We start from the raw sequence: 97,281 nt of genomic DNA, 5'->3' as shown, positions 1-97,281 counted from the left end.
TTCCGTGTCTTCTGGGGTTTGTGGGTGTTTCTCCCTTATCCGCGCTTCTTGGGCGGGGGGGCGGTCCTGGCGCGCCCCCCCGCCGCCCCCCCCCGTCCGCCGGATACGTACGGCCGGTTACGGCAGACCGTGCACGTGCGCCCCCACCTGGCCCGCGAACGCGCCGCCGTTCGCGGCGTCCCAGTTCGTGGACCAGGCCATCGCGCCCCGCAGCCCCGGGTAGATCTTCGACGGCTTGAACGAGCCGCAGTTCTTGCCCTGCGTCAGACAGTCCAGCGCCGCGTTGACCACGGACGGCGGCGCGTACCCGCCGCCCGCCGCACGGGACGACGCCGGGACGCCGATGCCGACCTGCGACGGAGCGAGCCCGCCTTCCAGTTGGACGCAGGCGAGCGAGGTGAGGAAGTCCACCGTGCCCTGCGAGTACACCTTGCCGTCACAGCCGTTCATCGAGCCGCTGTTGTAGTACTGCGTGGTGACGACCGTGAGGAAGTCCTTGATGTTCAGGGCCGTCCTGAAGTACTCGTTCTGCGGCGACTGCATGTCGATCGTCTGCGGCGCCATGGTGACCACGATGTCGCTGTGCTGGGCGTGCACGGCCTTGAGCGCCTTGGTCATGTAGGTCGAGTCGAGGCCGTTCTCCAGGTCGATGTCGACGCCGTCGAAGCCGTACACGTCAATGAGCCTGCCGAGGGAGTCGGCGAAGTTCTTCGCGGAGGCGTCGTCGCTGACGGACACCGCGCCCTTCTCGCCGCCGACCGAGATGATCACCGACTTGCCGGCGGCCTGCTTGGCCCTGATGTCCGCCTTGAAGGCGTCGGCGGATGCGTAGCCGACCGCCGGATCGAGGTGGAAGTCCAGGCCGCCGGGCACGCTCGTCGCCTCGGCGAAGGAGACCGCGATGATGTCGTAGGCGTCCGGGACGTCCTTGAGCTTCTGGACCGTGGCGCCGTTGTCGAAGTTCTGCCAGTAACCGGTGACGGCGTGCTCCGGTACGGCGGCGGTGCGGGGCGGGGCGCCCGCCGCGACGAGGCCGGTCGAGGTCAGTGCCGCGGCGGCCAGTCCCGCCAGGGCTCTGACGGCGCGCCGTGCGGGACGTCCGGCACGTGCTGCTCTTCCTGATCGTGCGCGTACCACTGGTGCCTCTGTGGGGGGGGGGGAGTTGGGCTGGGTGGTGCTGCTGCGCGTTCAGGGGCCCCTGAGCTGCTGTGGTGCTGATGTTGTGTGTGGTGCTTCGTACTGGCGTACAACGTGGTCCAGACCAATGTGCATGTCAAGAGGTCGCGCGGAACCGGGAATTCCCCGGAGAACGGGGAGCGGGGAGCGGCGCGGGCGGGCGAGGAGACGCCAAGTCGGACGCCCAGTACCCCAGAACGTGTTCTCCCGGGCGGAACTCGTGGATAAGGTGCTGAGCCAACAGCAGTGCCGACAGCGCCAACAGTGCCGACAGCGCCAGCAGCGCAGTGGGGGACGCGACGTGCCGACCGCGATTGCAGTCACCAGCGCCGATCTGGCGCTGCCCGCCACCGACCGGCAGACCCCGGCCGCCGTCGTCGTCCGGTCCCCGCACACCCAGCCGCTGGACGAGGCGCTCAACGAGCTGGGCGCGGTGCTGGAGCACCACGGCCACCTCGTGGCCCTCCACTCCACCGCCTGCCCGCCGGAACACGTCCGCCGGCTGCACACCCTGCGCGCGGTCCTGGAGAGCGACCGGTTCGCGATCCTGCCGATGGACCTGCCGCCGCTCGGATTGGCCGTGCTGGCCCAGCAGCTCCGGCAGTTGTCGCTGTGCGACTTCAGCCCCGGGCTGCTCGCCTGTGCCGCCCGCCTGCTGGCGCACTACGTGCACGCGGGCGCCCTGCTGGGCAGCGTGGCCCGCCTCGACAGGGTGGCGACGGACCTCCGCTCCCACCTGCGCTCCTGGGTGCCCGGCGCGTACTTCGCGGTACTCGCCAACCCGGAGCCGCACCTGATCCGCCTCGACCGGCACGCCGAACGGGCCGCCGAAGCCGGCCTGCGCGCACCCGGCTTCGCCACCCGCCTCGTCTGGGCGCGCGGCCAGGTGTCCGGCGAGTGGGTCGGCGGTGTCCTGGCGCGCTCCTGGCAGGTGCAGGGGACGCACGAGGTGCCGCTGCCCGCCGAGTCGGCGGTGTGGTGGGGCACGCCCAAGGCCGCCGAGTTCGCGGCGGCCATTCCGGATCTCTCGGTGCTCTACCAGCTCGTGGCGTCCGTACGGAGAGAGGAGTGCCGCTGGTGCGGTCTCGAATTCATCGGCGACCGGTGCGCGTTCTGCTGTGCGCCGACCGCCGTACCGGGTGCGGCGGCGGACACCGGGCGCCGTACGGGCGGGGCCGCGCGGCCCCGCACCGGAAACGGACCGGGCGCCGCACCGGAGGACCCCGCCACGCCCGCCTCCTCCCTCCTGCGGCGCCGGGGCCTGGCACCGGTGTCGCCGGGCGGTGTCCCGGGCCCGGAGCCGGGACGGCGGACGGCCGTACGGTCACGCTGATCCGTCCCGTACCGGCCCCGGTACCGGTTCGCCCGTGCGGACCGCCCGGCGCGAGACGGCCCCACCGTCCGTGACCGCCCCGCCCGGACCGGGCCGCCGCCCCCTCTTCCGCCCCCGCCCGCACCGATCCCGACGAGGTCCCGCACCCATGAACTCACGCCAGCGCCGCGGAGTGATCCTGCTGCTCCTGTCGGTCCTCTGCGCGCTCGGCGCGTTCGTCGGCGTGCTGTCGGTGATACGCGAGGTGGAGTCCAAGGTCGGCCCCGAGCGCACCGCGTACCGGCTGAAGGCGGACGTGCCCGCCTACCAGGCGCTCGACCCAGGTCAGTTCGAGAAGGTGGAGATACCGGAGCGCTGGCTGCCGTCCACCGCCGTCACCGACCTGGCCCGGGTCCGCGGGAAGATCACCGTGACACCGCTGCACAAGGGCTCGCTGCTCCAGGACGACATGGTCGTCGACCGCCCGGCGCTCAAGCCGGGGCAGCAGGAGATCGCCATCATGATCGACGCGGCCACCGGCGTGGCCGGGAAGATCAACCCAGGGGCCCGGGTGAACATCTACGCCACCTTCGAGGGCAAACGCTCCCAGGACCGGCCCGTCTCCAAGGTGATCGTGGCGAACGCCCAGGTCATCGACCGGGGCAAGCTCACCCCGCTGGAGCACAGGGACCCCGGCGACACCCGCTCCTCCAGCACCCGCCGCGCCACCGACGCCGTACCGATCACCTTCGCGCTGAACACCCAGGACGCCCAGCGCGTCGCCTACGCGGAGTCCTTCGCCACCCACGTACGGCTCGCCCTCGTCGCCCCCGGCACCGAGGCCGACATCCCGCCCGCGGAGCGCACCTACACGCTCGACGGCGACAAATGACCCGGAGGCCCTGGTGACCATCCGCATCCTCCCGGCGGTCGGCGAACCCGACGCAGCCCGAGCCGTGTCGTCGCTGCTCAGCCAGTTGCCGGGCGCCGAGCCCGGCGCGCCGGTCGCCGACTCCACCGCCCTGGTCAACGCGCTGGACCAGGCCGTCTCCCGGGCCGCCGCCGACTCCCCCGACCGGCCGGGGCCGCCGTCCGCGGTGGACGAGCTGCCCGAGGTCGTCCTCGTCCACGAGCGCATCGGCCCGGTGCCCGCGCTGGAGCTGATCCGCGACATCGCGCTGCGCTTCCCCGCCGTCGGCGTCGTGCTGATCACCACCGACGCGGGCCCGGCCCTGTTCGCCGCCGCCATGGACGCGGGCGCGCGCGGCATCGTCGGCCTGCCGCTCGGCTACGACGAACTGGCGGCCCGGGTGCAGGCCGCGGCCCAGTGGGCAGCCGGCGTACGGGTCCACCTGGGCGGCGGGCAGGAAGCGGCGCTCGGACCGGCGGGCACGCTCGTCACCGTCACCGGCGCCAAGGGCGGTGTCGGTACGACGGTCACCGCCGTGCAGCTCGCGCTCGCCGCGCGCGCCGCAGGGCGCAGCGTCGCGCTGGTCGACATGGACCTCCAGTCCGGTGACGTGGCCTCCTACCTGGACGTCCAGTTCCGCCGGTCGATCGTCGACCTCGCGGACATCCAGGACATCTCCGTACGCGTCCTCCAGGACGCCGTGCACGCCCACCACACCGGACTGGGCCTGCTGCTGGCCCCGGAGGAGGGCGAGCGCGGTGAGGAGGTGGACGACCGGGCCGCCCGTACGGTCCTGGCGGCGCTGCGCTCGCGCTACGAGCTGGTGGTGGTGGACTGCGGCTCCCAGATGCAGTCCGCCAGCGCCGCCGCCGTCGAACTCTCCGACACGGCGCTGCTCGTGACGACACCGGACGTGGTCTGTGTACGGGCCGCCAAGCGCCTCGTACGGCTGTGGGACCGGCTCCAGATCCGCAAGGCGGAGGACACCACGACCGTCGTCAACCGCCTCACCCGTCACACCGAGATCCAGCCACCGCTGGTCGGCAAGGCCACCGGCACCCGGGTCGCCCGGACCCCCGTACCGGCCGCCTTCAAGGAGCTCCAGCCGTACGTCGACGCCGGCCGGATGCAGGACCTGGACGCCCGGTCCACGGTCCGGCAGGCGCTGTGGGCCCTCGCCGGGGAGCTGGGCCTGGTCGACGCGCCGGCCGCGGCCCGGCAGGGGCGGGGCAGCCACCGCGCCCGTACGTCGCTGACCGGCCGGCGGCGCAAGGCGCTGACGGCCGGGCCCGCAGCCGGGGAGCCGGGAGTGCCGGGGGCCGCGGGGGCCTTCGGCCCGGCCGGACCGTACGAGGAGGGCTGAGGGATGCGCCGACCACGGCCGGGCGACGACCGCGGCCAGGTCTCCGTCGAATTCCTCGGGCTGGCTCCGCTGATCCTGGCCGTCCTCGTCCTGCTCTGGCAGTTCGTGCTCGTCGGCTACACGTTCACGCTCGCCGCCAACTCGGCGGACAAGGGCGCCCGGGCGGGCACCGCGACCGAGACGGGCGGCCCGGCGGCGTGCGTGGCGGCGGCCGAGAAGGACCTGCCCGGCGCGTGGGCGGGCGACGCCCGGATCTCGTGCACGCCCGAGGGCGGCCTGTGGAAGGCGCGGGTGGCGCTCCAGGTGCCGGTGCTCTTCCCCGGCGCGGTGAACTTCCCGTGGCGCGTCGTGGGCACGGCGGGCGCGGCGGACGAGGAGGGGGCGTGACGGAGACGGTGCGTGTCCCGGGACGGCGAAGGCCGCGCCGTCGGCGCGACGACCGCGGCCAGGTCTCCGTCGAATTCCTCGGCTTCCTGCCGATCCTGCTGGTCATCGCCCTCGCCGTGATCCAGCTCGGCCTGGCCGCGTACGCCGTCCAGCAGGCCGGTACGGGAGCGCGCGCCGCCGCCCGTACGGCCACCCTCGACGAGGCCGACCGGAAGACGACCCCGGAGGCGGCGGGCAAGGCGGCCATGAGCGACTGGGTCGGCGCGGACGCCGGCGTCCAGGCGACCGAGGGCGGCGGCGAGGTGCAGGCGACCGCGACGGTCAAGATCCCCTCCGTCATCCCCGGTGTCACGTTCGGGACCGCCACCCGCAGCGCCACCATGGCCCTGCCCGCCGAACCCGGAGGAACCACCGCCCCATGAGCCTCAGAGCCCGTATCGCCGCGCCGGAGGTACCCCCGGCGGGCCGCGAGGACGGTCACCTCGTCGCCGTCTACCGCGCCAAGCTGCTGGAGGAGATCGACCTCGCCGAGATGTCGGCGCTGGCCGCCGCCGAACGCCGCACCCGCCTGGAGCGCGTCCTCGGCCACATCATCAGCCGCGAGGGCCCGGTCCTGTCCACCGCCGAACGCGCCCAGCTCATCCGCCGCGTGGTGGACGAGGCGCTCGGCCTGGGCGTCCTGGAACCGCTCCTCGAAGACGCCTCGGTCACCGAGATCATGGTCAACGGGCCCGACCAGGTGTACGTCGAGCGGCACGGCCGGGTGGAGCTGGTCCCCGTCCGCTTCGCCTCCCACGAACAGCTCATGCAGACGATCGAACGCATCGTCTCCACCGTCAACCGCCGGGTGGACGAGTCCAATCCGATGGTCGACGCGCGGCTCCCCTCCGGCGAGCGCGTCAACGTCATCATCCCGCCGCTCGCCCTGAACGGCGCCACCCTCACCATCCGCCGCTTCCCCCGCGCGTACACGCTGCCCGAACTCATCGGCATGGGCACGCTCGACGACCAGATGGTGATGCTGCTGGGCGGGCTGGTCCGAGCCAAGTTCAACGTCGTCGTCTCCGGCCCCACCGGCGCCGGCAAGACCACCCTGCTCAACGCCCTCTCCGGCCTCATCCCCGAGGGCGAGCGCATCATCACCGTCGAGGACGCCGCCGAACTCCAGCTCCAGCAGAACCACGTGATCCGCCTGGAGTCCCGGCCGCCCAACGTGGAGGGCAAGGGCCGGATCACCATCCGCGACCTGGTACGCAACTCCCTGCGCATGCGCCCCGACCGCATCATCGTCGGCGAGGTCCGCGGCGGCGAGACCCTCGACATGCTCCAGGCGATGTCCACCGGCCACGACGGCTCGCTCGCCACCGTGCACGCCAACAGCGCCGAGGACGCCCTGATGCGCCTCCAGACACTCGCGTCCATGTCCGACGTGAAAGTGCCCTTCGAGGCGCTGCGCGACCAGATCAACAGCGCCGTCGACTGCCTCGTCCAGATCACCCGGCACGCCGACGGATCCCGCCGCATCGGCGAGATCGCCATCCTCGACTCGCACGGCCACGCCGACTACCGCCTCGCCACCGTCTGCCGCTTCGAGGCCGAGCCGAGCGGCGCCGACCGCACCGTACGCGGCCGCTTCCGCTACCACCCGCTGCCGCGCCGCGTCGCCGAACGCCTCCACCTCGCCGACGAACCCGTACCCCCGGCCTTCGGCGTCGCGGCCACCGCCGACCAGCTCGCCACCCGGGAAGCCTCGTAGCGGCCCACCACTGGAGGACGGAACCGCGCCCATGCCCTTGGACGACATCGCCCTGCTCACCCTCGGCGTCACCCTGCTCTGCGCGGTGCTGGCCGTCGTGGGCCTGCGGCTGTACGCGACCGGACGCGAACGGCACCTGGCCCTCGTCGACCGGCTCTCCGACGACCACGGCCTGCCCCGGCCCGGCCACGGCCGCCGCTTCGCCGCCGTCGACCGCCGGCTGCGCGCCACCCGGCTCGGGCGCGGCCTGGAACTGCGGCTGGCCGCCACCGGCCTGGACGTGACCCCCGGCGAGTTCTTCGTCGCTCTGCTCGCCGTGGTCGCCGGGGTCTGGATCGTCGCGCAGGCGGTTCTGGCGCCCTTCTTCGGTCCGATCGCGGCCCTGGCGGCCGTCTGGTCGGCGTACGCCTTCCTCAACTGGCAGCGGCAGAAACGTATCGAGAAGTTCATCAACCAACTGCCCGAGCTGTCCCGCATCCTCGCCAACGCCACCCAGGCCGGGCTGGCACTGCGTACGGCCCTGGGCATGGCGGCCGAGGAACTGGAGGCGCCCGCCGGGGAGGAACTGGCCAAGGTCTCCGACAAGCTGGCCGTCGGCCACTCCCTCGACGAGGCCCTGGACGAACTCGCCGCCCGCCTTCCCTCCCGCGAACTCGTCGTCCTCGTCACCACCCTGGTGCTGTCCAACCGCGCGGGCGGCACGGTCGTCGGCTCGCTGCGCAACCTCACCAAGACCCTGGAGGAGCGCAAGGAGACCCGGCGCGAGGTGCGCACCCAGCTCTCCCAGGTCGTCGTCACGGCGTACGTCGTGCCGTTCCTCGGCCTGGGCACGCTGCTGCTGATGAACCGCATCGCGCCCGGGGCCATCGACCGGATGACGGCCACGTTCCCGGGCCAGGCCGCGGTGGTCGTGGCCTTCGTGCTGTACGCCGTCGGCTTCTTCGTGATCCGCCGTATCTCCAAGATCGACGTCTGACGGCCGGCCCCGGCCGCCCCCGCCCGCACCCCCGACCCACCTCGAAGGCGCCCACCCATGGGAATCGGAACGACCGGACTGCTCCTCGCCCTCGCGCTCGCCCTCTCCGTGGCGGGCATCTGCTACGGCGTCGCCCTCTACCGCCGCGAGGCCAGACTGCCCCCGGACATCGCCGTCGCCCTGGAGGTCGGCTCGACCCGCACCACCGTCGTCGGGTCGGCGGTGGACCGGGCGGGGATGCGGTACGCGCCCCTCGTCCTACGTCTGATGGGCGAGAAGCGGGTGGCCAAGGTGCGCAGGCGCATCGATCAGGCGGGCAACCCCGGCGGCCTGACCGTGGACCGCTACGCCGCCCGCCGCGCGGTGTACGGCTTCCTCGGCTTCGGCGGCGCGCTCGTCATGCTGCTGCGCTCCCAGTACCTGCTCGCCCTCCTCCTCGTCGCCTTCGGCCTGTTCTGGAACGAGGTCGGCATCTGGGCCGCGATTCGCCAACGCAAGGACACCATCGAACGCACGTTGCCCGACTTCCTCGACGTCCTGGCCGTCGTGGTCAGCGCCGGGCTGGGCTTCCGGCAGGCCCTGGACCGGGTGGCCGACAAGTACGAAGGTCCGTGGGCCGACGAGCTGCGGATCACCCTGCGGCAACTGGACATGGGCGTCAGCCGCCGCGAGGCGTTCGAGGAACTGCGCAGACGCAACGACTCCGAGCAGGTGGCCCAGTTCGTCACCGCGCTCCAGCAGGGCGAGGAACTCGGCTCCCCGATCGTCGACACCCTCATCCAGATCGCCGACGACATGCGCCGCACGGACGCGCAGAACGCCCGGCGCCGCGCCGCCCGCGCGGTGCCCAAGGCGACCATGGTGGTCACCACGTTCATGGTCCCCGCCACGATGATCCTGCTCGTCGCGGGCTTCTTCCTCGGCTCCGGCACCGACTTCGGCTCGCTGATGGGCGACTGACGTGCGCCGGCCGGGGCGGGGTGGGCCGGGCGGCCGGTACGGCCCGGCCGGCCCGTGCGACCTGCCTGCACGGCCCGGACAGCTCGTATGGCGGGACGGTCAACTCCCCTTCCCCGCTTCCCTCTTACGCGTCTCGAATCGGCTCCTGTTGGGCAAACACCCTTCGCGTACGCAACGGTATGTGGGACAGTCGGCATCCATGTGTTCCCCGGCCCCGGCCGCACCGCCGGGCCCGCCGGGACGGGTGGCAACGGCACTGCCGACGAGGACGGGCGGGGGTGGAAAGGATGCCGTCGGACGGGACGGGCGTACCGGAAGATCCGGCTGTACCGGAAGATCCGTACGCGCCGGATGGTCCAGATGCGCCGGATGATCCAGCCGCTCCGAGAAAACCCCTCTTACCGGACGAGCTGGGCGAAACCGCCGCCAGGCACCACCGGTCGATGCTTCAACCCGCCCCCGCAGGAAAGGAATGCGGGCGGACGCCCTGTTCCGGGACCGGTGTTCCGGCGTACTTTTCTCGTGTCGCGAGCATGCGTGTGCGTAGCGTGCTCACGTCCGGTGTGCGCGTGTTCGGTGTGTGCCCGTACGGCTCTCGCCCGTACGGCGCTCCTCCGTACGACGTGTACGCGCGGGCCGGCATCACGGGGGCAGACCATCCGGACCGGAGCGGCCCGGCCGCCCATGGAGGGGAAGACGATGGCGAAGCGGTTGTGGGGAAAGGGAGACGACCGGGGGCAGACCTCGATCGAGTACCTGGGCATCATCGCCGTGGTCGTGGCGATCGTGCTCGTCCTGTCGACCACGGACTTCGGCAGTCAGATCGCGACGGCCATCTCCAACAAGATCTCCGAGGTCGTGGGGATCTGACCCGGGCGGCGTCCCGCCGCCGGACCGGAGACGCCGGCCAGGCGTTTCCCCTGTACATCGTGGCCGTGGCCGGCCTGCTCCTGCTCGCCTTCGCGTTCTTCGCGGTCGGGCAGGCCGCCGCGACGCGCAACTCCGCGCAGACCGCGGCCGACGCGGCCGCGCTGGCCGCCGGACAGAAGTACCGGGACCGGCTGAGCACGGAACTCCTCGACGCGATCCGCACGGGCGCGCCCTGGCAGGACCTCCTCGGCGGCCGCGGCGTCCCCGGCGCCGAAGCGTGCGCGAACGCCCAGTGGTTCGCCGGCCGCAACGACGCCGACGCGACGTGCACGGCTGGCTCGTACCCCACGTCGTTCGCCGTCGAGGCCGACACCCGGAGAACCGTGGGCCGTTCGGTGATCCCCGGGACCGAGAACACCCACGCTTCGGCACGGGCCAGGGCAGTGGTCGAACCGCGCTGCACGCCGGGGCCGGAGCCGGACCCGACACCGGCGCCGGGGGAGGGCGACGGGCCCGGCCGGGGCGACGGCGGCGATCCGCCCGCCGACGACCCGCCAGGCGGTGACCCCCCGGCCGGCGATCCACCCGCCGGTCCCCCCGTCGTGCACCTCACCTGCGAGGACGGCAAGGAGTGGACCGTCGACCCGGCCGACCTCCGCGACCTGCCGGAAGCCACCGACCTGTTCTCCGTACGCCTTGCCGAATGACCAGCCGACGACGAGCAGAGGGAATCGCATCCATGGACACTGGGCGCCCTTCGAAGGCCACCAGGAGAGTCGCCGCCGCGGCGATCGCCGCGGGCCTCGCTCTCGTCGTCGGCGGCTGCGGCGGGGAGGACGGCGGCAGCGGCGCGGCCGGCGGCAAGCCGTCCACGCGGGCCACCGCCCCGAAGGACACCGGGCGCGGCACCCCGGCCGCCGACTCCCGGCAGGTCATCGGTGAGGTGAAGGGCCCGGACGGCGTGGCCGTCACCCTGCACTCCGCGGTCCGGGACACCGGCGGCTTCGTCACGGTCAGCGGCACCGTCACCAACAACGGCACCAAGATCTTCAACGCGATCAACTGGCGCTCCAACGAGACCGGCATGCGCTCCCGCTCCTCCGTCTCCGGCGCCGCCCTGGTCGACAAGGCCGGCAAGAAGCGCTACCTGGTGCTGCGGGACACCGAGGGCGAGTGTCTGTGCACCACCGGGCTGAGCGGCCTGAAACCGGGCGAGAGCCGGCCCGTCTTCGCGCAGTTCCCGGCCCCGCCCGCGAAGGTGACCGAGGTCGACTTCCAACTGCCGACCATGCCGCCCGCCACCGTCTCGATCTCGGACTGACCCATGACCACCCCGACCACGGCCGGAACCCGCACCGCCCGGGCCGCCGTCACCGCGGCCACCGCCCTCCTGCTCACCTTCACCCCGGCCCCGCCGGCCGCCCACGCCGACGACCCGCCCGGCGTCTCCGAGGACACCACCGCACCCGTGAGGATCGACCCGAAGGACCCCGACCTCCGCATGGTCCAGGGCGCGACCCTCGCCCCCGCCAAGGTGCTCAACATCAAGTCCATCGTCGAGACCGACGACGGCGCCGAGCGGCGGCAGGACACCAACTCCAACGTGACCTTCGCCCTCCAGGCCGAGGTCCTCTTCGCCAAGGACAGCGCCGAACTCTCCCCCGACGCGCTGTCCCGCATCGGCACCATCGCCGCCGAGATCAAGAAACAGCACGCCACGAACCTGCGCGTCTTCGGTTTCACCGACAACCTGGGCTCGGACGCGCACGGCCTGGTCCTGTCCAAGGAACGCGCCAACGCGGTCCAGCGCGAACTGGCCGAGGGCCTCGGCGCCGCGGCCACGTTCCAGATCCGCGGCTACGGCGAGCAGTACCCGATCGCCGACAACGCCACGGAGGACGGCCGCAAGAAGAACCGGCGCGTCGAGGTGAGCTTTCCGCGTACGGGGGAGTAGAGGCCGGCGCTGCGGCACCGGCCACCCGGCCGACCACCTGCGACGTCCGGCGGCAGGCCGAACAAGGTATTGGACCGACCGATCCAATACCGGTAATGTCCTCCCCATGCCCCGCCCCAGGAAGTTCGACGAGGAGCGGGCGGTCGGTGCCGCGATGGACGCGTTCCGAGCCGCCGGCTACGAGGCCACGTCCACGCAGGATCTGTGCGAGGCGACCGGCCTCGGGCGCAGCAGCATCTACAACACGTTCAAGAGCAAGCACGACCTTTTCGGGCGTGCGCTGGACCGCTTCATGGCGGAACGGAACGGTGAGCTGTTCGCGCTGCTGGACAGTGACCTGCCGGTGCGGGAGAAGATCCGTACGCACCTCCGGCGCGTCGTGGACGAGGAGTGCGACAGCGACAGCACCCGGCGCGGGTGCCTGGTCGTGAACACCGCCATCGAGATCGCGGCCCGCGACGAGGAGGTCGCGGGCGAGCTGGCGCGGGACTACCGGCTGCGGCTGGAGGCGATCCGCGCCGCGATCGCGGCCGGACAGCGGGACGGCGACATCGACGCGGGCAAGGACGCGCGCGCCCTCGCCCACCTGGTCATCGCGGCCGTCGGCGGCCTGCGCGTCTCGGCGCGCTGCGGGGTCGGCCGCGTGGCGCTCGAAGGGGTCGTGGAGGGCTTCATGGCCGCGCTGTGACGTGGCGCCCCGCACGCGCGGCCCGACCGGGCCGCCTTCTTTTGGCTTCGTTTTGGACTGACCAATACATAACCTTCAACGGGAGTAAGACACGTCATGCCCATATCCGTCTATCTCCTCGGGCTGGGAATCTTCGCCCAGGGAACCTCCGAGTTCATGCTCGCCGGACTGCTGCCCAACGTGGCCGCCGACCTCGGCGTCTCCATCCCCGACGCCGGGCTGCTGGTGTCCGCGTTCGCCATCGGCATGGTGGTGGGCGCACCCGTCCTCGCCATCGGCACCCTGCGCCTGCCGCGCCGCACCGCGCTGATCGCCTTCCAGCTCGTCTTCGTGGCCGGGCACGTGGTCGGCGCGCTGGCCCCGGGGTACGGGGTGCTGTTCGCGACGCGGGTCGTCAGCGCCTTCGCGTACGCGGGCTTCTGGGCGGTGGCCGCCGCGGCGGCGGTGAGTCTGGTGCCCGCCGACGCCAAGGGCAAGGCGCTGTCGGTCGTCGGCACCGGGCTCACCCTCGCCACGATCGTCGGCGTACCGGCCGGCACGGTGCTGAGTCAGCACGCCGGTTGGCGCGCGGCCTTCTGGGGCGTGGTCGCCCTGACCGCCGCCAGCCTGGTCTCCCTGCTGGCCGCACTGCCCGCCGGCCGCCCTGACCAGGGCCAACTTCCGTCCGTACGCCGCGAACTCAAGGCCATGACCCGGCCCGCCCTGTGGGTCTCCTACCTCGTCACCACCCTGAGCTTCGGCGCCGCCATCGTCACCTTCAGCTATCTCGCGCCCCTGCTGACCGAGGCGAGCGGTCTGCCGGCGAGCCTGGTCCCGGCCGTCCTCGCGCTGTACGGGGTCGGCGGGCTCCTCGGTATGACCCTCGGCGGACGCACCGCCGACCGCCACCCGCTCCGTACCCTCTTCCTCGGCATCGGCGGACTGGCCGCAGCCTCCGCGCTGCTCGCCCTGACGGCCGCGAACCTGGCCGTGACCATCGCCCTCGTCTTCGCCCTCGGCCTGACCGGCTATGTCACCAACCCGGTGGTCCAGTCCCGCGTCTTCACCCTCGCCCCGAACGCCCCGACCCTGGCCCCCGCGGTCAACACCTCCGCCTTCAACGTCGGCATCACCCTCACCCCGATGCTGGGCGGCCTGACGATCGACGCGGGTTTCGGTTTCGTGTCGGTGGCCTGGGTGGGGGCGGCGGTGGGCGCGGCGGCCCTGGGGGCTGCGCTCTGGGCGGCGGTTCTTCAGCGCCGTACGGAGGCTCGTGCGGTGACGGGGCGGACGCCGGGCGCGGTGGATGCCCGGCGGGAGGCGCTGGCGGCGGCCGACTGAACGGTACGGTCAGCGGTACAGCTCGCACCACACGATCTTGCCGTCCACGCCGAGACGGTTCGGGTCGAGCGCATACCAGCCCCAGTCGTCGGAGCATGCCCCCACGAGCCGCAGGCCGTGCCCGGCGCCGGCCCTGGCCGGTGCCGGGCGTTCGGCGATGCCGGGCAGGGTGCGGCCGGTGTCCCGCATGCTCATCCGCACCACGCCGTCCTCCCAGGAGAGCCGAAGCCGCGCCGGTCCGGGTGCGTGCAGATAACAGTTCGTGGCCAGTTCCGAGGCCAGGAGCTGTGCCCGGTCACCGAGTTCGTCGAGCGAGTACCGGTCCAGCACGAGTCGCACGGTTCCGCGAGCGACGCCGGGACTGAGCGGGCTGTGGGGGAGCCGAAGGCTGTACTCCCAGTTGTCGTGACGGTAGGCGGGGTGCCGGAGGGGGGTGTCTGCGTGCAGGGGCATGCGCATCTCCACTACTGCGAGAAGTAGTTGATCCGATACGGAAGGTAGCGCACGCCGGGTTCTGTAGTACACGTAACTCGTGTACTTCAGTACCCCGTTGTAGATTTGGCGCTCTCATGAACCGGGAAGGTTGGGTCCGTATGCCTGCCAGGGAAGCGCCGACCGTTCGACAGCGGCGGCTAGGAGGCGAGCTGCGAAAGCTGCGTGAGCGAGCCGGGTTGAGTGCCACGGAGGCCGGCGCCTTGACCGGGCTGGGGCAGTCGCGAGTCAGCAACATCGAAGTGGCGCGCATCGGTGTGAGTGCCGAGCGCGTGCGCGCCCTGGCGCGAGCTTACGGTTGTGCCGACGCCGCACTCGTGGAGGCGCTTGCCGTCATGGCGGCCGGCGGGAAGCGTGGCTGGTGGGAGGACTACCGGGAGACGTTGCTTCCGGGTCTGCTCGACCTCGCGGAGATGGAGCAGAACGCGGCTGCCATACGAACCGCGCAAGTTTCGCACCTGCCGGGCCTGTTGCAGACGGCTGACTATGCTCGCCTGACCTTCTTGCAGAACGTCCCCGAGTCCTCTCCGCCGCATGTGGAGCATCTCGTGTCCCATCGGATCAAGCGGCAGGAGGTCCTGTACCGGGACTCTCCGGTGCCGTACACGGCAATCATTCACGAGGCCGCGTTGCGGATGGAGTTCGGCGGGCACTCCCTTACGCGAAAGCAGCTCGAACACATCGTCGCCATGAGCGAGCGGGAGGGGATCACGGTGCTGGTGATTCCGTTCTCGGCGGGAATCTTCCCGGGGGCGGGGCAGACGGTGACCTACGCGGAGGGGCAGGTCCCGCAGTTGGACACGGTGCAGCTCGACACCGAGCACGGGGCGGTGTTCGAGTACGCGGATGTCCAGCTGGACAGGTACCGCACGTTCATGCGGCGCTTCGAAGCCATGGCGCTCGACGAGTCTGCTTCACGGGACGTCATTCACACCATCGTCAACGACCTCTGAGAGGACGCGAACGTGTCCATACCCAACTGGCAGAAGTCTTCGTACAGCGGCAACGCGAGCAACTGCGTCGAAGTCGCGGCGCCGTCCGGTGAGGCGGTGCTCATCCGCGAGAGTGAGGAGCCTCTGGTGCAGGTGACAACCAATCCGGCGGCGCTGATGCGCTTTATCCGTTTCGTGCGGGCCGGTGCGGTGGGGAAGTGAGGTGCGTACCCATGTCCTCCCTCGTCTGGCAGAAGTCGACCTTCAGCAGTGAAGGCAACAACTGTCTTGAGCTGGCCGTGGGCCCGGAAGATGCGGTGCTTCTTCGGGAGAGCGACGAGCCTTTCGTGGTCGTCACCGTCAGTCCCGTTGTACTTGGTGGGCTGGTGCGGTCCGTTCGGAGTGACGTGATCGGCCGGTGAGGCCGCGGTGACCGGCACGGGCGATGCGCGAATTGTCGTACGGGCGTACCGGAGGGTGTGTCGTGCGGGTCGGAGTGGCGCGGTCATGTTCGTGTTGACGGGCTGAGGGCGCTGTTTCCGGGGTCGGGGGGCGGGGATGCCGACTGGAAGGGGTAATTGCGGGGTGGAGGGGGGCAAGTTAGGGCTGGAAGATAGTACATATGCGGGTATGTGCCCTATGGTCGTTTTCGCACCGCTCACACGCGATCAGCTGGAAGCGCATCGCGCGGGCCTGCCTGCCTGCTCCTGCCCTGGGAGAGGCCGGTCCGCGGCAGGGAGACGAGCCACCAGCTGATGCGGCGTCCGGGCGGTGCCGAACTGTCGGGCGGGCGAAGGGCGGGCCGGAAGGTCGGCTGGAAGGGCGGGCTGGAGGGTCAGGGGGTGTCGATCGTGAGGCGGGTGCCGGGGTGCAGGCCCCAGCGGGCCATCGCGCCGGCTTCCGCCTCCAGTACGTGGCGGGCGCGGAGGCGGGGGAGGCCGAGGCGTCCGGGCCGCATGGTGCGTACGGCGAGGACGGTGAAGTCGCGGGTGAGGTACGCGATGTCGAGGGGGAAGCGCATGCGGAAGGTGTGCACGCCGCTCGCCGGGGTGAGCAGCAGGGCGCCTTCGAAGGCGTCGCGGCCCAGCAGGCCGCGGGTGCGGGCGCGGTAGGAGGCGGCGATTTCCAGGGGGACGGTCAGGGTGGTCATGGGGGTGGACGGCTCGGCCGCTTCGGGGGGTGCTTCTTGCGCGCGCGTCGTTTCTCCGGCGTCGGACTGTACGAAGCGGAGCGTTCCTGATCCGTTCTGCCAGCGGGGCATGGGGAGCGTTTTATCAGCTTAGGGTCGGCCGTGTGGCTGTGATGCTGATGGTTCTCGCCGCCGGGTACGGGGGCGCGGTCGGGCTGCTCGTGCCGCGGCCCGCTTATCGGCTGGCTGTCGAGCCGGGGGAGGACTGGCGTGACCGGTGTCCGTGCGGGCGGTCGATCGATGGGCCGCTGCGCGGGTGGGTGGGGCCGGGGCGCTGCCGTGCGTGCGGGGCGTACGGGGCTGGGGCGGGGGTGACCGTCCTGGTCACGGCGGTGGTGTGTGCGCTGCTCGCCGCGGCCGTCGGTGCGCGGCCCGAGCTGGTGGTCTGGCTCGCGGTGGTTCCCGTGGCGGTGCTGCTCGCGGCCGTGGACTGGCGGGTGCGGCGGCTGCCCGATGTGCTGACGCTGCCGTTGGCGGCCGGCCTCGTGGCGATGCTGGGGCTTGTCGCGCTGGGCGGGGGAGGAGCGGGGGTGTGGGGTGGGGCGCTGCTCGGCGGGTTTGGGCTCGGGGGGTTTTATTTCGTCCTATATTTGGTCAATCCTGCGGGAATGGGGCTGGGTGACGTCAAGCTGGCGATCGGGTTGGGGGTCACTCTTGGGTGGTACGGCTGGGCAATTCTGATCACTGGCGCATTCCTGGGGTTGCTGCTCGGCGCGCTCTACGGGTGCGGGTTGTTGCTGCGGCGCGCCAGGGGCGCGGAAGCCCGGAACGATGGGCCCGAACCGGCCATGCCGTACGGCCCTTTCATGATCGTCGGGGCCCTTCTCGGGGTGCTTCTGGGGGCCGCGGCGGCGCCTTGATCCAGAAACCGGGCGCGCCGTTCCGCATGAAGTTGCACTGAGCACCCCCTCTTCGGGGTTATGGTGGAAACCCCCCCTCGGGCCGGTCCGTATCCCCCCCACGGACCGGCCCGCTTTTTGTGTCCGGGTCCGGATCCCGCCATGATCATGACCGGCCCGGTTTCGTACACGGATCGTGCGAACGTCTCTGCGGAGCGCGGGGAACGCCCCGCGAAGCGTCAGGGACCGAACAGAATCAGCCGCGCTTGGCCCAGATGTTCACACCGTCGGTCGACTTCGCGAACTCCTCGATCTCGGACAATTCCGCGTCCGTGATCTTCGGCGCGCCGACCGCCGCCACATTGGCCTCCAACTGCGCCACGCTGCTCGCCCCGATCAGCGCCGAGGTCATCCGCTCGTCCCGCAGCACCCAGGAGAGCGCCAGCTGGGCCAGGGACTGGCCGCGGCGCGCCGCGATCTCGTTCAGGCCGCGCAGCCGCCGCCGTACGTCGTCCGAGAGCAGGCCGGGATCGAGCGACTTGCCCTGCGACGCGCGCGAGCCCTCCGGGATGCCCTCCAGGTACTTGTCGGTCAGCAGGCCCTGGGCGAGGGGGGCGAAGGAGATGCAGCCCATGCCTTCCGCCTCCAGGGTGTCCAGGAGGGCGTCGTCCTCGGTCCACCGGTTGATCATCGAGTACGAGGGCTGGTGGATCAGCGGGCGGACGCCCATCTCCCGCAGGAGGCGGGCGGCTTCGCGGGTCTGCTCGGCGGAGTAGGACGAGACGCCCACGTACAGCGCCTTGCCCTGCTGGACGGCGGACGCCAGGGCGCCCATCGTCTCCTCCAGCGGGGTGTCCGGGTCGAAACGGTGCGAATAGAAGATGTCGACGTAATCGACACCCATCCGCTTCAGTGAGGCATCCAGCGACGAGAGGAGATATTTGCGCGAACCCCATTCGCCGTACGGCCCGGGGTGCATGAGATATCCGGCCTTGGTGGAGAGGACGATCTCGTCGCGGTAGGGCCGGAAGTCCTGAGCGAAGATCTTTCCGAAGTTCAGCTCGGCCGAGCCGGGCGGCGGCCCGTAGTTGTTCGCCAGGTCGAAGTGGGTCACGCCCAGGTCGAAGGCGCGGCGCAGGATCGCCCGCTGGGACGCCAGGGCCCGGTCGTCGCCGAAGTTGTGCCACAGGCCCAGGGAGACGGCGGGGAGTTTGAGACCACTGCGGCCGGTGCGGCGGTACTCCATGGAGTCGTAGCGCGTATTCGCGGCAATGTGGACAGAGGCATCAGTCATGGTCATCTCCTTATCACGGAGTTGTGACACACCTGATTGGGCCGCCGGGACGTCCCCGACGTAAAGTTGCCGACTTGAGGCGACGGGGGCGACCGCCATTTGCACGGAGGGGCTTGACCACACATGCTGCGATCTTCCGGGGTGCGCATCCCGTACCCGCCCGCGTTGCGCAACCTCGTCTACAGGCTCTACGCCCGCCGGGTCGAAGGCCGCCTCGACCATGACCAGGTCCCCAAGCACATCGGCGTCATCCTCGACGGCAACCGCCGCTGGGCGCGGGCCGACGGCCGTACCACCGTGCAGGGCCACCAGGCCGGCGCCGAAAAGATCAGCGAGCTGCTGGGCTGGTGCGCCGAGACCGACGTGGAGGTCGTCACCCTGTGGCTGCTGTCCACGGACAACCTCGACCGGCCCGAGAAGGAACTGACCCCGCTGCTGGGGATCATCGAGAACACCGTGCGCGGCCTGGCCGCCGACGGCCGCTGGCGGGTCCACCACGTCGGCAACCGCGACCTGCTGCCGGACGGCACGCAGAAGGTGCTCAAGGAGGCCGAGCAGGCCACCGCCGACCACACCGGCATCCTGGTCAACGTCGCCGTCGGCTACGGCGGCCGGCAGGAGATCGCGGACGCGGTGCGCTCGCTGCTCCTGGAGCACGCCGAGCGCGGCACCTCCTTCGAGAAACTGGCCGACATCGTCGACATCGACCTGATCTCCGAGCACCTCTACACCCGCGGCCAGCCGGACCCGGACCTGGTGATCCGCACCAGCGGCGAGCAGCGGCTGTCCGGCTTCATGCTCTGGCAGAGCGCCCACTCGGAGTACTACTTCTGCGAGGTCTTCTGGCCGGCCTTCCGCAAGGTGGACTTCCTGCGCGCCCTGCGCGACTACGCCGCCCGTCACCGGCGTTACGGGTTTTAGGCCAACTGAGCTGCCCCTTCCGGCGCGGGAGTGCTCCCGCGCCAAACCCGTAACCAAGCGTTCACCGACCGTGCGTCATATGCCATTGCATGGGTGCGCACGTTCGCGGGAATATCCCTTCCAGGTCGGTATCCGGCAGTACCAGTCATCGGATGCCGTATCTCAGCGGACGGCACGGGGCCGTCCGCCCGGGAGGCCCTTTGCACATCACGGACGACCGTGCGGACCGCACGGACGACGCGGAGGGCCGGCGTTCGGCCCGTGCAGCGTGGCCCGAGCCCGGTCCCGTCGCCCGCCGCCTGACGGCGTGGCGGCTCCACTTCCGCGACGCCGTCGCACCCCGACCTCATCCGAGGGGGTACGTCCACCCGTGGTGAACAGCAAGCAGCGCCGTGAGAACGGCCGGCGCACCTATGTCCTCGACACCAGCGTGCTGCTGGCGGATCCAGGCTCCATGTCCCGCTTCGACGAGCACGAAGTCGTGCTGCCGGTCGTCGTGGTCACCGAACTGGAGGCGAAGAGGCATCATCCGGAACTCGGCTACTTCGCCCGGCAGGCGCTGCGCCTGCTGGACGAGTACCGGGTACGGCACGGACGGCTGGACGCCCCCATCCCCATCGGGGACCTGGGCGGCTCCCTCCGGGTCGAGCTGAACCACGCCGACCCCGGGGTGCTGCCGGCCGGCTTCCGCCTGGGCGACAACGACTCGCGCATCCTCGCGGTGGCCCGCAACCTCCAGGCCGAGGGCTACGACGTCACGGTCGTCTCCAAGGACCTGCCGCTGCGCATCAAGGCGTCCGCGGTGGGTCTGCTGGCGGAGGAGTACCGCGCCGAACTGGCCATCACGGACTCCGGCTGGACGGGCATGGCGGAGCTGACCGCGACGGCGGAGCAGATCGACGGCCTCTTCGCCGAGGAGACCACTCATCTGCCCGAGGCCGCCGAGCTGCCCGTGCACACCGGGCTCGTGCTCCAGTCCGAACGGGGCAAGGCGCTCGGCCGGGTCACGGCGGACGGCAGCGTACGGCTGGTGCGCGGCGACCGGGAGGCGTTCGGCATCCACGGCCGCAGCGCCGAACAGCGGGTCGCGCTCGACCTGCTGCTGGACCCGGAGGTCGGCATCGTCTCGATGGGCGGGCGGGCCGGTACGGGCAAGTCGGCGCTGGCGCTGTGCGCGGGCCTGGAGGCGGTGCTGGAGCGGCAGCAGCACCGCAAGGTGATGGTCTTCCGTCCGCTGTACGCGGTCGGCGGGCAGGAACTGGGCTATCTGCCGGGCACCGAGGCGGAGAAGATGAGCCCGTGGGCCCAGGCCGTCTTCGACACGCTGTCGGCGGTGACCACCTCGGACGTCATCGAAGAGGTGGTGGGCCGCGGCATGTTGGAGGTGCTGCCGCTGACCCACATCCGCGGCCGGTCGCTGCACGACGCGTTCGTCATCGTCGACGAGGCCCAGTCGCTGGAACGCAACGTCCTGCTGACGGTGCTGTCCCGGATCGGCGCCAACTCGCGCGTGGTGCTCACCCATGACGTCGCGCAGCGCGACAACCTGCGGGTCGGCCGGTACGACGGGGTGGTGGCGGTCGTCGAGAAGCTGAAGGGCCATCCGCTGTTCGCGCACGTCACCCTCACCCGCTCGGAGCGGTCGCCGATCGCGGCCCTGGTGACCGAAATGCTGGAGGACGGCAGGATCTGACCCTTTGTGGAGTACGGCGCCGCCCGGCAGGAGCGCAGGAGCTTAGCCGGGCGGCGCCGTGTCGCGCGGGGTTTTCCGCAGATCGTGCGGGGCAAACGGGGTGTGAGCTTTCACACGCAACGATGAATTGATTCCGCGCGTCCGGTTCGGGCAGAGTCTGGGTCCTGTCAGGCCCCGCATATGGCACACCAGCACCCCCAGCGGTGCGGAACCCCAGAACTGCATAGCGTCGCCGTATGCCGCCCGAGCACCACGCGGCCCCCGAGGGGGACGTACCGGGCCCGTGCCTCCCGTGACCAGCCGTTCCCGCCGCTCAATCGGGGGCGGAACAAGGGGAGGCCAGCGTCAGGGGCACGATTGCGTCCGCGAGGTCACCTATGCGGACGATGCTGGAAGGAAAGCGTGTGAGCCGGATTTCGGTCCGGGGATTCGCCGTGGCCTCCGCCACCGCGGTCACCACCGTCGGCGCCGTTGTCGGTGTCGCGTCAGGCCAGGAGCAGGGCCCGGTCGCCCACACCGAGGCCGCCGCGGCCGACGCGACGATCGCCGACGTACCCGCGGGCCTCCAGGCCCAGGTGCAGACGGCCTCCCTTACGCAGCAGGCGGACGAGGCGTCCACCCAGGCGGACGCCGCCGCGCTGAAGTCCGCGCAGGAGTCGGCCCGCAAGGCCGCCGCCCAGGACGCGCAGGACAAGAAGGACGCGGCCGACAAGAAGGCGAAGGCCGAGAAGGACGCCAAGGAACGCGAGAAGGAGAAGGAAGCCTCCCGCTCCGCCGCGCGCGACGCGTCCACCTTCACCGCCAAGGCGTCGTACTCGATCGCCGAGACGCAGGCCATCGCCCGGCAGATGCTGCCGGCCGACCAGTTCCAGTGCTTCAGCAACATCGTGGACCACGAGTCCGGCTGGAACTACCGCGCCACCAACGCCTCCTCCGGCGCCTACGGCCTGGTCCAGGCGCTGCCCGGCACGAAGATGGCCTCCGCGGGCTCCGACTGGCGGACCAACCCGGCCACCCAGATCAAGTGGGGGCTGAACTACATGAACAGCCGCTACAACAGCCCCTGTGGTGCCTGGGGCTTCTGGCAGAACAACCACTGGTACTAGAACGTGGCGGCGGATCACCGCGTAAGGTGGTCCGCCTCTCCGCTTCGTACGCGAAACCCCCGGCCGCGACGGCGTCGGGGGTTTCGTGCGTCCCGCACCGGTAACGTCGTCCTGACAGCACCGGGGGGCGGGAGGGGAAGAGGAAGCGACATGTCCAGATTGCCTCAGTGGGTCGGCGGCCTCGGCGCCGGTCTGACGCGGATCGCGCAGCGGCTGGAGGACCAGCGCCGCCGCGCGGAGGCCGCGGCAGAGGAGAACGACCCGGAAGAGCTGAGGAGCGCCGGGCACGCGACCGGTCCCCGGGCGGCGCACGGCGACACGTACGCCGGTGCGTACACCGGCGCGCAGCGGGACGGCGGGCCGCCCGGCGCGCACGGCGCGGCGGACACGCCGTCGGACACGCCGGAGGAGGCGCACCGCCCGCCCGACTCGGTGCCGGCCCCGCCGACCTACGCACCCGCCGTCGCACCCCGGCCCGACCCGGTGGCCGCGGTGCCGTGGGGCGTGCGGGTCGCGGCCGAGGCGAGCTGGCGGCTGCTGATCCTGGCCGCGGCCATCTGGGTACTGGCCAAGGTCATCACCTCCATCCAGCTCGTCGTGCTGGCGTTCGTCGCCGCGCTGCTGATCACCGCGCTGCTCCAGCCGACCGTCGCCTGGCTCAAGCGCCGGGGCGTGCCGCGGGGGCTCGCCACGGCGCTCACGTTCATCGCCGGGTTCGTCATCATGGGCCTGGTCGGGTGGTTCGTCGTATGGCAGGTTCAGGACAACATCGACTCGGTGTCCAGCCGTATCCAGGAGGGCATCACCGAGCTCAAGGGCTGGCTCCTCAACAGCCCGTTCCATGTCACCGAGGACCAGATCAACAACATCGCCAAGAACCTCCAGGACGCCGTCGGCGCCAACACGGAGGCGATCACCTCGGCCGGCCTGGAGGGCGTCACGGTCGTCCTAGAGGTGCTCACCGGCATCCTGCTGGCGATGTTCACCACGCTCTTCCTGCTGTACGACGGCCGGCGCATCTGGAACTGGGTGCTCAAGCTCGTACCGAGCGCGGCGCGCGAAGGCGTGGCGGGCGCCGGGCCGCGCGCCTGGCGCACCTTGACCGCCTATGTCCGCGGGACGGTGATAGTGGCGCTGATCGACGCCATCTTCATCGGCATCGGCATCTACTTCCTCGACGTGCCGCTGGCCGTGCCGCTCGCCGTCTTCATCTTCCTGTTCGCCTTCATCCCGCTGGTGGGCGCGGTCGTCTCGGGCGCGCTGGCGTGCGTGGTCGCGCTGGTGACGCAGGGCGTCTTCGCCGCGCTGATGGTGCTCGCGGTCGTCCTGGCGGTGCAGCAGATCGAGGGCCACATCCTCCAGCCGTTCATCCTGGGCCGCGCGGTACGGGTCCACCCGCTCGCCGTCATCCTGTCGGTGGCCGCGGGCGGTCTGGTCGCCGGCATCGGCGGCGCGGTGGTCGCGGTCCCGCTGGTCGCGGTCACCAACACGGTCGTCGGCTATCTGCGCTCGTACTCACGGGAGCAGGCACTGAGGATGGCGCCACCGCCGCACGGTGCCACGGCGCTGGGCGTCGCGCCGACCCCGCCGAAGGGGAGCGCACCGCAGGACTGACGGACGCCGGGCCCCGGGTGCCCGGGGCGGCCGCCCGCTCAGTACGGGGCGTCCTTCGCACCCTCGTACGCCCGTAGCCGGGCCGTGTCCCGGTCGGTCCAGCCCGGTGGCGGGACGACCGCCGCCCAGCCGTCCACCGCGCCGGTGCCGTAGCGGTGGCCGTGCGGCGGCGGCGCGCCGAAGGAGACCGCCAGGTCGACGGTGGTCTGCCAGAAGGTGACGACCGGCCAGAAGCGCATCTCGCCGGTGACGTCCGGACCGAGCGGGCGGTCCAGCCAGGCGGGACGGTGGAAGAGCAGGTCGGGGGACCACCACACCACCGGGTCCGAGGCGTTCTGGAGATAGACCACCCGGGGGTGCTCCCACGGGCCGCCGGGGCGCCGGAGATCGCGTTCCGGGTACTGCGCGAAGCGGACGTGCCGCCCGTGGTCGTAGACCGGACGCCATACCGGACTGCCGGGGTCGCGCCCGGCGGTCACCTCGCGCCAGACAGGGCTGACGTTGGGCGGCCCGGCCAGCAGCGCGCCGTCCACCTTGCCGAGCAGGTCGTCCAGGCCGTCGAACCCCGCCTCGGTCGCGTACGTACCGAGGCTCTCGCCGCCGACCACCAGCTTGGGGCGGTCGTCGGCGGGCAGCGCGGACCACTTCGCGTACACCGCGTCGAACACCGCGCGGGCGTCCCGCGCCGCCTTCTCCTTGTCGACGAGGAAGGAGATCCAGGACGGCAGGTACGAGTACTGGGTGGCGACGATCGCGGAGTCACCGCCGTACATGTACTCCAGCGGCTCCGGCATCCGCGGGTCCACCCAGCCGCTGCCCGTGGTGCCCAGCAGGGCCAGCACCTTGCGGTCGAAGCCGCCGGTGCGCTCCAGTTCCTGTACGGCGAGGTCGGCGGTGCGCCGGAAGTGCGCGTCGCCGCCCTCCTGCTCGCCGACGTACACGCGTACCGGGTCCTTGGCGGGCCGGCCGGTGAACGCCGCGATGTCCTGCTTGCGGGGGACCGAGCCGATGAAGTTGCGGCCCTCGGCGCCCAGTTCCTCCCAGTCGACGACGGAGGTGGGACCGCCGGAGACGTACGCGGAGGCGGGCTGGGTGATGCCGTCGGCGGTGCTCAGGTTCGCGGCCTTGGAGATCCGGTCGACGATGTCGATGAAGCCGCGCTCGTACAGGACGTCCTTGGAGCCGACGGTGACCAGCAGGGCGGTCAGCGCCGCACCGATCACGTACGCGACCGGGCGCGGCACCCAGCGGCCGAAGAACCGGGCGAGCCGGCGGGCCACCAGCCGTACGCAGCGGGCGAGGAGGACGAACAGCGCGCAGACCGCCGCCGCGATCAGGATGATCATCGGCGTGTGCCAGACCAGGGAGGGCTCGACCTCCTGGAGACGGCGGAGGCGGCGCTGGGCGTGGGCGCTCCAGGAAACGGCCGCCGTGGACAGCGCAATGACCAGGACGTGGAAGGCCAGCCAGCAGCGGGCGCGGGTGCGTTCGGCCGGGCGGTACCGGCACAGGGCGCGGAAGAGGGCGCTCGCCGCGGCTCCCGCGGTGTAGCCGACGGCGGCGGTGATGCCGCCGATCAGGCCCTGGAGGTACCAGGGGCGGGGGAGCAGCGACGGGGTGAGGGAGAGCCAGAAGAAGAGCGCCGCGGCGCAGCAGGCGGTGAGGTCGGGCCAGCGGCGGACGATCCATGCGGGGTCCGGGGCGTCCCGGTACGGGCGTCTGAGCCAACGGACGACAAGGTGCAGAACGGACATGTGCTCTCATTATGCGCAGAGCCCCGCGGACACGTGGTCCGCGGGGCTCTGTCGTGCCGGCCGGGCGCCCGGGGCGCCTCCGGTTCACTTATTCGGCGAGGGTGGCCTCGGAGTCGAGGGTGGCACCGACGGCCTGGAGGACGGAAGCGATCTTGATGGCCTCAAGGATCGTCTCGCGGTCCACGCCCGCCTTGCGCAGCACCTGCTCGTGCGAGTCCAGGCACATGCCGCAGCCGTTGATGGCCGAGACGGCCAGCGACCACAGCTCGAAGTCGACCTTCTCCACGCCCGGGTTGCCGATGACGTTCATCCGCAGGCCGGCGCGCATCGTGCCGTACTCCGGGTCCGACAGCAGGTGCCGGGTCCGGTAGAACACGTTGTTCATCGCCATGATGGCGGCGGCGGACTTGGCCGCGGCGTACGCCTCGGCGGAGAGGTTGGCCTTGGCCTCCGGCTCCAGCTCGCGCAGCACCTTCGGCGAGCGCGAGGCGATCGCGCAGGCCAGGACGGTGCCCCAGAGCTGCTGCTTGGGCAGCTCGCTGTTGCCGATCACCGAACCGAGGTTCAGCTTCAGGTCCTTGGCGAAGTCCGGAACGGCGGACTTCAGTTCATCGAGAGCCATGACGGATCTCCTTCCGGTTCGCTGCTAGCCGCGCTTCACTCGCCCGAGAGCAGCGCGACCGGGTCGAGGGTCTCGTCGCCCTTGCTCCAGTTGCAGGGGCACAGCTCGTCGGTCTGCAGCGCGTCGAGGACCCGCAGGACCTCCTTGGGGTTACGGCCGACGGAACCGGCGGTCACCATGGTGAACTGGATCTCGTTGTTCTGGTCCACGATGAAGACGGCACGCTGCGCGAAGCCGTCCTCGCCCTCGATGCCGAGCGCGCGCATCAGCTCGTGCTTGGAGTCGGCCAGCATCGGGAAGGGCAGGTCGGTCAGGTCCGGGTGGTCCTTGCGCCAGGCGTGGTGCACGAACTCGGAGTCACCGGAGAAGCCGAGGATCTGGGCGTCGCGGTCGGCGAACTCGTCGTTCAGCTTGCCGAAGGCAGCGATCTCCGTGGGGCACACGAAGGTGAAGTCCTTGGGCCAGGCGAAGACGATCTTCCACTTGCCTTCGTAGGTCTTGTGGTTGATCTGGTCGAACTCCTTGCCGCTCTCCAGCGACACGCAGGCGGTCAGATCGAACTCGGGGAACTTGTCACCGACAGTGAGCACAGGCTCTCCTTCGTGTGCCGTAAGTCCTGAAACAGGGCTTACGCGAGGGGTTGGACGGTTCCCTACACTGCCACAGGGGTCATTGATCGGGGAAATAGCCAGATCATGAAGTGTTGATCGGGGCTGGCTATCAGTGGGCGCTCCATGTCCGGGCGGCGGAGGTCCGGGCGGGAGTGACCTGTCCCTCTGGCGGACCGGGTCGCCCGTGAGGTATGCGTGGCCGTGCACAACAATGCCGGATCGGTCGAAAAGGGGCGGGATTCCGGGGAATCCACCGGCTATCTCCGAAACGATGTTCCCCGGTTCACGCACCTCACCAAAGAATGGTCCCCGTGCGAGCCGCGAGACGTACAATCACCCGCATGGCACAGAAGATCGTCACTATTTACACGGATGACCTCACCGGGGAAGAATCCACGGAGGTCGCCACGCACTCGCTCGCGGTCGACGGTATTGCTTACGAGGTCGACCTCGCCCCGGACAGCTACGACAAGCTGCTGGAGGCGATCGGTCCCTTCCTGAAGGCCGGCCGCCGTACCGGGCGGGTGAAGGCGGGTGCCGGGGCGCGCAAGGCGAGCGGCTCCGCGTCGGCTTCGGGTTCGGGGGAGACCGCGAAGATCCGCGCCTGGGCCAAGGAGAACGGCTACGAGGTGAACGAGCGCGGCCGGGTGTCCGCCGATATCCGTGAGGCGTACCAGAACGCCGCCAAGTAGGCGTCGCCCACACCGGCCGAAGACGTCGTGACGGCGGACGGATTTCGGCCGGTCCAGGCCCCTGGCCTGGTGAACGGTGCTGGTGGCAGCCGGTGTGCCGGATTTTCGGCGTCGGCTGTCGCCGTCCGGACGGCGGCTGATCGTGACTGATCGCGGCTGTCGGAAATCCGGCGGCCCGGCCGTCGGGAACGGGGTGAATCCTTCCGGCGCCGTATCCGTCCGGAGCGGTATCCCTCCGGAGTCGTATCCGCGGTCCGGCCGACGTCGGGTGCCCGTGTGAGGCGTGCGCCGCCCCGCGAGGAAAACGCTGCCTGGGCCGGAGAATCCGACCGGGCGGCCGGTCCGCAATCCCGCGGACGATCGCCGAAATACGATGACGGGATTCCCGGCCCCGATATGCGCTCCGCGCGCCTGCCGGAAGGTGCCCGCGGACACCCGCGCCGAAACCCGCAGGTAACCCGGCGGGGCATTACTCCGGCCACGCACCCCCGGACCCGTCCGCCGCTTCCGCCGAAAAGTCCTTCCCCGGGGAGGCGCCTGTCCCGCGATTAGACTGGATCACTCTGATCGGAGGTGGCTATCGGTGGCATCCCCCACGAATCCCGGGACCCGGCCGCGGCAGCCCAGCCTGGCGCAACTGCGGGCCTTCGCCGCCGTGGCCGAGCACCTGCACTTCCGGGAGGCCGCGGCGGAGATCGGCATGAGCCAGCCCGCCCTGTCCGGTGCCGTGTCGGCCCTGGAGGAGGCCCTCGGGGTGCAGTTGCTGGAGCGTACGACCCGCAGGGTACTGCTCTCGCCCGCCGGGGAGCGGGTCGCCGCCCGCGCCCGTACCGTCCTGGAAGCGGTCGGTGACCTGATGGAGGAGGCGGAGGCGGCCCGCGCGCCGTTCACCGGTGTGCTGCGGCTCGGGGTGATCCCGACCGTCGCCCCGTACCTGCTGCCGACCGTCCTGCGCCTGGTGCACGACACGTACCCCGACCTGGAGCTCCAGGTCCACGAGGAGCAGACCGGGTCCCTGCTGGACGGCCTCCAGCAGGGACGGCTGGACCTGCTGCTGCTCGCCGTGCCGCTGGGCGCCCCGACCGTCACCGAACTCCCGCTGTTCGACGAGGACTTCGTGCTGGTCGCGCCGACGGACCACTGGCTGGGCGGGCGCGGCGACATCCCGCGCGAGGCGCTCAAGGACATGGACCTGCTGCTGCTGGACGAGGGGCACTGCCTGCGCGACCAGGCGCTGGACATCTGCCGGGAGGCGGGCCGCGACGAGGGCGCGCCGGTGACCACCAGCGCGGCCGGGCTGTCGACGCTGGTCCAACTGGTAGCGGGCGGGCTGGGCGTCACACTGCTGCCGCGCACCGCGCTGCGCGTCGAGACGGCCCGCAACGACCAGTTGACGACCGGGTACTTCGCCGACCCGGCGCCGTCCCGGCGGATCGCGCTGGCCATGCGGTCGGGCGCGGCGCGCCAGGGCGAGTTCGAGGAGTTCGCGGCGGCGCTGCGCGAGGCGATGAAGGGGCTCCCGGTACGGATCGTGGAGTGAGCCGGCCGGCGGGCCGGCCGTACGGCGGCCGGCCCGCCGATCCGCCCCGGCCCGGCGTTCTGCCTACTCCGTACGCAGCCCGTCCGGCCGCATCAGCCGCCACAGCAGCGGCAGGCTGAGCGCGGTCACCGCGAGGATCACCGCCCCGGCCGTACCGGTGAGGACGGCGATGCCCGGCCAGTCCGGCAGCATCGGCTTGCCCACCAGGTGCACCAGCAGGAGGCCGGCGGCCAGTCCGCAGCCGACCGCGAGGGCCAGGCCGAGGACGACGGGTATGGCGGCCTGCCACAGCACCGACCGGCCGAGCGTGCGGCGCGGCGTGCCGAAGGCGTCCAGGGCCGACAACAGCAGTCTGCGCTCGCGCAGTTGCTCCAGTACGGAGATGAGCAGGCCCGCCCCGATGAGGCACAGCACCGCCATCGCACCGGCCTGGAGCGCCGCGCGGACGATGTCGTACAGCTCGGGTTCCCGCTCGCTGCTCCTGGTGGAGGAGTCCCACAGCGGCATGGCGTTCAGGCGAGGGTCGATCCGCGCCGCCGTGTTGCGTACGTACTCGACGGCCTCCGGCCGGTCAGGGTCGAGGTGGACCTCGGCCTCGACGGAGGGGGACCGCAGCAGCGCGGGGTCCAGGGCGCCGGGCGTCGCGAGGAGGTTGGCCGCGTGCAGGGAGAAGAAGCTGGGGAGCGCGTCGACGGTGCGTACGGTGTCCGGAACCGTCCAGGCGGCCGGGCGGCTTCCGGCGTCCGGGGAGATGGCCAGCCGGGTGCCGGGGCGCGGAACCGGCGGTGTGTCGGAGACGGGCAGACCGGTTCCCGTGCCGTCCTCCCGGACGGCTTCGGGAGGGGCGTAGAACGCGTCGCCGTCGGCGCACCGGTCGGTACGGACCATCCGGCGCAGCGCGTCGCAGTCGGCCACGACCAGCCGGTAGGGCGCCGGATCGGGCACCACGTCCGGGCCGTCCTCCGCGGGCGCACGGTGCCCCTCGGACGGCAAGGGGCCCGCTTCGCTGAGCAGCGCGCCGTACACGCTCCGCACGCCCGTGGTCTCCCGCAACCGGTCGTACATCCCGGGCGCATCGGCCACCGGCAGCTCCCCGTCCCGGGCCGCGACCACCATCTGGTGCTCGCGGGGTGGCGGGAACGGGTCCGGCAGGCCGTTGTCGGCCTGGACGTCGGCCAGCAGGAGCTGCACCGCGACGGCTCCGGCGACCGCCACGGTGATGCCGCTGACCGAGCGGGCCGCCGCGGTCGTGCTCAACTGGAGCCGCCGCACGGCCAGCTGCCACGACGGCCCGCCGCCCGCGCCGATCCGGGAGACCACCGCGTCCAGCAGCCACGGCAGCAGCGCCGCGACGCCCAGCAGGAGCAGCGAGGTGCCCGCGACCACCTGGGCCGCGACCCATACGCCCACCATCGCCGTGTGGCCGACCGTCATGGGCCACAGCAGCGCGACCCCCGCGACGGGCAGCAGCAGCCGCCACCACAGGCGCCGCCGCACCGGCGGTGCCGAGCGGGTCACCCCGAGCGGTTCGACCGCGATCCGGCGCATCGTCAGCAGGGCGACACCCGCCGAGCAGGCGGGTACGGCCAGCGCGACGAGGGCGGCCAGCCGCCAGTCCGGTACGACGTCGGAAGGGAAGACCCCGAAGTCCAGCACCCGTATGCCCGACAGCGGGTACCGGGCGGCCAGGAAGACGACGGCGCCGGTGAGCAGGCCCAGCAGCGCCCCGGCCAGCGCCTCGCCGGCCGCGATCCGCCGGGTGGTGGCGCGGTCGGTGCCCACCAGCCGCAGGGCCGCCAGCCGCCGGTCCCGGCGCTCCCCGCCGAAGCGCACGGCGGCGGCGACGAACACGGCCACGGGTACCAGCAGGGCCACGCTGCCGACGAGGATCGCCAGGAGGAGCTGGGGATTGGTGTCGGGGAAGGCGGTGTCGGGGCCGCCGCCGAAGGAGGCGATCCGCGTGGTGCCCGCGCGGACGCCGGTGAGCCGGTCCGACCCCTGGTAGTACGCCAGCTCGTCCGGACCGGTCAGGCCCTCGGCGCCGATCCGCCCCACCGTACGGACGCCTCGGAAACGGTCGCGCAGGTCCACGCCGTCCGAGGAGGCCAGCAGGTCCGCGAGCGCGGGCGAGACGACCATCTCGCCGGGCCCCGGAAGGCGCGGCACACCGGGCGGGGTGGCGGGCCGGTCCCCGTCCGGACGCACCAGGCGCCCGCGGACGGACCGGCCCTGGTAGGCGGTGTCGGTCCGGGCGACCAGCAGCGTGCGGTCGGTGACGGCGGTGGAGGAGGAGCCGAACGTGTCGGAGCGGGCCTTGTCGCGGGCGACGGCGGTGGACACGGCGTGCGGGACGGCGGCGGCGATCAGCAGGACCGCCACCCCCAGCCCCACGCCGACCGCGGTCAGCGCCGTACGGATCCAGCCCTCCCGGCCGCCGGCGATCGCGAACCGTACGCCCATGCCCAGATCACGGCACCAGCGCCCGACCAGGTGCCGTCGGGACTTGTCCACCTGTGTTCACTCCGTCCGTAGGCCGTCCGGCCGCATCATGCGCCACAGCGGCGGCAGGCTGGCCGCCGTCACCAGCAGAATCACCCCGGCCCCGGCGCCCGCCATCGCCGCCACCACCGGCCAGTCCACGAACACCGCGCTGTCGATCATCCAGAGCAGCAGCGTGCCCAGCGCCAGCCCGCCCCCGACGGCGAGCACCAGGCCCAGCGCGACGGGGATCGCGGTCTGCCACAGGACGGACCAGCCCAGCGTGCGGCGCCGGGTGCCGAACGCGTCCAGCACCGACAGCAGCCGCCGGTGCTCGTGCAACTGCTCCACGGTGGAGATCACCAGGCCCGCGCCGATCAGCAGCAGGGTGACCACCGCGCCGAGGAACAGGCCGGTGCGCAGGCTGTCGTACTGCCCGTCGTGCCGGTTCTCGGCCAGCGAGACCACGGCCATCGACGGGTTGATGCGCGCCGCCGCGGTACGGATGTGCTCCACCGCGTCCGGTGCGGCGGGGTCGTAGCGGACCGTCAGGTGCAGCAGGGGACGGTACATCCGGTGCACGTCCACCGCGGCCGGGGTGATCAGGATGCCGCGGGCGGGCAGGCCGTCGTCGGCGGGCTTCGCGCGCACGGTACGGGTCGTGGCGGGCAGCGTCCACAACTGCGGCGGGCGGGTGGGGCGGAAGCCCTCGGGCGGGTCGAGGTTGAGCCGGGCGCCCGGCGTGGCGAAGGTGTCGTCCGGCAGGTTGTCGGTGCGGAAGACGTCACCGTCCCGGCAGGAGCCGAGCTCGGCGAGCCGGGCCAGTCCGGCGCAGTCGGCGACGGTGGCGAACACGCCGTCCACCATGCGGAAGTCGCTGCCCTCCATCAGCCGGCCCCGGTCGCCCGCGGCCGACACCGAGGATTCGAGCGCGCCGTCCACCCGGCTGACCCCTTCGGTGCCGCGCAGCACCGTGAGCGCCTGCCGGGTCTGCTCCCAGCCTTCCGTGCCGCCGGTCATCTCGACCACCGGGCGGCCGTTGCGGGCGTAGGTCTCGGCGAATCCGGCCTGCATGCCGGTGAAGGTCATGTGGACGGCGATGGCCCCGGCGACCGCGACGGTGATACCGGCGACCGCGCGGGTGGCCGCCCCGCTGTGGAGCTGGAGCCGCCGGGTGGCGAGTTGCCAGGGCACCGGGCCGCCGTGCAGCCGCCGTACCACCGCGTCGACCAGCCACGGCAGCAGCGCCGTGACGCCGAGCAGCAGCAGGGTCGCGCCGGTGGCGAGCCGGATGGTGTTCAGCGGGCTGTCCACCCCCTCGACGTCCCGGGAGACGGAGACCAGCAGCCCGGCCCCGGCCAGCGGCACCAGCGGACGCCACCACAGCCGGCGCCGGACGGGCGGCCGGCTGCGCACGACACCCAGCGGTTCGACCGTCACCCCGCGCTGCGCGAACAGCGTCACCAGGACGGCTGCGGACGGCACCAGCACCGCGATCAGCGCGGCCAGCACCGGGTCCGGGGTGATGTCCGACGGGAAGACGTTGATGTCCCACAGGGTCACCAGCGAGGCGAACTGCCGCCCCCCGAGGAAGAACCCGGCGCCCAGCACCAGGCCCGCCAGCGAGCCGAGCAGCGCCTCCCCGGCGGCGATCCGCCGGGTCGTGCGGATGTCGGCGCCGACCAGGCGCAGCGCGGCGAGCCGCAGTTCGCGGCGTTCGTTGCCGAACCGTACGGAGGTGCCGATGAAGACCATGACCGGCGTCAGCAGCGCCACACACGTCATGATGACCAGCACCACCGCGGGGGCCCGCATCGGGCGCTGGACGAATTCCAGCCCGAAGTGGTCGATGCGCTCCGCGCCGAGCCGTTCGTCCAGCGCGGAGCTGCCCGCGAGGAAGGTCAGTTCGGCCGGCCCCTGGAGTCCGGCGTCGCCGATGGTGCCCACGACGCGGTACGGGAGCCGTTCGCGCAGCGCCGCGCCGTCGGGCGAGTCCAGCAGCTCCTTGAGGCCGGGGGAGACGAGCATGGTCCCCGGGGCGGGGAGCGCGGCGACGCCCGGCGGTTTCGGCGGGTGCGTCCCGTCGGGTTCGACGAGCCGGCCGCGGATGTTCCGGTGGTGGTACCGGGTGTCGGCGTGGGCGTAGAGCAGCGTGTCGTCGGCGGGGCGCGGCGGGTTGGCCTGGCCCAGGTTCTCGCGGGCCTTCTCCCGGCCGTGCCAGGAGTCGATCAGGGACGGCACGGACGAGCCGAGCAGCAGGACGGCGACGCCGAGGCCGACGCCGACCGCGGTCAGCGCCGTACGGATCCAGCCCTCCCGGCCGCCGCTCGCGGCGAAGCGCAGCCCGGTGACCAGGTCGCGGGCCCAGACGGCGGGCCCGGCGGGAGGTGAACCGGGTACGGCCCGCTCCCCGGGGGCGGCGGACGGACCGCCGCGCCCGCCGGACCCTGCGGCGCCGTTCTTGGTACGCGGGCCGAGCAGCGTCATCCGGCGGTGCCGATCGGGGCCGCGGTCCTGCCCGGACCGGGCGGGGCGGGGGCGTCGGGCGAACTCACCGCAGGCCCGCCAGCATGTCCTTCACCTTGCCGTCGCGGACGACGATCTCGCGGTCGGAGTAGGCGGCGACCCGGGATTCGTGGGTGACCAGGACGACGGCGGCGTTGGTGTCCCGGGCGGCGTCGGTCAGCAGGGTCATCACGCGTTCGCCGTTGAGGGAGTCGAGGGCGCCGGTGGGTTCGTCGGCGAAGATCACCCGGGGGCGGGCGGCGAGTGCGCGGGCCACCGCGACGCGCTGGCCCTGGCCGCCGGAGACCTCGCCGGGCCGCTTGCCCTCGGTGTCCTCGACCTCCAGGCGCTCCAGCCACTCGCGGGCGTGCCGCTCGGCCTCCTTGCGCTTGGTGCCGTTCAGGCGCAGCGGCAGGGCGACGTTCTCCAGGCAGGTCAGTTCGGGGACGAGCTGTCCGAACTGGAAGACGAAGCCGAAGTCGGCGCGGCGCAGGGCGCTGCGCTGGGCGTCGTTCATCTCCGTCACCTCGTGGTCGCCGTAGCGGACACTGCCGGAGTCCGGCAGGACGATGCCCGCCAGGCAGTGCAGCAGGGTCGACTTGCCGGAGCCGGAGGGGCCCATGACGGCGACGACCTCGCCGGGGTGGATGGAGAAGTCCACCCCGTCCAGCGCCTGGGTCTGTCCGAACGACTTGTGCAGGGCCTCGGCGGCCAGCAGCGAACCCGCGGGCGTCACCGGCCGATCACCGCGGCGAGCTTGTCCAGGCGGGCGGCCGTCAGCTCCAGCCAGCGCAGGTCGGCCTCCAGGTGGAACAGGGCGTGGTCGCAGATGAGCTGGTCGGCGAGGTCGCCCTTGCGCTTGCGCTCGGTCAGGCCGCGCATCAGGCGCAGGTGCTCGGTGCGCTGGGTGTCGAGCAGCTCGGCGGCGTCCCGCTCGGTGAGCAGGGCCAGCACCACCTTCGTGTAGAGCGTGGACTGGAGGTACGGTTCGGGCTTCTCGGGGCGGGCCAGCCACTGGGCGACGTCGGTGACGCCGGCGTCCGTGATGGCGTAGCGCTTGCGCTCCGGGCCCGCGCCCGCCTCGACGCCGTCGACCTCGACGAGGCCGTTCTTCAGCAGGCGGGACATGGTCGAGTAGACCTGTCCGTAGTGCAGCGGGCGGTCGTGGCCGAAGTGCTCGTCGAACGCCCGCTTCAGGTCGTAGCCATGGCGGGGCCCGGACTCCAGGAGGCCCAGAAGCGTATGACCGATTGACATGCCGACCACCTTACTTCGTCGCTACAGCCGTGGTGTATACGCGTCGTGTACAGGCCGCCGGTGCCCCGGGGCCCGTCGCGCGGACCCCGGGACGCCGGTGGCGCCGTATCACTCCGTACGCAGCCCGTCCGCGCGCATCATGCGCCACAGCGGCGGCATGCTGAGCAGCGTCACGAGCAGGATCAGACCGGCACCGAACAGGGGCAGCGGCCATACCGTCGACCACGCGACGCCGGTCTTGTCCGCCAGGCCCTGCAGCACCAGACCGAGCCCGAGGCCGCCGGCCACCGCGAGTGCCAGACCGAGGACCATCGGGACGGCGGTCTGCCACAGCACGGACCAGGCGAGGGTGCCGCGCCGGGTGCCGAAGGCCACCAGGACCGAGAGCAGGCGGCGGCGTTCGCGCAACTGCTCCAGAGAGGTGACCAGCATGCTGGCGGCGATCAGCGTCATGGTGGCGACGGAGGCGATCAGCAGGCCGTTGCGCACGCTGACGAAGCGCCGGTCGTCGGTGGTCTCCATGAGCTGGAAGACGTTGGCCGTCACGTCGAAACGGGCCGCGGTGTTCCGGACGTACTCGGCGGCGTCCGGGACGGACGGGTCCAGCCGCACCATGGCCCTGGCCGTGGGCTCGTCCAGCTTCTTGATGTCGACCGCGCCCATGGTGGCGAACAGACCGGTGGCGTGCTCGCCCGTCGGGTCGGGCCGGCCCTGGACGGGGCGGATCGTCCGGGGCAGGGCCCACCGGCGGGGCTTCCCCTTGATCTTGCCGTCGTCGTCGAAGCCGTTGAGCAGCACCTGGGCACCGGGACGGACGACCTTGGGCAGGTCCTCGTCCTCGAACGCGCCGGGGCCGGTGCCCTTGATCACGAAGACGTCACCGTCCTTGCACGGGCCCGGCCGGCTGACCTCCTGCAACGTCTCGCAGGTGCCGACCGTGAGCGAGGTGTTCAGCGGATAGCCGCCCTCCCCGCGCTCCGGGCCGGGGCTGGCGACCCGCGATCCGACGGTGGCGATGACACCGCTGACGCCCTCGGTCCGCTCGAACGCGGCGATCATCTTCTGCGTCGTGGCACCGTCCCGGGCGGGCAGCATGACCTGCATCTGCGCACGGGAGGTGTCCTGTCCGGTTTCCTTGGTGTAGTCGTCCCCGACCGCGGTGAAGAGCAACTGCAGGGCGATGGCACCGGCCACGGCGACCGTGATGCCGCTGACCGCGCGGGCCGCGCTGCTGCTGCTCAGCTGGAGCCGGCGGGCGGCAAGCTGCCAGGGGACCGGGCCGCCCTTGAAACGCGCCACGACCGCCTCCACCAGCCAGGGCAGCAGCATGGTCAGGCCCAGCAGCGTCAGCGCCGCGCCGCCGCCGATCGCGTACGAGTTGATGGACTCCGTCTTCTTGTCGACCGTCCCGAACACCGCCAGCAGGGCCAGCCCGACGAGCGGGATCGGCAGCCGCCACCACAGGCGCCGACGGCGCGGCACCGCGCTGCGGACGACGCCCAGTGGCTCGATGGCGATGCCGCGCAGCGCCAGGAGCGTGACGACGACCGCCGACGCCGGTACGGCCAGCAGGATCAGGACGGCCAGGGCGGGGACCGGCGACAGGTCGGTGGGGAAGGCGTTGAGGCTGCTGATGTCGACCGCGCCGATGAACTGCCGGCCGAACAGGAAGAGCCCGGCGCCGACGGCCAGCCCGAACAGCGAGCCGAGCAGGGCCTCCCCGGCGGCGATCCGGCGCGCCATGTGGTTGTCCGCGCCCACCAGGCGCAGCGCGGCCAGCCGCCGGTCGCGGCGCTCGCCGCCGAAGCGGACGGCGGTGGCGATGAAGATGGCCACCGGCATCAGCAGGACGACGCAGCCGATCAGGATCAGGACCAGCAGGATAGGGCCCATGCCGGGGGACTGGATCTGCCATCCGTAGGCGGAGGCGCGGTTGGTACCGCTGTCCTTCGGGGAGAGCCGGTCGCTGCCCGCGTAGTAGAAGTGCTCGCTGGGGCCGATCAGGCCCGCTTCGCCGATGGTGCCGACCACGCGGTACGGGAGCCGGTCGTCCAGCAGCTTGCCGTCCGGGGAGTCCAGCAGCTCCTTCAGCGAGGGGGAGACGACCATCTCGCCCGGCCCGGGCACCTTGTCCACGCCGGGCGGCAGTGCGGGGTGGCTGCCCTCCGGACGCAGCAGGACGCCGTCCACACTCTTGTCGCGGAACTTGGAGCCCACGCGGTGGAACAGGAAGGAGCTGTCGGAGCGCTGCGCCTGCTGCTCCCTGAATTCGATGTTGCGCGCGTTGCTCCGCTCGGAGCGGTTGCCCAGCAGGCTCGGTACGGAGGAGGCGCCCAGCAGCAGGGCCACACCCAGGCCGACGCCGACGGCGGTCAGCAGCGTACGGGTCCAGCCCTCGCGGCCGCTGCCGACGGCGAAGCGCATCCCCATGACGAGGTCGCGGAACCAGACGGCGAGCCCGGCCGGGGCCTTGGCCCGGGACTCCTCCTGGCCCGTGGGGCCGGGGCGGTGGTCGACGGCGGTCATACGGTGCCCGCCATTTCCCGGGCCTGGCCGTCGCGGACGACGATCTCGCGGTCGGAGTAGGCGGCGACCCGGGCCTCGTGGGTGACCAGGACGACGGCGGCGTTGGTGTCCCGGGCGGCGTCGGTCAGCAGGGTCATCACGCGTTCGCCGTTGAGGGAGTCGAGGGCGCCGGTGGGCTCGTCGGCGAAGATCACCCGCGGCCGGGCGGCGAGTGCGCGGGCCACCGCGACGCGCTGGCCCTGGCCGCCGGAGACCTCGCCGGGCCGCTTGGCCGCCACCGCGCCGACCTCCAGCCGCTCCAGCCACTCCTGGGACCGCTGCTCGGCCTCCTTGCGCTTGGTGCCGTTCAGGCGCAGCGGCAGGGCCACGTTCTCCAGGCAGGTCAGTTCGGGGACGAGCTGTCCGAACTGGAAGACGAAGCCGAAGTCGGCGCGCCGCAGGGCACTGCGCTGGGCGTCGCTCATCTGCGTCAGGTCGCGCGAGCCGTAGAGGACGCTGCCGGAGTCCGGGCGGACGATCCCGGCCAGGCAGTGCAGCAGGGTCGACTTGCCGGAGCCGGAGGGGCCCATGACGGCGACGACCTCGCCGGGGTGGATGGAGAACTCGGCGCCGTCGAGCGCGTTGGTCGAGCCGTACGCCTTGTACAGCGCGCTGGCCTTGAGCAGGGAACCGGCCGGGGTCATACGAGGGCCTCCGGAAGTGCGGACAGGGGGTGGTGCGGGCGGCGGGGCCGGGGCACCGCCGACGGGGAGCGGGCGGGTGCCGGACACGGCTCCCAGGGCGCTCCCGCAGGACGTCAGCGCCACTCTACATGGCGTGTATACCTGTGGTGTATACCGACGCGATGAGCAGCCGGAGGCCCGGCCCGCGTGCGGACCGGACCTCCGGCACTCCCCGTTCTCACCCGCCCGGACCGCCCGCCTCCGGCGGCTCCGGCGCGCTGCCGCCCGCCGCGTCCCGCGGCCCGGCGGCCTTCGGCGGCCGCCCCCGGCGCGGCAGCCCGCCCGCGCCCTTCGGCAGCCGCCCCGCGTCCGCCAGGGCCTTCCGCAGCAGGAACTCCACCTGGGCGTTGGCGCTGCGCAGCTCGTCGTCGGCCCAGCGGGCGAGCGCGTCGTGGACCAGCGGGTCGAGCCGCAGCAGCATCTGCTTGCGCCGCTGCGCCCGCCGCTTCGGCGCCTGGTCGCCGTCCGCGGGTCCGGCGGCCCCGGAAGCGTCCCGGGGCGCGTCCTGGGAGCCGCCCTCGCTCACTGGTAGAGGGACCCGGTGTTCAGTACGGGCTGGGCGGCCCGGTCGCCGCACAGCACCACCATCAGGTTGCTGACCATGGCCGCCTTGCGCTCCTCGTCCAGTTCCACGATGTCCTGCTCGCTGATGCGGGCCAGTGCCATCTCGACCATGCCGACCGCGCCCTCGACGATCTGCTGGCGGGCCGCCACGACCGCGCCGGCCTGCTGCCGCTGGAGCATCGCCGAGGCGATCTCGGGCGCGTACGCGAGGTGGCTGAAGCGGGACTCGATGATCCGTACGCCCGCGGCCTGCACCCGGGCGGTCAGTTCGACGGCCAGCTTCTCGGTGATCTCCTCGGCGTTGCCGCGCAGCGACAGCGCGTTCTCGTCGTGCGCGTCGTACGGGTACTCGATGGCGATGTGCCGTACCGCCGCCTCGGTCTGGGTGGCGACGAACTCCAGGAAGTCGTCGACCTCGAACAGCGCCTGCGCGGTGTCCTCGACCTGCCACACGACGATGGAGGCCAGCTCGATGGGGTTGCCGTACGCGTCGTTGACCTTCAGGACCGCGGTCTCGTGGTTGCGGACGCGGGTGGAGATCTTGCGGTCGCCGGTCAGCGGGTTCACCCAGCGCAGACCGTCCTCACGGATGGTGCCGACGTAGCGGCCGAAGAGCTGGATGACCCGGGCCTCGCCGGGGGCGACCATCTTCACGCCGGTCATGCAGAAGAGCGAGCCCACCAGCAGCAGGACGCCGACGACGATCAGCGGCACGCCCACTGCCTGGTTCCCGCCCGAGGCGAGTACACCGCCACCGATGATCATGCCCAGCCCGGCGAACACGCCGAGGACGGTGAGCAGCAGGCCCAGGCCGCCCGGGATGCTGTGCGCCACCGTCTCGCGGACCTGCGGGCGGGGCATCTGCGGGGCGTCGGCCGCGAGCTGCGCGCCGCCGCCCGTCCCGTCGTTGCCGCCGGGCGGTGTCTGGTCGGACATGTCGTCTCCCCGTTTCTCGTGACGATTCTCGTGACGTTCCTCGTGGCCCGTGCCGGGCCGCCGCGTGGTCGGCGCGGTGGCCGGATCCGTACGGACCCGATGTGCTGTCGTCAGGTTAGCAAAGTGATAGCACTTTAAGAAGGTTCTCACCTCGGTACGGCATCCTCGCGGGACGGTTCCCCCAGTCCGGGTGCTCTTTGTCACGTCGGGAAAAGCCTTGATCGATGAGCATTTGCTGACAGATGCGGTGTTAGCTTCGTGAGCTGAGTTATTGGGGGCGGAACGACTGGAGTTGCGGGAGCGATGGGGCGAGCGGACGCGAGGCGAGCGGCTCAAGGGCGTAAGCGCCGGGCGAAGCCGAAGGGCAAGAAGGGCGGCGTACGCCGCTTCTTCACCTGGAAGAAGCTTCTCGGGGCCTTCCTCGGCGTGTGCCTGCTGGGCATCCTCGGTTTCCTCGGGCTGTACCTGTACGTGGACGTCCCCGACGAGGGGAACTTCCAGGCCACCAGCCAGAGCAACGTCTACAAGTACGCCGACGGCTCGGTCGTGGCCCGCAAGGGCGCGGACAAGGCGGTGAACCGCGAGATCGTCAAGATCGACCAGATCCCCAAGCACGTCCAGCACGCCTTCGTCGCGGCCGAGAACAAGACCTTCTACCAGGACTCCGGCGTCGACCTGAAGGGCACCCTGCGCGGCGTCCTCAACACCCTCAGGGGCAAGGGCAAGCAGGGTGGCTCGACCATCACCCAGCAGTACGTCAAGAACTACTACCTGAGCCAGGAGCAGACGGTCAGCCGCAAGCTCCAGGAGATCGTCATCTCCCTCAAGGTGGACAACAAGCTCGACAAGGAAGACATCCTCGCCGGGTACATGAACACCAGCTACTACGGCCGCGGCGCGTACGGCATCCAGGCGGCGGCCCAGGCGTACTACGGCGTGGACGTCGACAAGCTGACCGTCAGTCAGGGCGCCTACCTGGCCTCCCTGCTCCAGGCCCCCAGCCAGTACGACTGGGCGATCGCCTCCGACGCCGGCAAGAAGCGGGTGCAGGAGCGCTGGGCGTACACGCTGAACAACATGGTCGAGATGAAGTGGCTCGACGCCGCCGACCGGCAGAAGCAGACGTTCCAGCAGCCCATCAAGCCCAAGCCGCTGCCCGGTGTGGCCGGCCAGGTCGGCTACTTCATCAAGGCCGCCGACGACGAGCTGATCCGCCGGGGCGTCGACGAGAAGGAACTGGCCGCCGGCGGCTGGACCATCACCCTGGCCATCGACAAGAAGAAGCAGCAGGACCTGGAGAAGGCCGTCAAGACCAAGCTCACCGACGACCTCAAGCCGACCCTCCGCAAGGCGGACCGGGACGCCCAGCTCGGTGCGGTCTCGGTCGACCCCGAGACCGGGCACGTCGTGGCGATGTACGGCGGCGCGGGCTACACCCAGCACTACACGAACAACGCCACCCGGGCCGACTTCCAGCCCGCCTCCACGTTCAAGCCGCTGATCTTCGCCTCCGCCCTGGAGAACCACGCCAAGACCCAGTCCGGGGTGCCCATCACCCCCGACACGGTCTACGACGGCCGCAACCGCCGCCCGGTGGTCAACAGCATCAAGCCGTTCGCCCCGCCGAACGAGGACGAGCGCGAGTACGGCCGGATCAGCGTCCAGCAGGCGACGAACAACTCCGTCAACTCCGTCTTCGCGCAGATGGGTGCCGACGTGGGCCTGGACGCGGTCAAGAAGACCGCGGTCAGCCTCGGCATGGACGGCAGCCGGATGGACGTCCAGCCCGCGATGACGCTCGGCAGCATGGGCGCCAGCCCGCTGCAGATGGCCGCCGCCTACGCCACGCTCGACCACCACGGCAAGAAGGTCGAACCGGCCCTGGTCGCCAAGGCTCAGCACGGCGCGCAGGACGTCGACCTGACCGACCCCATCGGCTCCCAGGTACTGACCCGCGAGACCGCCGACACCGTCACCTCCGTACTGCGCGGTGTGGTCAACGACGGTACGGCCAAGTCCGCGATCGGCGGCACCGACTACCAGGCGGCCGGCAAGACCGGCACCTCCGACGACAACAAGTCGGCGTGGTTCGTCGGCTACACGCCGAAGCTGGTCACCGCGGTCGGCATGTTCGGCGAGGAGGCCAAGGGCGGCAAGCAGGTCTCGCTCAAGGGCACCGGAGGCGGCGGCCGCGTCAACGGCGGCGGCTACCCGGCCGAGGTCTGGGCCGCCTACACCGCGGCGGCGATCGGCGACGACGTCGGGGCCAAGTTCGACCTGGAGACCGACCTCGGCGCCGGAGTCGCACCGACCAACACCCCGCCGCCGGTCAACACCCCGTCGCACACGCCGTCCCAGACGCCGAGCCAGACCCCGTCGCACACGCCGAGCCGGACGCCGTCGCACACGCCGTCCCAGACGCCGTCGCGCACCCCGTCGCACACGCCGTCCCGGACGCCGTCGCCCCCGGAGACGCCGCCCGTCTCCCCGAGCACCGGCAGCGGCGGCAACGGCAACAACGGCCGCCCGCCCGGCCTCGACGACCTGGACTGATCCGGCGCCCGACGCCGACGGCCGTGGCCCCCACCGCAGCGGTGGGGGCCACGGCCGTTTCCGTCCCGCCGGCGGCGCTCCGGCTCAGCCGCCGTTGAACCGCGCGGCGATCCGGTCGCCGAGCGCCTTGTCCACGTTGCGCCAGTACTGCAGGGCGCGCAGCAGCACCGGGCGGCTCACGCCCTTCGACAGGTGCCCGGCGACGTTGTCCACCAGTCGGGCTCGCGCCGCGTCGTCCAGCACCTGCCGCACCTGGGTGCCCGCCTGACTCCAGTCGTCGTCGTCGCGGCGCAGCTTGTACGCCTCGCGCACCATCTCGCCCGCCGCGTGCCAGCCCGCCGGGTCGCCGAAGTTCTGCGTGTCGGCCGCCGGGCCGCCGTACGAGTTCGGCGCGTACACCGCCGCCGTACGGGACGGCTCGTACCGCATCGGGCCGTCCTTCGCGTACGAGCTGACCGTCGAGTGCGGACGGTTGGGCGGGAGCTGCGTGTAGTTCGGGCCGATGCGGTAGCGGTGGGTGTCCGGGTACGAGAACAGCCGGCCCAGCAGCATCTTGTCCGGCGACGGGCCGATGCCCGGCACCATGTTGGACGGCTCGAAGGCCGCCTGCTCGATGTGGACGAAGAAGTCCTCGGGATTGCGGTCCAGCGTCATCCGGCCGACCTCGGTCAGCGGGTAGTCGCCGTGCGGCCACACCTTGGTCAGGTCGAACGGGTTGAAGCGGTAGTCCGGCGCGTCGTCGAACGGCATCACCTGGACGTACATGGTCCACGAGGGCGCGTCACCGGCCGCGATCGACTCGTACAGGTCGCGGCGGTGCAGATCGCCGTCCTCGCCCGCCAGCCGGTCGGCCTCCTCCTGGGTGAGGAAGTCGATGCCCTGGTCGGTCTTGATGTGGTACTTGATCCAGAACCGCTCGCCGCCGCCGTTGACCCACATGTACGTGTGCGAGCTGTAGCCGTTCATGTGCCGGTACGTCTTCGGGATGCCGCGGTCGCCCATCAGCCAGGTGACCATGTGCGCCGACTCGGGCGACAGCGTCCAGAAGTCCCACTGCATGTCGTGGTCGCGCACCCCGCTGTCCGGACGGCGCTTCTGCGACCGGATGAAGTCCTGGAACTTGCTCGGGTCCCGCACGAAGAAGACCGGCGTGTTGTTCCCGACCAGGTCGTAGTTGCCGTACTCGGTGTAGAACTTCAGCGCGAAGCCGCGCGGGTCGCGCCAGGTGTCCGGCGAGCCCTGCTCGCCCGCGACCGTCGAGAAGCGGGCCAGCATCTCGGTGCGCCGGCCCGGCTGGAAGAGGTCCGCCTTGGTGAACTGGCTGACGTCGTTCGTCACCTCGAAGAACCCGTACGCGCCACTGCCCTTGGCGTGCACCACCCGCTCGGGCACCCGCTCCCGGTTGAACTGGGCCATCTTCTCGATGAGGTAGTGGTCCTGGAGCAGCAGCGGACCGTCGGACCCCACCGAGAGCGAGTACTCGTCACTCTCGACCGGGACGCCGGCGTTGGTCGTCGTACGCGGGACGTCGTGCGCGGAGCTGGTCATGGCGGAGCGCCTCCCGGTGGTGGGGTCGTCAGTCCCTTCGCACCCCAGAAGTCAACTCCGCCGACGCGGTGTCGGCAACCGTTGGACGCCGTCCGGTTCGAGACGAAGTCCGGCCGCCGGAGCGCCTCGTGACGCCCCGGCGGCCGCGTACGGAAACCCCTGTCTAGGGAGCGCCCCCGAACGGCATCGACAGCTCGAACCACACCACCTTGCCCGTGCTCAGCCGCGTCGCGCCCCAGCGCCGGGCCATCCGGTTGACCAGGTACAGACCGCGCCCGCCCTCGTCGGACGGCCGGGCCTGGCGCAGCCGGGGCAGTTGCGGCACGTCGTCACCGACCTCGCAGCGCAGCACGTCCGTCCGCAGCAGCCGCAGCGTGATCGGCCGCTCCGCATACCGCACCGCGTTCGTCACCACCTCGCTGACCAGCAGCTCCAGCGGGTCGGTCAGCTCCTCCAGACCCCACCGGGACAGCGCCCGGCGGGCCAGCCGGCGTGCCTGCCCGGCCGTCTGCGCCTTCGGGTCCAGGTACCAGTACGCGACGTCGCTCGGCGCGATGCCGTCGAAGCGGGCCGCGAGCAGCGCGATGTCGTCGTCCCGGTCGCCGGGGCCGAGCATGTCCAGCACCTCGTCGCACAGCGGCTCCAGCGGCGGCGGGTTGGGCCCGGTCAGCCGGGCCGTCTCCGTCAGCCGCTCCCGGAGCTGCTCGATGCCGGTCCACACGTCCCGGATACGGGACTCCACCAGGCCGTCCGTGTACAGCACGAGCGTGGCGCCCGCCGGCGCGTCCAGCTCCACCGCCTCGAAGTCCACCCCGCCGACGCCGATCGGCGCGCCCGGCGGCACCCGCAGCACCTCCGCGCGCCCGCCGCGGTGCAGCATCACGGGCGGCGGATGCCCGGCGTTGGCGACCATGATGCGGTGCGCCACCGGGTCGTAGACCGCGTACAGGCAGGTCGCCATCCGGTCCGAACCGAGCCGCTGCGCCTGCTCGTCGAGGTGGTGCAGCACCTCCTGCGGCGGCAGGTCCAGCCCCGCGAGGGTCTGCGCGGTGGTGCGCAGCTGGCCCATGATCGCCGCGGACGTCATGGAGTGGCCCATCACGTCACCGACGACCAGCGCCACCCGGCTGCCGGGCAACGGGATCGCGTCGTACCAGTCGCCGCCGACCCGCGCCGTCTCCGCGGCGGGCAGATAGCGGCTGGCCAGCCGTACACCGGTGGGCTGCGGCAGCGAGTCCGGCAGCATCGTGCGCTGCAACGCGTCGGCGATGTACGCCTCGCGCCCGTACAGCACCGCCTTGTCGACACCCAGCGCCGTGTGCGTCGCCAACTGCGCCGCCACCAGCAGGTCGTCCGCCTCGAAGGCCGGGCGGTCCGGGCGGCGCAGGAACACCGCGGCGCCGATCACCCGGCGGCGGCCGCGCAGCGGCGCCAGGATCACCCGGTGCCCGGCGGGCAGGTGGGTGAGCGGGCCGAGCAGCTCCGGCAGCGCGGCACGCGCCGCCTGCACCTCGCCGAACAGCGGCCGTACGCCGCGCAGCACCTCCGCCAGCGGCCCGCCCGGCAGCACCTCGGACAGCTCCGCCGCGCTGCCGCCCATCGCGGGGCTCAGGTCCGGCTGCGCGGGCAGCATCGGCAGCCGCCCGCCGTTGGTGTCCGGCTCCTCGGGAATCCGGTCGGTACGGCGCAGCCGCAGCACCACCGGGCCGGTCGGCCGCTCGTCGCCCACCGGCAGCGGGTCGCGCAGATAGACCAGGATCGCGTCGGCGAACGTCGGCACCGTCGCCCGGCACAGCCCCAGCACGATCTCGTCGAGGTCTATGCCGCGGGCGATCCGCCGGGTCGCCGCGCCGATGAACCGCAGCCGGTCGCCGCCCGCCTGACGCGCCGCCAGCAGCTCGACGCTCTCGGCGGGCTGTGCCGGGTGCGCGGAGCGCGCGGGCGGCGCGTCCGGGCCGCCGGCCTGCTCGGGGGCGCGCCCGGCCGCCCCGCCGCGGGCGCCGGACTCCACCGGCACGCCGTGCGGCGCGGCGGGCGGCGGGACCCCGGGCCTCTCCTCGGGGCGTGGCCGGGACCGCCCGGCCCCGGCGTCCGCCCGGCCGCCGTCCGCGGCGCACGCAGAAGAATCGTCACCGCGCGGCGCGGCGGCCGACATGTCAGCCACCTCGGCCGGTCCGCCGGCCGGGGACTGCCCCGGAAGACCGCGGGGATCGGCGGCCGCGGTGCACGGCGCCGGCTCGGGTCGGCCCTGGTGCGGGGTCGCCGAGGACGCGGCAGGCGGGGCGGCCTGCCGCGGTTCGTGGGAGGTCGGGTGCTCCGTCACGCGTGGGATTCCATCCGTCCGGGGCTGCGCGCGTGGCGCGCCGCGTCTCAAGCGCGTCGCAGGTGCAGGAAGAGCTGGAACTCGGGTGGGGTGTCCGTACTGGCCGGGGCATACGCATACGAGTCCTCCCCGGTGACTTCGAAGCCCGCGTCGTGCACGACCTGGCGCAAGTCGTCCCGCAGGTAACCCGATACCCGGATCGTGCTGCCCAGGAACGGGATCGGGCAGTCGTCCAGCTCGGCTTCGACCATGGACAGGGCCAGCAGCCCGCCGGGCTTCAGCAGGGTGTGCAGCATCCGCAGGGTGTACGGAATCTCCGCGCGTGGCAGCATCAGCAGCGAGAAGAAGGCTACGGCACCGTCGAAGGAACCCGGACCGCCGAGCCGGCCGTCGCGCAGGTCGGCGATGTCCAACTGGTGGAAGCGGGCCGCGGGGACGTTGTCGCGGGCCAGCGCGACCATCGAGGGGGAGAGGTCCACACCGACGACCGTGTGCCCCGCGTCCGTGAGCTGACGGGCCGTCGGCAGGCCCGTGCCGCAGCCGACGTCCAGCACCCGCGACCCGGGCGGCAAGGCGGCCACGAGCCGTGCGGCGGCCGCGAGCTGCCCTTCCTTGTGCGGGAAGGCCTCGTCGTACCGGTCGCCGATCGCGTCGAACGCCTCCGCCTGCCCCGCCCGGTCCAGGACTAACCGGTTCAGGCCCTCGTATCCGTCGTAGCCTTCAGCGCTCACGACCTCGCCTCTCCTGCGACCGCGGTCAAGTTCGGGACTCCGCCTCGGGAGCCACGTCCGTGCAGTTCCGTGCAGTCTTGAGTTACGCCTGTGCAGTCTTGTGGAGGACGATCCTACGGTTGATCCCCAGGGGCGCATCAAGGGGGCTCACTCGCACGCCACGCCGCGCCTTCGTCCGCTCACCGGAGCGCCGGGAGCCGCCCCCCTCGTATGACCGGCCGGTGAGGCGTCGCCGGACTTCCGCGCGGCCGGGGCGGACGCCCGCGCAGCCGCCCCGGAGCCGGGCTCTCAGTCCCGCCCGCCGGGCCCGGCCCGGTCCCAGTCCTCCGGCAGCCCCGGCACCTCCCACGCCGGATCGGGCCGCCAGTCCTCCCAGCCCGAACCGAACGGCACACCCCACGCGGCGATGTGTTCGACCGCCGCGCGGCCCGCCGCCCGTACGTCCGCCGCCAGCGCGGCCGGCATCAGCCCGTCCCGCTGGGCCTGCGCGAACTCGTCCTCGTCGCGCCACTCCCAATGCCGGTCCGGATACACGCAGATGTCCAGGAAGTGGTCCTGCGAGTCGATACCGCCCGCCCAGCGGCGACGCGGCTCCTCCAGGTTCACGTACCAGTTCTTGAAGTGCCAGCCGGGCTCCCAGAACAGCCACACCGACCAGGGGTCGCGCGGCCGCGCCAGCTTCAGCACCCCGGTGCCGAACCACTGGTCGCGGGTGGCGCGCCGCGGTTTGGTGTACCGGCTGGCGAGCGGCTCGCGGTGGACGGGCGTCCCGTCGGCCAGCACCGGCTTGACGCAGGGCGTGCCGGGCGCCATCCACACCGCGAGCAGCTCGTCGGTGTCCTGGACGACGGTCATCGGGCGGCAGATGTGGATACCGTCGCCGGCGTTGTCGCGGTACCGCCACAGGATCTGGTCACCGGGCGCCCAGCGTCCCGGCGTCTCCGCGGCGGCCCGCGTGTCCTCCGCCCCGGCGGCGCCCTTCCTCGTCTCCACCATGTCCGCTGTCATGAGCAGATCCTAGGGGCGCACCGGTGTCCTCGCTGTGACGGAAGCCGCACCGTCCGTTACGGATGTGTCATGCTCAGTACGTCGAGTGCCTCGTCCAACTGCTGTTCCGTCAGCAGCCCCTGGTCGACGTAGCCGGACTCGACGACCACCTCGCGGATCGTCTTCCGCTCGGCCAGGGACTTCTTGGCGACCTTGGCGGCCTCCTCGTACCCGAGGTACTTGTTGAGCGGGGTGACGACGGAGGGCGACGACTCGGCGTACTCACGGGCCCGTTCGGCGTTGGCGGTGATCCCGTCGACCGTGCGGTCCGCGAGCAGCCGGGAGACGTTGGCCAGCAGCCGTACCGACTCCAGCACGTTCTTCGCGATGACCGGCAGCATCACGTTCAGCTCGAAGTTGCCCGCGGCGCCCGCCGCGGCCACCGTCGCGTCGTTGCCGGTGACCTGCGCGGCCACCATCAGCACCGCCTCCGGGATCACCGGGTTGACCTTGCCCGGCATGATGGACGAACCGGGCTGGAGGTCGGGCAGGTTGATCTCGGCGAGGCCGGTGCGCGGCCCCGAGGACATCCAGCGCAGATCGTTGGCGATCTTCGTCAGGCCGACGCCGATGGTGCGCAGTTGCCCGCTGGTCTCCACGACCGCGTCGCGCGCGCCCTGCGCCTCGAAGTGGTTGCGCGCCTCGGTCAGCGGCAGCCCCGTGGTCCGCGCCACCTCGGCGATCACCGCGGCGGGGAAGCCGGGCGGGGTGTTGATGCCGGTGCCCACCGCCGTACCGCCCAGCGGCAGTTCGGCCAGCCGCGGCAGCGCGGACCGCAGCCGCTCCACGCCGTAGCGGACCTGCGCGGCGAAGCCGCCGAACTCCTGGCCGAGGGTGACGGGCGTGGCGTCCATCAGATGCGTCCGCCCCGCCTTCACCACCTCGGCGAACTCGGTCTCCTTGCGCTCCAGCGCGGCCGCCAGGTGCTCCAGCGCCGGGATCAGGTCGTGGGTGACGGCCGCGGTCGCCGCGATGTGGATCGAGGACGGGAAGACGTCGTTGGACGACTGGGAGGCGTTGACGTGGTCGTTGGGGTGCACGTCGCGGCCCAGCCGCTCGGTGGCGAGGGTCGCGAGCACCTCGTTGGTGTTCATGTTGGACGACGTACCGGACCCGGTCTGGAACACATCGACGGGGAAGTGGTCGTCCCACTTCCCCTCCGCGACCTCCGCCGCAGCCTCCTGGATCGCCGCCGCCACGTCCTCGTCCAGCACGCCCAGCCCGGCGTTGGCCTTGGCCGCCGCGGCCTTGATACGGGCCAGCGCCTCGATGTGCGCCCGCTCCAGCCGCTGCCCGGAGACCGGGAAGTTCTCCACCGCCCGCTGGGTCTGCGCCCGCCACTTCGCGCGGGCGGGCACCCGCACCTCGCCCATCGAGTCGTGCTCGGTCCGGTACTCGCCGTTGTCGCCGCTCAGGCCGTTGTCGCTCATACCTCTGTCAGTGCCCGGGAACCGTGATTCTGTTCCCGGGCACCGGCAGGTTTCGTCCGTCAGGCGGTACGCGCGGAGCGAACCGCCGCAGAGGGGCGTACGGCCGTCAGGCGGTCCGCACCGGGATGCTGGTGAACGTCGGAGCGGGCGCCGGGTCCTGGAAGAAGTCGTTGCCCTTGTCGTCCACGACGATGAACGCCGGGAAGTCCTCGACCTCGATCCGCCAGACCGCCTCCATGCCCAGCTCCTCGTATTCGAGGACTTCGACCTTCTTGATGCAGTCCTGCGCCAAGCGCGCCGCCGGGCCGCCGATCGAGCCCAGGTAGAAGCCGCCGTGCGCGGCGCACGCGTCGGTGACCTGCTTCGAGCGGTTGCCCTTGGCCAGCATGACCTTCGAGCCGCCCGCCGCCTGGAACTGCTCGACGTAGGCGTCCATCCGGCCGGCCGTGGTCGGGCCGAAGGAGCCGGACGCGTACCCCTCGGGAGTCTTCGCCGGGCCCGCGTAGTACACCGGGTGGTTCTTCAGGTACTCGGGCATCTCCTCGCCCGCGTCCAGCCGCTCCTTGATCTTCGCGTGCGCGATGTCGCGGGCGACGACCAGCGTGCCGGTGAGCGACAGTCGGGTCTTGACCGGGTGCCTGGTCAGCTCGGCCAGGATCTCGTCCATCGGCTGGTTCAGGTCGATGCGCACGGCGTCGAGGTCCGGGCCCGCGCCCTCGGTCAGCTCCGCCTCGGTCGTCTCCGGGAGGAAGCGCGCCGGGTCCTTCTCCAACTGCTCCAGGAAGACGCCCTCGGCGGTGATCTTCGCGACGGCCTGGCGGTCGGCGGAGCAGGAGACGGCGATGGCGACCGGGCAGGACGCGCCGTGCCGGGGCAGGCGCACCACGCGCACGTCGTGGCAGAAGTACTTGCCGCCGAACTGTGCGCCGATGCCGATCTTCTGCGTCAGCTCGAAGACCTTCTCCTCCAGCTCCTTGTCCCGGAAGCCGTGGCCGGTGGGGGAGCCCTCGGCGGGCAGCTCGTCCAGGTAGTGCGCGGAGGCGTACTTGGCGGTCTTCATCGCGTACTCGGCGCTGGTGCCGCCGACGACGATCGCCAGGTGGTACGGCGGGCAGGCGGCCGTGCCCAGCGAGCGGATCTTCTCCTCCAGGAACTTCATCATGCTCGCCTCGTTGAGGACGGCCTTCGTCTCCTGGTAGAGGAAGGACTTGTTGGCGCTGCCGCCGCCCTTGGCCATGAACAGGAACTTGTACGCGTCCCCGTCGTTCGCGTACAGCTCGATCTGGGCCGGGAGGTTGGAGCCGGTGTTCTTCTCGTCCCACATGGTCAGCGGGGCCATCTGGGAGTAGCGCAGGTTGAGCTGGGTGTACGCGTCGTGGATGCCGCGGGAGAGCGCTTCCTCGTCACGGCCCCGGGTCAGTACGTTCTGGCCGCGCTTGCCCATGACGATGGCGGTGCCGGTGTCCTGGCACATCGGCAGCACGCCCGCCGCCGCGATGTTGGCGTTCTTCAGCAGGTCCAGCGCCACGAAGCGGTCGTTGGCGGACGCCTCGGGGTCGTCCAGGATGCGGCGGAGCTGGGCGAGGTGCGCCGGGCGCAGGTAGTGCGCGATGTCGTGCATCGCCTCGGCGGCCAGCTTGCGCAGCGCCTCCGGCTCGACCTTGAGGAACGTGCGTCCGTCGGCCTCGAAGGTGCTCACACCCTCCGAAGTGACCAGGCGGTAGGGGGTGTTGTCCTCGCCTACGGGGAGCAGGTCGGTGTAGGCGAATTCCGGGCCGGTTGGGTGGGAGGCGGGGGGCATCAGGGGTAATTCCTCACTGGGCGGTGGATTTCGGCTGACATCTGCGGCAGCGCCTGACCAGCGTAGAACCCCGGCTCCCGGTCGCCGCTGTGAGGTAAGGCTCACCTGGAACGCCTTCGGGGTCGCGCGTCCTCTAGTCGCGATCTATCGCGTTTCGGTAGGCTGCCTCCCGTGGACGAATCGTCGCTCGCCAAGCGAGCCCAGCAGCCGGTGCACCTGACCAAGCCCGTGGCCGAGGCCGAGCTGAGGGCCTCCGACGCCGACCGGGACCGGATCGCGGAGATCCTGCGCGAGGCGCTGGCCGTCGGGCGGCTGGACGCCGAGGAGCACTCCGAGCGCATCGACCTGGTCTACCGCGCCAAGACGATGGGCGAACTGGAGCCGCTGGTACGCGACCTGCCCGCGGAGGGCGGTGTCCCCGGGCCCCGGACCCCGGCCGCCGCGTACGAGGCGGAACCGGGCGGCGCGCTGCCGGACCAGAGCATGGTCGCGATCTTCAGCGCCTCGACCCGCAAGGGCCGCTGGCGGGTGCCGTCCCGTATCAACGCCGTCGCGATCTTCGGCAGCGTGGAGATCGACCTGACCGAGGGGATCTTCCAGCAGCAGCAGGTCCGGATCAACGTCACCTCGATCTTCGGCAGCGTGGAGATCCGGGTGCCCGAGAACGTCACCCTGCGCAGCAACGGTTCCGGCGTGCTCGGCTCCTTCGAGGTCGAGACCAACGAGTCGGCGGACGCCGACGCCCCGGTCGTCCTCGTCAACGGCTACGCGGTGCTCGGCAGCGTCGAGGCACGGGCCAAGCGCGGCAAGTGGCTGCGCGACCTGCGCGACGACCTGCGCGGCGCCCGGCGCGCGTGGCAGGAGCAGCGGCGCGACGAGCGCCGTGACCGGTACGAACAACGCCGGGACGAGCGCCGGTCCTGGCACGAGCAACGCCGGGACGAGCGGCACGGGCGGCTGCACGGCGGTCACCGCGACTGACGGGGGTAACGGCGGCGACCGTCGCCGGAGCCGGTGTCTCCGCGGCGCGTCCGCACTGCTCGGCGGCCGTTCGCAACCGTGTGCATAAGCACGCGTACAGCGGGTAGGGCTGGTGCATCGTCTCTCGTACGGCTGCGGGGTGCGAAAAGTCGTGCGCAGCGAGACGGGCAAGGGTGACTCTTCGCCGAAGCCGTCGTCAGGAGTAGACCGTGCTGCTACCGCATCAGCCTCTGCAGGACACCGCAGTTGTTCCGTCCCAGCGGGTTCCCTCTCGCGAAGAGGCCGGTCCCTGGCACGCGGAGGCGGTGTGCCGCCGTGACGAGGCGGGCCTGTTCTTCGCACCGTCCAAGGAGCCGACCGCCGCGCGCCTGGCGAGGGAGGAAGCCGCCAAGCGGGTCTGCGCCCGCTGCCCGGTGATGATCGAATGCCGGGAGCACGCTCTCGTGCAGCCGGAGCCCTACGGGGTGTGGGGCGGCCTGACCGCCGCCGAACGCCGGGTCGTGCTGGCCCGCCGCCGGCGCCGGGAGACCGAGCTGCAGCGCTCGGCCCGTATGCAGGCCGCCGCCGGTTGAGCGGCCCGTGCGACCGGCACGCGTGACGGGCCGGGACCCCGCCGGGAAGACGGCGGAGTCCCGGCCCGGGTGTTTGCGGGGGCCGGCGGACCGGGGCCGCAGGGCCTGGTGGTGGCCTAGTTGGGGCGCTCGAAGTCGACCGAGCTGTACGCGCGCAGCTTGGAGAGCCGGTGCTCGGAGTCGACCCGGCGGATCGTGCCGGACTTGGAACGCATCACCAGCGACGAGGTGGTCGCGGTCTCGGCGCGGTAGCGCACCCCGCGCAGCAGGTCGCCGTCGGTGATGCCGGTGGCGACGAAGAAGACGTTGTCGCCGCGGACCAGGTCGTCGGTCTGCAGCACCTTGTCCAGGTCGTGCCCGGCGTCGATCGCGCGCTGCCGCTCCTCGTCGTCCTTCGGCCACAGCTTGGCCTGAAGGGTGCCGCCCAGACACTTCAGCGCGCACGCGGCGATGATGCCCTCCGGCGTACCGCCGATGCCCAGCAGCAGGTCGACGCCGGTGCCCTCGCGGGCCGCCATGATCGCGCCGGCCACGTCGCCGTCGGAGATGAACTTGATCCGGGCGCCGGCCTCCCGTACCTCCTTGACCAGGCCCTCGTGGCGCGGCCGGTCCAGAATGACGACGGTTACGTCCTCGACGGCGGACTTCTTGGCCTTGGCGATCCGGCGGATGTTCACGCCGACCGGCGCCGTGATGTCGACGAAGTCGGCGGCCTCCGGGCCGGTGGCCAGCTTGTCCATGTAGAAGACCGCGGACGGGTCGAACATCGCGCCGCGCTCGGCCACGGCCATCACGGAGACGGCGTTGGCCATGCCCTTGGCCGTCAGCGTCGTACCGTCGACCGGGTCCACGGCCACGTCGCACTCGGCGCCGGTGCCGTCACCGACCCGCTCGCCGTTGTAGAGCATCGGGGCGTTGTCCTTCTCGCCCTCCCCGATGACCACGACACCGTTCATGGAGACGGTGTGGATCAAGGCGCGCATGGCCTTGACGGCGGCGCCGTCGGCGCCGTTCTTGTCGCCGCGCCCGACCCAGCGGCCCGAGGCCATGGCTCCGGCTTCGGTCACCCGGACGAGCTCCAGCGCGAGGTTGCGGTCGGGAGCCTCGGGGCTGACCTCTAGTTGGGACGGCAGATGATGCTCGGTCATCGAGCGCACCTTTCTGTACGGCGACGGCCGGAATGGTGAGGGTGGCTATGACTTTATCGGTACGTCGCCAAAATGAGCAGCGGGCCCTACGCATGAGCGGCGACAAGGAGCCATGCGGGCGTGTCCCCGCACCGCGGGCGCCGGACGCCCGCGGGGCAGGGGGGTGTCTTCGCGGAGCCGGGGATGGGGGACCATAGAGGCGTGGCAGGTATGCGAGGCAAGCAGACGGTTCGGGACATGGTCCTGTCGATGGCGGTGATCGGCGCCCTCGTCGCGGGCATCTATGTCTTCATCCCGCACAACGACAGCAGGACCGCCGAGGTGAACGCGGTCAAGACGGTCGACTACCGCGTCGAACTCGCGACCGCCCGGCGCGCCGCGCCGTATCCGGTCGCCGCGCCCAAGGGCCTGCCCGAGGGCTGGCGCGCCACCTCCGTCTCGTACAAGGCGAGCAAGGACGGCAAGGGCGGCGCCTGGCATCTGGGCTTCCTCGACCCGGAGCAGGAGTACGCGGCGCTGGAGCAGAGCGACGCGCCCGCCAAGAAGTTCGTCCAGGACGTCACGCTGGGCGCCGAGAAGGCCGCGGGCAAGCAGGTCGTCGGCGGCGCGAAGTGGGACCGCTACAAGGGCGAGAAGTACCGCGCGCTGGTGCGCGAGCAGGAGGGTGTCACGACCGTCCTCACCGGCACCGCGCCGTACGGACGCCTCGCGGAGCTGGCGGCGTCGCTGGAGGCGAAGAAGGACTGACCGGCCGGTCGGCGGATCGGCCGGTCCGGATGTGTACGACGAGGCCGCCGCACCCGGGATGGGTGCGGCGGCCTCGTCGTGTGTGGCGCTCGGGCTCAGACGGTGGTGACGGCCTCGTCAAAACCCAGCCGCGGCGAACGCGGGCTGTGTCTTTCCGGGGGGCGACCCCCGGACCCCCAGCCGGCTCAGACGGTGGTGACGGCCTCGTCAAAACCCAGCCGCGGCGAACGCGGGAAGAACGCGTCGGCGCCCGGCTTGCCGATGTTGATGACCATGAAGGACTTCTGCTTGCCGTCGCCGAAGAACTCCTTGTCGATGCCGGCGAAGTCGAAGCCGGTCATCGGGCCCGCGGCCAGGCCCGCCGCGCGGACGCCGACGATGAAGTAACCGGCCTGCAGCGTCGCGTTCTGGACGCCGGCGACCTCACGGACGGCGGCCTCGGAGAAGAACGTGTCCTTGATGCCGGGGGCGTGCGGGAACAGCGTCGGCAGCTTCTCGTGGAAGTCGAGGTCCGTGGAGAGGATCACGGTCAGCGGCGCGCTCAGCGTCTTCGGGCCGTTGGCACCCATCGCGTGCCGCACCAGGCGCTCGCGGGCGTCCTCGGAACGGACCATGGTGATGCGCAGCGGCGACTGGTTGAAGGCGGTGGGGGCGTACTTCACCAGGTCGTAGATGGCCTGCACCTGCTCGTCCGTCACCGGCTCGTCCGTGAACGAGTTGGCGGTCTGGGCCTCGCGGAAGAGGAGGTCCTGGGCGGCGGCGTCGAGCGCGAGAGACATGAGGGCACCTCGTAAGTCGGGATTTCCGTGTTCGTCATCAACTGTAACCAAGATAGATTAAGTTTCAACTAATACGGTGGAATCGTGACCCGATTCACAAGGGGTGGGCGCCGCGGACGCACCGGGTGCCGCGGACGTTCCGGGTGCTGCGGACGCCCCGGGTGCTTCGGCGCCCGGGGCTTGGGGAGCTTCGGGGCGTGAAGGGCTGAGGGCGCGCGGCGGCACGGCGGCACGGCGGCCGGACATTGGGTGCCGGGTGCCGGGTGCCGGGTGCCGGGTGCGGGGCGCGGGTGCTGGGCCCCGGCCTGTGTGGGGCGCCGGGCGAGGGGGTGAGGCCCCCGCCCTCCCCGCCCGCTACCCGGCCGCGTCCTCGCCCGTCCCGTCCTCTTCCGCTGCCGCTTCCTCCGCCAGCGCCGCGTCCAAGCGCGCCCGCGCTCCGTCCAGCCAGCGGCGGCAGACCTTGGCCAGCTCCTCGCCGCGCTCCCAGAGAGCGAGGGACTCCTCCAGCGTGGTCCCGCCGGCCTCCAGGCTGCGGACGACCTCGATCAGCTCGTCCCGGGCCTGTTCGTACCCGAGCGTGGATCCGTCCGACTGCGCCGCGTCCGCCGTGCCGTCCGCCACCGTGTCGTCGTCCGTCTTCGCCTTCGCCATGGCTCCCACCCTATTCCGGGGGTGTGACATCGGGCCGTGAGCCGTTCCCGGACACCCGTACCCGGAACTCGCCCTCGGCGACCCGGGCCCGGAGTTCGTCGTCCGGCGCGACCTCGTGCGGCGACCGCACGGCCGAGCCGTCCGGCTTCTGTAGCACCGCGTAGCCACGCTCCAGGGTCGCCTTGGGGGAGAGGGCGACGACCCGCGCCAGCGTGTGCGACAGCTCCGAGTCGGCCCGGTCCAGCAGATGCCCCAGGGTGCGTCGGCCGCGCTCCAGCAGGGCTGTGACCTGGTCCTCGCGTTCCTCGACCATCCGGTGGGGCCGCTGCATGGAGGGCCTGCTCAGGGCCGCGGCCAGGCCCCGCTCCTCGCGGTCCAGACAGCCGTTGATCGCACGCAGCGCCCGCTCGCGCAACTGCTGGATGCGGGCGAACTCCTCGCCGACGTCCGGTACGACCTTCTTCGCCGCGTCCGTCGGGGTCGAGGCGCGCAGGTCGGCGACCAGGTCCAGCAGCGGCGAGTCCGGTTCGTGGCCGATCGCGGAGACGACGGGGGTACGGGCGGCGCCCACGGCCCGAACGAGCTGCTCGTCCGAGAACGGCAGCAGGTCCTCGACGCTGCCGCCGCCGCGCGCCACGATGATCACGTCGACCTCGGGGAGCGCGTCCAGCTCCTTGACCGCCTCGATCACCTGGGGCACCGCGTGCACGCCCTGCACCGGCACGTTGCGCACCTCGAAGCGGACCGCCGGCCAGCGCAGCCGGGCGTTCTCCAGGACGTCCCGCTCGGCGGCGCTGGCCCGGCCGCACACCAGGCCGATCAGTTGCGGCAGGAACGGCAGCCCCCGCTTGCGCTCCGACCGGAACAGGCCCTCGGCCGCCAGCGACTTCTTCAGTTGCTCCAGGCGCGCCAGCAGCTCGCCGACGCCCACCGGTTTGATCTCGGCGGCCCGCAGCGAGAGCTGGCCGCGCGGGGCGTACCACTCCGGCTTGGCGTGCACGACGACGCGCGCGCCCTCGCTGACCACGTCCGCGACCTTGTCGAAGACCTGGCGGTAGCACGTCACGCTCACCGAGATGTCGTACGACGGGTCGCGCAGTGTCAGGAAGACCACACCGGCGCCCGGCCGCCGGGACAGCTGGGTGATCTGCCCCTCGACCCAGACGGCCCCCAGCCGGTCGATCCACCCCCCGATGAGCCGCGACACCTCGCCGACGGGGATCGGCGCCTCCGCGGACGTCCTCACACTCATGTCACGAGCGTATAGCCCGGCACTGACAGCGCCGGGGCGCGCGGCTCCGTGCCCGTACAGACCGCCGCGGCACAGACCGCCGCGGCGTCAGCCACCCGCCACTCCGGCTCCGTCGCCGGTACGGCCGGTCGCGGCGTCAGCCACCCGCCGCTCCGGCCCTTCGGCGCCCGTACTGCACCCCCAGTACCACCAGCCCCACCACCAACCAGGCCGCTCCGACGATCTGCGCGGTCCGGGACGCCTCCACGACGACCGCGACCACCACGCCCAGCCCCAGTACCGGCACCAGCACGTGTTTGAGGACGCTCGGCCGCTCGGCCCGCTTGCGTACCCAGAACCAGCCGATCACCGAGGCGTGCAGCAGCCCGAAGGCGGTCAGCGCGCCCACGTTGACGATCGAGGACAGGTGGTCCAGCCCGTCGTCGCGGCGGGCCGCCCACACCGCCGCGACCAGCGTCACCACCGCGGCACCCAGCAGCGCCCGGCGCGGCACCCCGCTGCCCGCGTCCACCTTCGACATCGCGCCCGGCAGCCGCCGGTCCCGCGCCATCGCGAACAGCAGCCGCCCGGCCGCCGCCTGCCCAGCCAGCGCCGCGAACGCCGCCCCGACGGCCTTGCTCGCCGCCACCAGCTTTTGCAGCCACTCGCCGGCGGCCGCGTCCGCCGTCGTGTAGAAGGCGTCGCCCTGTTCGGCGGGCCGGTCCGCCAGCTCAGCCGCCGACATCGGCGCCAGCAGCGCCGCCAGGTACGTCTGTACGGCGAACAGCACCCCCGCGATGACCAGGCAGGTCAGCACCGCCCGCGCCACCCGCACCCCGCCCGACCGTCGCCCGCCGCCCTTCCCTGGACGCGCTTCCTTCGCCTCTTCCGCGAACGACGCGATCGCATCGAACCCCAGGTACGACAGCACCGCGACCGACACCGCGGCCAGCACCGCACTCGTGGAGAACGCCCCCTCGCCGGTCAGCGGCGCCGACCAGCCGCGCTGCGCCCCGTCCGTGGCCAGCACCCACACCGCCACCACCACGAACACCACCAGCACCGCCAGCTCCATCGCCAGCACCACGAACCCGGCCACCGCCGCCGTCCGTACCCCCAGGAGGTTCAGCAGCGTGGTGACGACCACCGCGAGTGCCGTCCACACCCACTGGTGCACGGACGGCACCAGCGCGTGCATGGCGATGCCGGAGAAGAGGTACGCCACCGCCGGGATCAGCAGGTAGTCGAGCATCGCCATCCACCCCGCGACGAAGCCCGCCCCGTCGCCGAGCCCGGCCCGCGCGTAGGTGAAGACCGACCCGGCCTGCGGCGCGACCCGCACCATCTGCGCGTACGAGTACGCGGTGAAGGCCATCGCGACCGTCGCCACCACGTAGACGGCGGTGATCGCGCCGTGCGACTTGGCCTGGAGCGTGCCGAAGATTCCGACGGGGGCCATCGGGGCGATGAACAGCAGCCCGTAGACGACCAGGTCGCGGAAGGACAGCGTGCGCCGGAGCCCGCCGCCGTCGGGCGGCACGGCGGCCGCACCGGCCGCCGTGGCGGTACCGGAGGAGGCGTCGCGCGACGCGTCTCCGGGGGCGGAGGGCGGCGGGCGACGGGCGGGCGGGTTCGGCTCGGACGGTGCGCTCATGACGGTCACTCCAGCAGGGGACGTACGGCCGACGATGATCGTCGGCTGTCTCCCAGCTTCGGGCAAGCCCGCGTCCCGGGCGGGGGTGACGCGCCAGGAGAGGCGGTCGGGGGAGGCAGCCGAGGAGGCGAAGGGGGTGCGTGGCGGGAGCCGGGTGGGCGCGACGGGGGAGCGTGGCGGAAACCGGAGGGGCGCGACGGGGGAGCGTGGCGGGAGCCGGAGGGGCGCGACGGAAGCCGGAGGGGCGCCCACGCCCGCGTGAAGCGGAACCCGCGCGCCCCCGTCGCGCCGCGCGCCCCGCCACGTCCCGGCGGCAGCGCGAACCCCGAAGTCGGCCCCGTACGATGGATCGTATGACTGCTGCTACGCCCAGCCCGTCGCCCGCCACCGTTCCGGACGGCGAGACCGTTCCGGACGGAGACGCCGCACCGCGCGAGGACCGCCGCCGGGTCCTGCTCGCCGCGCCCCGCGGTTATTGCGCGGGCGTGGACCGTGCCGTGATCGCCGTCGAGAAAGCCCTGGAACAGTACGGCGCGCCCGTCTACGTGCGCCACGAGATCGTCCACAACAAGTACGTCGTCAAGACCCTGGAGAAGAAGGGCGCGATCTTCGTCGAGGAGACGGCGGAGGTCCCCGAGGGCAACATCGTCATCTTCTCCGCGCACGGCGTCGCCCCGGTCGTCCACGACGAGGCCAAGCAGGGCAAGCTGGCCACCATCGACGCCACCTGCCCGCTGGTCACCAAGGTGCACAAGGAAGCCGTCCGGTACGCCAAGGAGGACTTCGACATCCTCCTGATCGGCCACGAGGGCCACGAAGAGGTCATCGGCACCAGCGGCGAGGCCCCCGAGCACATCACCCTGGTCGACGGCCCCGACGACGTGCGGAACATCGAGGTCCGCGACCCGGACAAGGTCGTCTGGCTCTCCCAGACCACCCTCTCGGTCGACGAGACCATGGAGACGGTCGACGCCATCAAGGGCCGCTACCCCAACCTCCTCTCCCCGCCCAGCGACGACATCTGCTACGCCACGCAGAACCGTCAGACCGCCGTCAAGCAGATGGGCGCCGAGGCCGACCTGGTCATCGTCGTCGGCTCCAAGAACTCCTCGAACTCCGTCCGCCTCGTCGAGGTCGCCCTCGGCGCCGGCGCCCGCGCCGCCCACCTGGTCGACGGCGCCGAGGAGATCGACGAGAGCTGGCTGGAGGGCGTGACCACGGTCGGCCTGACCTCCGGTGCCTCCGTCCCCGAGGTCCTGGTGCACGGCGTACTGGACTGGCTCGCCCAGCGCGGCTACGAGGACGTGGAGACGGTCAAGGCAGCCGAGGAGTCGATCACCTTCTCCCTGCCGAAGGAGCTCCGCCGCGACCTGCGCTCCGAGGCGAAGACCGCCGCCGAGAGCTGAGGGCTCCGGGGCGGCGCCCGGAGCCGTTCCTGCCGCCGGGCCCGGGCGGGCCGGCTGTTGAACCCGGAAGTCGAGGGGTGAACCGGCCCGTCCCCGCCTAGCCTCTAGGCATGAAGGTCTTTGGTGTGGACATCGGCGGGTCGGGCATCAAGGGCGCTCCGGTGGACCTGGAGCGCGGTGACCTGGCGGACGAGCGGTACAAGGTACTGACCCCGCATCCGGCGACCCCGGACGCGGTGGCGGACTGCGTCCAGCAGGTCGTGGACCATTTCGGCTGGTCGGGGCCGGTCGGTGCGACGTTCCCCGGCGTGGTGACCGACGGGGTCACCCGTACGGCGGCCAATGTCGACAAGGGGTGGATCGACCGGAACGCGGCCGCGCTGCTGGCGGGCCGCCTCGGCGGCGGGACCGGCGGCTGCCCGGTCACGGTCCTCAACGACGCGGACGCGGCCGGCCTGGCCGAGATGCACTTCGGCGCGGGCCGGGGCCGCGGGGGCACGGTCATCGTGCTCACCTTCGGCACCGGCATCGGCAGCGCCGTCTTCACCGACGGCAAGCTCGTGCCCAACACCGAGCTGGGCCACCTGGAACTGCACGGCCACGACGCGGAGAAGCGCGCGTCCACCAAGGTCAAGGACGACGAGGACCTGAGCTGGCAGCAGTGGGCGCACCGCGTGCAGAAATACCTGGCCCACGTGGAGATGCTCTTCTCGCCCCGGCTGTTCGTGATCGGCGGCGGTGTCAGCCGCAAGGCGGCGAAGTTCCTGCCGCTGATCGAGGGCATCCGGGCGGAGATCGTGCCCGCCCAGCTGCAGAACAGCGCGGGCATCGTGGGCGCGGCGATGGCCGCGCGGGCCGCGGGCCAGGAGGGCGCGGCGGCCCCCGCCGGCGCGGGCGCGTCAGCGGGCCCACTCTCCCCGGCCCCCGCCGCTTCTCCTTCCCCCGACCCCACTACGTCGCAGGTCGGCTGGCCGGCCGATCCCTGACCTGCCCCGCGCGCTGGGCGGTGGGCTGCCCGGACGTGCGGCCGGGGCGGTGCGGCCCCTGGCCCAGCCCCGGGCGCTGTCCCGGCCCCGGCGCCTGCTCCGCACGCCGGCGCACGCGCTCCGGCGCCGCGCCCGGCGCCTTCCCGGCGCTCTGCGCCCGGGCGGGCGCCCGGCCCGCCGCACGCGCCGCCTGCCGCCGCGCGTGCCGTTCGGCCTGCCGCCGCGCCAGGGCCGCCGCCTTGCGTACGAGAACGATCAGCGCGCAGGTCAGTGTGCCCGCGTACAGCCAGCCCGCCTGCGTCGCCAGCACGGTGAAGACGCCCATCAGCAGTCCGCCGATCCCGCCCGTGTCGTGGCTGATCGGCACCGTTCCGACGGTGTACGCGATGGGCAGTGCGACCGGCGCCGTGATCAGGTCGTACGGCCGTACCCACAGCCCGGCGCACACGCTCACCAGGATGAAGAACACCCCGTAGGCCGTCGGCGCGGCACCGAACAGCAGTCGGTCGAAGAAGGCGAAGGCGAAGAGGGCGAGGGTGCTGAGCAGACCGCACCCCAGCCCGGTGAGCCGGGGCGCGGGCAGCCGCGCGGCGGCCGCCGCCAGCGGGGCCAGCGGCCCGCTCCGGCGCGCGCGGACCCGGTAGACGGTCGAACTCTCCTCGCCGAAGCCGTCCGCCCCGGGGCCGCGTGGGGCACCTGGACCGCCCGGGGCCCGGGGTGCTCCCGGAGTGCCCGCTGCATTCAGGGCGTCCCGGGCGCCCCGGGTGCTGGAACCGTTCGTCGGCACGGCCTCCGCGGGGCGGGGGAGCCGTGCGTCCTGGCCCGCTGCCGGACGGCCGGTCCGGGGCGGACTGTGCTGGGGGCTGCGCGCTCTGTGTTGCTCCACTCGGCAACGGTAGGCCGCCAAGTGGTATCAACCGGTTACAGGACACGCGTTTTGTCTGACCTGACCGGCCCATTCGGCGTACAAATCACCCCACGGCCGTAACGCAGCGTACGCATACCCGCCCTCGCGCCTTCACGAACCACGCCCGTGACCGCTCTCCGGCCGCCTGCCCTACCCCTTCCCCCGCCCCGTAGACTGGACGACCGGTCCTCCACGGACCGTACGGGCCCTCACGAGGGCCGCCCGGGCCCCCAGCGGTCCGTACGTACCGCCCAGTCCACTCGCATCCTCTCCGGGAAGTCGCCACCGTGTCGCTCACGATCGGAATCGTCGGTCTGCCGAATGTCGGCAAGTCGACCATGTTCAACGCCCTGACCAAGAACGACGTGCTGGCGGCCAACTACCCGTTCGCCACCATCGAGCCCAACGTCGGCGTCGTCGGCGTCCCCGACACCCGCCTCGCCGAGCTGGCCAAGATCTTCGACTCCCAGAAGATCCTCCCGGCCACCGTCGACTTCGTCGACATCGCCGGCATCGTCCGCGGCGCCTCCGAGGGCGAGGGCCTGGGCAACAAGTTCCTGGCGAACATCCGCGAGTCCGACGCCATCTGCCAGGTCATCCGCGCCTTCAAGGACGAGAACGTCGTCCACGTCGACGGCAAGGTCTCGCCCAAGGACGACATCGAGACCATCAACACCGAGCTGATCCTCGCCGACCTCCAGACCATCGAGAAGGTCCTGCCGCGCCTCCAGAAGGAGTCGCGCATCAAGAAGGACGTCGCACCGAAGGTCAAGGCGGTCGAGGAGGCCAAGGCCATCCTGGAGAAGGGCGACACCCTCTTCTCGCAGGGCATCGTCCAGGGCTCCGGCAACGAGGAACTCCTCCACGACCTCCACCTCCTCACCACCAAGCCCTTCCTCTACGTCTTCAACGTCGACGAGGACGAGCTGACCGACGAGGACTTCAAGGCCGAACAGCGCGCCCTGGTCGCCCCCGCCGAGGCCATCTTCCTCAACGCCAAACTGGAAGCCGACCTCGCCGAACTCGACGAGGAGGAGGCCCTCGAACTCCTCCAGTCCGTAGGCCAGCAGGAGCCCGGTCTCGCCACCCTCGCCCACGTAGGCTTCAACACCCTCGGCCTCCAGACCTACCTCACCGCCGGCCCCAAGGAAACCCGCGCCTGGACCATCAAGAAGGGCGCCACGGCCCCCGAGGCGGCCGGCGTCATCCACACGGACTTCCAGAAGGGCTTCATCAAGGCCGAGGTCATCTCGTTCGAGGACCTGGTGGAGACGGGGTCGGTCGCCGAGGCCCGCGCCGCCGGAAAGGCGCGCATGGAGGGCAAGGATTATGTGATGCAGGACGGGGATGTGGTGGAGTTCCGCTTCAACGTGTAAGCGGATGAATAACACCACGTCGCTGACGTGGCAAACATGCAGGTCAGATGGGGTCCACTTCTCCGAAGGCGGGCCCCTAGTCTTTCCCTGTGCTGGATGAGTGCTGGATCAGCTGAGCGATCATCAGATGGTTCCCCTCTCAGGCGACACCAGGAGTGGTACGTTATTCAGTACCACTTGATGGGAGGGTCGGAGTCATGTCTATGACCGCGAGTGAAGCCCGCAAGGACCTGTTTCCGTTGATCAAAAAGGTCAACGAAAACCATGAGGCCATCGAGATCGTCTCCAAGCACGGCAACGCGGTGCTTGTCTCGGCCGAGGACTACGCGGCGCTGCGTGAGGGCTCCTACCTGTTGCGCTCGCCGGCGAACGCCCGTCGGCTGCTCAAGGCTTACGAGAACGCTCTGTCGCACATCAACGTGTCGGAACGTGCATTGATCGATCCCGAGTCGCCGGACGCGGGTGCGGGCGCCGCGTGAGGCTCGTCTTCGAGGATCAGGGCTGGGAGGACTACACGTCCTGGCTCAAGAACGACCGCAAGATGCTCGCCCGGATCAACAAGCTCATCGAAGATGTCAGGCGTGACCCTTTCACAGGCATCGGCAAGCCGGAGCCGCTGAAGTATCACCTGCCTGGTGCCTGGTCGCGACGGATCGACGAAGAACACCGCCTCGTCTATCTGGTGACGGGTGAGGAGATCGTCATCCTCGCTGCCCGGTATCACTACTGATCGGTGAGTGCCCGGTGTGCTGGGGCGTCTCTTCCCCATCATCGGGCCGAGGCCGGCGTTCGAGAAGCCCGACCGATCTCAGAGATGGCAAGGGTGTGTCCGGTCGAGGGTCTCGAAGTCGATTCTGACCTCACCCAGTGGCGCGTCGGGCTGCCCCTTGTTCGCAGGAAGCCGTACCGCCCGCGTCGCGGAGTGATATCCGCCAGCTGATCGTGTGCTTGGCGCTCGGAAGGCGGTCCGGTACCCCGTCGCCGCCTACCAGCACCTCCCCAGGGTGCCCTCGGTCGGGTGGCGGTGGGCAGATACCTTGTCCGCGCTGTCTCGGTCGCGGGCGCTGGATGTGCTGGGTGACTTCGCACCGTGCTGGATCGGTGCTGGATGAGGCCTGCGGGAACCGCGTGGGGCGGATGCGACCCATGCGATGTTGTTGGAGAAGCCGCGGGAGGTCGCTGAGGTGGTGGAGGGCTTTGTGGCGCGTGTGATGGAGCGGGGAGCCCGTACTCAGCGCGGGTAGAGCTGGAAGAGGGTGGCGGGTGTGCCGCGGTATTGGGTGCCGGAGGTGTGGAGCAGGGGTTCGAGGAAGTTGCGGGCGTAGGTGGTGGGGTCTTGGGAGGGGCCCTCCAGGCCGGTGATGTAGGTGTGGTGTTCGGCGAGGGAGGCGATGGCTCGGTCGATGCCGGGGCCGACTTCTTTCGCGTGGGTGGGGTACGGGGAGCCGGCCACCGCTACCCAGCGGACGCCGTTCCAGGGCTCGAGGCCGAGTTCGGCCGTCAGGTCGGGGAAGATCCAGCGGTTGCCCGCGTCGCCTGCCGCGTCGAGGGTGGCGCGGCCCACGACCCGGTGGTCCGGGGTGTTCCAGGCCACGCCGCCCCAGGTGTCGTGATGGTTGAGGGTGATCAGCAGCTCCGGGCGGTGCCGGCGGATGGCGGCCGACAGGTCGCGGCGCAGGGGAAGGCCGGGCTGGATGACGCCGTCGTGGTGGTCCAGGAATTCGACCGTTCGGACGCCGACGGCGGCGGCGCTCGCTCGTTGCTCCGCCTCGCGGACCGCGGCGCACTCCTCGGGGCCGAGGCCGTCGATGCCCGCTTCGCCGCGGGTGACGAGGAGGTAGGCGACCTCGCGTCCGGCGTCGGTCCACTCGGCGACGGCGGCGGCCGCGCCGTATTCGAGGTCGTCGGGGTGGGCGACGACGGCCAGGGCCCGCTGCCAGTCCTCCGGCATGGGGGAGAGGGGGGAGGCCGGGGCGGCCCCGTCGGTGCCGCCGCCGGTGGGTGTGTCGGGCACGGTGGGCTCCTTCCCGTACCGCTCGGGCGCCGGGCGCGCGTGCGGCGTGTCGTACCGACTCTCGCACGAACGGCGCGGCCGTGCCGGGCAGCCGGGTGCGCGTGTCCGTGAGTGGTCAACTTCCCTGGTCGGTAGGCCGGTTGAGCTGGGCTTCATCACATCGAGTGAATTACTGGCCCAGGCTTGCGGTCAACAACGCGCGGTTGCCACGCTGTTGCTGACTGTCAAGCTGTTGGGAGGGGCATGTGCCTTTCGGTGAGCAGCCCGCGTACCTCCGCGTCGCCGGCGACCTGCGCCAGAAGATCGTCGAAGGTGTGCTGCCCCCGCACACCCGCCTCCCCTCCCAGGCCCGCATCCGCGAGGAGTACGGCGTCTCCGACACGGTCGCCCTGGAGGCGCGCAAGGTCCTGATGGCCGAGGGGCTGGTCGAGGGCCGCTCCGGGTCGGGGACGTACGTCCGCGAGCAGCCCGTCCCGCGCCGCATCGCCCGCGCCGGCTACCGCACCGGCGTCGGCGCCACGCCCTTCCGGCAGGAGCAGGCCGACGAGCGGGTCAAGGGGACCTGGGAGTCCAGCAGCGAGCGGGAGGAGGCCGGTCCGGTCGTCGCCTCCCGGTTGCGCATCCAGGTGGGGGACCGGGTGATGCGCACGCGGTATCTCTTCCGGGCGGAGGGTGAGCCGGCCATGCTCTCGACGTCCTGGGAGCCGCTGGACATCACGGGGCGTACGCCGGTGATGCTGCCCGAGGAGGGGCCGCTGGCCGGGCGCGGGGTGGTCGAGCGGATGGCGGCCATCGACGTGATCGTGGACAACGTGGTCGAGGAGGTCGGGGCGCGCCCCGGGCTGGCGGAGGAGGCCATGGCGCTGGGCGGGGTGCCGGGCCACGCGGTGCTGGTCATCTCGCGTACGTACTTCGCGGGCGGCCGCCCCGTGGAGACGGCCGATGTCGTGACGCTCGCCGACCGCCATCGGGTGGCGTACCACTTGCCGGTGCACTGAGCCGGGTGGGGCAGGGTGTGGTGAGGCGGGCCCTTTTCCCTGCTTCGTGATGGCTGAAACCCGTTGCTACCTAGCAATTTTCCTGCCGCTACGGCCAAGATCGCACGTTGCGTACTGACGCGTAACCCGCCAGTAGCCACCCCCTAAGTAACAGTATGTCGGGATTTGGGAGGCCAATTGGTGTGTTGGAAACCTCACACACCTTCAGCCAGACCCGAGTTTTGACCCCGCTTGGGAATCCGATCTTCCAATTCGCTCTTACGATGGCGAAGTTTGTGCACGGCACGGGGGAAGATCAGGAGACCAAGCACGTTGAGCACGACGCAGACCCAGAGCGCGGAGCAGGGCTCCCACTCGAATTACCGACGGTCCCTCGGGACCATTGCCCTGACCGCCACGGGTCTTGGGTCGATCATCGGTTCCGGCTGGCTCTTCGGGGCCGAGCGGGCCGCCGCCATCGCCGGCCCGGCCGCCATCCTCGCCTGGGTCATCGGCGCGGTCGTCGCGCTCACGATCGCCCTCACGTACACCGAGCTCGGCTCGATGTTCCCCAAGGCGGGCGGCATGGTCCGCTACGGCCAGTACTCGCACGGTTCGCTCGCCGGCTACCTCGCCGCCTGGGCCAACTGGATCGCGATCGTCTCCGTCATACCCGGGGAGGCGACCGCCTCCGTCCAGTACATGAGTTCCTGGAGCTTCGGGTGGACCCAGGGGCTGTACGACGGCAAGGAGCTGACCGGCAGCGGTGTCGCGCTGGCCAGCCTCCTGCTGATCTTCTACTTCTTCCTGAACTGGTTCGCGATCTCGCTCTTCGCGAAGACCAACACCGCGATCACGGTCTTCAAAGTCGTCGTCCCGATCCTGACCGCGAGCGCCCTGATGCTGGCGCACTTCGACACCGGCAACATCAAGGACCACGGCGGCTTCACGCCGAACGGCTGGAGCGCGGTCTTCACCGCCGTCGCCGTCTCCGGCATCGTCTGGGCCTACAACGGCTTCCAGTCGCCGCTGAACATGGCCGGCGAGGCCCGTAACCCGGGCAAGTCGCTGCCCAAGGCCGTCATCTACTCGATCCTGATCGCGCTCGTCATCTACGTCGCGCTGCAGGTCGCCTTCCTGATGGCGGTCCCCGGCGGCAAGCTGGAGTCCGTCGGCGGCTGGGCCCACCTCGGCTACAACTCGCCGCTGGCCGACCTCGCCGTCGCCTGGGGCCTGAACTGGCTGGCGCTGCTGCTGTACGCGGACGCGTTCGTCTCCCCGTCCGGTACGGGCATGATCTACGCGGCCACCACCTCGCGCATGATCCACGGCGTGCAGGAGAACGGTCACCTGCCGAAGATCTTCGGCCGGGTCGACAAGAAGACCGGGGTGCCGCGTCCGGCGCTGGTGCTGAACCTGTTCATCGCCTTCCTCTTCCTCGCCGTATTCCGCGGCTGGGGCTCGCTCGCCGAGATCGTCTCGGTGGCCACCGTGATCTCGTACATCACCGGGCCGGTCGCGGTGATGTCGCTGCGCCGTCTCTCGCCCGACATCAAGCGGCCGGTGAAGCTGCGGATCATGCCGGTCATCGCGCCCGTCGCGATGGTCTTCGGCTCGCTGGTCCTGTACTGGGGCCGCTGGCCGCTCACCGGCAAGGTCATCCTGATCATGGCGGTCGGTCTGCCGGTCTGGGCCTGGTACGAGCTGCGCAAGCCGTGGGCCGAGCTGAAGCCGCACCTGAAGGCGGGCGCCTGGATGGTGGCGTACCTGCTGGTCATGGCGTGTGTCTCGTACATGGGCGGCGAGGAGTTCGGCGGCAAGGGCTACCTGCCGCCGGGCTGGGACATCGTCGTGGTCGCCGTGATCGGTCTGCTCTTCTACGTGTGGGGTGTCCGCAGCTCCTGGCGCAACCCGTCGCTGGTCGAGGCCGAGGCGGAGTCGCTGGCGGCGGCCGAGGCCGAGGCCGCCGAGGAGCGGGCCGCGGCCGACAGCAACGCCGGTGACGCGTCCGGCGTGAAGTCGGAGGCGGGCAAGGCGTAGCGCCTCTGGGGCGGGGCGTCGCCCTTATCGGGTGGGGCGCACGCCCCCCGGGGCGCGGCGCCGTCCCTCTCGGGCACGACGTGACGCCCTGTCGGGCACGGAATTCGGCGGGCGCCGTCGGTGGCAGGAGCCGCCGGCGGCGCCCGTTCGTGTGTGCGCCCGGGGCGTCCGCGGGGCGGCCCGTACGTCCCTTGCGCGCTGTTCGATGGCCGGTTCGGTACCTCTTTGTGCAAAGCCGTATCCGGTGCGTGAAGGTCGGGCGTAGGCTCGGGCATATGCGGAATGCGGTTTCGGCATCAGTGCAGGAGGGGCGCGCGACGGCGCGCTGGACGGCGGACGGAGGGGCGCGATGACCGACAGTGGAGCGGTGCTGCCCTGGCTCGTCATTCGCCAGGACGAGGGCGGCAACCGTTATCGCGTCGGCCGCTACGCCACCCGCGCGGAAGCGGAGCAGGTGGCCGACCGGCTCGACACCCGCAGGAACGGGCGGCTGTACGTCGTGGAGCGGGTGGGGCACGCCGCCACCTGAGACGAGGGAGCGACAGCGCGGGACGTAGGCTGCCGCGCATGACGGACGTGCGTGTGGTGGTGGGTGGAGCGGTGCTCGACGGGGGAAGGCTGCTGGCGGCGCGGCGCAGTGCCCCGATCGCGCTGGCCGGCCGCTGGGAGCTGCCCGGCGGCAAGGTCGAGCCCGGTGAGACGCCCGAGGAGGCGCTGGTCCGCGAGCTGCGCGAGGAGCTGGGGATCGAGGTCGAGCCGCTGGGCCGGATTCCGGGGGAGTGGGCGCCGCGTCCCGGTCTCGTCCTGCGGGTGTGGACGGCCCGGCTGGTGTCCGGGGAGCCCCGGCCCCTCCAGGATCACGACGAGCTGCGCTGGCTGACGCCGGGCCAGGAGGGCGAGGTCGACTGGCTGGACCAGGACCGCCCGGCGGTCGCCGAGGTGATGCGCCGCCTCGGGGCCGCGGAGGTGTCGGGGGCCTTGTATCCGTCCGGCGCCCCGTACGCCCCGTGACGAGGCCGCAGCTCCGCACATCCCGGGAGCCGCACAGGTCCGTGCGAGCTTGGTAGGACCTGGGGACCCCACAGGCCCTGGCGGCCTCATGGGCCGTGAAAACCTCATGGGCCCCGTACCGTGTCCGGCGCCCGAGCTGTCCCGTACCGCCCCGCCCCGCCCCGTACCGCTCCGCCTCGTACCGTCCCGCTCCGCCCCGCCCCGCCCCGCGCTGACCGGTCATCTTGTCACCTCACCGTTCCCCCGTACGGGACGATCATCGGATCGGCCGGATCCCTCGTAAGGGTGTGCCCCGGTGTGGCGGCGCACCGGGGTGCCCCGCCGCACACGAGGCGTGCGCGCCGAGGCCCCGTATGCCTCAGTACGCCGTTTGTGCCACAGTGCGCCATTGAGGGCGATATTGACGCGCTGATACCGGGTATGTGCTGTTTACCCCCTCACCACGGACCATCCGGAGGGTGCGCGCATCGGGCTGGGAAGTGATCGGCGTGAGCGACAGTGCAGCGGCAGGGGTCCCCGAATCCGCCCCCTACGCGCCCGGACGCGGCATGATCTCCGGCTCCCCGCTCGCCGAGTGGAGCTTTCCGGCCGAGCCCGGGTCCGCCCGTACCGCCCGTGCCGTGGTCCGCGAGACACTTCAGGACTGGGGGCTGGACACCGTCGTCGACCTGGCCGTTCTGCTCGTCAGCGAGCTGGTGACCAACGCGCTGCGCTACGCCAGCGGGCCCATCGGCGTACGGATCGTCCTCAAGAGCGGGGGCGGTCTGCTCGTCGAGGTGTCGGACCCGGTGCCCGACCCGCCCCGGGAGCGCGCCGCGACTCCCGAGGACGAGGGCGGCCGGGGACTCCAGCTGGTGGCGTGCACGTCACGGAGTTGGGGCACCCGACATGGCAGGACAGGTAAAACAGTGTGGTTCGAGCTGTCTGTGGCGGGTTAGGAGTCTGGTGGCGGCCTGATCGTTGCCGTTTCATTGACATTCTGTGGACGGCCTGCGATCGAGACTGTGCTGTGATCGTGAAGACCGTGTTCCGGACAGCCGCGGTGCTGGATACTCGGCTCGTCCGGTCCGGGCACGATGAGCTGGAGGGGACGGGGCTCGTGAGCGAGAAGACATCTGGCGGGGCAGGACCCGCGCAGCCTGCCGGGCCGGGCGGTACGGACGGTCCGGCGCGGCCGTCGGGCCGCTCGGCGCCGGAAGGCGCGGAAGGCCCGCCGATATGGCAGAGCAGCCCGCCCGGCTCCATCTACGACTACATCCGGGTCGCGTCCTTCTCCCTCGGTCCCGACGGACGCATCGACCGGTGGAGCGAGCGCGCGGCCGAGATGCTCGGCATCCCCGCCGCCGACGCGGTCGGCAAGGACCCGGTGGCCGCCTTCGTCCCGCACGAGCTGCGTGAACAGGCCCACCGCACGGTCTCGCAGATCCTGGACGGCCGGGAGTGGACCGGGCTGGTCCCGTACCGCCCGCGCGGCGCGGACCGGGACGACGCGCCGGACGCCGGGGACGGCAGGCTCGCGGAGATCTATGTGATGCCGTCCGAGACGGCGGACGGCGAGCGGGCCGCGGTCTGTCTCGTCGTCGACGTCCACGCGCTGCGCGGCATCGAGACCGACCTCGCGGCCTCTCAAGCCGTTTTCGGCCAATCTCCGATGGGTTTCCTGCTCTTCGACACGGACCTGCGGATCCGCCGCGTCAACGAGCGGTTCGCGACCGTCTTCGGCGGCCCCGCGGCCAAGTACCGCGGGGGCGGGCCGCACGACTTCCTGCCCCGCTCCGAGGCCGAGCGGCTGCAGTCGGCGCTGCGGCGGGTGCTGGAGACGGGGGAGCCGGTCGGCGAGATGCAGCTCGTCGGTACGGTCCCGGCGCCCGCGCACGCCTCCTCCGCCGCCATCCCCGCCCCCACCGCTCCCGAGCCCTCCGCCCCCGCGGGCGCGGCGTACGCCTCCGGGGCCACCGGTACGGCCTACCCGTCCGCCCCCTCCGGGACGGCGTACCCGTCCGCGTCGGCCGGTACGGCCTACCCGTCCGGACCTTCGGGCCCGGCGTACCCCTCCACGCCGGGAGGTGAGGCCGACCGGCGCCGCTGGTCCGTGTCCCTGTACCGCCTGCACGGCGCCAGCGGCCGCCCCATCGGGGTCGCCGCGCTGGCCGCCGACGTGACGGGCCGCCGACGGGCCGAGCGGGAGGCCGCGAGCGCCCGCCGCAACCTGGCGCTGCTCAACGAGGCCGGTGCCCGTATCGGCAACTCCCTCGACCTGGAGACCACCGCCCGCACGCTGCTCGACGTGGCCGTGCCGCAGTTCTGCGACCTGGCCTCCGTGGACCTCTACCAGGGCCTGCTGGCCGGCGACGAGGCTCCGCCGGGGATGGCCGACGGCAGCGCCGAGCTGCGCCGGGTCGCCTTCTCCAGCGCCGTCTCGGACGCGCCGCTGGCCACCATGGCCTGCGACGTGCCCGAGGGCGAGGCGGGGCCGGTCGCGGTCGGCGCCGTCCACCGCTACCCGTTCAACTCCCCGTGCGCGGGCGCGCTGCGTACGGCGCAGGCGCAGATCATCCCGGGCCGGGAGAACGAGGAGCGGGCCGAGCTGGGCGCCGTGGTGCACTCGACGCTCGCCGTGCCGATGGTCGCCCGCGACACGGTGGTCGGGCTGGTGCAGTTCTCCCGGACGAAGGGCAGCGAGCCGTTCGGTGAGCGGGACACCGCCCTCGCGGTCGACCTGGCCGCGCGCGCCGCGGTCTGCATCGACAACGCCCGGCTGTACCGCAGGGAGCACGAACGCGCCCTGATCCTCCAGCGCAGCCTGCTGCCGCCGGGCGACCCCGAGGCGGCCGGCCTGGACATCGCCTGCCGCTATCTGCCGGGCACGACGGCCACCGAGGTCGGCGGTGACTGGTTCGACGTCATCGAGCTGCCCGGCCACCGCACCGCGCTCGTCGTCGGTGACGTGATGGGGCGCGGGCTGCGCGCCGCCGTCGCGATGGGCGAACTGCGGACGGCCGTACGGACCCTGGCCCTGCTCGACATGGAGCCGGCCGAGGTGCTGTCCGCGCTCGACGAGATCGCACGCGGGCTCGGCGCGACCGGCGGCGGCGCCCGTACGACGTCGCGCGCCCCGCGCAGCCGTTCCGCGCCCCCCTCCGGCGCGCAGGCGGGCTCCCCGGCGGACGCCTCGCGCTGCGGCTCCGGCACCGCCGACCTCTCCGAGGTCTACCTCGCCACCTGCGTCTACGCCGTGTACGACCCGGTCACCCGGCGCTGCACCTTCGCCAACGCCGGGCACCTGCCGCCCGTCATGGTCGAGGAGGGCGAGGAGGCGCTGCTGCTGGACGTGCCGCCCGGTATGCCGCTGGGCGTCGGCGGCGAGCCGTTCGAGGAGACCGAGGTCGAACTGCCCGACGGCGCGCTGCTCGCCCTCTACACGGACGGCCTGGTCGAATCCCGTGACCACCCGCTGGACGAGGGCCTGCGCGCCTTCCAGACGGCCCTGTCGGAGGCCGGGCGCCCGCTGGAGGACGTCTGCGACCACGTACTGAACGCGCTGGACACCCGGCACGGCGAGGACGACATCGCGCTGCTGATGGCCCGCGTGCACGGGCTGCCCAAGGACTCCGTCGGTGACTGGAACCTGGCCCCCGAGGCCCGCTCGGTCTCCCGCGCCCGTGAGCTGGCCCGCGACCAGCTCACGGACTGGGGGCTGGAGGCCCTGGTCGACACCACCGAACTGCTGGTCAGCGAGCTGGTCACCAACGCGCTGCGGCACGGCCACGGCGAGATCCGGCTGCGGCTGCTGCTGGACCGGACCCTGGTGTGCGAGGTGTGGGACGCGGACCTGGCGCAGCCCCGCCGCAGGCGGGCCCGGGACACCGACGAGGGCGGCCGCGGCCTCCAGCTCGTCGGGCTCCTCAGCGCGGGCTGGGGCAGCCGTCGGACCCCGCGCGGCAAGACCGTCTGGTTCGAACTGCCGCTCCCGGACGGCGACACCGCCCTGCCCGATCCGGCGGACGCTCTGCTGAGCCTGTTCTGACGGGCGCGGTTCCGGTCCGGCTCAGGCGCGGCCCCGGCGCACCGGCCGTCGTTAAGCTGGTGGCATGGCGGATCTCGACGAGCCCGTCCACGTCGTTGCCTACGATCCGGCCTGGGCGCGGCGGGGCCAGGCACTCGTCCGCGACCTCGCGCGCCGGCTGGCATGGGCCGCCGCCGACGTCGAGCACATCGGCTCGACGTCCGTGCCCGGGCTGGCCGCCAAGCCCGTTGTCGACGTACAGGTGGGCTGCGCGCCCGCGCTGGTCCCGGCTGTCGTCGCGGCCGTCCAAGGCATGGGGTTCGAGCACCTCGGCACTGCCGGTGTCCCCGGTCGCGAGTACCTCAGAAGACGTCCCGCGGACCCCGCCAACGTCCACGTCGTGGAACGCGACGGGCACCTGTGGAGGGACAACATGGTCTTCCGGGACTTTCTCCGGGCCCGTCCGGACGTCGCACGACGGTATGCCCGTACCAAGCGCGAAGCGGCGGAGCGGGCCCCCACGCTGCTCGCCTACTCCGCGCTCAAGGCGCACGTGGTCGCCGAGATCATGGCGGCGGCCCGTTCCGGCCCCGGCGCGTGAGCAGCCGGAGGCGGCCACGGTCACGCCGCCGCCCCCGTACTCGTACCGCCTGCCCTCAGCTCACTCCCTCCGCCGCCGGATCTTGTTCCCCAGCCACACCAGCGGGTCGTACTTGCGGTCGGCCGCGCGTTCCTTCAGGGGGATCAGGGCGTTGTCGGTGATGCGGATGTGTTCGGGGCAGACCTCGGTGCAGCATTTGGTGATGTTGCAGTGGCCGAGGCCGTGGTCCTCCTGGGCGGTGCGCTTGCGGTCGAGGCCGGACTCGTGAGCGGCGTCCAGCGGGTGCATGTCGAGTTCCGCGACGCGCATCAGGAAGCGGGGGCCGGCGAAGGCGGTCTTGTTCTCCTCGTGGTCGCGGACGACGTGGCAGGTGTCCTGGCACAGGAAGCACTCGATGCACTTGCGGAACTCCTGCGAGCGGCCGACGTCCTCCTGCCGCATGCGGTACTCGCCCGGCGCCAGCTCCGGCGGCGGGACGAAGCTGGGGATCTCGCGGGCCTTGGTGTAGTTGAAGGAGACGTCCGTGACCAGGTCGCGGACGACCGGGAAGGCCCGCATCGGGGTGACGGTGACGGTCTCGTCGCGCTCGAAGACGGACATCCGGGTCATGCACATCAGGCGGGGCCGGCCGTTGATCTCCGCGCTGCACGAGCCGCACTTGCCCGCCTTGCAGTTCCAGCGCACCGCGAGGTCGGGGGCCTGGGTGGCCTGGAGGCGGTGGATGATGTCGAGGACCACCTCACCCTCGTTGACCTCGACCCGGAAGTCCGCCAGGCCGCCGCCGTCCGCGTCGCCCCGCCAGATCCTGAAGTGCGCCTTGTAGGCGTCGGACTGCGCGCTCACCGGCTCGCCCCCTCGTCGTCGGCTCCTCCGGTGGCGGCTGCCGCCGGGCCGCTGTCCGCCGCCAGTTCGTCGTCCGTCAGGTACTTCGCCAGTTCGTCCCGCTCGAAAAGGGCCAGCAGGTCGGGCCGGACGGGCGGATTCTCCCGGCGGGACAGGCGGATCTGGCCGACGGCCGGGTCCCGCGGGGGAAGGTCCGCGCCGTCCTCGGCCAGCTCGCAGACCAGGTTGATCCGTCGCCAGCGCCGGTCCATCTCCGGGTAGTCGTCCCGGGTGTGCCCGCCGCGGGACTCCCTGCGCTCCAGGGCCGCGCGGGCCACGCACTCGCTGACCAGCAGCATGTTGCGCAGGTCGATGGCCAGGTGCCAGCCGGGGTTGTACTGCCGGTGGCCCTCGACCCCGGCCCGGCGGGCCCGTGTCCGCAGGTCGGCGAGGCGTTCCAGGGCCTCCTCCATCTCGCCCTGCCTGCGGATGATGCCGACCAGGTCGTTCATCGTCCGCTGGAGTTCCTGGTGGAGGGTGTACGGGTTCTCGGCGGGGCGCCCGGCGTGGTGCGCGTCGGACCCCTCGGCGCTGAACGGGCGCAGCGCCTCCGCCTCCGCGGCGTCGAGCTGGAGCGGGTCGGCGGCGGGCCGTACGGAGCGGGCGCGCGCGTACTCGGCCGCGTACAGGCCCGCGCGGCGGCCGAAGACCAGCAGGTCGGAGAGGGAGTTGCCGCCGAGCCGGTTGGAGCCGTGCATCCCGCCTGCCACCTCGCCGGCGGCGAACAGGCCGGGGACGCCGGTGGCCGCCGCGGTGTCCGGGTCGACGTCCACGCCGCCCATCACGTAGTGGCAGGTCGGCCCGACCTCCATCGCCTCGGCGGTGATGTCCACGTCCGCCAGCTCCTTGAACTGGTGGTGCATGGAGGGCAGCCGCCGCCGGATGACCTCGGCGGGCATCCGGGTGGAGACGTCGAGGAAGACACCGCCGTGCGGGGAGCCGCGGCCCGCCTTGACCTCGGCGTTGATGGCGCGCGCGACCTCGTCGCGGGGGAGCAGCTCGGGCGGGCGGCGGTTGTGGTCCGGGTCCTCGTACCAGCGGTCGCCCTCGTCCTCCGACTGGGCGTACTTCTCCTTGAAGACGTCCGGGATGTAGTCGAACATGAAGCGCTTGCCGTCGCTGTTGCGCAGCACCCCGCCGTCGCCGCGTACGGACTCGGTGACGAGGATGCCCTTGACGGACGGCGGCCAGACCATGCCGGTCGGGTGGAACTGGACGAACTCCATGTTGATCAGCGGCGCCCCGGCGAGCAGTGCGAGCGCGTGCCCGTCGCCGGTGTACTCCCAGGAGTTGGACGTGACCTTGAAGGACTTGCCGATGCCGCCGGTCGCCAGGACCACCGAAGGGGCCTGGAGGACGAAGAAGCGGCCGGATTCGCGTTCGTAGCAGAACGTGCCGGCCACCCGCCCCTCGTCCTTGAGGACACGGGTGACGGTGCATTCCTGGAACACCTTCAACCGGGCCTCGTACGAGCCGAGTTCGCGTTCGTCCTCCTGCTGGAGGGAGACGATCTTCTGCTGGAGGGTGCGGATCAGCTCCAGGCCCGTACGGTCGCCGACGTGCGCCAGGCGCGGGTACTCGTGGCCGCCGAAGTTGCGCTGCGAGATCCGGCCGTCGGGGGTGCGGTCGAAGAGCGCGCCCCAGGTCTCCAGCTCCCAGACCCGCTGCGGCGCCTCGCGGGCGTGCAGCTCGGCCATCCGCCAGTGGTTGAGGAACTTGCCGCCGCGCATCGTGTCGCGGAAGTGCACCTGCCAGTTGTCGCCCTCGTTGACGTTGCCCATGCTGGCCGCGATGCCGCCCTCGGCCATGACCGTGTGGGCCTTGCCGAACAGCGACTTGCAGATCACCGCCGTACGCATCCCCTGCTCACGGGCCTCGATGGCGGCGCGCAGCCCGGCGCCGCCCGCGCCCACCACGACCACGTCCCACTCCTGCCGGTCGAGCTGCGTCATCACAAGGCACCCTTCCTAGAAGAAGCGCGGGTCGTCGAAGACCCCGGTGGCGAGGAGGAAGACGTAGAAGTCGGCGGCGGCCACGCTGATCAGCGACGCCCAGGCGAGCGCCGCGTGCCGGGCGTTGAGCCTGCCGACCCAGCCCCACAGGCGGTAGCGCACCGGGTGTCTGGAGAAGTGCCGCAGCCGGCCGCCGACGATGTGCCGGCAGGAGTGGCAGGAGAGGGTGTACGCCCAGATGAGGACGATGTTGACGAGGAAGACGAGGGTGCCGAGGCCCATGTGGCCCCACTCGTAGTCCGCGTTCCGGAAGGTGAGCAGGGTGTCGTAGGTGAGGATGCCCGCGACCAGCACCGCGAAGTAGAAGAAGTAGCGGTGGATGTTCTGGAGGATCAGCGGGAAGCGGGTCTCGCCGGTGTACTTCTTGTGCGGCTCGGCGACCGCGCAGGCCGGGGGCGAGGCCCAGAAGCCGCGGTAGTACGCCTTGCGGTAGTAGTAGCAGGTCAGCCGGAAGCCCAGCGGGAAGATCAGGATCAGCAGCGCGGGGGACAGGCCCCACCAACTGCCGAAGACGTCCCAGTTGGGCCCGCCGCGCATCGGGTGGCAGTTCTCCGCCAGGCACGGCGAGTAGAACGGCGAGACGTACGGTGCGGCGTAGTAGTCCGCGTTCGCGAACGCCCGCCACGTCGAGTACACGACGAAGGCGAACAGGCCCGCCGCGGTCGTGGCCGGATACAGCCACCATCGGTCGGTGCGCAGGTGGCGGGCGGCTATCGCGGCGCGCGAGGGAGCGTGGACGCCGGTGCCGGGCGGACCGGCCGCGCCCTTCGCGCCGCTTGCCTCGGTATGCGGTTGGGGTTCGGTGCCAGTGGCCAACGTCGGTCTCCGTAGACGGCTGTCCGGTGGTGGGACGGGTGGCGCTCAGCGGCGGTACGGGTGGGGGCTACGGTGCCCGGCGGTCGCGGGCGCCGAGGCCCTCGTCCTCCGCGTCGGCCCACAGGGCGGCGTCGTACGGCGCGTCCGGGATGGTCACCATCTCGGGGACGGGCGCCGAGGGGCGGCCGGTGCGCGGGCCCACGGTGTACGCGGGCCGCCCGCCGGGCGCGTCCGCGCTGCCGTCCCGCAGCAGTTGCAGGCTCTCGCGCAGATGGTCCGTGTCGCTGCGTACGCGCCGGATGTCCAGGCCGCCGCCGACCTGTGCCTCCAGTCGTCCGACCGACCGTTCCAGGTCGTCCAGACTGCGCTGAGCTGCCGTCAGATCGTCCTGCAAGGACATGACTTGCCTCACCTCCGCGGGTGTGGTCGGCGCGCCCTCGCCGCTCGCCCGGACCCGTCCGGGCGCAGCGGCGTGCGCCTGCGAGTGTCGCGCGTCACAGTCGCGATTGGGAAGGGATCTGCCGTGATTCCGGAACCGGACCGGCGTGTTTCGGCACGTGTGCGCCCTCGGTCCGCGCCGGAGGGCGTGCTTTTGTACGGCGGCGTGTACGCCCGCGGACGCGGCACCCGTACGCCCTCCCGGTCGGTGCGGGCGGGCCCGTGACGGGAACCGCGCAGCCCGCCGTACGGGACCGCGCGCGCCGGGCACGGGGGCGGCCGGGAGCGGAAACGGTTGGGCCGGGCGGGTGGCCTTCGCGGCGGCCGCCGACGTGTCGCCCGCCCCGGTGGCGGCCGGTCCCCTTCAGTGGTGGAGCCATAGATGTGATGAGCCGCAAAGTCGGCCGAACGTGATCCGTGGCCCCGCGGCCCGCCGCGGCGGCGCCGCGGCGCGGGCGAGCCCCGGAGGTAACCGTGATGACCCACCCCGTCAGCTCAGGCGGCGCGGCCTGCCGCAGGCGCCGCTGCGCCGCGCTCCTCGCTGCCGGAGTGCTGCTGCCGCTGCCGGTCCTGACCGGCTGCGGCGGAGGCGACGACGCCGAGCAGGCAGGCCCCGGTGCCCAGGACATCTCCGTCACTCCCCGCGACAAGGTGCGCCAGGGCGGCACCCTGCGCTGGGCGGTGGACGCCGCGCCCGGCACACTGAACGCCTTCCAGGCGCGCGCGGACGCGGCCACGCGGCGCGTCACCGACGCCGTACTGCCCCGGCTGTTCACCCTGGACGAGCGGGGCCGCCCGCAGCGCAACCCGGATTTCCTGGACGCCGCCGACGTCACCGACCGCGAGCCCCGCCAGACCGTCGTCTACAAGATCAACCCGAAGGCGCGGTGGAGCGACGGCCGGGCCGTCGGAGCGGACGACTTCGCCGCGCAGTGGAAGGCGTTGAACGGCAAGGACAACGCCTACTGGAGCGCCCGCAACGCCGGGTACGACCGCATCGAGAAGGTCGGACGGGGCGGCGGCGCGCACGAGGTCGAGGTCACCTTCACCAAGCCGTACGCCGACTGGAAGTCACTGTTCACGCCGCTGTACCCGAAGAGCGTGACGGGCGACGCGCGCGCCTTCAACGACGGCGCCCGTGAACAGCTCAAGGCGGTGGCCGGGCCGTTCACGGTGCGGGAGCGGGACAGCGAGGCCGGCACGCTCACCCTCGCGCGCAACCCGAAGTGGTGGGGCGCCCGGCCCAAGCTGGACACCATCGTGCTGACCGCGCTGCCCCGCGAGAAGCGGGCCGCGGCCCTGGTGGCGGGCAAGGTCGACCTGGCCGAGGTGGACCCCGCGGACGCCCGGGCGATCATCGCGGCGCGCAAGCCCGCGGCCTCGCGGTCGGCCGACCCCGGAACACCGGGCGGCAGCCCGTCCGGCCCCGGGTCGCCGGGAGCCGGCTCACCGAGCGCGGGAACACCGGGCGCCTCGGAGACCGGGCGCGTCGAAGACGCCGACGCCGGGCGCTCCCCGGCCCCGCGCGGCGACGACGCCCCGCCGCGCAAGGTGTCCGCCGCCGAGCGGGACGCCCTGCGCCGCTTCACCGTCCGCAAGGCCCTGGAGCCCGCCTACACCCAGCTCGCCCTCAACGGCAGCACCGGCCCGCTCAACGACGACCGGGTGCGCCGCGCGGTGGCCCGCGCCGTCGACCGGCAGAAGCTGGCCGACTTCGTACTCAAACCCCTCGGTCTGCCGAACCGGCCGCTGGGCAGCCATCTGCTCATGACGGGCCAGCCCGGGTACGCGGACCACAGCGGCGCCCTCGGCGGACCGGACACCAAGGCCGCACGGGCGATGCTGGCGGACGCGGGCTGGCGGGCGCCGGGCGGCGCCCCGGCGCAGCCGCGGGACCCGGAGAAGAAGGTGGACGCCGACCGGGGCGGTTCCGACGACGGCAAGGCGGGCGACCGGGAACTCGCGGCCGCCGGACCGGTGACACCGCTGTCCGCGGTCGGCGTACGGTCCGCCGACCTCCAGCGGTCCACGCTGCTGCGGCAGAGCGCCGGCCTCTACAAGGACGTGGCGGCGAACCTGCGCACGGCGGCCCGGGGGGACATCACCGTCGCGGCGTACGCGGACTACCGGCGCTTCGAGATGCTGGCGGCCGGCGCGCTGACCGCCGCCGAGATGATCGAGGTGGCCCCGGCCGCCGGCGGCCGGGGCACCGGTACGGAGGGAGCGGGTCAGGTCAGGGCGGCCGACGGCAAGCCGGTCGAGGGCGGCCTGGCCGCCCCGGTGGACGCCTTCCGCGACCCCACGGCCCGCGGCCCGGTCCCCGCCCTCAAGAAGGACGGCAAGCCGCTCGTCCTGCGCTTCGTGCTCCCCGACGGCCCGGGTTCCGAACGGCTGCGGACGGTCGCCGACCGGATCTCCGGGATGCTCGCCCGCATCGGGGTGCAGACCGCCGTGCAGAAGGTGCCGGACAAGAGCTACTTCGAGGACCACATCGCGGCCGGCGACTTCGACCTGGCGCTCTACACCTGGCCCGGCTCCGCCTATCCGGCCACCGACGGCCGCCCCATCTACGCCAAGCCGCAGCCCGCGGCCGACGGCAGCCTCACCGTCGAGCAGAACTACACCCGGGTCGGTACCGACCACATCGACCAGCTCTTCGACCAGGCGGCCGCCGAGCTGGACGAGGACGCCTCCCGCGAGCTGGTCGACCGCGCCGACGCGCGGATCTGGGCGGCGGCCGGGTCCGTACCGCTCTACCAGCGGCCCGAGGTCGTCGCGGCGAAGGAGAGCCTGGTCAACGCGGGCGCCTTCGGCTTCGCGACCCCGCGCTTCCAGGACATCGGTTACAAGAAGTGAGGGGCCGGGCGTAGCGGACGAGCGGATTCGGCGGCCGGGCCCGATGACCGGACCTGGCGGCCGGGTCCGACGGGGGACCCGACGACCGGAACCGGCGGCCGGACCCGACAACCCGACCGGCGGCCGGCCGGAGCGGTCCCCCGCCCGGCCGGCCGCGTGCCACGCCCCGGTCACGGCCGGACGCTCCCCCGGGCGAAGCGGGCGTGCGCCCCGGCGCGCAGTGCCCGTTCGATTCAGCATCTCCGCAGGTCGGAGGCGGTTCTGCGGCCCAGGGGCGGCCGATGCCGCGGCAGCCCCGTACCATGGGGTGAGGCCGTGGCGTCTTCATGCCCGGCAGGCACACGTACCGGACCGTACGTGCCGCCATCCACGATCCGGGAGAAGCGCCGCAGTATGCCCACGCGCCACGACATTCGTAACGTCGCCATCGTCGCCCACGTCGACCACGGCAAGACGACCCTCGTCGACGCCATGCTCAAGCAGGCCGGCTCCTTCGCCGCGCACGCTGCCGAGTCCCTCGACGACCGCATGATGGACTCGAACGACCTGGAGCGTGAGAAGGGCATCACGATCCTCGCCAAGAACACGGCGGTGAAGTACCACCCCAAGGATGGCGGCGACGTCATCACCATCAACATCATCGACACCCCCGGCCACGCCGACTTCGGTGGCGAGGTCGAGCGCGGCCTGTCGATGGTGGACGCGGTCGTGCTGCTGGTGGACGCCTCCGAGGGCCCGCTGCCGCAGACCCGCTTCGTGCTGCGCAAGGCGCTGGACGCGAAGATGCCGGTCATCCTGTGCATCAACAAGACCGACCGCCCGGACTCCCGGATCGCCGAGGTCATCGACGAGACCTACGACCTGTTCCTGGACCTGGACGCGGACGAGGACCAGATCGAGTTCCCGATCGTCTACGCCTGCGCCCGTGACGGTGTCGCCTCGCTGACCAAGCCGGAGGACGGCACGGTCCCGCAGGACAGCACCAACCTGGAGCCGTTCTTCAGCACCCTGCTGGAGGCCGTCCCGGCCCCCGAGTACGACGAGTCGGCGCCCCTCCAGGCCCACGTCACCAACCTCGACGCGGACAACTTCCTCGGCCGTATCGCGCTGCTCCGCGTCGAGCAGGGCGAGCTGCGCAAGGGCCAGACCGTCGCGTGGATGAAGCGCGACGGGTCGGTCCAGAGCGTGCGCATCACCGAGCTGATGATGACCGAGGCGCTCACCCGCAAGCCCGCCGAGGTGGCCGGCCCCGGCGACATCTGCGCCGTCGCCGGTATCCCCGACATCATGATCGGCGAGACGCTGGCCGACCCGGAGAACCCGGTCGCGCTGCCGCTGATCACGGTCGACGAGCCCGCGATCTCGATGACCATCGGCACCAACACCTCGCCGCTGGTCGGCCGCGGCGGCACCGGCAAGGGCGCGGACGCCAAGGCCGCGACCAAGGACCGCAAGGTCACCGCCCGCCAGGTCAAGGACCGGCTGGACCGCGAGCTGATCGGTAACGTCTCGCTGCGCGTCCTGGACACCGAGCGCCCCGACGCCTGGGAGGTGCAGGGCCGCGGTGAGCTGGCGCTGGCCATCCTGGTCGAGCAGATGCGCCGCGAGGGCTTCGAGATGACCATCGGCAAGCCGCAGGTGGTCACCAAGGAGGTCGACGGCAAGACCTACGAGCCCGTCGAGCGCATGACGATCGACGTGCCCGAGGAGCACATGGGCGCCGTCACCCAGCTCATGGGTGTCCGCAAGGGCCGGATGGACAACATGTCCAACCACGGCTCGGGCTGGGTCCGCATGGAGTTCGTCGTGCCGTCCCGCGGTCTGATCGGCTTCCGTACGGAGTTCCTGACCAACACCCGCGGCACCGGTATCGCGCACTCCATCCACGAGGGCCACGAGCCCTGGTTCGGCACGCTGACGACCCGCAACAACGGTTCGCTGGTCGCCGACCGGGCCGGCGCGGTCACCGCCTTCGCGATGACCAACCTCCAGGAGCGCGGTGTGCTCTTCACCGAGCCGGGCACCGAGGTGTACGAGGGCATGATCGTCGGTGAGAACTCGCGCTCCGACGACATGGACGTGAACATCACCAAGGAGAAGAAGCTCACCAACATGCGCTCCTCCTCCGCCGACTCCTTCGAGGCGATCGTGCCGCCGCGCAAGCTCTCCCTGGAGCAGTCGCTGGAGTTCTGCCGCGACGACGAGTGCGTCGAGGTGACCCCGGAGGCGGTCCGTATCCGCAAGGTCGTCCTGGATCAGAAGGAGCGCGGCCGCACCGCTTCGCGCGCGAAGCGGTAATACGCACCGAGGCGCCGGGCGGACACGCTGGGTAATGACCCGCGGCCGCCCGGCGATTACGCTCAGCGAGCGCCCCACCGGATTTCCGATCCGGTGGGGCGTTTTCCGTTTACCGGTACGGCGGGTCGGCTACCGCATTGATGATCACCGTGTCAACGGGATTCCGGTTGCGATCCGGCCATGGAGAGTCCGAATTACGGACGAAGATCAGCATGTGTGGTGCCGACGGTCCGTTTCGTTACCGTCTGGATGGTTTGGTTTGTCCGGATTCCGAACTCTCGGAAAACGGATGTGACCAAACCGAGACCCCTTACACGTGGTTTATGGGGCGAAGGTGACTGAGACTGGGGTGCATTGAGCTCGGGTCAATGGGTCACGCGCTGTGGGGAGCGCCGACTCACGAGCAGCAGGAGCTGGTCGCTGGCTGTCAGGGGTGTCAGCTGCGGGCAGCTCCTTTCCATGAAGTGAATGGACTCATGAGGAGGCAGTCCCATGCGCGGTGCCAAGAGCGCCACCTGGGTCGCAGGTGCGATAGCCGTGGCCCTGACCGCCACGGCGTGCGGCGGCGGCAGCAGCAGTAGTGGCAACAACGCGCCCGTTGACCCCAACGGCACGTACACCTACTACAACACCGAGCCGCAGAACCCGCTGATCCCGACCAACACCAACGAGGTCGGCGGCGGTTACATCGTCAAGAACCTCTTCCGCGGTCTGGTCGACTTCGACCTCCAGGGCAAGCTGCGCTACCAGAACGCCGAGAGCGTCGAGTCCACGGACAACCAGCACTTCACGGTGAAGCTGAAGAAGGGCTGGAAGTTCCACAACGGCGAGCCGGTCACGGCGGCCTCCTTCGTGGACGCCTGGAACTGGGGCGCCAACGCCAAGAACGCCCAGCTCAACTCCTCCTGGTTCGAGCCCATCAAGGGTTACGAGGAGATCCACCCGAAGGAGGGCGACCCGAAGACCGACAAGATGTCGGGCCTGAAGGTCGTCAACGACAACGAGTTCACCATCGAGCTGTCGCAGCCGGTCTCGACCTTCAAGGAGCGTCTCTTCTACGACGCCTTCTTCCCGCTGCCCAAGGCGTTCTACAAGGACACCAAGGCGTTCGGCGAGCACCCCATCGGCAACGGCCCGTACCAGCAGGACGGGAACTGGGAGCACAAGGTCCAGTTCAAGACGAAGAAGTTCGCCGACTACAAGGGCGAGGACAAGCCCAAGAACGGCGGCGTGATCTTCAAGTTCTACAACACGGACGACAGCGCCTACAACGACCTGGTCTCCAACAAGGTCGACATCATGTACAAGGTCCCGAACTCGGCGACCGGCAAGTTCAAGTCCGACCTCGGTGAGCGCGCCGTCAACGAGCCGTACGGCGGCCAGACCACCATCGCCTTCCCCATGTACGACAAGGAGTGGGGCAAGCCCGAGAAGGCCAAGGTCCGCCAGGGTCTGTCGATGGCCATCGACCGCGACACCATCGTCAAGACGGTCCTCAAGGGCGCTTCCGACGCGGCCGACGGCTGGGTGCCCACCGTCGTCGAGGGTTACAAGAAGGACGTCTGCGGCGAGTTCTGCAAGTTCAACCCGACCAAGGCCAAGCAGCTGATCAAGGAAGGCGGTGGCGTCCCCGGCAACAAGATGACCATCACCTTCAACAATGACGGCGGCCACCGGGACTGGGCCGAGGCGGTCTGCAACGACATCAAGCAGAACACCGGCGTGAACTGCGCCGCCCAGCCGCGCCCGACCTTCCAGCAGGTGCGTAACGAGATCACCGGCAAGAAGATGGACAGCGCCTTCCGTATGGGCTGGGTCCAGGACTTCCCGAACATCTCCAACTTCATCTCCGAGCAGTACCGCACCGGTGCCGGCGCGAACGACATGGGCTTCTCCGACCCCGAGCTGGACAAGCTGATGGACCAGGCCAACGCGGCCAAGACCATCGAGGAGTCCAACAAGCTCTACCTCCAGGCCGAGAAGAAGCTGACGGAGACGATGCCCTCCATCCCGCTGTTCTTCGACCACACCCTGGGCGGTTACTCCAACAAGGTGCAGAACGTGAAGTTCGACACCTACCGCCAGGCGATCTGGACCGACGTCGAGGTCAAGAAGAAGTAACCGGGACGCTGCATGTGACGCAGGCCCAGTAGCCGCCCGCCCCCTCCACCCCGGGGCGAGGCGGCCGCTGGGCCCGTCAGCGACAGGAGGAACCATGGGGCGTTATGTCGCGAGGCGACTGCTCCAGATGATCCCGGTCTTCATCGGGACCACTCTGCTCATTTTCCTGATGGTGTATTCGCTGCCGGGCGACCCCATCAAGGCGCTTTTCGGTGACAAGGCCGCCGACCCGGCCACCGTCGCCAGACTTCGGCACCAGTACGGGCTCGACCAGCCCATGCTGACCCAGTACTGGAACTACCTGACCGGCCTGTTCAAGGGCGACTTCGGTGACAGCTTCACCGGCCGACCGGTCGCCGACCTGATGGCCGAGGCATTCCCGGTCACCATCCGGCTGGCGCTCTACGCCTTCGGTATCGAGGTCGTCATCGGTATCGCGCTCGGCATGCTCACCGGCCTGAAGCGCGGCAAGCTCGTCGACCAGGCTGTTCTGGTGCTCACCCTCATCGTGATCTCGATCCCGGTGTTCGTGCTCGGCTTCCTCGCCCAGTTCTTCCTGGGTCTGAAATGGGGGCTGATCACACCGACGGTCCAGGACTCCATGAATCTGGGGGAACTGACCGTACCGGCGATCGTGCTCGGTGCCCTGTCGCTCGCGTACGTCACCCGGCTCACCCGTACCACCGTCGCGGAGAACCTGCGCGCCGACTACATGCGCACCGCGCTCGCCAAGGGCCTGCCCAAGAGCCGGCGCCTGGGCGTGCACCTGATGCGCAACTCCCTGATCCCCGTGGTCACCTTCCTCGGCACCGATCTCGGCATGCTGATGGGCGGCGCCATCGTCACCGAGGGCATCTTCAACGTCCAGGGCGTGGGCAACACGCTGTTCAAGGCGATCCAGACCAGCGAAGGCCCCACCGTGGTCGGCATCGTGACGGTGCTCGTCCTCATCTACCTCGTGAGCAGCCTGGTCGTGGACCTGCTGTACGCCGTTCTGGACCCGAGGATCCGCTATGCCTGAGAAGACAACTGTGAACCCCGGCAGCGTCGCGGGCCCGGGCACCACCGGCGACACCGTGGACCTCGCGGCGCCCGGCGTCGGCGCTGCCGCGGCCGAGGCCGCCGGCGGCCCCGCCAACAAGCCCCGCAGCCTCGGCCAGGACGCCTGGCGCGAACTGCGCTCCCGGCCGATGTTCTGGATCGCCGGCGTGCTGCTCGTGGTGCTGATCATCATGGCGGCCGTGCCGTCGCTGTTCACGGGCGCCGACCCGGCCCACGCCGACCTGCGCAACCACTACCTGGGCGAGCCCCAGTGGTCGCACCTGTTCCAGGTCGACTGGTTCGGCTACAACAAGCAGGGCCAGAGCGTGTGGGCCCGTACCGTCTACGGCGCCCGCGCCTCGATCATCGTCGGTGTCTGTGTGACCTTCGCGGTCACCGTCTTCGGCGGCCTGCTGGGCATGCTCGCGGGCTACTTCGGCGGCTGGGCGGACGCCCTCCTGTCGCGTATCACCGACGTGTTCTTCGGCATCCCGCTGCTGCTCGGCGCGCTCGTCCTCCTGCAGGCGTTCACCAGCCGTACGGTGTGGACCGTGACCCTGGGTCTGGCCGTCTTCGGCTGGATGCAGCTCGCCCGCGTCATGCGCGGCGCGGTGATCACCCAGAAGCAGGCGGACTTCGTGACGGCCGCCAGGGCGCTCGGCGCGGGCAACACCCGCATCCTGTTCAAGCACATCCTGCCGAACGCCATCGGGCCGGTCATCGTCGTCGCCACCATCGCGCTGGCCGGCTACATCTCCGCCGAAGCCACCCTGTCCTACCTGGGCATCGGCCTCCAGCCGCCGGCCATCTCCTGGGGCGTGGACATCTCCGCGGCCAAGGACGTGCTGCGCGACGCCCCGCACGTCCTGCTCATCCCGTCGGCGTTCCTGAGCATCACCGTGCTGGCGTTCATCCTCCTCGGCGACGCGGTGCGCGACGCCCTCGATCCCAAGCTGCGCTGAGGGAGGCGTACGTGACCACCATTTCGAAGACCGCGGACGTTCCCAAGCCGGGGGCGGACGCCAAGGACAGCGGTCCGCTGCTCGACGTCCGTGACCTGCACGTCGAATTCCACACCCGGGACGGCGTCGTCAAGGCCGTCAACGGCGTCAACTACAACGTCAGCGCCGGCGAGACGCTCGCCGTGCTCGGCGAGTCCGGCTCCGGCAAGTCCGTCACCGCGCAGGCCGTGATGGGCATCCTGGACATGCCGCCGGCGAAGATCCCGCAGGGCGAGATCCTCTTCCGCGGCCAGGACATGCTGAAGATGACGCCCGAGGAGCGCCGCCGGACCCGCGGCGCGAAGATCGCCATGATCTTCCAGGACGCGCTGTCGTCGCTGAACCCGGTGCTCACCGTCGGCTACCAGCTCGGCGAGATGTTCCGGGTCCACCAGGGCATGTCCAAGAAGGACGCCAAGGCCAAGGCGATCGAGCTGATGGACCGGGTGAAGATCCCGGCCGCGGCGGCCCGGGTCTCGGACTACCCGCACCAGTTCTCCGGCGGTATGCGCCAGCGCATCATGATCGCCATGGCGCTGGCCCTGGAACCGGACCTGATCATCGCGGACGAGCCGACCACGGCGCTCGACGTGACGGTCCAGGCGCAGGTCATGGATCTGCTCGCGGACCTCCAGCGCGAGTACAACATGGGCCTGATCCTGATCACCCACGACCTGGGTGTGGTCGCCGACGTCGCCGACAAGATCGCGGTGATGTACGCGGGCCGGATCGTCGAGCACGCGCCCGTGCACGAGCTGTACAAGAACCCCGCGCATCCGTACACGCGCGGCCTGCTCGACTCCATCCCGCGCCTGGACCAGAAGGGCCAGGAGCTCTACGCGATCAAGGGCCTCCCGCCCAACCTGCTGAACATCCCCACGGGTTGCGCGTTCAACCCGCGCTGCCCCAAGGCGCAGGACATCTGCCGTACCGAGGTGCCGCCGCTGCACGGCGTCGCCGACGGCCGCGGCAGCGCGTGCCACTTCTGGGAGGAGACGATCAATGGCTGAGCCCACGAAGGACGCGGCGCGCGAGCCCATCCTCGAAGTCCGCGACCTGGTCAAGCACTTCCCGCTCACCCAGGGCATCCTGTTCAAGAAGCAGGTCGGCGCGGTCAAGGCCGTCGACGGCATCTCCTTCTCGCTGTACGAGGGCGAGACCCTCGGCATCGTCGGCGAGTCCGGCTGCGGCAAGTCCACGGTCGCCAAGCTGCTGATGAACCTGGAACGGGCGACGTCCGGCGAGGTCTTCTACAAGGGCCAGGACATCTCCAAGCTGTCGGGGCGCGCGTTGAAGGCCGTGCGTCGCAACATCCAGATGGTGTTCCAGGACCCGTACACCTCGCTGAACCCGCGCATGACGGTCGGCGACATCATCGGCGAGCCGTACGAGATCCACCCGGAGGCGGCCCCCAAGGGCGACCGCCGCAAGAAGGTCCAGGACCTGCTGGACGTCGTCGGCCTCAACCCCGAGTACGTCAACCGCTATCCGCACCAGTTCTCGGGCGGCCAGCGCCAGCGCATCGGCATCGCCCGCGGACTGGCCCTCAACCCCGAGATCATCATCTGCGACGAGCCCGTCTCGGCGCTGGACGTGTCGGTCCAGGCGCAGGTCATCAACCTGATGGAGAAGCTCCAGGACGAGTTCAACCTCTCCTACCTCTTCATCGCCCACGACCTGTCCATCGTCCGGCACATCTCCGACCGGGTCGGGGTGATGTACCTCGGCAAGATGGCGGAGATCGGCACCGACGAGCAGATCTACGACCACCCGACCCACCCGTACACCCAGGCCCTGCTCTCCGCCGTCCCCGTACCGGACCCGGAGGCGCGGGCCGGCCGCGAGCGGATCATCCTCTCCGGCGACGTGCCGTCCCCGGCCAACCCGCCGTCCGGCTGCCGCTTCCGCACCCGCTGCTGGAAGGCCCAGGACAAGTGCGCCGAGGAGGTGCCGCTGCTCGCCGTACCGGAGCGCTTCGCCACCACGGGCAGCCTCGCGGCGCACGACTCGGCCTGCCACTTCGCGGAGGAGAAGGACGTGGTCGGCGCGGCCTGAGCCGGGCCGTACGCGCGTACGCGGGGGCGTCCGGGGCATCCGCTCCGGGCGCCCCCGTACGCGTACCCGGCCGCCACCAGCACCGACTCGCTCCCGCGGCGTCACTCCCGGTCCCCTTTGGGCGTCACGGTGAACCACACGGCCTTGCCGTTCGGGCAGTCCCGCACTCCCCAGCTGTCGGCGCAGGCGGCCACGATCCCGAGCCCGCGCCCGTACTCCTCCTCGGCCCCGGCGCTCTGCCGCGCCGGCACGCCCGGCCCGGTGTCCCACACGGCGATCGTGAGGTCGAACGGTGAGCGGTCCACGCTCACGTACGCGTCGGTCTTCGCGTACTGGTACGAGTTGGTCACCAGCTCCGAGACCATCAGCTCCGCCGTCTCCGTCAGGCAGTTCAGCCCGGCCCCGTCCAGGATGTGCCGCAGCGCGGCTCTGACGACACCGACCGCCCGGGGGTCATGCGGAATGAACAGGCCGTAGGACCAGGTGTCGCTGGGCGTGCTCATGAGGCAGCCTCCAGGTGGATGTGGTCTGCGAATGCGCTCTGTGACTGGTTCCACACTCAAGGTAGCGATGGGTGGCGTATACGTGCCACCAACTCACAGAAATGGCTGGCTGGTCCATACTGCCGAGGGGGATCTGGGAGGGATGAATGGGCCTGAGGGCGAGTCCCACGTACCGGCAGCGACGTTTCGGAGCCGAAGTCCGCAGGCTACGGGAGCGCGCCGGCCTGACGGTCAGTGAGGCCGCGGACGTGATGGGCATGCGGCAGTCGCACGTCAGCAATGTGGAGGCCGGCCGCACCCCGCTGGCGCCGGAGCGGCTGCGGGCACTGGCTCAGACCACGAGTGGTACACGTTCTACCTACCTCGAAGCGCTGATCGCGATGGGCGAGGCCCGGGGGAAGGGCTGGTGGAGCGCCTACAGAAGCGCGGTGCGGCCGTCCCTCCTGGATCTCGCCGAACTCGAATCCGGGGCCGGACGCCTGCTCTGCTACGAACCGATGTTCATCCCGGGCCTGGTGCAGACCCGTGAGTACGCCGCGGCCATCCACCATGAGGGATACACGCGGGAGACGAGGCGGCAGCGGGACCTCGCGGTCGACTTCCGGCTGAGGCGCCAGCAGGTGCTCAGCGGCAGCGGGGCGCCGCGCACCCACCTGGTCGTTCACGAAGCGGCCCTGCACGTGTCGCTCGGCAGGCGCGGCGTCATGCGCGACCAGTTGATCCGGCTGATCGAGGTGTCGCGGCTTCCGCACGTCACCGTGCAAGTGCTGCCCTTCGCCGGGCCGGTGCCTTTTGGTACCTCGTTCACGGTGGTGGAGCCGGAGGTCGAGGAACTGGGCACGGTCGTCGTGTCACACGTCGAAAACTCCCTGTACCTCGGTGATTCGGACGCTCTTGCGAGGTACCACGCCACTTTCGCTAGGCTCAGCGAAGTGGCCTTGCCTCCGGTCGACGCCGCGGCCCTCCGCGAGGCGCACGCGGTGAAGGACTCGCTGGGGATCATCCGGCGTCTCCTGTATCCCCTGCTCTAGGAGGGCGTGCATGTCCCAGCTCACGTGGCAGAGGTCCAGCTTCAGTGAAGGTGGCGCGGATACGTGTGTCGAGGTGGCTGCCGGGTGTGGAGATGTGCGGTGGGTGCGGGAGAGTGCGGAGGGTGGGGTGGTGAGGGTGTCTGTGGGGGCGCTGGGGGGACTGGTGCGGGTGCTTAAGGTGGGGGCGGTCGGTTGATTCTTGGGTGTGCGTTTTGTGCGGGGGTTGCGCTTTGCGGGAAGGCGGGCGGCTGGCCGGTGGGGATGCGCGCGTCGGGGCGGTGGCGTGGTTGGTGTTGGCGGCGCAGACTGAAGGGGCAGGTACGTTCCACCGGGTGGGGTGAGGTTGATGCGCCGCCTTGGCATGACGGCGTCCGTCGCTGTCCTGGCCGCGACCGCGTTGGCGGGCTGCGGGGCGTCCGGCGACCGGGCGGACCGTACGGAGACCACGGTCACCAGCACGCGTACGGTCACTGAGGAGCCGACGCCCGCGCCTTCCGGCAGCGGGACGGCCGGGAGTACCGCGTCACCGGAGGCCGGGCCGACGGCCACCGCCCGGGATGCCGCCTCCGTCGTCCAGGACTATTACGCGGCCGTCAACGCTCGTGACTTCCGCCGCGCCTGGGACCTCGGAGGCAAGAACCTCGGGGGGACGTACGACGCCTTCGCGGCCGGCTTCGCGGACACCGCCCGGGACACCGTGCGTGTCGTGGACGTGAGCGGCGACGTGGTGACGGTGACGTTGGAAGCCGAGCAGCGGGACGGGTCCGTGCGGACCTTTGCCGGTACGTACACGGTGCGGGGCGGGGCCATCGTCGCCGCGGACATTCAGGTGGTGGCGGGGCCGACGCCCAGCGGTGGTTCGCCTCGTCCTGGCCCGTCGACGGGTGGGCCCGATGTCGATTGCTCCGATCTCGACGGCCCGACCCGAGTGGGGCCGGACGACCCGCACCGCCTTGACCGTGACGGCGACGGTGTCGGCTGTGAGCCCCACGGGGAGTGACGGGGATCGCTCGTACGGGGGGTTCTGGCCCGTGTTGCGGGCGGGTGGCGTGGTGTGGGGGACGGGAGGTGCCAGGTTGGGGCCGAGGGCGTCGGTGGGTGTCCGGGGTCGCGGTTCTGAGGAGGCAGCTCGTTGGGTGGAGCCTGGCGCGTCGGGTCGGTGGTCTGTGTGGCCGCCGTGGCTGCCCTGGCCGCTGCCGGGTGTGGTGGGGGCGGGCAGGACCCCACGGTCGTCCGGGCGTCCTGGGGTGACCCGCAGAATCCGGTGGAGCCGGCCAACACCACCGATGTGCAGGGCGGCAAGGTGCTCGATCTCGCTTTCCGGGGGCTGAAGCGGTACAACCCGCGGACCGCTGTCGCGGAGAACATGGTCGCGGAGTCGGTCGAGTCGCCGGATGCGCGGAATTTCACTGTCAAGGTCAAGCCGGGGTGGACGTTCAGCAATGGGGAAAAGGTGACCGCGCGGTCCTTCGTGGACGCCTGGAATTACGGGGCGCTGGTCACCAACCGGCAGCAGGGGGCGCCGTTCTTCAGTTATGTGGAGGGGTATGAGGACGTGCACCCCGAGGGGGCGGGGGAGAAGCCGACGGCGAAGACGATGCGTGGGCTGCGGGTACGGAACGAGTTCACTTTTACGGTGCGGCTGAACAGGAAGTTCGGGCTGTGGCCGGACATGCTCGGATACAACGCCTTTCTGCCGCTGCCCCGGTTGTTCTTCACCGATCACGACGCGTGGCTGGCGAAACCGGTCGGCAATGGGCCGTACGCGGTGCAGTCGTATGCCAAGGGCGGGGTCATGCGGCTGCGGAGGTGGGGAAAGTACCCGGGTCCGGACCGGGCGCGGAACGGTGGAGTTGATCTTCAGGTTTATACGGACAATGACACTGCTTACACGGATTTGATGGCGGGGAATCTGGATCTGGTCGATGATGTGCCGGCTCCGCAGTTGAAGCATGTGAAGAAGGATCTGGGCGGGCGCTACATCAACCAGCCTGCGGGGATCATCCAGACGCTGTCGTTCCCGATGTACGACGAGAAGTGGTCGAAGGCGGGAGTGGAGAAGGTCCGGCGGGGGATTTCCATGGCCGTCAACCGGCCGGCGATCACCCGGCAGATCTTCCGGGGGACGCGGACGCCCGCCACCGACTGGACCGCGATGGCCCTGGGGGAGCACGGCGGCTACCGGGCGGGCCTGTGCGGTGACGCGTGTACGTACGATCCGGCCGGGGCCCGGAAGCTGGTCGCCGAAGGGGGCGGGATTCCCGGCGGTTCGATGAAGGTGACGTACAACGCGGACACCGGGTCTCACAAGTTGTGGGTGGACGCGCTGTGCAACAGCGTGAACAAGGCGTTGGGCCGGCATGTGTGTGACGGTGCGCCGATGGGAACCTTCGCCGATTACCGCACCAAGGTCACGCAGAAGAAGATGAGCGGGCCTTACCGGGCCGGCTGGCAGATGGACTATCCGCTGATCCAGACCTTTCTGCAGAGCCAGTACTTCACCGGCGCGTCGTCCAACGACTCGGGCTGGAGCAACAAGGAGTTCGACGGACTGGTGAGCCGGGCCAACGCGGAGAGCGAGCTGCGGCAGGTGAACGACACGTATCACCGGGCCGAGCGGATTCTGGCCCGGGAGATGCCCGCGATCCCGCTCTGGTACCAGAACGGTAGTGGCGGGTACGGGGAACGGGTCGAGAATGTCGCGCTGAATCCCTTCAGTGTTCCGGTGTACGGCCAGATCACGATCAAGGGCTGAGGGGCGGGTGGACGGCCGTGGGGCGTTATGTCATTCGGCGACTGCTGCAGATGGTGCCGGTTTTCGTCGGTGCCACGTTTCTCATTTTTGTGATGGTGTACGCGCTCGGTGACCCGGTCGCGGCCCTCTCCGGTGACCGTGCACCCGACCCGGCGACGGCCGCGCAGATCCGCCGTGAGCTTCATTTGGACCAGCCGCTGTGGCAGCAGTACCTGCATTACATGGGGCAGATCTTCACGGGGAATTTCGGCACCACCTTCGACGGGCAGCAGGTCCTGGACAAGATGGGTACCGCCTTTCCCGTCACCCTGCGGCTCACCGTCGTCGCGATCGTCGCGGAGATCGTCGTCGGGGTGACGCTCGGCGTGCTCAGCGGGCTGCGGCGGGGGCGGCTGCTGGACTCCGGGGTGCTGGTGCTCACGCTGATCGTGGTGTCCGTACCGACGTTCGTCAGCGGGTACGCGCTCCAGTACCTGCTGGGCGTGAAGTGGGCGTGGGTGAGCCCGGCCGTCGCCCTGGGCGCGCCGCTGGACGAACTGCTGCTGCCGGGCTGTGTGCTGGCGCTGGTGTCCTTGGCGTACGTCACCCGGCTCACCCGGACGTCGATCGCGGAGAACGCCCGCGCCGACTACGTCCGTACGGCCGTCGCCAAGGGCCTGCCCCGGCGCCGGATCGTCGTCCGGCACCTGCTGCGCAACTCGCTGATCCCGGTGGTCACCTTCATCGGCGCGGACATCGGCACGCTGATGGGCGGCGCGGTGGTCACCGAGCGGATCTTCAACGTGCACGGCGTCGGCTACGAGCTGTACCAGGGCATCGTCCGCCAGAACTCTCCGACCGTCGTCGGCTTCGTGACCGTCCTGGTCATCGTCTTCCTGCTGGCGAACCTGATCGTCGACCTCCTGTACGCCGTGCTCGACCCGAGGATCCGCTATGCCTGAACCCGAGCGTCCCGAGCCGTTCCGGACGGCGGGCGGCGGAACGCCGTTGCCCGCTGTCGAGGCGGAGACCATGGGCGGGCTCGGCGGGACACCGGAGGTGCCCGGGGCCCCGGGGGCTCCGCAGGGGGCCGGCGTGCAGCCGGCCGGCGGCCGGGCCCGCAGCCTGTGGTCGGACGCCTGGCACGACCTGCGCCGCAGCCCCGTCTTCATCGTGTCCGGCCTGCTGATCCTGTTCTTCCTGCTGGTCGCGGTCTGGCCGTCCCTGCTGACCGGCACCGATCCGTTGGACTGCGACATCACCTTGTCGCAGGAAGGCGCGCGCAGCGGCCACCCGTTCGGGTTCGACACCCAGGGCTGCGACGTCTTCGCGCGGACGGTGTACGGGGCCCGGGCCTCCGTCACGGTCGGCGTGTGCGCCACGGCCGGAGCCGCCCTCCTCGGCGGGGTGCTGGGCGGGCTGGCCGGATTCTTCGGCGGCTGGTGGGACGCGCTGCTCTCGCGGATCGCCGACATGTTCTTCGCCATCCCGATGCTGCTGGGCGGTCTCGTGTTCCTGTCCGTGGTGCCGTCCGGCTCCGTATGGCCGGTCGTCGGGTTCATCGTGCTGCTGGGCTGGCCGCAGCTCGCGCGGATCGCCCGCGGTTCCGTACTGACCGTCAAACAGGCCGACTTCGTGCAGGCGGCGCGGGCGCTGGGGGCCGGCAACACCCGGCTGCTGCTGCGGCACCTGGCGCCCAACGCGGTCGCGCCGGTGATCGTCGTGGCGACCATCGCCCTCGGCACGTACATCGCGCTGGAGGCGACGCTCTCCTATCTGGGCGTCGGCCTGAAGCCACCGACCGTCTCCTGGGGCATCGACATCTCCGAGGCGTCCAAGCAGATCCGCAACGCGCCGCACATGCTGCTGTGGCCGGCCGGCGCGCTCAGCCTGACCGTACTGGCGTTCATCATGCTCGGCGACGCGGTGCGCGACGCCCTCGATCCCAAGTTGCGCTGAGGAGACGGTGGATGACGGCTGAGGGGTTGCGGCAGGAGGCCGGTTCCGGCGGCGGTGTGCTGCTGGACGTGCGGGACCTGAAGGTGGAGTTCCGTACGCGGGACGGTGTGGCGCACGCGGTCAACGGGGTCGGTTACCGGGTGCGCGCGGGCGAGACGCTGGCCGTACTGGGGGAGTCGGGCTCGGGCAAATCGGTGACCGCGCAGGCCGTTCTGGGCATCCTGGACACGCCACCGGGGCACATCACGGGCGGTGAGGTCCTCTTTCACGGGCGGGACCTGCTGCGGATGAGCGCCGAGGAGCGGCGCGGGATGCGCGGCACCAAGCTGGCGATGATCTTCCAGGACGCGTTGTCGGCGCTCAACCCCGTGCTGAGCGTGGGGGCGCAGCTCGGGGAGATGTTCGAGGTGCACCGGGGGATGTCCCGCAGGGAGGCACGTGCCTGCGCGGCCGAGCTGATGGACCGGGTGCGCATCCCGGCCGCCAGGAGCCGGGTGGGCGACTATCCGCACCAGTTCAGCGGCGGGATGCGCCAGCGCATCATGATCGCGATGGCGCTGGCCCTCGGCCCCGACCTGATCATCGCGGACGAGCCGACGACGGCGCTCGACGTGACGGTCCAGGCCCAGGTCATGGATCTGCTCGCGGAGCTGCGGCGGGAGTACGCCATGGGGCTGGTGCTGATCACCCACGACTTGGGGGTTGTCGCGGACGTCGCCGACCGGATCGCGGTGATGTACGCGGGCCGGATCGTGGAGACCGCCCCCGTCCACGACCTCTACCGGGCGCCCGCCCACCCGTACACTCGCGGTCTGCTCGACTCCATCCCGCGCCTGGACCAGAAGGGCAGGGAGCTGTACGCGATCAAGGGACTGCCGCCCAGCCTGACCGCGATTCCGCCGGGCTGCCCCTTCCACCCGCGCTGCCCCAAGGCGCAGGACATCTGCCGTACGGACCGGCCGCCGCTCTACGACGTGGCACCGGGCCGGGCCAGCGCCTGCCACTTCTGGGAGGAGACCATCAGTGAGCGAGGAGACCGCCGGTGAACGCTGAGG

The 97,281-nt window shown here is 71.3% G+C and carries 88 protein-coding genes (1 of these 88 only partly in view); 55 read left to right on the top strand and 33 right to left on the bottom strand.

Annotated elements, in window-relative coordinates; translation table 11 throughout:
• Positions 1–117: 117 nt before the first annotated feature.
• Positions 118–1,047, bottom strand: a complete 930-nt coding sequence (locus tag AB0A97_RS10520) for a chitinase (RefSeq protein ID WP_361147430.1) — start codon at positions 1,045–1,047, stop codon at positions 118–120.
• 430 nt (positions 1,048–1,477) lie between these two features.
• Between AB0A97_RS10520 and AB0A97_RS10515 the strand changes: the two genes are divergently transcribed.
• The 14 genes from AB0A97_RS10515 to AB0A97_RS10450 all read left to right on the top strand — a co-directional run bounded on the left by AB0A97_RS10515 (position 1,478) and on the right by AB0A97_RS10450 (position 13,672).
• The gene (locus AB0A97_RS10515; RefSeq protein ID WP_361147277.1) at positions 1,478–2,509 is read left to right on the top strand and encodes a hypothetical protein; all 1,032 of its coding nucleotides are present in this window, start codon (positions 1,478–1,480) and stop codon (positions 2,507–2,509) included.
• Positions 2,510–2,657: 148 nt separating this feature from the next.
• Positions 2,658–3,380 (top strand): Flp pilus assembly protein CpaB, encoded by a 723-nt coding sequence (cpaB, locus tag AB0A97_RS10510; RefSeq protein ID WP_361147274.1) that lies wholly within the window; start codon positions 2,658–2,660, stop codon positions 3,378–3,380.
• 13 nt (positions 3,381–3,393) lie between these two features.
• Positions 3,394–4,761, top strand: coding sequence for an AAA family ATPase (locus tag AB0A97_RS10505; RefSeq protein ID WP_361147271.1), 1,368 nt, complete (start codon positions 3,394–3,396; stop codon positions 4,759–4,761).
• A gap of 3 nt (positions 4,762–4,764) precedes the next feature.
• A complete protein-coding gene (locus AB0A97_RS10500) occupies positions 4,765–5,148 on the top strand; it encodes a TadE family protein (RefSeq protein WP_361147268.1) in 384 nt (127 codons plus the stop codon).
• Complete coding sequence (locus AB0A97_RS10495) at positions 5,145–5,570, top strand: TadE/TadG family type IV pilus assembly protein (RefSeq protein WP_361147265.1); 426 nt, start codon at positions 5,145–5,147, stop codon at positions 5,568–5,570. Before AB0A97_RS10500 ends, AB0A97_RS10495 begins: the two co-directional genes overlap by 4 nt.
• Positions 5,567–6,904 (top strand): CpaF family protein, encoded by a 1,338-nt coding sequence (locus AB0A97_RS10490; protein ID WP_361147262.1) that lies wholly within the window; start codon positions 5,567–5,569, stop codon positions 6,902–6,904. The genes AB0A97_RS10495 and AB0A97_RS10490 overlap by 4 nt, the downstream gene beginning before the upstream one ends.
• 31 nt (positions 6,905–6,935) lie before the next feature.
• Positions 6,936–7,880: a type II secretion system F family protein gene (locus tag AB0A97_RS10485; RefSeq protein WP_361147259.1), complete on the top strand. Its 945-nt coding sequence runs from the start codon at positions 6,936–6,938 to the stop codon at positions 7,878–7,880.
• Between the two features lie 57 nt (positions 7,881–7,937).
• A complete protein-coding gene (locus AB0A97_RS10480) occupies positions 7,938–8,840 on the top strand; it encodes a DUF5936 domain-containing protein (RefSeq protein ID WP_361147257.1) in 903 nt (300 codons plus the stop codon).
• A gap of 699 nt (positions 8,841–9,539) precedes the next feature.
• On the top strand, positions 9,540–9,710 hold the full coding sequence (locus AB0A97_RS10475) for a membrane protein (RefSeq protein ID WP_030020674.1): 171 nt from the start codon (positions 9,540–9,542) through the stop codon (positions 9,708–9,710).
• Entirely contained in the window at positions 9,707–10,417 is a 711-nt protein-coding gene (locus tag AB0A97_RS10470) for a pilus assembly protein TadG-related protein (protein ID WP_361147427.1), read from the top strand. Before AB0A97_RS10475 ends, AB0A97_RS10470 begins: the two co-directional genes overlap by 4 nt.
• Positions 10,418–10,449: 32 nt before the next feature.
• On the top strand, positions 10,450–11,031 hold the full coding sequence (locus AB0A97_RS10465; RefSeq protein ID WP_361147254.1) for a hypothetical protein: 582 nt from the start codon (positions 10,450–10,452) through the stop codon (positions 11,029–11,031).
• A gap of 3 nt (positions 11,032–11,034) precedes the next feature.
• Positions 11,035–11,664: an OmpA family protein gene (locus tag AB0A97_RS10460; protein ID WP_361147251.1), complete on the top strand. Its 630-nt coding sequence runs from the start codon at positions 11,035–11,037 to the stop codon at positions 11,662–11,664.
• A 106-nt stretch (positions 11,665–11,770) separates the two neighbouring features.
• The gene (locus AB0A97_RS10455; protein ID WP_361147248.1) at positions 11,771–12,352 is read left to right on the top strand and encodes a TetR/AcrR family transcriptional regulator; all 582 of its coding nucleotides are present in this window, start codon (positions 11,771–11,773) and stop codon (positions 12,350–12,352) included.
• Between the two features lie 96 nt (positions 12,353–12,448).
• Positions 12,449–13,672 carry a Cmx/CmrA family chloramphenicol efflux MFS transporter gene (locus AB0A97_RS10450; RefSeq protein WP_361147246.1) on the top strand — a complete coding sequence of 408 codons (1,224 nt, stop codon included), beginning with the start codon at positions 12,449–12,451 and terminating at the stop codon, positions 13,670–13,672.
• 9 nt (positions 13,673–13,681) lie between these two features.
• On the opposite strand, the gene AB0A97_RS10445 is transcribed toward AB0A97_RS10450, so the two are convergent.
• Complete coding sequence (locus AB0A97_RS10445) at positions 13,682–14,125, bottom strand: ATP-binding protein (protein WP_361147244.1); 444 nt, start codon at positions 14,123–14,125, stop codon at positions 13,682–13,684.
• Between the two features lie 140 nt (positions 14,126–14,265).
• On the opposite strand from AB0A97_RS10445, the gene AB0A97_RS10440 reads away from it, so the two are divergent.
• Genes AB0A97_RS10440 through AB0A97_RS10430 form a run of 3 tightly spaced genes read left to right on the top strand, consistent with a single transcriptional unit; the run spans position 14,266 to position 15,518 of the window.
• Positions 14,266–15,117, top strand: coding sequence for a helix-turn-helix transcriptional regulator (locus AB0A97_RS10440; RefSeq protein ID WP_361147242.1), 852 nt, complete (start codon positions 14,266–14,268; stop codon positions 15,115–15,117).
• A 12-nt stretch (positions 15,118–15,129) separates the two neighbouring features.
• The gene (locus tag AB0A97_RS10435; RefSeq protein ID WP_361147239.1) at positions 15,130–15,318 is read left to right on the top strand and encodes a DUF397 domain-containing protein; all 189 of its coding nucleotides are present in this window, start codon (positions 15,130–15,132) and stop codon (positions 15,316–15,318) included.
• Between the two features lie 11 nt (positions 15,319–15,329).
• Positions 15,330–15,518, top strand: coding sequence for a DUF397 domain-containing protein (locus tag AB0A97_RS10430; RefSeq protein WP_361147236.1), 189 nt, complete (start codon positions 15,330–15,332; stop codon positions 15,516–15,518).
• Positions 15,519–15,931: 413 nt separating this feature from the next.
• Here the strand turns inward: AB0A97_RS10430 and AB0A97_RS10425 are convergent, their stop codons facing one another.
• Entirely contained in the window at positions 15,932–16,246 is a 315-nt protein-coding gene (locus AB0A97_RS10425) for a DUF192 domain-containing protein (protein WP_361147424.1), read from the bottom strand.
• A 350-nt stretch (positions 16,247–16,596) separates the two neighbouring features.
• Here AB0A97_RS10425 and AB0A97_RS10420 point away from each other — a divergent pair, with 350 nt between their 5' ends.
• Complete coding sequence (locus tag AB0A97_RS10420) at positions 16,597–17,145, top strand: A24 family peptidase (RefSeq protein ID WP_361147233.1); 549 nt, start codon at positions 16,597–16,599, stop codon at positions 17,143–17,145.
• 235 nt (positions 17,146–17,380) lie between these two features.
• On the opposite strand, the gene mgrA is transcribed toward AB0A97_RS10420, so the two are convergent.
• Entirely contained in the window at positions 17,381–18,418 is a 1,038-nt protein-coding gene (mgrA, locus tag AB0A97_RS10415; protein WP_361147230.1) for an L-glyceraldehyde 3-phosphate reductase, read from the bottom strand.
• A gap of 123 nt (positions 18,419–18,541) precedes the next feature.
• Here mgrA and AB0A97_RS10410 point away from each other — a divergent pair, with 123 nt between their 5' ends.
• The 4 genes from AB0A97_RS10410 to AB0A97_RS10395 all read left to right on the top strand — a co-directional run bounded on the left by AB0A97_RS10410 (position 18,542) and on the right by AB0A97_RS10395 (position 23,752).
• Positions 18,542–19,339: an isoprenyl transferase gene (locus tag AB0A97_RS10410; RefSeq protein ID WP_361147227.1), complete on the top strand. Its 798-nt coding sequence runs from the start codon at positions 18,542–18,544 to the stop codon at positions 19,337–19,339.
• A 370-nt stretch (positions 19,340–19,709) separates the two neighbouring features.
• Entirely contained in the window at positions 19,710–21,032 is a 1,323-nt protein-coding gene (locus AB0A97_RS10405; RefSeq protein ID WP_361147224.1) for a PhoH family protein, read from the top strand.
• 404 nt (positions 21,033–21,436) lie between these two features.
• Positions 21,437–22,138, top strand: a complete 702-nt coding sequence (locus AB0A97_RS10400) for a transglycosylase SLT domain-containing protein (RefSeq protein ID WP_361147221.1) — start codon at positions 21,437–21,439, stop codon at positions 22,136–22,138.
• A gap of 150 nt (positions 22,139–22,288) precedes the next feature.
• A complete protein-coding gene (locus AB0A97_RS10395; RefSeq protein ID WP_361147218.1) occupies positions 22,289–23,752 on the top strand; it encodes an AI-2E family transporter in 1,464 nt (487 codons plus the stop codon).
• Positions 23,753–23,790: 38 nt separating this feature from the next.
• On the opposite strand, the gene AB0A97_RS10390 is transcribed toward AB0A97_RS10395, so the two are convergent.
• The 3 genes from AB0A97_RS10390 to AB0A97_RS10380 all read right to left on the bottom strand — a co-directional run bounded on the left by AB0A97_RS10390 (position 23,791) and on the right by AB0A97_RS10380 (position 26,718).
• The gene (locus AB0A97_RS10390) at positions 23,791–25,506 is read right to left on the bottom strand and encodes an alpha/beta-hydrolase family protein (protein WP_361147215.1); all 1,716 of its coding nucleotides are present in this window, start codon (positions 25,504–25,506) and stop codon (positions 23,791–23,793) included.
• 88 nt (positions 25,507–25,594) lie between these two features.
• Positions 25,595–26,128: an alkyl hydroperoxide reductase gene (locus AB0A97_RS10385; protein WP_125054480.1), complete on the bottom strand. Its 534-nt coding sequence runs from the start codon at positions 26,126–26,128 to the stop codon at positions 25,595–25,597.
• Positions 26,129–26,163: 35 nt separating this feature from the next.
• Positions 26,164–26,718 (bottom strand): peroxiredoxin, encoded by a 555-nt coding sequence (locus AB0A97_RS10380; RefSeq protein WP_030020693.1) that lies wholly within the window; start codon positions 26,716–26,718, stop codon positions 26,164–26,166.
• A gap of 362 nt (positions 26,719–27,080) precedes the next feature.
• Between AB0A97_RS10380 and AB0A97_RS10375 the strand changes: the two genes are divergently transcribed.
• Both AB0A97_RS10375 and AB0A97_RS10370 read left to right on the top strand, forming a co-directional pair.
• Positions 27,081–27,431, top strand: a complete 351-nt coding sequence (locus AB0A97_RS10375) for an Lsr2 family protein (protein ID WP_361147212.1) — start codon at positions 27,081–27,083, stop codon at positions 27,429–27,431.
• A 583-nt stretch (positions 27,432–28,014) separates the two neighbouring features.
• A complete protein-coding gene (locus AB0A97_RS10370) occupies positions 28,015–28,971 on the top strand; it encodes a LysR substrate-binding domain-containing protein (RefSeq protein ID WP_361147209.1) in 957 nt (318 codons plus the stop codon).
• Between the two features lie 63 nt (positions 28,972–29,034).
• On the opposite strand, the gene AB0A97_RS10365 is transcribed toward AB0A97_RS10370, so the two are convergent.
• The 8 genes from AB0A97_RS10365 to AB0A97_RS10330 form a co-directional block, all read right to left on the bottom strand.
• On the bottom strand, positions 29,035–31,482 hold the full coding sequence (locus AB0A97_RS10365) for an FtsX-like permease family protein (protein ID WP_361147207.1): 2,448 nt from the start codon (positions 31,480–31,482) through the stop codon (positions 29,035–29,037).
• Between the two features lie 6 nt (positions 31,483–31,488).
• Positions 31,489–33,936, bottom strand: coding sequence for an ABC transporter permease (locus tag AB0A97_RS10360; RefSeq protein WP_361147205.1), 2,448 nt, complete (start codon positions 33,934–33,936; stop codon positions 31,489–31,491).
• 64 nt (positions 33,937–34,000) lie between these two features.
• Positions 34,001–34,690: an ABC transporter ATP-binding protein gene (locus AB0A97_RS10355; protein WP_361147203.1), complete on the bottom strand. Its 690-nt coding sequence runs from the start codon at positions 34,688–34,690 to the stop codon at positions 34,001–34,003.
• Positions 34,687–35,211, bottom strand: a complete 525-nt coding sequence (locus AB0A97_RS10350; RefSeq protein WP_030020700.1) for a PadR family transcriptional regulator — start codon at positions 35,209–35,211, stop codon at positions 34,687–34,689. The genes AB0A97_RS10355 and AB0A97_RS10350 overlap by 4 nt, the downstream gene beginning before the upstream one ends.
• Before the next feature lie 108 nt (positions 35,212–35,319).
• Entirely contained in the window at positions 35,320–37,737 is a 2,418-nt protein-coding gene (locus AB0A97_RS10345) for an ABC transporter permease (protein ID WP_361147199.1), read from the bottom strand.
• A complete protein-coding gene (locus tag AB0A97_RS10340; protein WP_361147196.1) occupies positions 37,734–38,420 on the bottom strand; it encodes an ABC transporter ATP-binding protein in 687 nt (228 codons plus the stop codon). The genes AB0A97_RS10345 and AB0A97_RS10340 overlap by 4 nt, the downstream gene beginning before the upstream one ends.
• Positions 38,421–38,637: 217 nt before the next feature.
• Positions 38,638–38,985 (bottom strand): hypothetical protein, encoded by a 348-nt coding sequence (locus AB0A97_RS10335; protein ID WP_361147193.1) that lies wholly within the window; start codon positions 38,983–38,985, stop codon positions 38,638–38,640.
• Positions 38,982–39,959: an SPFH domain-containing protein gene (locus AB0A97_RS10330; RefSeq protein ID WP_361147191.1), complete on the bottom strand. Its 978-nt coding sequence runs from the start codon at positions 39,957–39,959 to the stop codon at positions 38,982–38,984. The genes AB0A97_RS10335 and AB0A97_RS10330 overlap by 4 nt, the downstream gene beginning before the upstream one ends.
• 303 nt (positions 39,960–40,262) lie before the next feature.
• Between AB0A97_RS10330 and AB0A97_RS10325 the strand changes: the two genes are divergently transcribed.
• Entirely contained in the window at positions 40,263–42,512 is a 2,250-nt protein-coding gene (locus AB0A97_RS10325; RefSeq protein WP_361147188.1) for a transglycosylase domain-containing protein, read from the top strand.
• An 84-nt stretch (positions 42,513–42,596) separates the two neighbouring features.
• Here the strand turns inward: AB0A97_RS10325 and AB0A97_RS10320 are convergent, their stop codons facing one another.
• The 6 genes from AB0A97_RS10320 to AB0A97_RS10295 all read right to left on the bottom strand — a co-directional run bounded on the left by AB0A97_RS10320 (position 42,597) and on the right by AB0A97_RS10295 (position 51,392).
• Positions 42,597–44,060 (bottom strand): catalase, encoded by a 1,464-nt coding sequence (locus AB0A97_RS10320; RefSeq protein WP_361147185.1) that lies wholly within the window; start codon positions 44,058–44,060, stop codon positions 42,597–42,599.
• A 163-nt stretch (positions 44,061–44,223) separates the two neighbouring features.
• Complete coding sequence (locus tag AB0A97_RS10315; protein ID WP_361147182.1) at positions 44,224–46,383, bottom strand: SpoIIE family protein phosphatase; 2,160 nt, start codon at positions 46,381–46,383, stop codon at positions 44,224–44,226.
• A 47-nt stretch (positions 46,384–46,430) separates the two neighbouring features.
• Positions 46,431–47,114: a class I SAM-dependent methyltransferase gene (locus AB0A97_RS10310; protein ID WP_361147179.1), complete on the bottom strand. Its 684-nt coding sequence runs from the start codon at positions 47,112–47,114 to the stop codon at positions 46,431–46,433.
• A gap of 288 nt (positions 47,115–47,402) precedes the next feature.
• Positions 47,403–48,110: a DUF402 domain-containing protein gene (locus tag AB0A97_RS10305; RefSeq protein WP_361147421.1), complete on the bottom strand. Its 708-nt coding sequence runs from the start codon at positions 48,108–48,110 to the stop codon at positions 47,403–47,405.
• A 68-nt stretch (positions 48,111–48,178) separates the two neighbouring features.
• Positions 48,179–49,591, bottom strand: a complete 1,413-nt coding sequence (locus AB0A97_RS10300) for a class II fumarate hydratase (protein WP_361147176.1) — start codon at positions 49,589–49,591, stop codon at positions 48,179–48,181.
• Between the two features lie 106 nt (positions 49,592–49,697).
• Positions 49,698–51,392, bottom strand: a complete 1,695-nt coding sequence (locus AB0A97_RS10295; protein ID WP_361147173.1) for a fumarate hydratase — start codon at positions 51,390–51,392, stop codon at positions 49,698–49,700.
• A gap of 210 nt (positions 51,393–51,602) precedes the next feature.
• Between AB0A97_RS10295 and AB0A97_RS10290 the strand changes: the two genes are divergently transcribed.
• Together AB0A97_RS10290 and AB0A97_RS10285 are read left to right on the top strand one after the other, a co-directional pair.
• Positions 51,603–52,373: a DUF1707 domain-containing protein gene (locus tag AB0A97_RS10290; RefSeq protein ID WP_361147419.1), complete on the top strand. Its 771-nt coding sequence runs from the start codon at positions 51,603–51,605 to the stop codon at positions 52,371–52,373.
• A 209-nt stretch (positions 52,374–52,582) separates the two neighbouring features.
• Complete coding sequence (locus AB0A97_RS10285) at positions 52,583–52,945, top strand: WhiB family transcriptional regulator (protein WP_033040133.1); 363 nt, start codon at positions 52,583–52,585, stop codon at positions 52,943–52,945.
• A gap of 116 nt (positions 52,946–53,061) precedes the next feature.
• Here AB0A97_RS10285 and glpX read toward each other — a convergent pair whose 3' ends face one another.
• On the bottom strand, positions 53,062–54,093 hold the full coding sequence (gene glpX, locus AB0A97_RS10280) for a class II fructose-bisphosphatase (RefSeq protein ID WP_031000860.1): 1,032 nt from the start codon (positions 54,091–54,093) through the stop codon (positions 53,062–53,064).
• A gap of 237 nt (positions 54,094–54,330) precedes the next feature.
• Between glpX and AB0A97_RS10275 the strand changes: the two genes are divergently transcribed.
• Positions 54,331–54,840: a DUF4245 domain-containing protein gene (locus AB0A97_RS10275; protein WP_361147416.1), complete on the top strand. Its 510-nt coding sequence runs from the start codon at positions 54,331–54,333 to the stop codon at positions 54,838–54,840.
• A 185-nt stretch (positions 54,841–55,025) separates the two neighbouring features.
• On the opposite strand, the gene AB0A97_RS10270 is transcribed toward AB0A97_RS10275, so the two are convergent.
• The 4 genes from AB0A97_RS10270 to AB0A97_RS10255 all read right to left on the bottom strand — a co-directional run bounded on the left by AB0A97_RS10270 (position 55,026) and on the right by AB0A97_RS10255 (position 59,155).
• Entirely contained in the window at positions 55,026–55,619 is a 594-nt protein-coding gene (locus AB0A97_RS10270) for a malonic semialdehyde reductase (protein ID WP_030024650.1), read from the bottom strand.
• Positions 55,620–55,973: 354 nt separating this feature from the next.
• On the bottom strand, positions 55,974–56,270 hold the full coding sequence (locus tag AB0A97_RS10265) for an exodeoxyribonuclease VII small subunit (protein WP_361147168.1): 297 nt from the start codon (positions 56,268–56,270) through the stop codon (positions 55,974–55,976).
• Positions 56,271–56,280: 10 nt separating this feature from the next.
• Positions 56,281–57,522, bottom strand: coding sequence for an exodeoxyribonuclease VII large subunit (gene xseA / locus AB0A97_RS10260; protein ID WP_361147165.1), 1,242 nt, complete (start codon positions 57,520–57,522; stop codon positions 56,281–56,283).
• Positions 57,523–57,658: 136 nt separating this feature from the next.
• Positions 57,659–59,155: an APC family permease gene (locus AB0A97_RS10255; RefSeq protein WP_361147163.1), complete on the bottom strand. Its 1,497-nt coding sequence runs from the start codon at positions 59,153–59,155 to the stop codon at positions 57,659–57,661.
• Positions 59,156–59,499: 344 nt separating this feature from the next.
• On the opposite strand from AB0A97_RS10255, the gene AB0A97_RS10250 reads away from it, so the two are divergent.
• Complete coding sequence (locus AB0A97_RS10250; RefSeq protein WP_361147160.1) at positions 59,500–60,561, top strand: 4-hydroxy-3-methylbut-2-enyl diphosphate reductase; 1,062 nt, start codon at positions 59,500–59,502, stop codon at positions 60,559–60,561.
• A gap of 110 nt (positions 60,562–60,671) precedes the next feature.
• A complete protein-coding gene (ppgK, locus tag AB0A97_RS10245; RefSeq protein WP_361147157.1) occupies positions 60,672–61,547 on the top strand; it encodes a polyphosphate--glucose phosphotransferase in 876 nt (291 codons plus the stop codon).
• Here ppgK and AB0A97_RS10240 read toward each other — a convergent pair.
• Positions 61,513–62,433 carry a DUF6542 domain-containing protein gene (locus AB0A97_RS10240; protein ID WP_361147154.1) on the bottom strand — a complete coding sequence of 307 codons (921 nt, stop codon included), beginning with the start codon at positions 62,431–62,433 and terminating at the stop codon, positions 61,513–61,515. The two genes, ppgK and AB0A97_RS10240, sit on opposite strands and share 35 nt — an antisense overlap.
• Positions 62,434–62,741: 308 nt before the next feature.
• Between AB0A97_RS10240 and ychF the strand changes: the two genes are divergently transcribed.
• From ychF to AB0A97_RS10225, 3 genes are all read left to right on the top strand, one after another.
• The gene (gene ychF, locus AB0A97_RS10235; protein WP_361147151.1) at positions 62,742–63,830 is read left to right on the top strand and encodes a redox-regulated ATPase YchF; all 1,089 of its coding nucleotides are present in this window, start codon (positions 62,742–62,744) and stop codon (positions 63,828–63,830) included.
• A 197-nt stretch (positions 63,831–64,027) separates the two neighbouring features.
• Entirely contained in the window at positions 64,028–64,309 is a 282-nt protein-coding gene (locus tag AB0A97_RS10230; protein ID WP_361147148.1) for a type II toxin-antitoxin system prevent-host-death family antitoxin, read from the top strand.
• Entirely contained in the window at positions 64,306–64,560 is a 255-nt protein-coding gene (locus tag AB0A97_RS10225) for a Txe/YoeB family addiction module toxin (protein ID WP_176163822.1), read from the top strand. Before AB0A97_RS10230 ends, AB0A97_RS10225 begins: the two co-directional genes overlap by 4 nt.
• A gap of 501 nt (positions 64,561–65,061) precedes the next feature.
• On the opposite strand, the gene AB0A97_RS10220 is transcribed toward AB0A97_RS10225, so the two are convergent.
• Positions 65,062–65,781, bottom strand: a complete 720-nt coding sequence (locus AB0A97_RS10220; protein ID WP_361147413.1) for a PIG-L deacetylase family protein — start codon at positions 65,779–65,781, stop codon at positions 65,062–65,064.
• A gap of 308 nt (positions 65,782–66,089) precedes the next feature.
• Between AB0A97_RS10220 and AB0A97_RS10215 the strand changes: the two genes are divergently transcribed.
• The 7 genes from AB0A97_RS10215 (at position 66,090) to AB0A97_RS10185 (ending at position 74,479) form a co-directional block, all read left to right on the top strand.
• A complete protein-coding gene (locus AB0A97_RS10215; protein ID WP_030020234.1) occupies positions 66,090–66,842 on the top strand; it encodes a GntR family transcriptional regulator in 753 nt (250 codons plus the stop codon).
• 312 nt (positions 66,843–67,154) lie between these two features.
• Positions 67,155–68,861: an APC family permease gene (locus AB0A97_RS10210; protein WP_361147144.1), complete on the top strand. Its 1,707-nt coding sequence runs from the start codon at positions 67,155–67,157 to the stop codon at positions 68,859–68,861.
• Positions 68,862–69,210: 349 nt separating this feature from the next.
• Entirely contained in the window at positions 69,211–69,390 is a 180-nt protein-coding gene (locus tag AB0A97_RS10205) for an SPOR domain-containing protein (RefSeq protein ID WP_030020236.1), read from the top strand.
• A gap of 38 nt (positions 69,391–69,428) precedes the next feature.
• Positions 69,429–69,872 (top strand): (deoxy)nucleoside triphosphate pyrophosphohydrolase, encoded by a 444-nt coding sequence (locus AB0A97_RS10200; protein ID WP_361147141.1) that lies wholly within the window; start codon positions 69,429–69,431, stop codon positions 69,870–69,872.
• A 548-nt stretch (positions 69,873–70,420) separates the two neighbouring features.
• A complete protein-coding gene (locus AB0A97_RS10195; protein ID WP_361147410.1) occupies positions 70,421–70,810 on the top strand; it encodes an ATP-binding protein in 390 nt (129 codons plus the stop codon).
• A 278-nt stretch (positions 70,811–71,088) separates the two neighbouring features.
• On the top strand, positions 71,089–73,899 hold the full coding sequence (locus AB0A97_RS10190; RefSeq protein ID WP_361147407.1) for a SpoIIE family protein phosphatase: 2,811 nt from the start codon (positions 71,089–71,091) through the stop codon (positions 73,897–73,899).
• Positions 73,900–73,963: 64 nt separating this feature from the next.
• The gene (locus tag AB0A97_RS10185; protein WP_361147139.1) at positions 73,964–74,479 is read left to right on the top strand and encodes a GrpB family protein; all 516 of its coding nucleotides are present in this window, start codon (positions 73,964–73,966) and stop codon (positions 74,477–74,479) included.
• 60 nt (positions 74,480–74,539) lie between these two features.
• On the opposite strand, the gene AB0A97_RS10180 is transcribed toward AB0A97_RS10185, so the two are convergent.
• The 4 genes from AB0A97_RS10180 to AB0A97_RS10165 form a co-directional block, all read right to left on the bottom strand.
• Positions 74,540–75,322: a succinate dehydrogenase/fumarate reductase iron-sulfur subunit gene (locus tag AB0A97_RS10180; protein ID WP_361147136.1), complete on the bottom strand. Its 783-nt coding sequence runs from the start codon at positions 75,320–75,322 to the stop codon at positions 74,540–74,542.
• The gene (locus AB0A97_RS10175; RefSeq protein WP_361147133.1) at positions 75,319–77,313 is read right to left on the bottom strand and encodes a fumarate reductase/succinate dehydrogenase flavoprotein subunit; all 1,995 of its coding nucleotides are present in this window, start codon (positions 77,311–77,313) and stop codon (positions 75,319–75,321) included. Before AB0A97_RS10175 ends, AB0A97_RS10180 begins: the two co-directional genes overlap by 4 nt.
• 15 nt (positions 77,314–77,328) lie before the next feature.
• Positions 77,329–78,189, bottom strand: coding sequence for a hypothetical protein (locus AB0A97_RS10170; RefSeq protein ID WP_361147131.1), 861 nt, complete (start codon positions 78,187–78,189; stop codon positions 77,329–77,331).
• Positions 78,190–78,256: 67 nt separating this feature from the next.
• Positions 78,257–78,589: a hypothetical protein gene (locus AB0A97_RS10165; RefSeq protein WP_361147128.1), complete on the bottom strand. Its 333-nt coding sequence runs from the start codon at positions 78,587–78,589 to the stop codon at positions 78,257–78,259.
• Between the two features lie 515 nt (positions 78,590–79,104).
• On the opposite strand from AB0A97_RS10165, the gene AB0A97_RS10160 reads away from it, so the two are divergent.
• From AB0A97_RS10160 to AB0A97_RS10130, 7 genes are all read left to right on the top strand, one after another.
• Complete coding sequence (locus tag AB0A97_RS10160) at positions 79,105–81,483, top strand: ABC transporter substrate-binding protein (RefSeq protein ID WP_361147125.1); 2,379 nt, start codon at positions 79,105–79,107, stop codon at positions 81,481–81,483.
• Positions 81,484–81,876: 393 nt separating this feature from the next.
• Positions 81,877–83,781, top strand: coding sequence for a translational GTPase TypA (gene typA / locus AB0A97_RS10155; RefSeq protein WP_361147122.1), 1,905 nt, complete (start codon positions 81,877–81,879; stop codon positions 83,779–83,781).
• Positions 83,782–84,273: 492 nt separating this feature from the next.
• Positions 84,274–85,902 carry an ABC transporter substrate-binding protein gene (locus AB0A97_RS10150; RefSeq protein ID WP_361147119.1) on the top strand — a complete coding sequence of 543 codons (1,629 nt, stop codon included), beginning with the start codon at positions 84,274–84,276 and terminating at the stop codon, positions 85,900–85,902.
• Between the two features lie 94 nt (positions 85,903–85,996).
• Entirely contained in the window at positions 85,997–86,923 is a 927-nt protein-coding gene (locus tag AB0A97_RS10145; RefSeq protein ID WP_125054441.1) for an ABC transporter permease, read from the top strand.
• Entirely contained in the window at positions 86,916–87,905 is a 990-nt protein-coding gene (locus AB0A97_RS10140; RefSeq protein WP_361147115.1) for an ABC transporter permease, read from the top strand. Before AB0A97_RS10145 ends, AB0A97_RS10140 begins: the two co-directional genes overlap by 8 nt.
• Positions 87,906–87,916: 11 nt before the next feature.
• The gene (locus AB0A97_RS10135; protein ID WP_361147112.1) at positions 87,917–88,954 is read left to right on the top strand and encodes an ABC transporter ATP-binding protein; all 1,038 of its coding nucleotides are present in this window, start codon (positions 87,917–87,919) and stop codon (positions 88,952–88,954) included.
• Positions 88,947–89,999, top strand: coding sequence for a dipeptide ABC transporter ATP-binding protein (locus AB0A97_RS10130; RefSeq protein ID WP_361147110.1), 1,053 nt, complete (start codon positions 88,947–88,949; stop codon positions 89,997–89,999). The genes AB0A97_RS10135 and AB0A97_RS10130 overlap by 8 nt, the downstream gene beginning before the upstream one ends.
• Positions 90,000–90,100: 101 nt before the next feature.
• Here AB0A97_RS10130 and AB0A97_RS10125 read toward each other — a convergent pair whose 3' ends face one another.
• On the bottom strand, positions 90,101–90,502 hold the full coding sequence (locus tag AB0A97_RS10125) for an ATP-binding protein (protein WP_361147107.1): 402 nt from the start codon (positions 90,500–90,502) through the stop codon (positions 90,101–90,103).
• Positions 90,503–90,648: 146 nt separating this feature from the next.
• Here AB0A97_RS10125 and AB0A97_RS10120 point away from each other — a divergent pair, with 146 nt between their 5' ends.
• From AB0A97_RS10120 to AB0A97_RS10085, 8 genes are all read left to right on the top strand, one after another.
• On the top strand, positions 90,649–91,533 hold the full coding sequence (locus AB0A97_RS10120; RefSeq protein ID WP_361147104.1) for a helix-turn-helix transcriptional regulator: 885 nt from the start codon (positions 90,649–90,651) through the stop codon (positions 91,531–91,533).
• A 10-nt stretch (positions 91,534–91,543) separates the two neighbouring features.
• On the top strand, positions 91,544–91,729 hold the full coding sequence (locus AB0A97_RS10115; RefSeq protein ID WP_361147101.1) for a DUF397 domain-containing protein: 186 nt from the start codon (positions 91,544–91,546) through the stop codon (positions 91,727–91,729).
• A gap of 150 nt (positions 91,730–91,879) precedes the next feature.
• The gene (locus AB0A97_RS10110; protein ID WP_361147098.1) at positions 91,880–92,533 is read left to right on the top strand and encodes a hypothetical protein; all 654 of its coding nucleotides are present in this window, start codon (positions 91,880–91,882) and stop codon (positions 92,531–92,533) included.
• Positions 92,534–92,701: 168 nt separating this feature from the next.
• Positions 92,702–94,288, top strand: a complete 1,587-nt coding sequence (locus tag AB0A97_RS10105; protein WP_361147404.1) for an ABC transporter substrate-binding protein — start codon at positions 92,702–92,704, stop codon at positions 94,286–94,288.
• Positions 94,289–94,305: 17 nt separating this feature from the next.
• Positions 94,306–95,229, top strand: coding sequence for an ABC transporter permease (locus tag AB0A97_RS10100; protein WP_361147096.1), 924 nt, complete (start codon positions 94,306–94,308; stop codon positions 95,227–95,229).
• On the top strand, positions 95,222–96,226 hold the full coding sequence (locus AB0A97_RS10095) for an ABC transporter permease (protein WP_361147093.1): 1,005 nt from the start codon (positions 95,222–95,224) through the stop codon (positions 96,224–96,226). Before AB0A97_RS10100 ends, AB0A97_RS10095 begins: the two co-directional genes overlap by 8 nt.
• Positions 96,227–96,282: 56 nt before the next feature.
• Positions 96,283–97,272, top strand: a complete 990-nt coding sequence (locus AB0A97_RS10090) for an ABC transporter ATP-binding protein (protein WP_361147401.1) — start codon at positions 96,283–96,285, stop codon at positions 97,270–97,272.
• A protein-coding gene (locus AB0A97_RS10085; RefSeq protein WP_361147091.1) for a dipeptide ABC transporter ATP-binding protein crosses the window boundary here: on the top strand, positions 97,269–97,281 show its 5' end (the start). The gene runs 1,040 nt beyond the window's last position; the window shows 13 of its 1,053 coding nt (coding positions 1–13); its start codon is at positions 97,269–97,271; the stop codon falls past the right edge of the window. The genes AB0A97_RS10090 and AB0A97_RS10085 overlap by 4 nt, the downstream gene beginning before the upstream one ends.

The sequence above is a fragment of the Streptomyces sp. NPDC045470 genome, from assembly GCF_040646595.1.
Classification (GTDB): Bacteria; Actinomycetota; Actinomycetes; order Streptomycetales; family Streptomycetaceae; genus Streptomyces.
Note: the sequence above shows the minus strand (reverse complement) of the source record. Positions and strands in the feature narration are given on the sequence as shown.

Coding starts and splice junctions, on each gene's coding strand:
- AB0A97_RS10325 (WP_361147188.1), top strand. CDS start 40,263: ATGGGGCGAGCGGACGCGAGGCGAGCGGCTCAAGGGCGTAAGCGCCGG.
- AB0A97_RS10410 (WP_361147227.1), top strand. CDS start 18,542: ATGCTGCGATCTTCCGGGGTGCGCATCCCGTACCCGCCCGCGTTGCGC.
- AB0A97_RS10485 (WP_361147259.1), top strand. CDS start 6,936: ATGCCCTTGGACGACATCGCCCTGCTCACCCTCGGCGTCACCCTGCTC.
- mgrA (WP_361147230.1), bottom strand. CDS start 18,418: ATGACTGATGCCTCTGTCCACATTGCCGCGAATACGCGCTACGACTCC.
- AB0A97_RS10140 (WP_361147115.1), top strand. CDS start 86,916: ATGCCTGAGAAGACAACTGTGAACCCCGGCAGCGTCGCGGGCCCGGGC.
- AB0A97_RS10440 (WP_361147242.1), top strand. CDS start 14,266: ATGCCTGCCAGGGAAGCGCCGACCGTTCGACAGCGGCGGCTAGGAGGC.
- AB0A97_RS10305 (WP_361147421.1), bottom strand. CDS start 48,110: ATGGTGGAGACGAGGAAGGGCGCCGCCGGGGCGGAGGACACGCGGGCC.
- AB0A97_RS10475 (WP_030020674.1), top strand. CDS start 9,540: ATGGCGAAGCGGTTGTGGGGAAAGGGAGACGACCGGGGGCAGACCTCG.
- AB0A97_RS10330 (WP_361147191.1), bottom strand. CDS start 39,959: ATGTCCGACCAGACACCGCCCGGCGGCAACGACGGGACGGGCGGCGGC.
- AB0A97_RS10500 (WP_361147268.1), top strand. CDS start 4,765: ATGCGCCGACCACGGCCGGGCGACGACCGCGGCCAGGTCTCCGTCGAA.
- AB0A97_RS10275 (WP_361147416.1), top strand. CDS start 54,331: ATGGTCCTGTCGATGGCGGTGATCGGCGCCCTCGTCGCGGGCATCTAT.
- AB0A97_RS10385 (WP_125054480.1), bottom strand. CDS start 26,128: ATGGCTCTCGATGAACTGAAGTCCGCCGTTCCGGACTTCGCCAAGGAC.
- AB0A97_RS10270 (WP_030024650.1), bottom strand. CDS start 55,619: ATGTCTCTCGCGCTCGACGCCGCCGCCCAGGACCTCCTCTTCCGCGAG.
- AB0A97_RS10350 (WP_030020700.1), bottom strand. CDS start 35,211: ATGTCAATCGGTCATACGCTTCTGGGCCTCCTGGAGTCCGGGCCCCGC.
- AB0A97_RS10455 (WP_361147248.1), top strand. CDS start 11,771: ATGCCCCGCCCCAGGAAGTTCGACGAGGAGCGGGCGGTCGGTGCCGCG.
- AB0A97_RS10150 (WP_361147119.1), top strand. CDS start 84,274: ATGCGCGGTGCCAAGAGCGCCACCTGGGTCGCAGGTGCGATAGCCGTG.
- AB0A97_RS10445 (WP_361147244.1), bottom strand. CDS start 14,125: ATGCCCCTGCACGCAGACACCCCCCTCCGGCACCCCGCCTACCGTCAC.
- AB0A97_RS10115 (WP_361147101.1), top strand. CDS start 91,544: ATGTCCCAGCTCACGTGGCAGAGGTCCAGCTTCAGTGAAGGTGGCGCG.
- AB0A97_RS10390 (WP_361147215.1), bottom strand. CDS start 25,506: ATGTCCGTTCTGCACCTTGTCGTCCGTTGGCTCAGACGCCCGTACCGG.
- AB0A97_RS10430 (WP_361147236.1), top strand. CDS start 15,330: ATGTCCTCCCTCGTCTGGCAGAAGTCGACCTTCAGCAGTGAAGGCAAC.
- AB0A97_RS10110 (WP_361147098.1), top strand. CDS start 91,880: ATGCGCCGCCTTGGCATGACGGCGTCCGTCGCTGTCCTGGCCGCGACC.
- AB0A97_RS10175 (WP_361147133.1), bottom strand. CDS start 77,313: ATGACGCAGCTCGACCGGCAGGAGTGGGACGTGGTCGTGGTGGGCGCG.
- AB0A97_RS10200 (WP_361147141.1), top strand. CDS start 69,429: ATGACGGACGTGCGTGTGGTGGTGGGTGGAGCGGTGCTCGACGGGGGA.
- AB0A97_RS10345 (WP_361147199.1), bottom strand. CDS start 37,737: ATGACCGCCGTCGACCACCGCCCCGGCCCCACGGGCCAGGAGGAGTCC.
- AB0A97_RS10230 (WP_361147148.1), top strand. CDS start 64,028: ATGTCTATGACCGCGAGTGAAGCCCGCAAGGACCTGTTTCCGTTGATC.
- AB0A97_RS10120 (WP_361147104.1), top strand. CDS start 90,649: ATGGGCCTGAGGGCGAGTCCCACGTACCGGCAGCGACGTTTCGGAGCC.
- AB0A97_RS10320 (WP_361147185.1), bottom strand. CDS start 44,060: ATGACCAGCTCCGCGCACGACGTCCCGCGTACGACGACCAACGCCGGC.
- glpX (WP_031000860.1), bottom strand. CDS start 54,093: ATGACCGAGCATCATCTGCCGTCCCAACTAGAGGTCAGCCCCGAGGCT.
- AB0A97_RS10360 (WP_361147205.1), bottom strand. CDS start 33,936: ATGACGCTGCTCGGCCCGCGTACCAAGAACGGCGCCGCAGGGTCCGGC.
- AB0A97_RS10300 (WP_361147176.1), bottom strand. CDS start 49,591: ATGAGCGACAACGGCCTGAGCGGCGACAACGGCGAGTACCGGACCGAG.
- typA (WP_361147122.1), top strand. CDS start 81,877: ATGCCCACGCGCCACGACATTCGTAACGTCGCCATCGTCGCCCACGTC.
- AB0A97_RS10490 (WP_361147262.1), top strand. CDS start 5,567: ATGAGCCTCAGAGCCCGTATCGCCGCGCCGGAGGTACCCCCGGCGGGC.
- AB0A97_RS10125 (WP_361147107.1), bottom strand. CDS start 90,502: ATGAGCACGCCCAGCGACACCTGGTCCTACGGCCTGTTCATTCCGCAT.
- AB0A97_RS10185 (WP_361147139.1), top strand. CDS start 73,964: ATGGCGGATCTCGACGAGCCCGTCCACGTCGTTGCCTACGATCCGGCC.
- xseA (WP_361147165.1), bottom strand. CDS start 57,522: ATGAGTGTGAGGACGTCCGCGGAGGCGCCGATCCCCGTCGGCGAGGTG.
- AB0A97_RS10295 (WP_361147173.1), bottom strand. CDS start 51,392: ATGCCCCCCGCCTCCCACCCAACCGGCCCGGAATTCGCCTACACCGAC.
- AB0A97_RS10095 (WP_361147093.1), top strand. CDS start 95,222: ATGCCTGAACCCGAGCGTCCCGAGCCGTTCCGGACGGCGGGCGGCGGA.
- AB0A97_RS10265 (WP_361147168.1), bottom strand. CDS start 56,270: ATGGCGAAGGCGAAGACGGACGACGACACGGTGGCGGACGGCACGGCG.
- AB0A97_RS10220 (WP_361147413.1), bottom strand. CDS start 65,781: ATGCCGGAGGACTGGCAGCGGGCCCTGGCCGTCGTCGCCCACCCCGAC.
- AB0A97_RS10395 (WP_361147218.1), top strand. CDS start 22,289: ATGTCCAGATTGCCTCAGTGGGTCGGCGGCCTCGGCGCCGGTCTGACG.
- AB0A97_RS10205 (WP_030020236.1), top strand. CDS start 69,211: ATGACCGACAGTGGAGCGGTGCTGCCCTGGCTCGTCATTCGCCAGGAC.
- AB0A97_RS10450 (WP_361147246.1), top strand. CDS start 12,449: ATGCCCATATCCGTCTATCTCCTCGGGCTGGGAATCTTCGCCCAGGGA.
- AB0A97_RS10255 (WP_361147163.1), bottom strand. CDS start 59,155: ATGAGCGCACCGTCCGAGCCGAACCCGCCCGCCCGTCGCCCGCCGCCC.
- ppgK (WP_361147157.1), top strand. CDS start 60,672: ATGAAGGTCTTTGGTGTGGACATCGGCGGGTCGGGCATCAAGGGCGCT.
- AB0A97_RS10340 (WP_361147196.1), bottom strand. CDS start 38,420: ATGACCCCGGCCGGTTCCCTGCTCAAGGCCAGCGCGCTGTACAAGGCG.
- AB0A97_RS10480 (WP_361147257.1), top strand. CDS start 7,938: ATGGGAATCGGAACGACCGGACTGCTCCTCGCCCTCGCGCTCGCCCTC.
- AB0A97_RS10160 (WP_361147125.1), top strand. CDS start 79,105: ATGACCCACCCCGTCAGCTCAGGCGGCGCGGCCTGCCGCAGGCGCCGC.
- AB0A97_RS10465 (WP_361147254.1), top strand. CDS start 10,450: ATGGACACTGGGCGCCCTTCGAAGGCCACCAGGAGAGTCGCCGCCGCG.
- AB0A97_RS10375 (WP_361147212.1), top strand. CDS start 27,081: ATGGCACAGAAGATCGTCACTATTTACACGGATGACCTCACCGGGGAA.
- AB0A97_RS10165 (WP_361147128.1), bottom strand. CDS start 78,589: ATGTCCTTGCAGGACGATCTGACGGCAGCTCAGCGCAGTCTGGACGAC.
- AB0A97_RS10425 (WP_361147424.1), bottom strand. CDS start 16,246: ATGACCACCCTGACCGTCCCCCTGGAAATCGCCGCCTCCTACCGCGCC.
- AB0A97_RS10460 (WP_361147251.1), top strand. CDS start 11,035: ATGACCACCCCGACCACGGCCGGAACCCGCACCGCCCGGGCCGCCGTC.
- AB0A97_RS10130 (WP_361147110.1), top strand. CDS start 88,947: ATGGCTGAGCCCACGAAGGACGCGGCGCGCGAGCCCATCCTCGAAGTC.
- cpaB (WP_361147274.1), top strand. CDS start 2,658: ATGAACTCACGCCAGCGCCGCGGAGTGATCCTGCTGCTCCTGTCGGTC.
- AB0A97_RS10195 (WP_361147410.1), top strand. CDS start 70,421: ATGATCTCCGGCTCCCCGCTCGCCGAGTGGAGCTTTCCGGCCGAGCCC.
- AB0A97_RS10145 (WP_125054441.1), top strand. CDS start 85,997: ATGGGGCGTTATGTCGCGAGGCGACTGCTCCAGATGATCCCGGTCTTC.
- AB0A97_RS10250 (WP_361147160.1), top strand. CDS start 59,500: ATGGATCGTATGACTGCTGCTACGCCCAGCCCGTCGCCCGCCACCGTT.